The sequence below is a fragment of the Rheinheimera marina genome, from assembly GCF_042654345.1.
GTDB classification, from domain to species: Bacteria; Pseudomonadota; Gammaproteobacteria; order Enterobacterales; family Alteromonadaceae; genus Pararheinheimera; species Pararheinheimera marina.
In genome coordinates this window covers 516,114-631,456 of the sequence record NZ_JBHSGB010000010.1, presented here as the reverse complement: position 1 = coordinate 631,456, position 115,343 = coordinate 516,114, and the positions used below count along the sequence as shown (strand labels likewise).

Below are 115,343 nucleotides of genomic sequence, written 5' to 3'. Positions count from 1 at the left end.
TAAAAACGAGCACCAAAGTAAAACTGAACTGGCGTGGCCAGCAACCATTGCCAAAGCGGCGGCAACATCCAATCACGCCCAAACAACATCCCCACCATCGGCAGCACCAAAGGTAAGGTCAGTGCGGCACTGCCCAGCACAGACCAGAGTGGCTGACGGAACCAGCGAAAACTCTGGACGTCCCGCTGCTTCTGTTGCGGCAAAGTACGAAGCTGATAACCGGCTTTGTCTAACGCCGTTGCCAACTCAGCCTGAGGGATGTTGGCTAAAACTGACAGGTTAAGTTGCTCAGTCGCCAGGTTTACTGTCGCCTGCAGCACCCCGTTTACCGCCAACATCGCTTTTTCAACCCGAGCCACACAGGAAGCGCAGCTCATGCCACTGACCTGATACAACCGCTGTTCAACAACGACCTGATAGCCAGCCTGTTGCACGGCCTTTACCAATACCGGCAAGCCCGTACTACCGCTGACTGAGGCTGTTTCAGTAGCAAGGTTGACCACGGCATCTGTCACGCCTGGCACGGCTTTCAGTGCTTTTTCCACGCGTCCGGCACAGGACATGCAACTCATTCCTGCGATACCAAACTGTACTGTCTGTTGCATAACGCCCTCTTCCCCGGTGAACTGCGAATAGCCGCATGTAATTCAGGCTAAACGTTGCCCTCATGGTAAGGTCAAGCCGAAAGAAAAAAAACGTCATCTGTTGACCTTCCCTCTGTGGCAAGCTCCAAACTGCGCTGAACTTAAGCCAGGGAGACACCAATATGATTGAACTGACTGTGAACAACATGAGCTGTAACCACTGTGTCAGCATGATCACCAAAGCCATTCACCAGCAGCAGAGTGATGCTCAGGTAGAAGTCGATTTAGCAACAAAGATGGTGAGAGTGCAAAGCCTGCTCAGCCGCGACGAGCTACTACAGGTACTGGACGAAGCGGGCTATTCAGCAACACCCCGCAGCGAAACACAGTAACGACGGGGCAGGCAGCTGCTGCCTCTTGTCTTCCATCGAATATCTCCACAAGCAGTACCATGCCAGATCAAATTGCCTGACCGCCATCCAATTCCCGGAATCAGCCCCCTCCCCCATATAGCAAACGAATATTTTTTAGATTTTTTTGGAATATAAAGAAAAATTTTCAATATAAATACAATTGTGATCATTTGTAACCAAAGCCTGAATTTTCGTCGCTAAAACACAGCACAATACCGCAGAACGCTCTAAAAATTTGATAAAAATCGCATTAAAACTAGAAAATCGTAAAAACAATAACATTTACATTAACAATTTATTGACCAATGATTGGCCGGTCACGTCAACAAAAACAACCATTTCAGGTACAGACGTGATGAATTCAACAACTATCCAGAGAGAACCATATGCAACATAAAAAATTTAAACTGAACCAAGTCGCGTTAATCTGCATGTCCGCTGCAGCTCTGTTCAGCTCAGTGCCGGCCACTGCAGCGCCAGAGCAACAACAAGCTGCTGCCGACCAGCAGGAAAGTAATCAACTGGTTACCCGCTTTATCGTCGAATACAAAGACGAATCAGCCAACTCAATTGGCCAGGGCGAAGCCAGCTTGTCCGCGCTGCCAGAGCAGCAAAGAAGCAGCTTTGTCAAAGCCCATATCGCAAGCGATTTATCTGCGCTGGCAGGGACGTCGCTGGAGTTTGTCCGCACCAGCGGCATCAATTCTAAACGCCATATTGTCAAAGCCGATCGTAAGTTAAACGACAAAGAAACCCGGGAAATGCTGAAGAACCTGGCGAAGGATCCGAACGTCTCTCAGGTGGAAGAAGATAAACTGCTGCAGATTGCCGCCACCCCGAACGACACCCAATACACCAGCCAATGGCATTACTATGAATCAACAGGTGGCTTACGCGCTAACACCGCCTGGGACAGCGCCACAGGTTCTGGTGTCGTGGTCGCAGTGCTTGACACAGGTTACCGTCCGCACGCTGATTTGAACGCCAATATCCTGCCGGGTTACGACATGATTTCGGACAGCTTTGTTGGCAATGACGGGAATGGCCGTGATTCCAACGCACAGGATCCGGGCGATTGGATCCTGGCCAATGAATGCGGTGGCACCCATTCAGCGCAAAACTCTTCATGGCACGGTACCCACGTTTCAGGCACCATTGCAGCCGTCACCAACAACAACAGTGGGGTTGCCGGGGTTGCCTATGGCGCTAAAGTGGTTCCAGTGCGTGTGTTAGGTAAATGTGGTGGTTATACCTCGGATATTGCTGACGGTATCGTCTGGGCGGCAGGGGGCACAGTGTCTGGTTTACCAGTGAATGCCAACCCTGCCAAAGTGATTAATATGAGCCTGGGTGGATCTGGCGCCTGTGATTCAACGACTCAGCAGGCAATCAATACAGCGCGTGGTTTAGGGGCTGTTATTGTGATTGCTGCAGGGAACGACAATGGCAATGCCAATAACTTTAACCCTGGTAACTGTGCCGGCGTGGTGAACGTGGCATCCACCAACCGCAGTGGTGGCCGTGCTTATTATTCTAACTACGGCAGCTCTATCGACGTTGCTGCACCTGGCGGCGCGATGAGCTCTTCCAATGATCCGAACGGCATCCTGTCGACCTACAACACAGGCACCAGCACACCAGGCTCCGACAGCTATGGTTACAGTCAGGGCACCTCGATGGCAGCACCTCATGTGGCTGGTGTGGCCGCGTTAATTAAGCAAGTCAAACCTTCGGCAACTCCGGATGAAATTGAGAGCATCCTGAAAACCACAACGCGCTCATTCCCAGCCACTTGCACCAGTTGCGGCACAGGTATTGTTGATGCAGCAGCCGCTGTCGCGGCGGCAGCGGGCACAGGAGGTGGCGGTGGTACCGGCCAAACAGCCACAGTAACGGATATTTCAGTGGCCCGTAATGCCTGGAAACATTACACGCTGGCGGTTCCCGCCGGTATGGCCAGCCTGACTGTCAGTATCTCTGGCGGTACTGGTGACGCCGATCTCTATGTACGCCAAGGTGCGCAGCCAACCACCAGCAGCTATGACTGCCGCCCTTACCTGACAGGCAATAACGAAAGCTGTAACTTTACTAACCCAAGCGCGGCAACTTACTACATCAGTATCCGCGGCTACAGTGCAGCCTCAGGGGTGACGCTGACCACCTCTTATCAGCCTTAATCCGGGTACTCCGGTGGAGCCATCCTGAAAGCCAAGCCGGTCTGATGACCGGCTTTTTTAACAATCTGCAATGGCCTGTAACGCAGAGGGATACGCAAACCGAAAGTCTGCCACCTGCATCGCTTTGCCACTGTCGACCTGGCGACTGTCGAGATTCAGCCCATCCAGTCCGGCAGCCGGGGTCCCCAATGCTGCACATGCCTGCTGATAGAACTCAGCTCTACAGCAAAACTCAGGGCTGGACAAGTTATAGGTCGCTGGCCACAGCTGTTGGTGCAGCACCTGAACAATAAAGCGGCTGATATCCTGGCTATGCACCATATTCACAGCCCCTTGTGAATCTGGCACCACTTTGCCCGCCATAAAACGCCCTGGGTGACGGCCCGGTCCAATCAGACCGGCCAGACGCAAGGTACAGCTTGGCACGCTCTGGCTGACCAGTTGCTCGGCCTGATACAACAAGGCCACCCGGCTGTCAGTTAGTTGCAGTTCGGCTTCTTCATTGACCAGCCCTGTCAGCCCCTGATAAATGCCGGAGCTGCTGATATGAATACAGGCCAGGCTGCCAGCGGTCACCATCAACTGACACAGCCTGGTTAACGACGCCAGATACAGTGCGGGATTTGAACGACTGGCCGGGATCAGGCACAGCACCACAGCCCCGGAAAAACGCTGCAACAGCGCCGGGTTGTTCAGGTCGTCCGCATCAAAGCGAAGTAACAACCCTAACTCCCCAAGCTCAGCGACAGTACGGGAGTCCCGGCTGGTCAACCACAACTCAACCCCAGCCTGCTGTAACGGTTGCACCAGTTGCCGGGCTAACCAGCCAGCGCCTACGACAATCACCTTCATTTGTTTGCTACACCTTTATGCTGACGATTCGTCCGGAAAGGCATCCGGAACCTTGATCTTTATCAAGATCCAATTCTACAGAAATCAGTAAATTAAGCTTAACTAAAACCTGCTGTGCTGATTTTAGTCACTTGCGCTGTCAACCCATCAAGCCGATCGAAGGAGCTCCCGGATGGATGTTGTAGAACTTTCCAGGTTGCAGTTTGCTGCAACCGCGATGTACCACTTTCTGTTTGTCCCGTTAACGCTGGGCATGACCTTTTTACTTGCCATTATGGAGTCGGTCTATGTGATGACAGGTAAAGAAATTTACCGTGACATGACCAAGTTCTGGGGCAAGCTGTTTGCCATTAACTTCGCCTTGGGGGTAACCACAGGCATTGCGATGGAATTCCAGTTTGGTACCAACTGGTCCTATTATTCGCATTATGTCGGCGACATCTTTGGTGCCCCACTGGCCATTGAAGGCCTGATGGCATTTTTCCTTGAATCCACTTTGGTCGGCTTATTTTTCTTTGGCTGGGACCGTTTATCCAAGGTGCAGCACTTAACCGTCACCTGGCTGGTTGCGTTGGGCTCAAACCTGTCCGCACTGTGGATACTGATCGCCAATGGCTGGATGCAGCATCCTGTGGGTGCCGAGTTTAATTACCAGACCATGCGGATGGAAATGACCAGCTTCAGCGAAGTAATTTTCAACCCTGTGGCTCAGGTAAAATTTGTCCACACTGTGTCGGCCGGTTATGTGACTGGCGCCATGTTTGTGCTGGCGATATCTGCCTGGTATTTGCTCAAAGGCCGCGATCTTGCCTTTGCCCGCCGCAGTTTTGCTATTGCCTCCGCCTTCGGCCTGGCCAGCGCCCTGTCTGTTATTGTGCTGGGGGATGAATCCGGTTATGAACTGGGTGATGTGCAGAAAACTAAACTGGCTGCGGTGGAAGCCGAATGGAAAACCCATGAAGCACCGGCCGCCTTTACCGTCTTCGGTCTGCCAAATGAAGACACCCAAACCACTGACTACGCGCTGATAATCCCGGGCGCTTTAGGGTTAATCGCCACCCGTTCACTGGATAAACCTGTCACCGGCATTGCCGAGCTCAAACAGCAGCACCGCGAGCGCATCATCAATGGCCAGCAAGCCTATGGTCTGCTGAAGCAACTGCGGGCCGGGGATGACAGCCCAGCCACCAAAACGGCCTTTGAAGCAGTGAAAAAAGACTTAGGGTACGGCCTGCTGTTAACCGCCTATGCAGAAGACCCGACCCAAGCCACACAAGCTCAAATTGAACAGGCAGTGGAGCAGAGCGTGCCCAAAGTCGCCCCTATGTTCTGGAGCTTCCGAGTCATGGTTGCCAGCGGCTTTATTATGTTGCTGGTGTTTGCCGCAGCCTTCTACCACAGTGCCAAACGCACCATGGACAAGCCGAAATGGTTACTCAAAGCCGCCATTTTATCGCTGCCTTTGCCCTGGATTGCCTGTGAAGCCGGCTGGTTTGTTGCGGAGTATGGTCGTCAGCCCTGGGCTGTCGGTGAAATTCTGCCGACCCATCTGGCGGCCTCACAACTGACTGTTGGCGAAGTCTGGTTCAGCCTTGGCGCTATCACCTTGCTGTACACCATATTCCTTATTATTGAAGTTTATCTGATGCAGCATTTTGCCCGCAAAGGCCCGTCCGCCCTGCACACCGGCAAATACCATCACGAACAGGATCTGCAGGAGGTTTAACCATGGATTACGAATTTCTGCGCTTTATCTGGTGGTTACTGGTTGGTGTTTTGCTGATTGGTTTTGCCATTACCGACGGTTTTGATATGGGTGTCGGTGCCCTGCTGAAAGTGATTGGCAAAGACGACACGGAACGCCGGATAATGATTAACGCCGTCGCTCCGCATTGGGACGGCAATCAGGTGTGGTTGATCACCGCAGGCGGCGCCTTGTTTGCTGCCTGGCCTCCGGTGTACGCCACCGCGTTCAGCGGTTTCTACCTGGCGATGATGGCCACTCTGGCGGCGCTATTTTTACGGCCTATTGGTTTTGACTACCGTTCGAAACTGGACAACCAGCGCTGGCGCAGCAACTGGGACTGGGCGCTGACTGCTGGCTCAGCCATTCCGCCAGTGATCTTTGGCGTGGCCTTTGGTAACTTGCTGCAAGGGGTGCCGTTCCATTTCGACGAGCTGCTGCGTATTCACTACACAGGGTCGTTCCTGGCGCTGTTAAATCCCTTTGCCTTACTGGTGGGCGTGTTAAGCCTGCTGATGTTTGTGAATCAGGGTGCGACCTATCTGCAAATGAAAACCGAAGCGTCGCTACGCCAGCGTGCTCAGACCGTCTCTGTGGTGTCCGCCTTACTGGCTGCCCTGCTGTTTGTGCTGGCTGGTGTCTGGTTATCAGCGGCCGGCATGGGTTACCAGCTGACCAGCGAACTGGACCACAACGCCATCAATAACGCGGTCAGTAAAACCGTGGAAATCAGCTCCGGTGCCTGGGTGCAGAACTTCGACGAGGCCCCAGTGCTGTGGCTCTTCCCTGTGCTGGGTGTGGCGGCCTTTCTGCTGTCTGCCCTTTGCAGCAAAGCCGCCAAAGCCTGGCAAGCCTTTGTCGCCTCTTCATTGGCGATGACCGGGGTGATTATGACCTGCGGTGTGGCCATGTTCCCGTTCATTATGCCGTCCAGCAGCATGCCGGATCACAGCCTGACCATGTGGGACGCCACCTCCAGCGCGCTGACCCTGAAAATTATGTTTATCGTTGCCTGTATTTTTGTGCCCATCATTTTGGCTTACACCAGTTGGAGCTATTACAAAATGTTTGGCCGGTTAAACCAGGACAGCATCAACAACAACCCGCATTCACTGTATTAAGGAGCTGACTATGTGGTATTTCACCTGGATCCTCGGCGTGTTGCTGGCATGCTCCTTCGGCATCATCAATGCGATGTGGCTGGAGCTGAATGGCTATCCGGATGACAAGGATGGCGAGTGAGTCAAACTGCGTCTGAACTCAAACACTGGCTGGCCCCTTACCGGGTTGGCCTTTGTTTTTCCGTGCTGGCAGGTAGCCTGGCTACTCTGATGTTGCTGCTGCAGTGCTGGTGGCTGGCCTGGTGTTGCGGTCAGTTGCTGGCGGGTGAAGAGCTCAGCCTGACGGATGCCAGCTGGTTTATCCTGAGCTGGCTTGCACGCGCCGGCTTGCTGGCCCTGAAAGATTTGCAGGCCATGCGTGTCAGCCAACAGGCGCGCCAGCATTTGCAGCAACAACTGTTCAGCCAACTGGAACTGGCCGGCCCCCGCCGTGCACTGGTTGGCAATGACGGTGAGATCTCGACCTTAGTACTGGAACAGGTGGACGCGCTGGACCCTTACCTCAGCCGCTACTGGCCACAGCTCTGGTTGGTGGTACTGACGCCTTTGTTGATTGCGATCGCGGCGGCCTGTTACAGCCCTTTTGCGGCCTTCCTGCTGCTGCTTACGGCACCGTTGATCCCGCTATTTATGATTTTATTGGGTAAAAAAGCGGCCGAAGAAAGCCAACGCCAAATCCAGGCTTTGGGTTTATTAGGTGGCCGCTTTCTGGAGTTTCTGCGTGGTTTTGCCCAAATTAAGTTACTGGCCGCCGAAGATCAGGTGATCCGGCAATTGGACCACGCCAGCGCCGAATACCGGCGTCGCAGTATGAAGGTGTTGCAAAAAGCCTTTTTGTCTGGTGCCGTGCTGGAACTCTTGTCTGCCCTCGCGATTGCCTTTGTGGCTTTGTATCTGGGCTTGGGTTTGCTTGGGGAATTACCCTGGGCCAAACAACAGGTGCCGGTGGCTTACCCCAGTGCCTTGTTTATCTTGTTACTAGCCCCTGAGTTTTATGCGCCGCTGCGCCAGCTTGGCAGTGACTACCATGCCAAAGCTCAGGCCGTCGCGGCCTGGCAGAGTCTGCAACCTCTGTTGCAGCTACCTGTGCAACAAGGTGGCACTCAGACAGCACCTCCGGAAATTCAGACGCTGCGCTTTGCCACTCCGGCATTTTACAGCGCACCACAGCGGCCTGCCCGACTGGCGCCGCTGCGACTGGAAATTGCGCCAGGGCAACGGGTTGCGCTGATGGGTCACAGCGGCTCAGGCAAAAGCTCAGTGCTCGAGTTACTGCTGGCCTATGAGCCTGTGCTTAGCCAGCATATTCAGCTGGGAGCCCAAAACCTGGCCACACTTGAACTGAACAGCTGGCGCCAGCAATTGCTGTACCTGCCACAACAGAGCCAATGGCGAGCGGGCAGTTTGCGGCAAAACCTGTTCGGTGACCACTACAGCGCACTGCAGCTACAGCATGCATTGGCTCAAAGCCAAAGCCTGGAATTTGTTCAGCAGCTGCCTCAAGGGCTGGATTTTGAGGTTGGTGAAGCCGGGCTGGGTCTTTCTGGCGGACAATTGCAACGGCTGGCCTATGCCCGGGCCTTACTGAAACCGGCCCGCTACTGGTTGCTGGATGAGCCATTTTCCATGCTAAGTAAACCACAACAGCGTCAGTTACAGCAGCAGCTAAACACTTTGAGTCAGGGCTGCACCTTATTGCTGGCAACTCATCAACTTGACGGTCTGGATTGGTTAGACCGGGTCTGTTATTTCGTCGCTGGCGAGCTGCGCTGGCAAGGCACAGTAGCGCAAGCCAGGCAGCAACACTGGTATCGCAAATTGGAACTGGAGCCTGAATATGCTCAAGCCTGAACAATCGCTCAGACTCAGCAGCCTGCTGGCGGCAGAATCAAAAGGCTGGGCGCTGGCACTGCTGGCTGGCGTGCTGGCCACACTGGCCGCTTTTGGCCTGATGACGGTGTCTGGCTGGTTTTTAAGTGCCTGCGCGCTGGCAGGCTTACAGTTGGCCAATGCCGGCAGTTTTAACTACTTCAGTCCGGCCGCCCTTATCCGTTTATCTGCGCTTGGCCGCACCGCAGGTCGTTATGCTGAACGTCTGCTGTCGCATCAGGCGGTGCTGGCGGTGCTGCATCAGCTGCGGCTCTGGTTTATGCAACGTTTTTTGTCCACTGCCCGCCCCTGTCAGCCACAACAATCAGCCAGTTTGCTGAACAGCCTGATCCGCGATATTGACCGGCTGGATATGTGGCCTTTGCGTTTTCTGTTGCCGTTGGGCTGGGCTTTGCTGATCAGCTTGTGCTGGCTTGGGCTGATTGCTTCCTGGTTTGCTCCGCTGCTGCCCATGCTGGCCAGCCTGATGCTGTTGATGTATCTGCTTCTGGCGCTGAGCAATTATCTGGCATTTGACCGGGCCAGCCAACTGGAGCAACTGGACCAGCAACGACGCCCGGCTTTACTCATTCCGCTGCAACAACTGACACTGCAACAAGTGCACGGCAGTACCAGCGCCCTGAGACGCCAGTATCAGCCGCTTGAGCAGCGTTATCAGCAGCTGCTGTTCCGGCAAAAGGCCTGCGACTTACTGCTGCAACTGGCACTTTACGGCTGCTGTTTATATGTAGCGGCCTTACTGCTGTTGCAGCCCGCCCTGACGGGCAATCAACTACCCGCCTTAGTCGGCAGCCTGCTGGGGCTTTTTGTGCTGATGGAACTGCATTTGCCGTTACTGACCTTGTACCAGAGCCTGGCACAGGCCCGGGCAGCACTGCAGCGGTTAAATCAGCAGAACTACCAGGTTGCAGAGCCAACCCAAGCTGATGTAGTCACTCAACTTAGCTGGCAACGACTCAGCTCGGGTTATGCTGATAGCGGCCATTGCTGCCACAGCCCGGATACGAGGCTCAACCAGGGTGACAGGCTGTGGTTGCAAGGTGGATCTGGCAGCGGGAAATCGACCTTACTTTACACCTTAAGTGGCTGGTTACCGGCGTTATCCGGCCAAATCCACATCAACCAGCAACGGCTGCAAAGCGACCAGGCCGCCAGCTGGCGGCACCAACTGGCGCTGGTTCCCCAACACGTCACGCTGTTTAATCAAAGCCTGGCTGCCAATCTGCGTTTAGGTCAGCCCAACGCCACCGGACCACAGATGCTGGCGATGCTGCAGCAACTTGGTTTAGAACCTTGGCTGACTTCGTTGCCCAAAGGGCTGAACAGTCAGCTTGCCGAGTATGGCGCCGCTGTCTCCGGCGGACAGGCAAAACGTATTGCATTAGCCAGGGCCTTATTACAGCAACCCAAAGTCCTGCTACTGGATGAACCTTACACTGGCCTGGACGCTGCCAGCATTCTGGCCGTGGAAAAATGTCTGGATGCGTTTGACGGCATCCTGATTATTGCCAGCCATCAGCAGCCACACTTCAAAAAACCTTTACGTGTTATTAACTTAGTCAGATAAACGATAAAAACGATAAATTTGATAAAATTCACTATCCTTTGATTTATAAAAAATTTATACTACGCGTTACAAGGTGCCTTAGCGTCTGCTTTACTCATGGCATGAAATCTTTATTTTTATATAAAAAACAATAATCAGGGACGATTCGTATTGACTTCGCATGGGCTCATCGAGCCTCACTTTGAACACGAAGAGGATAAGGTATGCTAAAACGCTCTGTACTGGCCGCACTAATCACGGCTGCCTGTTGTAATACTGCTCAGGCTGAAATCGAACTCAATGGTTTTGCTTCGATTAAAGCCGGCATGACGATGGGCAGTGACGAATCTTTATATGGGTACGATGACAAGCTGGATTTCAAAAATGAAAGTCTGGCCGCATTGCAAATTAAATCCGACCTGGGCGACAAACTGTCGGTCACAGCTCAGCTGTTAGGCCGCGGCAGCGAAGACTGGGATCTGGAATTTGAATGGGCCTTTTTAAGTTACGACCTGACGGACGAGCTGCGCATCAATGCCGGCCGTTTACGCACCCCATTCTACAAGTATTCCGATTTCCGTGATGTCGGTTATGCCTATGACTGGTCGCGCGTACCACAAAGCGTGTATGGCCTGGGTTTCGACACCATCGAAGGCGCCTCTCTGTACCACACCACAACTTTGGGCATGTTCGATTCCAGCCTGCAGCTGATTATTGGCAGTTACGATGGTGAGGCACAAATCACCACAGAAACAGCAGATGCCAAGATTGACAATATTGCCGGTCTGGCCTGGGATTTAGGCTATGACGGCTACAACTTCAGAGCGGCCTACTTAGTGGGTAAAACCACCTTCAGTCAGGCTGATTTTGATGGATTTATGGCGCAGTTGACGGGTTTTGGCCTGGGAGCTCTGGCAGAGCAGCTGGACGTGCAGGACGAAAGTAGCTACTTCACCGGCGTCAGCTTCAGTGTCGATAAAAACAATATTGTGTTTGTCACCGAGGTGACCAAAGCACAAGTGGATAACTCCTTTATTTCTGATCAGGAATCTTGGTATGCCTCGTTAGGCTACCGTTTCGATACCGTCACGCCTTATGTTTCGTACGAAGCCGAAGATAACAACGCCAAACGTGATATTTACGCCACTTTGCCAACCGCATCGCCAGTCTATGCGCCGGTTGCTGCGTTAGTGGAAAGCCTGGAACTGGACCGCACCACCTGGAACATTGGGGTACGTTACGACTTCCATCCTTCTGCTGCACTGAAAGTGCAATACAGTGCTGCAGACAATAAAACCCTGGATCGGGATGATAATGCCCTGGTTCTTGGCGTTGATCTGGTGTTTTAAGGAGCCCTTATGCTGAAGAATTTCGTTGTCGCAGCCACTTTGGCGTTCAGTGCATTCAGTCTGGCGAATGTGGCCGTCATTGTCCACCCGTCCAATAGCGCCGCCCTGAGCCAGGACGATCTGAATAAAATCTATATGGGCCGCAGCAAAAGTTTTGCCGACGGTAAAGCTGCAGAAGCGGTTAATCTGGCGGACTCCGTAGCTGCCCGTGCTGATTTTGATCAAAAAGCTCTGGGCCGGTCGTCCAGCCAGATGAAAGCTTATTGGTCTAAACTGGTGTTCACTGGAAAAGGCACTCCGCCAAAGGAACTTGGTTCTGAACAGGAAGTGCTGGACTATGTCGCCAACACGCCAGGCGCCATTGGTTATGTCAGTGCCAGCGCGGTCAATGACAAAGTTAAAGTTGCTCTGAGCTTGAACTAAAGCCCATAGCGGGTGCGATGCACCCGCTTTTTGCAGTGTGGACATTCATTATGCTGAAACACCTGAGTTTGCTGAAAAAAATCTGGTTGATTATCGCCATTGCGATCCTGGCTTTTCTGATAGTTCTGAGTTCTTCCATTTACTTTACCGCCCGTAATGCAGGCAATATTGACCTGCTCAAAGACAAAATGTACGACAGCGCTAAACTGGCTTCACAAACTGTGGTGGAGTTTAATGCGGTCGAAGAATTCTTCACTCAGGCGGTGTCGTTGTCCGATCCAGATATTCTGGCGACAGCACAAACTACCCGTGAGCGGGTGCTGGCCAATCTGACCAAACTCAAACAACTGGATACAGCCAACACCAGTCAACTCAGTACACTGGAACAGCTGTTTACCGACTATGCCGCTGCTGCCAATGCCATTGCACAATCGATGATTGATGGCACGCTGGATTTAGCCGAAGCGCCAAAAAAAGTGCAGGAGAAAACCGGTCTGTACGAAAAATCCAAAGCTGCGTTTGAAACTTACGGTGAACAGACTGACCATAACTTCCAGCAAATTCTGGCCGACCTTGACGAATCATCCGCCCGATCTGTCACCATCATTATTTTCTCGGGTGGTATTTTGCTGCTGGTGATGGCTGCTGTGGGTCATATGATTGGCCGCTCCATCAGCCTTTCCGCCAAAGACTTATCCACCTCTTTAGAAGTACTGGCGTCAGGCAAAGGTTCGTTGTCCAGCCGACTGGCCTGTACCTCGAATGATGAATTCGGCGATGTGGCGCGCCACTTCAACGACTTTATTGCCTTGTTACAAAACTCCTTTGTGTCTATTGCCCACTTAGTGGACCCACTGAGCCGCACCGCCGATCAGCTGACCGAAGGCATGCGGGAACTGGATCGGATGACCGGACAGCAGAAAAACGACGCGGACACAGTGTCGCATTCGATGGAAGAAATGCAAAGCAGCGTTGGTGATATCAGTCAGTCTGCCGTCGCTGCATCCAGCAGCGCCAACGACGCCAGCCATCTGGCAAAATCCGGCCTGCAAAAAACCACGACTTCAGTGCAAGCGTCCAAAGCACTGGCCAGTGAAATTGCCCAAACCAGTCAGGTAATCACCGAGCTGGCACAGCAAACGCAGGAAGTGGGTGGTATTTTAAAAAGTATCAATGATATTGCCGACCAGACCAACTTGCTGGCGTTAAACGCGGCTATTGAAGCAGCCCGTGCTGGCGAGCAAGGCAGAGGTTTTGCCGTGGTGGCAGACGAAGTGCGTTTACTGTCCTCCCGTACTGCGGCGTCCGTCACCACCATCCGTGAGTTACTGGCCAAACTAACCCAAAACGTCGACAGTGCGGTCAAACTGATGGATCAGGCGGTGAATAAAGCGCACGACAGTGCTGAACTGACTTCCGAAGCCGGGGGTTCTATTGAACAAATCCACCAGGAAATAGACAAGATCAACCTGCTCAATGCGCAAATCGCCACGGCGACCGAAGAGCAGACTATGGTGGCCAGTCAGGTGCTGGACAATACCCATCAGATGGCGGCGTCCTTCAGCCGCACTATCGAAGTGCAGCAAACTGTGGCGCATATTTCCGATCAGTTACGTCATCTGGCTGGCGATTTACATCAAGTCGCTTCGAAGTTCAAAGAATAAACCCGCGTTGTATTCACAGCCGGCCTTAGGCCGGCTTTTTATTTTCTGTTGTCTGTCAGTCCCAACCATCAACAGCTTGCGATCCTTGTCAGGGCTGACTACAATTCGCTCAACACATTTGTATTACAATAACACCATATGGAGATTTCTATGGCAGAACAAACCCAAGCTGCGGATCAAAGCGAGAGCTGGCGGCTGCATCCACCAGCAAACGCGCAGTATCCGCGCCCCCCAGCAGACGAGCCCGATGAAGCCGAAGCCATTGTTGAGCTGGGTTATAACTAAAAAAGCCGGAGTCATCTCCGTAATGCCGATCAGATAAGCAGTTTCTATGCAAAAACTGCTTATCTATTCACTCGTGGTTTCAGCTGCAGCGGAAAAGGCAAAGCCCACGCAGACACGCCGTGAATACGCTCCCTGTAGGCTCGGCTTTGGCTTGCAGGGGTTTTGCAGAACAAAACCCGTTCAGTGGGCAGCAAGCCAGATTACTGGCTTGCTGAAATCCCCACTTCACCCTGCCAAAGACGGTCTGCTTAGTTCTTTACCTTTCCTCGCTTTGGATAGAATGTGTTAGTTCACCGTTTTCGTTCAGGCGAATCCTGCTACTGCACCTTAAAAAAGTAATGCCAGTCAGCTTAACTGACTGGCATTAGAGTCATCTCCGGCTTTTTAATCACTGAGTGAAGTACTCGTCAGCACGACCTTATTCAGGCTCACGCAGATAAAACTGCTGACAAAGGCGGTCCGGTTCAGCGGGTGCCTGACGCAATACCACGCCCTCGTCCAGCGCACAACTAGGCAAATCCAATAGCTGCTTGCTATGCAAAGACTGCAGCAGCAGTGCGCCATTGGCTTGTGGCTGCAAGGCCCATAAGGCTGATTTGGCCTCACAGCGGCCCAGCACCAGCGGCGCCCCGGCCGCTAAGGCGTCAGCGTTCACCTGCACACAAAGTGTTGGCTCACTGGCAGGTTTCAGGTGCAATCCCTGCGCTGTCGGCAACCACTGCCATTGCTGACAAGTGCCTCCATTCCAGCTCTGTTGCACCAGTTCAGTCCCCGTTTTAATTTCACAGCCAGCGGTCGCCAGCACCTTGCCGCTCTGGCGGCTGCTCAGCACTGTGTTGCCCTGCGGTAACAACTGCAACTGGTCACACTGCCCACCGTCACAGGGCAGGCTTAACAGTTCCGCGGTGGCACTGTTTTTCAGCTGCCACTGCTGCGCCTCAGTCGCCAGCAACTGCCATTGCTGCGTCGCGCTATTCAGCCAGGGGCCTGTGGTTGCATCGGCATTCAGCACCTGCCCTTGCGCGCTGACCAGCCGATACCGTCCAGCGGTCGTCGGGTCCAGCACCCAATGGCTTTGCGCGCAATCGCCATCGCCTTCTGCCGTCAGACATTGGTTGTTGTTGAGCTTAAGCGCCCAGCTGATGCCTTCAGGACGCACCACTAAAGGCCCGTTTTCGCCGCTTGGTGCCGGCACTTCTGTGCCTTCGGGCACAGGTTTACCAAACTTTGGCAAACCGGTTTCGTCAAAACTAAAAGGCTGAGCCCGTACCGAACGGCTGGCGCCACAACCGTCAGTCTCTTTGTTATTGCCGTGATACACCAGCCAGCGCTCTTTGCCATCCGGAGAGGTAAAAAATCCATTATGGCCAGGTCCATACACGCCATCGGTGCGTTCAAAAAACGGCTGGTCGTATTTTTTCCAGGCGGACTGCTCCATCGGGTTGTCACCGGTCAGTTCTAATACGCCCAGTTTGTAATCCGGGGTGTCGCAAAAACTGGCTGAATACACCACAAAAGTTCGCCCATTGTGTTTCAGTACTTCCGGCCCTTCGTTAACTTTACGGCCAGACTGCTCCCACGGCAGATGAGGGCGGGACAACACCATACGCTCGCCTGTTAAGGTCCAGGGATTGACCATTTCACTGATCCAGTTCAGTTGCTCATCGCCGACCCATTCAGACCAAAGCAGATACAGCTTGCCGTTGTGCTCAAGATAATTACCGTCGATATTCCAGCTGTCGGGCATCGGCGAGCCTTTGTAACTGTAGGGGCCCATCGGATCATCACCAGCGCTTTCCAGCACCGACAGATGTTGGCCATCCAGGTTTTCCTGTTTGCCCGAGGTGTACATCAGGTACCAGCGCACGCCATCCGGCCCCTGCAGGCGATGAAATTCAAAAGCCCAGAAATTGCAGCAGCTTTTCGGGTTGGTTTCGGACCAGACATTGACCGGCGTGGCGGTGGCAAGCCCGGCCAGAGTCGGAGATTTACGCATCACCAGTTGAGAAGTCCAGGTGGTGGTGGTCAGGTAGTAATTGCCGTTCCAGTATTCCAGCCAGGGGTCAGCACCGTTGACAAACAGCGGGTTGGTAAAGTGTTGGCTGCTGCTTTCTGCCGCACTGGCTGTAGCGGCTGGGGTTGCTTCAGTGACTTGTTGCGCTGGCGAGCAAGCCTGCAGAGAAAGCGCAAGGCCAAGGGCCCTGCTCAGACTGGTCAGTTTCATTTTGGACTATCCCCTGTTTCATTGGCCTTGTCGGCAAGGCGCTGGCGGCTGTGATCAGCCTGCGATTATATTTGTATTACAATATCACTTTACGATAAAGCAAGCTGTTCACTGGCACAAGCCTGTATTCTGAAGCTGCTTATGGCTCAATCAGCTGGCTTTGGTACTCTAACCAATCCTGCGCATTCACCACAGGCCAGCCGTCCTGCCATTGCAGCGCTGTAATTTTTAGCTTTTGCAGGCCATTGTCGGCTTGCTCATAGGCATGGAACACCAGGTAGTCTTTGCCGTCCATCGCATAGACCGAGTTGTGTCCAAGCCCAGGCCAGTCTGTATTGCCTTTAAGCAGCATAGTGCCGCCGCCTTCGCTCATCGGCTTGCCGTCTTTGTCGAGATAAGGGCCCTGCAGAGTTTTTGAGCGACCCACCACTATGTGGTAAGTACTGTCTTTGCCGCGGCAGCATTTGCCATAAGACACAAACAGGTAGTAGTAACCGTCTTTCTGATAAATAAAAGGTGCTTCCAGCTCCGCCGGGCCTGGTTCACTGTCGGCCAGCTGCCAGGGGCGTTCTGCTTTTGCCAGCGTCACCCACTGCTCAGGCTGGGCCAGTTTGCGCAGGCTTTGATCCAGTTTAACCAGCTTCAGGCCGCCCCAGAAGGAGCCAAAGCTCATCCAGGGTTCGCCCTGCTCGTCGAGGATTAGCGCCGGATCGATGGCATTCCATAAATCCCGCTCCGGCACCGAGTGCAGTACTATGCCCTGATCCTGCCAGCCATAATCAGCATCCTTCGGGTTTAACGACTTGCTGACCGTAACGCCAATAGCCGAGGTGTTTTTGCCAAAAGCAGAGACTGAATAAAACAGGTAATACTGGCCTTGGTAATGAAAAATATCAGGTGCCCATAAATGACCGTTAAAGCTCGGCGCCACCTGCTTGGCCCAATCAGGCTCAGTGGCAAAGACCCGACCGGCCAAGGTCCAGTGGGTTAAGTCGGCCGATTGATAAAAGGTGATGCCAGGCCCTGTGCTGTATAAAAAATACTGGCCATTTTGTTTGGCCAGCACCGGGTCGTGGATACTGACCTGCTGTGGTGTCGCTTCAGTGCAGCCCAAATTCAGACTAGCCAGCAGCACTAAGCCCAATGAAAACCGTCTCATGTTGTCCCCTGTCGTTTGCGCCTTCTAATTTGTCATACAAATACCATAAGATTTTTGCTTCGCCAATGTAAAGTCGGCTGACAACTGGCGTATTTCTGGGGTAAAACAGCAAAGGCTAGCCAGTATGTTGCGGAAAATCTTCGTTAACTAACTGATATAAAAAACAAAAACAAAGTAGCATTGGCCTGAGCCAAACAGGCTTGTCAAACCAACTTTATTAGTAATACTATAAGACTTAATAAAAACACCGCATCAAACAGCACGGCATCAGACCAGTGCAGCGGGCTTAACAGGGGACGATCATGGCCGGTTTCAAATTGTCGGTCATGGAGAAGGTAGGCTTCGGTGCCGGCGATATGGCCGTCAACGTGGTTATTTCCTCCATGATGCTGATTATTACCTTTTTCTACACAGATATTTTTGGTTTAAAGCCTGAAGATATCGCCATCTTGTTTTTAGTGGTACGCATGATTGATGCGGTGACAGACCCGCTGATGGGCATGCTGACAGACAAATTCACCACCCGCTGGGGCCGCTACCGCCATTACTTTTTGTGGATGGCCATTCCATTCGGCATTTCGGTGTTTTTAACCTTCTCCACACCGGATTTAGATTACAACGGCAAACTGGTCTGGGCCTACGCCACCTACATCTTTGTCACTCTGATGTTTACCGCTGTGACCATTCCTTATATTTCATTGATTGGCGTGTTAACTGACTGCCCGAAAGAACGCTTGTCCGCCAATGGTTACCGGCTGTTTTTCGCCAAAATTGCCGCCTTTCTGGTCACCATCATTGTGCCTGTGTTGGCAGAGTACTGGGACGCCGAAAACCTGGCGGCCGGTTATCAGGCTGCCATGGGCCTGATGGCTGCGATGGCAAGCGCATTGTTTTTGTTTTGTTTTTTTACCACCACAGAACGACTGCAGCACCAGGTGGATCGCAAACCTTTCTGGAAACAGTGCTGCTTACTGCTGAAAAACGACCAGTGGCTGGTGCTCTGTGCCGTTTGTGTGACCGGCACCATTGGCTATGTCATTCGTGGCTCAGTCGCAGCCTACTACGCCAAGTATTATCTGGGCGGTGACGCCGCGCTGATGTCAGCATTTTTATCCACTGGGGTGGTGGCCGCCATTCTGGCCATGGTGGCGTCGACCTGGATCACCAAAACTTACTGCAAAGTCAGACTGTTCCGCGAAAGCCAGATTTTGGTGGCACTGTTAAGTGGCCTGCTGTTTCTGCTGGTGAGCCCGGGTGATGTCTGGCTGGCTTTTGTGCTGTATTTCCTGCTGTCTTTTGTGGTGGACTTGCATGCACCTGTGTTCTGGTCCGCCATTGCCGAAGCAGTGGATTACGGTGAGCACAAATCCGGTCACCGGGTGTCCGGCCTGGCTTTTGGTGGCATCTCGTTTTGCCAGAAAGCCGGTATGGGTATTGCCGGTTTTATGGTGGGCTCTTTGCTGACTTACTTTGGTTACCAACCTGACCAAACTCAAACGGAATTCAGCTTATTTGGCATCGCGCTGATGCTGTCGGTGATCCCTGGCTTGTTTCACCTGCTGATGGGCCTGTTGATGTACAGATACAAAATTACCGACCGTTTTTATCAGCAAATGCAACAAGGCGCCGCGGTTTGCCCAAAGCCGGATACCACAGCCCCAATGAATGCAGTCAGCGCCAAACCCATTGAACAATAACGGAGTTTTTATGCAGTTACTTCAACCATTAATTGAACAACGGGCCGACCCCTGTATTTACCGTCACAGCGACGGTTGGTACTACTTTACTGCCTCTGTTCCGGCCTATGACCGCATTGAACTGCGTCGCGCCCGCACTATCGGTGAATTGCCGCAGGCAGAAACCATCACCGCCTGGTTAAAACCTGACACAGGGCCTTATTCAGAGCTGATTTGGGCACCGGAAATCCATTTCCGCCAGGGCGCCTGGTATGTCTATTTTGCTGCCGCCCCCAGCCGTGAAATTAAGCACAAGCTGTTTCAGCACCGCATGTATGTGATCCGCTGCACCGACGCCAATCCTATCGAAGGTCACTGGGAATTCTTAGGCCAGATTGACACAGGTATCGACACCTTTTGCCTGGACGCCACCACCTTTGAGCACAAAGGCCAGCTGTATTATCTGTGGGCGCAAAAAGACATGGCCATTGAAGGCAACAGCAACCTTTATATTGCCCGCATGGAGACGCCGGATAAAATCAGCAGCGCACCTGTGCTACTGAGTAAACCTGAATATGACTGGGAGATTATTGGCTTCTGGGTCAATGAAGGCCCCAGTGTGCTGCAACGCAACGGCAAAATCTTTATCAGTTATTCCGCCAGCGCCACAGACGCCAACTACGCCATGGGCCTGTTGTGGGCCGATGAGAACGCCGATCCGATGGACCCGGCCAGCTGGCATAAATCGCCAACGCCGGTGTTGCGTAGCTGCTTTGAACACAAAGTGTATGGCCCTGGCCATAACAGCTTTACGGTGGCCGAAGATGGTGTCACGGATCTGCTGGTGTATCACGCCCGCACCTACACTGAAATTGTCGGCGATCCACTCTGGGATCCAAACCGCCATACCTATGTCAAAGCGCTGCGCTGGGATCAGCAAGGCATGCCAGTATTTGGCAGCCCGTCCATGCAGGAATAACCTATGAAGCCCTGGCTCTGTGGTCTGCTGCTGTTGGCCTGTACCAAGCTGCCGGCGCTGGAGCTGGCTTCACTGTCGCAGGTGCGTTTGCAAGGTGGCCCGTTATTGGCCGCCGAGCAAACCAATCTGCGTTATCTGCTGGCGCTGGAGCCTGAACGGCTACTGGCCCCGCTAAAACGCGAAGCCGGGCTACCACTCGCCTCCCCCTCTTACGGCAACTGGGAAAACACCGGATTAGACGGCCATATGCTGGGCCATTATTTGTCAGCGCTGGTGCTGATGCTGGCCTCGACCGATGACCCGCTTGTTCGCCAGCGGCTGGATCTGGTTTTAAATGAACTGGTCAAAATCCAGCAGGCCAACGGCAATGGTTACCTTGGCGGCGTGCCCGGCAGTAAAGCGCTGTGGCAACAGGTTCAGCAGGGAAAAATTGACGCTGACTTTTTCAGCCTGAATAAAAGCTGGGTGCCTTTTTACAATATTCATAAAACCTTTGCCGGGCTGCGCGACGTGCTGATCCACACCGGCGATGACCGGGCAAAAAGCTTACTCAGCCAGTTTGGTCAGTGGCTTCAGCAACTGACGAAGGATCTGACCGAAGCACAGCTACAGCAGTTGCTGCTCACCGAACACGGCGGCATGAATGAAGTGCTGGCCGATATGTCGGTGTTGCTGCAGGACCCAGCCTATTTAACGCTGGCTGAGCGCTTTACCGAACAGCGTATAGTGCAACCTCTGCTACAGCAGCAAGACCAACTCACCGGCCTGCATGCCAATACCCAAATTCCGAAAATTGTTGGTATTGCCCGCATTGCCCAACTGACGGGCCGCACCGACTACCTCAGCGCCGCACAGTACTTTTTTGATTTAGTGGTACACGAGCGCACTGTGGTGATAGGTGGCAACAGTGTGCGTGAGCATTTTCACGATAAAAACGATTTCAGCCCTATGCTGAACGAAGTGGAAGGGCCAGAGACCTGCAACAGCTACAACATGATGAAGCTGGCGTTGTTGCTGTATCTGCAAACGCAGGAGCTGCGCTACCTGGATTATTACGAGCGCACCTTACTGAACCATATTCTGGCCAGCCAGCATCCTGAACATGGCGGCCTGGTGTACTTTACACCGATGCGGCCGCAGCATTACCGCGTCTACTCCAAAGTGGACCAAAGCATGTGGTGCTGCGTTGGCTCCGGTATTGAAAGCCACAGTAAACACGCCGAAGCCATTTACAGCCTGGACCCGGCTTATGTCGCAGTGAACCTGCTGGCGCCATCCAGCCTGAACAGCCCGCAACTGCAGCTGACCCAATTTACTGAGTTTCCGCAGAGCAGCCACAGCCACATTCGTATCGACGCCGACACCACTGTCGCCTTAAAAATCCGTCACCCCGGCTGGGTAGCGGCTGGTCAGCTGAAAATTAGCCGCAATGGCCAACCTCTTGTTGTGCAAAGCCAGCCCCGTCAGTACCTGACCTTGTCCGGCCCCTGGCAAAAAGGCGATCGTATCGAAATCGACTGGCCAATGCAGCTCAGCCTGGAAGTGATGCCTAAGCAGCCGGATTATTACGCCGTACTGTACGGCCCGATGGCGCTGGCGAAAAAGAGCCAGCCATTTGCAGGCGAGCGATTACAGCTGATTGGTGATGACAGCAGGATGGGCCATATCGCCAGTGGCCAAAGCTGCCCGCTCTCAGCCGCGCCACTGCATATTGGTGACCCTCAAGGCTTTTTACAGAGTATTCAACCCGTCAAAGGGCAAACATTAACCTTTGATACCCAGGCATTAACAGGTGGCCCTGCCAGGTTAATACCGTTTTTCCGCCTGCATGACAGCCGCTACCAGCTGTATTTCCAGCAGCTGAGCCCGGAGCAGGCCAAAGCGCAGCAACAGGCACAGCGTGAAGCCGACGCGAAAGCACAACAACTGGCGGCCGCAACCCTGGATAAAGTGTACCCTGGCGAGCAGCAACCTGAATCAGACCACTACTATCAAGGCGAACAGAGCGAAGCCGGAGTGAACAGCAACAGGCATTGGCGCCATAGCCACAGCTGGTTTAGTTACCAGTTGGCGACGCAGGGCGAAACAGCGGCCGTGCTGCAGCTGGATTATTATGGCCTGGACCAGAACCGCCAGTTTGAGCTGTGGATTGACGACCATAAGCTGGCCGATGTCAGCCTGAGTGGCACAGGCCAGGCCAACTGGTACAGTGTTGACTACCCCATTCCGGCTGACTGGCTGCGGGGACACCGCACCATCCGGCTGAAATTTGTTGCCAAGCCAGGCAGTATTGCCGGTGGTATTTATGGCGTGAGACTACTCAGAGCACCGCGTAGCGACTGACCAGTCGCTTTAGCGGCCCTGCACGTTCAGCCAGGGTCAGGCCCAATTGACGCGCCAGTTTCAGTGGCGGCAACTCATTACTGAACAGCTGATAAAAGCCATCCATCGCACTCATCATCAGCGCATTGGCGCGACGCCGTTCCTTTTCATAGCGGGCAAGCAGCTCAGCACTGGCAAGCGCGCCTGTGTTGGCGCTAAGCAGCACTTCACAAAGCACTCTGGCGTCGGCAAAACCCAGGTTCACCCCCTGCCCCGCCAAAGGGTTAATGCTATGGGCGGCATCGCCAACCAGCACCAGCCGACCTTTGGCATAACTGTTCGCATGGTTGCGCGCCAGTGGGAACCAGGCACAGCGCGTTACCTGCACTGCGCCCAATTTAGCCGGAAACGCCGCCTGCACCTGACGGCTCAGCTCTGGCAGGCTCAAGGCCGCCAGTTGCTGCACTTTCTGATGAGCGTCATACCAGACCAGGGAGGCTTTATGGCCAGATAAAGGCAACATAGCGCGCGGCCCTGTTGGGTGAAACTGCTGCCAGGTGATATCCTGCTGCGGCAATTCGGTATCCACTTCCAGCACCAGACAGGCCTGCTGGTACATCCAACCCGTGCTGCCAATGCCCGCAAGCTGACGCAGCTGCGACTGGCCACCGTCTGCGGCAATCACCAGCTGGGCGCTTAAACAGCCAAACTCTTTGGTGGTTAACTGCGCGAGAGCTTGTTGTTGTGAAAAGCCGGTCACTGTGGCCGGGCTGAACACCGTCAATTGTTCCGGGAATTGTTGCCATAAGGCTTGCTGGATCAGGCTGTTTTCAACGATATGCCCGAGATGGCTCAGATTAAGTTCGTCGGCAGTAAAGGTCAGGCCCGGCGTATCGCCTTCAAAAGCCTGCAGGCGGCGGTAAGGGCAAAGCCGCCATTGCTGCAATAAACTCCAGGCGCCGAGCTCCGTCAGCCAGCGTTCGCTGCGCTGGTTAATGGCGGAAACCCGCAAATCCAGCGGCTGCTGAGCCTGATAAACCGCGGGGGTCTGACGTTCCACCAAGGCCACTTGCAGGCCACTATGCGCCAGTTTCAGTGCCACGGAAGCACCGACCATGCCGCCTCCAACCACGATCACATCAAATTGTTGCATGCTGCTGTCCTGCTGTTGGGCTGGCTGCTCCGCTTGGCCCTGCGTCTTGATTGATGACACCATTCTACCGGAAAAATTCCCCCTGTCTTTTGCGCTGGCGCAGCAGTTTTTTAAAAAAGGCTGAAAGAAAACTCCGTGACGACCGGTTTTATCAGCCATACCATCAAGGAGAACCGCAATGAAAAGACTCTATACCACTTTATTTGCCCTGTTGAGCCTGACTGGCGCTGCACAGGCCAGCGAGATAGCGCCAACATCGATGGACGTCCGGCCTGTACCGGCCGGGCTGCAGGCTCCTGATGTGACACTGCAGACCGAGTCCGGTCGCCCAGTTCAGTTAAAAAGCCTGATCAACAAACCCACAGTGCTGGTGTTTTACCGCGGTGGCTGGTGTCCTTACTGCAATACCCAACTGGCTGGCCTGCGCGAGATTGAACCTAAACTGACCACGCTGGGATATCAAATTCTGGCGGTGACACCAGATAGCCCGGATGCCATTGCCCAAAGCCGTAAAGACACCAAAGGTGGCGCCTTGCCTTACACCTTATTGTCCGACAGCCAGTTTGTCGCCGCCAAAGCCTTCGGCATTGCCTATTATCTGGACGCCAAAACCAGCGACGCTTATCTGAACCAGTACAAACTAAACCTGAATAAAGAAGAGCGAACTGGCAAGGTGGTACTGCCGGTTCCGGCTGTGTACTTAGTCGGGGCAGATGGCCTGTTGCAGTACAGCTTTGTCCATATCAATTACAAAGTACGACTGCAAAACGAATTGCTGCTGCATGCCGCCCGGCTGGCTTTGGAAAAAACCGAATAAAACCCGCATCTTTGCCCGTGAATGCTGCATAAAAACCCTGCTTTTATGCAGCATTTTTGTCGGGTCTAAAAGTCATTGACGCACGCTGAAAAATACGGCATTTTGCGCGGCCATTTCACCCTGTACAGCTCCCCTTTTGTGGCTTTTGGTTTTGCCCTTCACCACAAAACTGACTAGAGTAGGCAGGGTTTTTAATTACAACTTCAGTGTGTATACCCAAGTTACTTGGAGTTGCAGGGCGACGACAAGGCATTGAGGCCCAGGAGCATAGTTAACCTATGTGACTGGGGCGAGATGGCGCAGTTAACAATGCTGCAGCTACAAGTGCGACGGGTAGACTGCTCTGGCTTAAGGAGACTTTGCATGCGTAAGGTAACTGTGGCCGCCACCCAAATGATCGGTGGCTGGAATGTGGAAGAAAATATCGCCCGTGGTGAGCGCCTGGTGCGTGACGCGGCCGCCCAGGGCGCGCAGATCATCCTGTTGCAGGAGTTGTTCGAACGCAATTACTTCTGTCAGAAGCAAAAATATGACTACCTGAGCTTTGCCACCACTGTAGAGCAAAACCAGGCCATTGCGCATTTCACGAAGATTGCCAAAGAGCTGAAGGTGGTTCTGCCGATCAGCTTTTATGAAAAAGCCGGCAACTGCCTGTACAACAGCGTGCTGGTGATTGACGCCGACGGCAGCCACTTAGGTATTTACCGTAAGAGCCATATTCCGGATGGCCCGGGTTATTCAGAAAAGTTCTATTTCACGCCAGGCGACACCGGTTTTAAAGTCTGGGACACCGCCTATGCCAAAATCGGTATCGGTATTTGCTGGGATCAGTGGTTCCCTGAAACTGCCCGTTGCATGGCATTAATGGGGGCCGAACTGCTGTTCTACCCAACCGCCATTGGTTCAGAGCCACATGATGGCAACGTGAATTCACGTGAGCACTGGCAACGTACCCAACAGGGCCACGCCGCTGCCAACCTGATCCCACTGATCGCGTCGAACCGCATTGGTGTAGAAACCGAAGAAGATTACAGCATCACCTTCTACGGCAGCTCCTTTATTGCCAACGAATTTGGTGCCAAAGTGCAGGAAGCCGACGAAGTCAGCGAAGCCGTGCTGGTGCATACCTTTGATATGGACGAAGTGGCTGCACACCGTCGCAACTGGGGCGTGTACCGTGACCGCCGCATTGATATCTATGGCGCACTGCAAACCAAAGACGGCCGCACAGTGCCAACAGAAGGAAACAACTAAGTGGCACTTCCTCTGACCAGCACTCCTCGTGCCGATGGCTTTTTTATGCCAGCCGAGTGGGCACAACACAAGCAAACCTGGATGGTCTGGCCTGAACGCAGTGACAACTGGCGTTTAGGTGCCAAACCAGCGCAGCAGGCGTTTTGTACGGTGATCCATGCCATTGCCCGCTTTGAACCTGTCACAGTACTGGCCTCTGCCGCTCAGTTTGCCAATGCCGAAGCGCAGTTATTGGCCACAGCCTCAGCCCACCCAATCCGCGTACTGGAAGTGAGCACAGACGATGCCTGGTGCCGCGACACAGGCCCAACCTTCGTCACTAACGGCACTGAAGTGCGTGGGGTAGACTGGACCTTCAATGCCTGGGGTGGCCTGAACGGCGGTTTGTATTTCCCCTGGCAACGTGACGACCAGGTCGCACATAAAATTCTTAATGTGGAAGGCTTAAAACGCTACCGCACCGAAGGTTTTGTGCTGGAAGGCGGCGCTATTCATACCGACGGTGAAGGCACCCTGCTGACCACCGAAGAATGCCTGCTGAACCCAAACCGCAACCCGGATTTAAACCGTGAGCAAATTGAACAGATGCTGTCGGATTATTTGGGCATCGACAAAGTGATTTGGCTCAAAGACGGCATTTTCAACGACGAAACTGACGGTCACGTTGACAACATGTGCTGCTTTGTCGGCCCGGCAGAAGTGCTGCTGGCCTGGACAGACGATGTGAGCGACCCGCAGTATGAGCGCTCACGTGCCGCCCTTGACGTGCTGGAAAACAGCACGGACGCCAAAGGCCGTAAATTCACTGTGCATAAGCTACCGGTACCAGGCCCATTACTGGCCAAAGCCGAAGAGTACGCCACAGTGGATTTAACCGGTGTGGCGACTGCCCGTGAAGCCGAAGCGCGTCTGGCCGGTTCCTACATCAACTTCTATCTGTGTAACGGTGGTTTAGTGTTACCGGTATTTGATGATGCCAACGACCAGGTAGCGGTGGAGATCCTGTCCAAAGTATTCCCACAGCATCAAATCGTCACAGTACCAGGCCGGGAAATTTTGCTCGGTGGCGGTAACGTGCACTGCATTACCCAGCAGCAGCCACGTTAAGCGCTCTTTTTTACGTTGCAAAGCCAGCTACCTTAGCTGGCTTTTTCATTTCAACATAACAAAACAATTAATAAACAAAATTAACAAATTAATTTCAACCACCTGGTGCTCGTGGTAGGATTTTTCGGTTCAGTGCTCTCAACGCGCATCGGGAGCATTGAACAAATGGATTTAATTTTAGGAACACAGAGAGCAATACGAATGTTTAAGTTAAAACACTCTGCACTGGCGGCCGCTGTGCTGGTCGCATTAACCGCCTGTGGCGGTAGTGATGGCGATAAAAATATCGCGCCTCAAGCCCTGAACGTGGATTTGTCTGGTATTCAGGCTCGCGACTGGGTGCCCCTGACCGGCAGCTTCGCTGCGGCTGACTCTAACAAAGATGACACACTGGCAGTCAGTGCGATCACTGAGAATGGCGCCGCTGTCACCGCCTCTTCAGGTGTCTATAGCCTGAGCAAAGGTAAGTTAACAGTCAGCGGTCTGAATTTTACCTTTACCCCAACCGCAACCGGCCAGCAAGTGTTTGGTTATACCGTCACGGACGGCGACAAAACCGCGTCAGCCACAGTCACCATCGCCTCTGCAGGCACAGACCCGTTAGCCGCACAACAGTGGCATTTACATAACACAGGTCAGGCTGCCTATTCGCAAAGTGATTCATTGTATGAAACCTATTTCACATTACTGACTGATTTATTTGGTCTGAGTGCTGAGCGCGCCAATGCTATTGTGGAATCGCGTAAAGACCCGGAAATTCGTGTCGCGGGAGAAGACATGAACGTTCGCAAAGCGTACGAAGCCGGTGTGACAGGCCAGGGTGTGGTCGCTGTGGTGGTCGATTCAGGCCTGGAAATTGCTCACGAAGACTTGGTCAACAATGTGCTGCCAAATCGTTCACTGAACTTTGTCCCCGGCGTGCTAAACCCGATGGACCCAACCAACCTGAGCACCACGGGCGACCATGGTACCAGCGTGGCAGGCCTGATTGCCGCTGAAGGTTGGAACGGCCTGGGTGGCCGTGGTGTCGCACCAGACGCCAAGCTGATTGGTATGAACTATCTGGAAGAGCAAAGTACGCTGGCGTTCCTGTTAAGTCATGGTATCCCGGGCAGCGGTATTGCAGCGGATGAAGCCGTTGCTGTATTTAACCGCAGCTATGGCGCCACAATTCCGGCTTCTGTAGCTTATTCTGAATTTGATGAAGCAGTGCAATTGTTCAGCGCCAGCGAACTGCGCTCTGGCCTCGGTGCGGTGAATACCAAGTCCAGCGGTAACAGCTTTGAAGATGGCAGCGCTGACTTTGACAATGACCTCTGTGCCGCCAATGGCGCCAACGATTTGGGGCTGACCTGCTACAACGCCAATATGGAACCGTCGCAGGCCACTTCTTATTACTTCAGCGTGGCTGCAGTGAACAGTGACGGCCGTCACACTAGCTACTCCACAGCTGGTGCTAACTTGCTGGTCGCTGCACCATCAGGCGAATACGGTGATTTTGCCCCTGCGATGGTCACCACGGATCAGATGTCTTGTCTGCGTGGTTACAGCAGCTTTGATTACGCCGATATTTACGACAATGCCTACTTCCCGGGTTTCTTTGCCGGTTTCTATCCGTTCAACGCCCCTGGTCATCCGGACAATACCAGCTGTAACTACACCTCGACCTTCAACGGCACTTCGTCTGCGGCGCCAAATGCAGCAGGGGTAGTGGCACTGATAGCCTCTGCCAACCCCAATTTAAGCTACCGTGATATCCGTCATATTCTGGTCACCACCAGCACCAAAGTGGATGCGGAAAATGCACCTGTCATCCTGGAAACCGCCAACGGCGACTTTACAGCCCACCAGGGCTGGGTGAAAAACGCCGCCGGTTACTCGTTCAATAACCTGTATGGTTATGGCCGGGTTAATGCCGGTGCAGCAGTAGCTGCAGCCAAAGCCTACAAACAAAACTTAGCCGAGCAGCAAGTCACCGGCTGGAATGGCGTGGGTAGTTATGCCGCAGAAACCCCAACAGCCTTAGCACTACCAGTACCTGACAACAGCGCTACAGGTGCCAGCCTGACTATTGATGTCACTGAAGACATCACGGTAGAAGCTGCCCAGTTTAAATTTTCAGTGGCCAACCCAGAGATGCAATTTGGCTTTGACGCAGCCTCCGGTTATGTACAAACCACGGCAGGTATCGACTTAGCGATTGAAGTCACCTCACCGGCCGGAACCAAAAGCGTGCTGCTGTCCTCCAAACAAGCATTGATCCTGCCAGCGCTGACAGAGGATTTTTTCTTCCAGCCTGGTTATATCCTCAATGACGCAGTGTTCCTGTCAAATGCCTTTTATGGTGAAAACGCCAAAGGAAGCTGGACCATCAAAGTACTGGACGTCAATGGCGGCAATTATGCAGCCTCAGGCGGCTACCTGGATGTAGACGGGTACCAGAACAACACTGAAGCCTCTGTGGTGGAAGGTGTCGCCTTGCGTGTATTAGGTCATTAATAAAGGAATTGCATATGAGATTTACATTAACCTTCGTTGCACTGACCTGTGCAAGCATGGCTGCAGGTGCACAAACGCTGCCAACCAATCCGGTACTGCAACCTAAAGCAGTCGCCAAGGCGGAATCGCTGAAAGCCGAAAAAGCCGATTTTGGTGTTTATCAAATCCAAAACAGCTTAACGGTGGCGCCTGCAAACCTGGCAACCAGCAAAGTCGCGGAAGTGTCGGGTCAAGCCATAGTTCAGGCCCCTCAGGCAAGTACAGACAACACTTTAAAAGCCAACACCGTAGTTCGCAATTTGCTGACTGGCGATTATGGTGTGGTGACAGGTCGCTTGTCGGTGTTGGCAAAAGACAAAAATGCGCTGAGCGCGCTTGAACAGCAATTCGGCTTAAAACAGGTCAAGAGTGCCGGGCCGCGTATTGCGTTGCTGCAGGCGCCGGCCGGTGCCGACCTGACCGATTTGCTGCAGTCAGTCCGCCAGTCTGGTCTGGTGAGCGAAGCGCGGCTGGACGTGCTTGAAAAACGCAATAAGCCGCAGTAGAGGTTGTAACCACTTGAGCTAAATGCCAAAAACAAAGCCGGTCAATTGACCGGCTTTTTTAGTAGCTGAAAAAAACACTGGTAGCCTGCCATAAAAAAACCGCCGGACCAGCCGGCGGTTTTTAGCAGAACATCTGAGGCTTATTTACGACGACGTAACAGCGCCAGAGGTAATAACAACAGGGTTAACCAACCAGTGCTACCACCAGAAGAGCTCTTCTGAGGTTCAGGTACATCATTGATGTTCAGTGTCACCTGGACAGGTGCTGAACTCAGAGTACCGTCAGAAGCCACAACACTGAATACAGCCGTTGAATTGGCGGTAACAGCAGGACCAGTCACTGTCACTGTGGCTGTTTTCGCACTGATAGCAATAGTCGGGCCTGATACCTGTGTCCAGGTGTAGGTCAGTGGATCGCCGTCCACATCTGCACCGGTTACAGACAAGGTCGCAGTTGCCCCCTCATTCACGGTCACAGCAGCGCCCGCAGTCAGTGTAGGCGCATCATTCACTGCGGCCACATTCACAGTAACTGTTGTAGGTACAGTCTTCACGCCAGCTTCGTCTTCAGACTGATAGGTGAAGCTGTCAGTACCGTTGAAGTTAGCCGCAGGTGTGTAAACAAACTTGCCTTCGGTCACAGCCACCGCACCATGTGCCGGAGCAGTCACAACCATTGGTACGCTTAACGCGCCTGCAGGCTTCACGGTCAGTTTGTTAAAGGCGCTTTGCGTCTGGCCATTGTTGGTCACTTTTACCTGAACCACTTTCTGGAATGAACTGGCGTCATTAGCCATCACATCAACAGCTTCACTGACACTATCTTCATCCACAGCAATGGTGTCGGCTTTGCCTAACGCCAGCTCACCGGTATTTTCCAGTTGATAGTTCATCGTCAGCTTACCGCCACCAACGCTGACTAAGTCCAGTCCTGTTGACGAGGCTGGTGCAGTACCAGTGCCATTGTAGTAACGGGTTACACCCAGAGTACCAGCTAAATCTTCCGCGCCTACAGTCACATTGGCTGGCATTGCCGCCATATTGACGTAGTTAAAGAAGATGTCTTGTGGTGCATTTAACGCCATCCAGGCCTGGAAGGTGTATTCCTTACCTGTCGTATCTGCATACACCTGCACCTTGTTCCATTCAACGACCAGGTAACGAACAGTGCCCAGCGTGTAGATACCGTAGTACAGGTTACCACCACCAGTGCTGCCACCGGCAAGGTCCAAGTCGGTCCAGAATGGCGCAATCAGGTTATTTGGTGCAGTACCACTCGGTAATTGCTGGTTCGCGTATGAAGGTGATGGTGCTGTCGTGCCATTGGTAAAGTTAATAATACCGTTGTCTGACAGGTACACACGGTTGTAGGTCTGACCGTTAAAGGTCACAGGTAAACCTGCACCACCTAAGTTCAGGCCGGTATAGAACTCGTCACAGTCACCGGTACAAGCCACTCGGGTACCGCCAGTTGCTGCAACAGTAAAGCCGTTCACAAACGAGCTGGAGCTCAGTTGCATAGACGGTGTGCTCATTGCACCTGACCAAGACACAGTGCCAGCATCTGCATTGGCATCAAACAGGTATTGAGTACCGTTTTCGACCGACACAGCAGCACTGGAATCCACCAGTTTGGTACCGGCTGGCAGCTTAGAGATCACCGAAATCTGGCCAGTGAAGGCCTTGTTATTGAAGGTTGACACCACTGCAGCAGGGGTGGTTGAAGTTAATTCGCCAGACGCCACTGTCGAAACCGCGGTGCTGTCAGACGATGTTGCTACCCGCACAGCAATTGGCATGGTCGCTGTAGGAATTGCAGAATCATTGGCAGTCCACAGCACGTTACCAAAGCTCCAGCTATCCAGCGCTGCAAAATTGCCGTTTAACTTCAGGCTGAACTCGGCAGAATCACCTGCAGTGCCATATGGCTTCAGCGTGACAGATGCCACATTAAACTCACCTGTCATCGCAGAGTCAGTCAGATTCAACGAAGGCGTCCAGGTCACTTCTTTATCTGTCATGTTGCGGATAGTACGAGTGAAGGTACATTCACCCACACAAGGGTCCTGAGCAAATGATGGCTTATCAAAAGTCACACCTGCTTTGCTGGCGCGTTGTAAATCCAGACGACCGGCACCAATATCAAATGGAGTGGTCGGCGTGACTGAATCTTCTTTTTTCAGACCATTCACTGCAGTGGAAGTTAAGGCGGTCTTGATTTCAACCGGAGTCCAGTCCGGATACAGTTGTTTCATCACAGCCGCAGCACCAGCAACGTGCGGTGACGCCATTGAGGTACCACTGTTCAGCTGGAAGGTGCGTGAATCAGCAAAACCATCTGGCGAAGTGGCAGACAGAATGCTGCTACCCGGAGCACCAATGTCTGGCTTCAGGAAGCCGCTGTCACCATTAGGCCCACGTGAAGAGAAGTCGCTCATGATGTCAGTGAATTGAGCAGACAATACACGGTCAGCGCTGATGCTGATTGTAACTGCTGCATCGCCTGCAGCAGCCAACTTGGCGCCATCGGCTTTACTGATCATGACCGCAGGAATACTGATCCCGGGTGTCGACATAATGGATGGTGCACCATCACTGTTCTGAATAACGATCAGACCTATGGCACCAGCCGCAGCAGCATTATTGGCCTTATCACTAAAAGCGCAGGTACCACGCGAAATCACCGCAATTTTGTCTTTAAACACATCCGCCGGGAAAGCAGCACAACCTAATGCATTATCAGGTGCTACATCAGTTGCAAAAACAACAGGAGCAACCACATCAGCCGTCAGGTCTTTTACTGTGTCAGCAAACAAAGAGCCAGCAATCGCCAAATAGTCAGAACCAGCAACGCTGACTTTGTTGGCAAAGTAACGACCGTGAGTGGTACTTGCTACAGAAATGCCACTTTCAATACAAGAAGGACAACCAATGGTTTTAGCAGTAGGACCATCGTTACCCGCTGCAGTCACCACAACCACACCTGCAGCTTCAGCTGCATGGAACGACGACAGGTATGGGCTGGCTGCTGGATCGCCGCCAGCACCACCACCCCAGGAGTTGTTAATGACATCAGCGCCGTCTTTCACCGCCCAGTCCAGCGCTTCTAATAACATCACGTTGGAACCACTACCAGTCACAGTGGTAACACCATTGGTCGTACGGTAGACCTGGAACAGGGCTTTATACGCCATCAGGTATGCGCCTGGCGCCACACCTGAAATATCGACTTTGGTGTAACCCGGCGTTGGTTCATTGACCACATTGCCTTCAGCGTCTGTATTGCCTGAGCCATTGAAATAAATGGTGGTAGGCATACCCAGTACTGTACCGGCCACGTGGGTACCATGACCGCCCTGACCCAATGGGCTCATGTATTCTTGTTCAATAGTGGCAAAAGTTGGCGCGCTGTAACGGGCAACGATCAACTTGTTGTTACAGAAATCAGGCTGAATAGTTGCACAGTAGTCGTCAGCTGGACGGAAGCCTGGAGCCGCCATACCGTCGTCACGGAACATTGGGTTTTCAGGGCGGATACCGCCATCAATCACCGCAACTTTGACGCCCTTACCCGCTTCAGCACTGCCGCCTAATTGCTCCCAAACTTGTTTGGCCTTGATCAAACTCAGCGAGGCGTCCATTTGTTCATAATACATTTCTTCGCGGAACACTTTGCTGACGCCTGGTACTGCAGCCAGTTGTTCAAAGATGTCGTCCTGAGAAGTTACCACCACGCCGTTAAACACGGTGTCATAGTGACGTTCAATCTGGGCATCTGGCAGAGACTTTTTCAGGCTTTGCGCAAAGCTGTTGCGCTCGGCAGCCAGCACAGCAGAATGTTTAGTCACTGCAGCAGACGACATATCCAGTCGGTTGCCTTTGGCGGATGAGGATGCTGGCGCAGCAGAGACTGCGGCTTCCGCTAATGGAGCATTTTCCAGCTGAACGATAAAATAGTGTGGACGTTCCTCTAAATTTATTTTGTTTTTCACCGCAGTGTCGTAAGTAACAATGCCTTCAAACTCTGGTGAAAAAATGGATTTTTGTGGAGTGGACGCGAACGCCTGACCTGCCAGCGCCGCTGAAATGGCGACTGCGACAAGTGAATACCCTTTATTTTGCATAATGAACCTTCCTAGATTTCAAGTTTTTATTATTTGCATTGCCAGCAGCAACGCTGTTGCGCCTTAAACTTATATTACTTTTTAATTACAAATTACAAGTAGTTGTTAACCAACTTCGTCGCAAGCAAACAAAAAGCTTTAAACAAGCCATTAGAAAACCACATGAAAATCACATAGATAAAATTAATTCACCTATAGATTTTGCATATTCGCTCCATATTCTTGTGATAACTGCGTTAACAAACACAAAAATAGCCCCTTGCTTATCTGTTTCACCTCAGTACAGATAAACGGGTAGAATGCCGCAACTCTTATGAATTGGATGATCGCGATGCCAAAAGCCTGTGCTTGCCATATTTTGGTGAAAACTGCAGCAGAAGCAGAAAAATTAAAGCAACTACTCGCCAAAGGCGCCAGTTTTCATGAGCTGGCAAAAAAGCATTCGTTGTGTCCGTCTGGAAAAAAAGGCGGGGATTTAGGCGAATTTAAACCAGGTCAAATGGTAAAAGCCTTTGATGATGTGGTGTTTAAAAAAGCCATTCTGGAAGTGCATGGCCCGGTGAAAACCCAGTTTGGTTACCATCTGATCAAAACCCTGTACAGGTCCTGAGCATGCAATTTGTCCACTGCACCTTTGACCAGCATGCTGAAGCCATACTGGCCATTTTTAATCATGCCATTTTGCATACCACAGCTTTGTACGAATACAAACCCAGAAGCATCGAAACAATGCAAAACTGGTTTGTGGCTAAGCAGGCGGGCAATTTCCCTGTGCTCGGTTTAATGGACGAACATAATAAACTGGTTGCCTTTGGTAGTTATGGCACCTTCAGGGCCTTTCCCGCGTTTAAATACTCCGTCGAGCATTCGGTGTATGTGGCGCCTGATCAGCAAGGCAAAGGTTATGGCCGACTGGTGCTGCAACGGCTGATAGAGCAGGCGACAGCAGAAAATTATCATCTGCTGATCGGGGGTATTGACGCGGCGAATGAAGGCAGCATTGCGCTGCATAAGAAACTTGGTTTTGTGCACAGTGGCACCATTGCTGAAGCTGGCTTTAAATTCGGCCGCTGGCTGGATTTGGCTTTCTACCAGCTAAAACTGGCCACACCAGCGGAACCTGTAGACGGCTGAGCTACTTCTTACCAAGCGCCTGAGCCCGCAATTTAGCTTTTTCTTTCGACAGTTGGCGGTTACGGCTTGGCGCTTTTTTGGTGGAAACGGCAGATTCTGCCTGACTGCTGCGATGATTCAGACTGGGGTCGTGTTCATAACCCGGCAATACTTCAGGCTGCAATACCTGTCGGGTCAGCTTTTCGATACTGCGCAGCATCGGCAGATCGTCTTTAGTCAGCAGTGTCAATGCAAGACCGCACAGCCCCGCCCTGCCGGTACGACCAATACGGTGCACATAATCTTCGGCATCCTGGGGCAAATCGTAATTGACCACTACAGGTAACTGTTCAATATCCAGGCCCCGGGCCGCTACGTCGGTCGCCACCAGTACATTCAGTTTGTTCGCTTTAAAATCTGTTAAGGCTTTCAGACGGGCGCCCTGGCTTTTGTCGCCGTGAATAGCGCCGGCTTCTATGCCATCCAGCCTCAGTTGCTTACACAGCTTCTCTGCACCATCCCGGGTGCGACAGAACACCAGCACCTGAGTCCATTGCCTGGAGCCAATCAGGTACGACAACAACTCCCGCTTACGCTGTGAGTCCACCTGGTACACCAGCTGGTCAACTTTGTCGGCAGTACTGTTGGCTCTGGCCACTTCTATATGCTCAGGCTGGTTTAATAAAGTCGTGGCCAATGCCTTAACCGGTTTGGAGAAAGTGGCAGAAAAAAACAAGGTTTGCCGGTTGGCTGGCAGGCGCTGGAGAATGCGCTGGATATCCGGCAAAAACCCCATATCCAACATCCGGTCAGCCTCATCCAACACCAGGTACTGCAATTCATCCAGACTGACAGTGCCCTGGTGCAGGTGATCCAACAAGCGGCCAGGAGTCGCCACCAGAATATCCAGGCCGCGGGCCGCTGCATCGTATTGAGGACGAATCGAGACGCCGCCATAAAACACTGCGGTTTTCAGCATCAGGCTCTGACCATAGCTTTGCACCGACTCAAACACCTGCTGCGCCAGCTCCCGGGTGGGGGTCAGGATTAAGGCTCTGGCCTGCAGAAAGCTCACCGCATTCGCCTGATTGAGCAACAGCTGCAACAAAGGCAGTACAAAGGCCGCGGTTTTGCCGGTGCCTGTCTGCGCTGCCGCCAAGACGTCTTTGCCCTGCAACACCAGCGGAATACACTGCTGCTGCACTGCTGTTGGCTGCTGATAACCCAGTTGCAGCAACCTGTCTTGCAGGCGTGGGTCCAAAGCAAAGCTGGCAAATGACATCGGAGATCCTTTAAAGTAGGCGGCAAAAAAGGCCGCTAGTCTAATTCCTTCCATGCAGCTTAGCAAAAGCAAGTCCGTCGTCTGGTACTTATATCTGGTGAAAAGTCCGACAGGGATGCTGTATACCGGCATCAGCACCGAACCCGCTCGCCGTTTGCGCCAGCACAATGGTGAATTGGCTGGGGGTGCCAAAGCACTGCGCGGCAAAGGTCCATTTGAACTGGCTTTCAGCCTGGCCTTTGCTGACAAAAGCAGCGCCAGTAAAGCCGAAGCTTTGGTGAAAAGCTGGAGCAAAGAACGAAAACTGCAGCTGTGCCTGCATCAGCCATTGCCGCTGGACCAGCTCAATCAGTTGTGCGGCGAAAGTCGTATCGAAGCATCACAACCAGCAGGTTAAACTAAGCCTGTTCTGGTGCCGCCTTTAGCACCAGCCCCGGAGCCGTTATGGAAAATTTTGCGTTAGTCCTGGTCTATCTGTTGCTGGGGTATTTCCTGCGTCGCCTGCCGCAGTTTCCAGCCAATACAGGTTTAGTCCTGAACCAGTTTGTGCTTTATATCGCGCTGCCGGCTCTGGTGTTGCAGAAAATCCCTCAGCTGCAATTTTCCAGTCAGTTGCTGCTGCCGGCTTTCATCCCTTGGGCACTATTGCTGCTGGTGGCGGTGGCGGTGGTGTTGGCCGGTCGCGTCTGGGGTTGGCAACGCCAGACCACAGCGGCCCTGCTGGTGGTGTTGCCGCTGGGCAATACCTCATTTTTGGGCTTCCCGATGGTCGAAGCCTTTTTTGGCTCTTCAGCTCTGCCGGTCGCGATGATTTACGATCAGGCCGGTTCTTTTGTCGCCCTCGCGACCTGGTCAACCATTATTGCCGCTCTATACAATCCGAATGCGGACAAACCCACTGTTGGCAGCATCAGTAAACGCATTCTGCTGTTCCCGTCTTTTATTGCGTTGGCCACAGCACTTTTGCTGAAAAACTGGGCTTACCCTTACCCGGCTTTTATCGACACCTTGTTAAGCAGCCTGTCCGCCACGCTGGTTCCTGTGATTATGATTGCGGTAGGTTTTCAGTTCAGGTTGCAACTGGAGCCGGGAGAAAAAGGTCCGCTGGCCTTTGCGGTGGCAGTCAAGCTATTGGGCATGCCATTGTGTGCCTGGCTAATTCTGCTGGCATTTCATGTGGAGCAGCAAATCCTGCAAGTCACCGTCTTCGAAGCAGCTATGCCACCCATGGTGTCTGCGGGTGCCATTGCTATTGCTGCAGGCTTGGCACCGCGTTTTGTGTCGGCACTGGTTGGACTGGGATTGGTGCTGAGTTTTATTACTCTGCCTTTGTGGTCTGCGCTGCTCGGCGGCGTTTAAACCAGCCGTGGCTTAATTGATGGCTGTGATGGTAACACCAGGCCGTGACAACCATCACGGTTGAGCCGGTTAGTACAGGGTTCAATAAAAACCACCAGTCGGGAGTCGTCAGCATCACCAGCAATGCTGTTGCTCCGGCCGGAGGATGAGTGATGTGCAGCAACACCATCAAGCCAATAGAGATCCCTACCGCCAATGCAGTCACCAAGGTACTTTGACCAAACTGATGCAGCAGCACCAATGCGACCAGAGTGGCCAAAAAATGGCCGCCAATCACATTCAGGGGCCGAGCCAGAGGACTGTCAGGTAAGGCGAACAGAATCACGGCTGTAGCCCCAAAAGGGGCCATTAACAAAATATGTTGCCATTGTTGTAACATCGATAAAGCAGCTATAGCTGCGGTAGCTCCGACACCTGCGATAATGGCTTTTAACCCCAGACTATAATGCTGCATTGACCTTCCCGACAGGCTGAGCTCCAACTTTGGGCGGCATGATAAAAGTTGCGGCAACGTTCAGCAAGATGAAAACGATGGATCAGTTTTCTGATGTTTCCTGATCTGGTGCTGGCGAGACTTTGGGCAGACGCCCTGCTTTACGCAGCGCGTCATGCAACAGGTATTCAATCTGACCATTCAGGCTGCGAAACTCCTGGTCGGCCCATTGCTGCAGCGCAGCCAGGCTCTGTTCGTCAATTCGCAGCGCAAAAGGTTTTTTTGCCACGCCAGTTCCCCTTAATACAACGAACCGGCATTGACCACAGGCTGCACCTGATGATCACCACAGAGCACCACCAACAGATTGCTAACCATCGCCGCCTTACGCTCTTCGTCGAGCTGCACCAACTCTTTTTCAGACAAGCGGGCCAGTGCCAGTTCCACCATGCCGACCGCGCCTTCCACCAGTTGCTGTCTGGCCATCACCACAGCACGCGCCTGTTGGCGCTGCAACATAGCGCTGGCAATTTCCGGTGCATAAGCCAGATGACTGATACGGGCTTCCAACACTTCAACCCCGGCTTTTTCCAGCCGGGCCTGGATTTCCTGCTTCAGCAGTTCAACAATTTCCTGACCATTGCTGCGCAGGCTAAGGGCGTGCTCGTCGGGTGCTTCATAGGGGTAGCTGGACGCCAGAAAGCGCAGAGCCGCCTCACTTTGAATGCTGACGAAGTTTTCGTAGTCTTCCACTTCAAACACAGCTTCAGCACTATCCACCACTTTCCAGACCACTACGGCGGCGATCTCCACCGGATTACCGGCATGATCATTCACTTTTAATTTGCCACTTTCAAAATTACGTACCCGCAACGATACCCGTTGTTTGCTGTAAAACGGGTTGGCCCAGCGCAAGCCTGTCTGATGATCGGAGCCAACATAACGACCAAACAGTTGCAACACCGCAGCCTGATTAGGCTGCACCATATAAAAGCCGAACCAGCAGATAAACACCACGACAGCCAGCAGTATTGCCACCAGCTTCAACGGGCCCATCACAAAAATAACTGCCGCGATCAGCAAGAGCTGCAACAGCAGCAACGCACTGAGCATGACAAAACCACTGCGGCTGTTCACTTGAGCTTCTTTCATATTCACCTCGATGTGACATCAATTTGATATCAATATTGCTCACAATTCAACCAACCGCAAGAGCGTTGATCGATTATTTTTTTGATAAATATGATAAAGATTTCGATTGACAACGAGGCAAATGATAAATATGATAAAAACATACAAGTCAGAAGTTGTATTATGTCAGATCATCATCAATTTCTATCCACCCGTCAGGCCGCTCAGGTGCTAGGTGTGTCCGTCCGAACCATTCAACTTTGGGTTGAACAGGGACTGCTGCATGCCTGGAAAACCCCAGGTGGTCACCGGCGTATTGACCAGCAATCCTTGTTGTCCCTGCTGCAACAAAAGCAACAGGAGATCCCGCTACTGAACCTGGTTGCCCTGTCTCAGGAACCTGACTTTGCGGTTCATCTCAGACAGTTACTCAGTCAATGGCAAATGCCGGTTGAGGTCAGTGCACCAGAAAATGCCGTGCAAGCACTGTTAATGGCAGGCAATAGCAAAGCCGAATTAATGCTGTTGCACCAACTGCCTGAGGATATGCATATAGGCTTGTTGATCCAGGAGCTGCAGAAGCACAACTGTCAGCTGGTTTTGTGTTCAGACCCGGACCAGGCAAAGCTTTATCAATTACCTTTTCAGGCTTACCCGTTCGAGCCTAAGGTGCTGCGAAGCTGGCTGCAGCAAACCTTGCTGCAAAAAGTCCGGCAGAAAATCCAATAAAAAAGGGCCTCTGAGGCCCTTTTTTATTGGTTGAACTCAGTTCAAGGTGACTTTGGCAAATTTGCGTTTGCCGACCTGGAAGATATGACAGGCCCCTTTGCGGAACTCCAGTTTGCTGTCTTCCACTTTATGTTCGCCATCCAGCTTCACAGCCCCCTGTTTGATCATTCGCATCGCTTCCGAGGTGCTTTCCACCAGACCGGCTTCTTTCAGCAAGTTAGTAATCACTATGCTGCTACTCTCTAAAGTCAGGCTCAGCTCTGGAATATCATCCGGCAGGGCATTTTTAGAGAAACGCTGGATAAAATCCTGCTCTGCCGCATCGGCAGCCGACTGGTCATGGAAACGGGCAATCAGCTCTTTAGCCAGCTCGATTTTGATATCGCGTGGGTTACGACCAGAAGCGGCTTGTTGTTTCAATTCCGCAATATCAGCCAAAGGACGGAAGCTCAGTAAATCGTAGTAACGCCACATCAGGTCATCGCTGATGGACATCACCTTGCCGAACATTTGGGTTGGCGTGTCGGTAATGCCGATGTAATTGCCCAGTGATTTGGACATCTTCTGCACACCGTCCAAACCTTCCAGTAACGGCACCATAATAATGGTCTGAGGGCGCTGACCTTCATCTTTCTGCAGCTCGCGGCCCATCAGCAAGTTGAAACGCTGGTCAGTACCACCCATTTCCACATCGGCCTGCAGTGCGACCGAATCCCAGCCTTGCACCAGTGGGTACAAAAACTCATGGATCGCAATCGACTGGTTGTTGGCGTAACGTTTTTTAAAGTCGTCACGTTCCAGCATCCGGGCAACCGTCTGACGGGACGCCAGTTTAATCATGCCGGCGGCACCCAGTTGCTCCATCCACTCGGAGTTAAAGGCAACCCGTGTCTTGGCCGGATCGAGAATTTTAAATACCTGATCTTTATAGGTCTGCGCATTAGCCAGCACGTCTTCCCGGGTCAATGGCTTGCGGGTGACGTTTTTGCCGGTCGGGTCACCAATCATGCCGGTGAAGTCGCCAATCAGGAAAATAACTTCATGGCCTAACTGCTGAAAGGTACGTAACTTGTTAATCAGAACCGTATGGCCCAAATGCAAATCTGGTGCTGTTGGATCGAAGCCCGCCTTGATTTTTAAAGGCTTTCCTTCCTTTAACTTCTCAATTAAATCTTCTTCCAGCAAAATCTCTTCGCAGCCGCGTTTTATCTCAGCCAGCGCCTGCTCCCAGTGAGCCATGGTCCACCCCTACTTCAAGTTTTGGTTCTGTTAAATCTAACGCCGCATTCTAACGGAACATTTCTTCGGATCAAACCAACAAAACAGTAGCATCGGCTAAAAAATCATTGTATCTTCATTTTTTTAGTGGTTTGTCTGATAACAATAAGAGATGCGCTATTCATGTTTTCTTCTTTGCCTATCAAACATCGGTTATTAATCGGCGCTGTGAGCAGCATTATTGCTGTTTTACTGCTGATCCCGTCAGAACAAGCCTCAGCCTCCAGAAATACAGAAACATCTGAGCTGGAAGTTGGGAAAAGATACAGTCTTGAAGTCCCTATGGTGGAAGAGAAAATTGCTGCACAGCAATTGGGTACTCTGCCGCAGGAAGATAACTCTTTAGAATGGGTAACCGTTGAAGTTAAAAAAGGCGACAACCTGTCGTCTGTATTCAAAAAAGCCAATTTAGACCAGACCGTAATGCGGGATGTGTTGAGTCTGGGCAAAGAGGTGAAAACCCTGACCCGGATTTTCCCTGGCGAACAAATCGAATTTGGCTTGAATAACCAGGGTTTATTGCAGGAAATCCGTTACCCGGTCAGCAACCTGAAAACCCTGCGGGTGCAGCGCAACGCCAAAGATAAGTTTTTTGCCGAGGAATTGCTGAAAGAAGTGGAAGTTCGCACTGAGATTGTCAGTGGCGTGATCAATGGCTCTTTCTGGAATGCCGGTTTAGAAGCAGGCTTATCTGAATCGCAAATGCTCACCTTAGCTAACAGCATCTTCAGCTACGACATCGACTTTGGTCTGGACATTAAAGCCGGTGACAGCTTCAGCGTGTTATTTGAAACCAAATACGCTGATGGTCAGTTTGTCGGCAATGGCGATATTCTGGCGGCACAGTTCCGTAACGAAGGCACTTTGTATCAGGCCATTAAGCATAAAGACGGCGGCTACTATAAGCCGGACGGTAAAGCAATGCGCCAGGCCTTCCTGCGTGCGCCAGTCAGCTTCCAGTACGTCAGCTCCAATTTCAATCCAAAACGTTTCCACCCGGTGTTAAAGAAGGTTCGCCCGCACAATGGCGTTGACTATGTCGCCGCTGTAGGCACCCCAATTATGGCGGCAGGTGACGGTAAAGTGATTGCGTCCACCTACAATGGTGTGAATGGTAACTATGTGTTTGTGCAGCACAAAAACAACATTGTGACCAAGTACCTGCACTTATCAAAACGCGATGTCAAACAAGGCGAAACCGTGCGTCAGGGCCAGGTGATTGGTCGTCTTGGTGGCACAGGCCGGGTGACAGGCGCCCACTTACACTATGAGTTTGTGGTTGGTGGTGTGCACCGTAATCCACGGACTGTGAAACTGCCTCAGGCGGAACCACTGTCCAACTCTGACCGTCTGGCGTTCGTTGCTCAGGCACAACAGCTGATTGCTCAGCTGGATACCTACGAACGTAGCGTGACTGCTGCGGCAGAATAATGTCGCAGCTCTACGTCGGCATCATGTCCGGCACCAGCCTCGATGGGATCGATCTGGTGCTGGTTGACTTCTCGTCCCCTGCCCCACAACTAATCGAATCGCTGCACTGCACCTTTGCAGACAGCTTACGTCAGCAGCTATTTACTTTAAGTCAGCCTGGCCAAAATGAAATTGAAACTCTGGGTCTGGTGGAAGCTGAATTAGCCACGGCTTATGCCAAAGCCACAGCCCGGTTGTTAGTCAAAGCACAAATCACGCCGGCCGCAGTGAAGGCTATAGGTTGCCATGGCCAGACCATCCGGCACCGGCCAGACGGACGTTTTAGTTTTACCTACCAGATAGGCGATATGTTCCGTCTCGCTGTAGAAAGCCAAATCCGGGTGATTTCGCAGTTCAGACAAAAAGACATGGCGCTGGGTGGGCAGGGCGCCCCCCTGGTGCCTGCCTTTCATCAGGCGGTGTTTGCCAGCCCGACAGAACAGCGGGCCGTCATCAACATTGGCGGTATCGCAAACGCAACCCTGTTAAGACCAGGTCAGCCGGTAACAGGTTTCGATACCGGGCCTGGCAATTGCCTGATGGACTTGTGGTATCAACAGCAAGGCCTTGGCTCTTATGATCAGGACGGCGCTTTTGCCGCGTCAGGTCAGTTGCAGCAGGGCTTACTGCAAACCTTATGGCAAGACCCCTATTTCAGCCGCACCGGGCCGAAAAGCACTGGCCGCGAACACTTTAACCAGTCATGGCTTACGGCCGCCTTGCAGGGGTTTACATTGCCTGCAGCCGATGTACAGCGCACCCTGACCCGCTTTAGCGCAGAGACCATAGCAGCCAGTCTGCCACAGGGCATAGCGCAGCTTTACCTCTGTGGTGGTGGCGCTTACAACAGCCAGCTGAAACGGGACTTAAAGCAACTGCTACCGCAGGCCACTATCCACAGCACTAAAGCGCTTGGCATTGACCCCAATTGGGTGGAAGCCATGGCATTCGCCTGGCTGGCCTTTGCTTATGATCAGAAGCTGCCTGGTAATCTGCCGGAAGTCACAGGCGCCAGTGCGGCCACTGTGCTGGGCGTCGAATTCAGTTATTGAGTTGCACACTCAGCTGAACAATTCCAGGTAGAAAAAAAGCCGCTATTGCGGCTTTTTTATTCGGACCACTAATTACAACTTATCGCTGATTTGCCGAGCCATCTCCTGCCAGCCCAGCCCCAGCGTTTGCACAGCCACCGCATACCCATCCTCCGCCAGTGGCAGACTCAGGCTAAAACTGTGCTGACTTAACTCAGAGCCGTTGAGTAAATGCATACGGGCGCTCAGCAGTACCTGGCCGGTGCTACTGATTTGAAACTGACTGACCTGCACAGTCAGGCGCAGGTCCGCAGCCGAAACCGCTTCAGTCGCCAGCTGGTAATCCGGTTTCAGTTTGGACAACTCTGCCAGCAGACTGCGGGTCAATTGTTGGTCCAGCGGCTCCGCCCACTGATGCAAGCGGGTTGGGTTCAGTTCCACCTCCGACTGCTGGTAAATCAGTGCATTGGTATTGAGGAAACTGGCCACCTGCACCGGCTCCAGCACCAGGCGCTTTTGCGCTGAGCTTGAAAAAGCCGGCTGCACTTCAGGCAACAAATAATACTGAATTTGCGGTGCTGAGCTGCTGCAAGCAGTTAACAGCAACAGACTGGCAAAAAGAATGGTTCTGCTCATTTTGACGCCTCCGGCTCTGGGTCATCTGCGTGGTCGGCCGAAAAAATCAGCGCATTACTTTGACTGTTCATGGTTTTTATTACTGGCTGCAAATCACGTAACAATTGATCCATCGCCTGTAAATTGCTGTTCAGCTTCTCATACGCCGGCGCGCCTGGTGCAAAACCAGCCATAGTGCGGCGCAGTTCAAGCAAGGTTTTTTGCATTTCGACAGGCAAGGCTTTGACCTGCTGATCGCCCACCAGTTGGTCCAGTGAACGGATCAGCGCGTCAGCATTTTTCAGCATTTGCTCACTCTGAACCAGCGTCTGCTCACTTTGCTTGAGCACAGATTCGACCGGAAGCTGGTTCACTTTATCCAGCACCTGCAGAACCTTCTGTTCAATGTTGGCCAGGCCACTGGGTGAGGTCGGCAGCAGTTTGTGGCCAGCCAGTTTAGGTAACGCAAAGGCAGGTGCCGACGCTTCGCTGAATTCAGCTTTGTCTGCTGTGGCTATCTCCACTTGTGAATTATCCGCATCGGCGGGCAGTTCAGTTGCTGCACTCTGCATCTCCGGCAGTTTGGCTTCAGTGCGCACCAGTTCAACATACAAAGCGCCAGTCAGCAAACTGCCGGTTTTCAGCACAGCTCGTAGCCCTTGCTGCACCGCCTGTTCAAGCTCTTTTTCCAGCAGCTTTAATGTCAAGTCGCCAGCCAGCCGGCCCGACTCCAGCCGGATCAGCACAGGAATACCCTGGTTAAAAGCCACATCGAGCGGGTTTTTCAATTGAAAGAAATATGGCGCTGCCGCCACAGTACCAATACGAATGCCTTTGTATTCAATAGGCGCGCCCGGGCTTAAGCCACGGATGGATTCATCAAACAGCAGCACATACTCAAGGTATTCGGTGTACAGCCCCTCCTGAATGCTCTTCTGACTTTTAAACAGCTGGAATTCAGTGTTGCTGGCTACTTTGTCGCCGGCAGGCCAGCCTTCCAGCACATCAAAATGTACGCCGCCACTGAGTAAGGTGGCAATGGACGCCAGCTCGACCCGAATGCCCTGCGCCGACATATCCAGCGCCATACCACTGGCCTGCCAGAATCGAACGTTGTCGGTGACCAGGCTGTCATAGGGTGCCCGCACAAACAGCTGATACTGCATATGACCGGCTTTGGCATCAAACTCGCTGCTCTCGACTGTCCCCACCGCGTAACCGTGGTACAACACAGGGTCACCCACTGCCAGTGCGGTGGCGTCATCGCTGATCAGTTTTACCCGCACCCCGGCGGCGTCTGCCGGCGCTATGGGCGGGCTGTCCAGCAGTTCAAAATAGTATTTCTGTACATCGGTTTTGCGGCCCGGCTGCAGTTCGATATAAGCGCCGGATAACAAGGTATTGAGGCCACTGACACCACCGCGGCCAATGGTGGGTTTGACCACCCACAACTGAGAGTCTTCATTCAGCAGGCCCTCTACCCCAGGGTCCAGCTGAGCTTTAACCAGTACTTTGCTCAGATCTTCGGACAACTGTACCGACTCTACCCGGCCAATATCCACACTGCGGCTTTTGATTTGAGTTTTACCCGCCACAATACCTTCGGCATTCAGCGTGACCAGCGTAATCACAGGCCCCTGGTTTTTCTGGGTGTAATACAGCATCCAGATGCCAATAGCGATTGCAATAAAAGGCACTATCCAGATTGGTGACAACTGGCGGATTTTTTTAACCGCTGCCACCCTGTTCTGTGTTTTAGCCACCCTCTCCCTCCGCAGATTTTTGTTGCCGTTGATCCCACAATAAACGTGGGTCAAAACTCATAGCCGCCAGCATAGTGGTGATCACCACAGAGGCAAACACCAATGCACCCATGCCAGGATACACACCCATTAATAAATCAAATCGGACTAAGGCCGCCAGAATGGCCACCACCAGCACATCGACCATAGACCAGCGGCCAATCCAGTCCACCACCAGGTACACCCTGGTCGACAGCAGCTGCCTTTTGTGGCCTGGCAGCGCTGCCAGATAACAGAGCCAGAACATGATGGCAATTTTCAGTACCGGGATCACCACACTGGCCAGCAAAATAATAATGGCTACCGGGTAAGCGCCATCCCGCCACATCAAAATAATGCCACTGACAATAGTCGACTGAATACTGCTGCCGAGCGACACAGTTTCCATAATAGGCAAAAAATTAGCCGGGATATACAGCACAGTGGCGGTAATCAGCCAGGCCAGAGTTTTCTGCAAGCTGTAGGGTTCACGCAGCACCACTTTAGTGCCACAGCGGCCACAGAATTTTTGTTCCACAGCCACAATGGCCGTGCAACAACTGCAGCTGGCCAGGTTCAGACTGATACCATTACGCCCTGCCATCGCCATTGCTGCCGGTTGCGGCGCAGGCGCAATGGACTGCCATAGCGCATGCCTGTCGATCACCTGAAAGGTGCGCAGGTGCAATAAACAAAACAAACAAAAGGCCCAGAAACTCATGCCGAGCGCAATATCGGCGTACACCACCAGTTTGACAAAAGCGACCAGCACGCCAATCAGGAAAATATCCACCATGCTCCAGGGCTTTAACACATAGAGCACTCTGGCAGTCCAGACCAAGCCCCGTAATGGCCAGATCATGCCCAGCTTCAGATAAATCACCGCCAGCATACAGAGCGCAGGCACCGCCTGAATAAACAACCAGACCAGCACCGCCAGCCATTGATGGTGCTCTTCAAACAACACAGAGGAGGTATCAATAAAGTCCATGTAGTGGCTATTGCCCGCCACATTCATGCCAATAAAAGGAAACAAGTTGGATAACACCAGCATCAGCAAGGCGCTGAAGGCGTAGAGGATTGGTCGTAACACCGGGTCTTTTTGCCGCATATCCAGCAAATAACCACAGCGGCTGCAGGCCGCTTCCTGCCCGACCTGAAGTTGGGGCAATTGCTGCAATAAATCGCAATGACGGCAGAGCACCAGCTCATCGGCAGGCTGATGTGAAGTGTCCTTGTGCAAACTGGTCAATGCCAGGCTATCCGTCAAAACTACACCTTGAATCGCGAGTCTTCAGGCAGCCATTGTAAAAGTTTGGCCAGATAAAACAAAGCCACCCGTAGGTGGCTTTATAGCTTTTTCACAAAACTACTTCTGCACGTTGTAACTTTGACCAAAGGTTTTGCCAAAGAAACTGTCTTTCAACCAGACCGGCCGCTGTGGTGCGTTGGCAACTTCAGTGGCAATCGCGTAGTTGATGTCGGCAAACACAGCACCGGCGTCATAACGGATTGGGCCATACTCAGCCGTCAGGCCAGCCACATCATCGCTTGGCTTGTGGTAGTTTTTCGCAAAGAAACGGTGCCAAATCTCGCCACCATTTTGCTTTGGATCCTGCGAGGTAAAGCCCGTCATCAGGAAGACCGAAGGCACGCCTTGCTGCACCAGTGTGTAGTGATCTGAGCGGGTGAAAATGGCCTGCTCCGGCATAGGGTCAGCACTTTGCTTCACGCCAACCGAGGCAGCGGCTTTGTCCACCACTGCGCCTAAGCTGGAGTGATTGGCACCAAAAGCGACGATATCAGCGAATGGGTATAACAGCACCGGCATGTCCAGGTTGACATTGGCAACCAGCTTCTCAACAGGACGGGTTGGGTTGTGGGCAAAATAATCCGCCCCCAACAGGCCTTTTTCTTCCCCGGTCACCGCAACAAACAAAATAGAACGTTTAGGTTTGGCTGGCGCCTGCGCAAATAAACGGGCAGTTTCCAGCATAATGCCAACGCCTGCGGCGTTGTCCATCAGACCATTGTTGATTTTGTCTTTGCTGCGCACATCATTACTGAAACCAATATGGTCCGAGTGAGCCGTCACCACCACATATTCGTCTTTTAAAGCCGGATCTGAGCCAGGCAAAACAGCCGCTACGTTCGGGCTTTGAATATCTTCCAGTGTCGACTCTCGATGCAGGCTAACTTCGCCTTTTAACGCAAAGCCTTTCGGGTTCTTGCCTTCGGCCATTTGGGCAAAGATGGCGTCTAAGGATTCAGCAGCGCCTTCAAACAGGGTTTTGGCGGTGTCTGTATGCAGGTACGCACTGCCTTTCAGCTCTTTATGCTCGCCTTCTACTGAACCGTCTTTATGCACCCACCCCATGCTTGGGCTGTTTAAATACAGAATGCTGCTGGCATAAGGACGAACTTTTTCCCGCTCAGGCGTGTGAATGGTCAGAATACCGACAGCACCATGCTCCGCCGCCAGTTTGCCTTTCAGGCTTTGCAGGTGAGCCGCTTCTTCGCTTGGCAGTGCCTTTGGCCGGCCACTGAGCATCACCACAATCTTGCCTTTAACATCCAGGCCCTGGTAATCGTCAATGCCAAATTCTTTCGATTCCATGCCGTAACCGACAAACACCAGACCTGCTTTGACGTCAGACACTGCCTCACTCAGGCTTGGGCCTGTGAAAAACTGGTTGGGATAGCCAAAATCCGTGGTTTTGCCATTCAGGCTCAGGCTCATTTTGGCACTGCCCTGTTTCAGCAGGGCTTTACGCATTGGTACTGTCTGGAAATACCCTTGTTCACCCGCCGGAGCCAGGCCTAACGCTTGCAGCTGGTGAGCGATATAAAGGGAAGCAATCTGGTGACCCCGGCTACCAGTGTCGCGCCCTTCCAGGCTGTCATCCGCTAAAAAGGTCATATGGGCCTCAATGGCGGTGGCACTGGCTTTGGCCAGTGGCGCCGGGCTCTGACTGGCAGTCTGGCAACCAGCCAGTAACATGGCGGCGGTGGCCGCAGCAAGAATAGATAACTTCATTGGAGTTCCTTAAAAAGTTCAGGGGCCGCAGCCCCTGAACAGGTCAGATCAAAATCTTAGTTGGCGTGCTGATAACGCTGCTGGTATTTATCCCGCAGCTGGGTGTGACGGCTGGATAAATCCACCTGACGACCATCGATCCATAAATAACGGACCTTATGCCCCAGGTAATCGAAAATATCGCCATCTGACACCACTAAAGTGGCCGCTTTGCCAACTTCAATACTGCCTATCTTATCAGCCACCCCGGCAATAGCCGCAGCGTCAAGTGTAACAGAACGTAACGCTACATCTTTATCCAGGCCATAACTGATGGCCTGACCGGCAGCAAATACCACGTTACGGGTGTCCCAGTAACCATCCAGCGACAGGGCAAACTTCACCCCGGCTTTGGCCAGCTGTGCCGGCGTGCGGAAAGACTGGCTGCTGGCTTCATCAGCACGCTCTGGAATACCGTAAGGCGTGGTGTAGATGACCGACACCTTGGCGGCCGCTAACTGTGGCGCTACACGCCAGGCATCACGGCCACCCACCACCGTCATGGCAAAACCATACTGCTGTTGCAGCTGCAGGGCCTGTTCAATCTGACGTTGGTCATCGGCATGCACAAAGACTGGCTTCTGACCGGCGAACACCGGGATCATCGCCTGCCAGCGTGAATCAACCGCCACTTGAGTGCCTGCTTTCACTGCATCCGCATAGGCTTTGGCCGTTTTGAAGTAGCTGTACAGCTGAGCTAAGTCTTTTGCACTTTGCTTACGGATATCGTCCGGCTTTTGTGGCCGCCATGGGCTGGTCTGCAAATCGGCTTTTGGCCATTTCAGGTGCAGTGCCACCGAGTCCGATACTGTGGCATCCTGCCAGTTCCAGGCATCCAGTTGCATCAGTGCCGACTGGCCCATCAGCATGGAGCCATTCGGGTACACCATGCTGTAGGCGAAACCGTTGGAACGGATGGTTGGGATCACTTCAGAATCGGCGTTATAGGCGATTTGCGCTTTCAGATCAGGGTTAGTTTGGGTCACTTCCGTGGTGTCGTCCGTGGAGCGCACCGCTTCAATTTCGGTCAGACCCAGTTGGTTTGCCAGCGCAATTAAGCCCGGGTACAGATGCTTGCCGGATAAATCCACCACTTTAGCGCCAGCCGGGGCTGTTAAATCGGCGCCGATAGCACTGATTTTACCGTCCACCAGCAGCACGTCTGTGCTTTGCAGCGTGCCATGAGTCACAGTGTGCACTGTGGCGTCGGTCAGCAAAATTGGCGCAGACTGGGCTGCTGCCGGAACAATGTCATTGGCCAGCACTGTGCTGCTAAATGCAGCCAGCAGGGCCAGTTTGAATACAGATAATTTCATCGCAGGCTCCTTAGTGCTTATGGCCAGTCAACTGATAACCACCAACGGTCATCACGTCTACGTTGTCTTCACAATGCCAGACCGGGTTGTTGGCCTTGTAGCTGGCACCTGAACCGGCTTTATCGGCGTCAGATGCAGTCAGCACTTTTTGGATCAGCTGTTGTTTCTCGGCGGCAACCTGTTGTTGCATCAGCTCATCCTGCTGCTGTGAGTAGTACATAGCGCCTTCAATCCAGGTGGATTTCGCCTGAGCGTACACAGACAACGGATTGGCAGACCACAAGACGAAGTCCGCTTGTTTGCCTTCTTCCACTGAGCCTACTTTGTTGTCAATTTTCAGCTGTTTGGCTGGGTTGATGGTGGCCATTTTTAACGCTTCCTGCTCGTCCATGCCACAGTACACCACAGCTTTAGCGGCTTCCTGGTTCAGGCGGCGCTGCAGATCCGGGCTGTCAGAGTTAATACTGGTGATCAGACCCTGTTGCTGCATCAGACAAACGTTGTACGGAATAGCGTCCTGAACTTCCATTTTATACGCCCACCAGTCGGCGAAGCTGGATGCACTGGCACCATGTTTCTTCATCGCATCAGCCACTTTGTAACCTTCCAGAATATGGGTGAAGGTGGTGATGCTGAAGCCCATTTCTTCGGCCAGTTTGATAATCATCAGAATTTCAGAAGCCACGTAGGAATGCACATGGATAAAACGCTGTTTATCCAGAATTTCCACCAGCGCATTTAAGCGGTAATCCGGCCGTGGCGCCGCAGTTTTGGCTTTATCTGAGCGAGACAAATCTTCGTAAGCCGCCAGTTGAGCTTTGTACTCTTTGGCCGCCTGGAAAGCGTCACGGATAATAGTGTCTACACCGATACGGGTTTGTGGGTAACGAATGCGGAAGGCTTCGCCCCAGTTGGCCTGTTTGACGTTTTCACCCAAGGCAAATTTGATGCTTGGTGGTGCGCCTTTGAATTTCAACTGCTCAGCGCTGTCACCCCAACGTAATTGAATCACCTGGGCCTGACCACCAATTGGGTTCGCACTGCCGTGTAACAGCTGTGCTGTGGTGGTACCACCAGCTAAGCCGCGATAAATATTGATGTCATCGGCATCCAGTACGTCGCCAATGCGCACTTCAGAAGTAACAGCATCAGACCCTTCGTTCACACCTTGGTCGATAGCGATGTGCGAGTGTTCATCAATGATACCGGCAGTCAGGTGTAAGCCTGTCGCATCAATCACTGTCACACCGGATGGAGTTTTCAGATTCTGGCCAATTTTGACAAACTTGCCGTCCTGCACCAGCACGTCGGTGTTTTCCAGTTTACCTGCGTCGGCCGAAGTCCAGACCGTTGCATTTTTAATCAGCACGTTCTGTTGTTTAGCTTTGGCGGTTACCCCATAAGCACGGTTAGGCAGCGTCTGGTTAGAAATCAACGCCGCAGCAGCCTTGACCGCTTTCTGTGTATCCGCTTTAGCCATGGCCTGGCGGGTCGCCGTCACGGGGTGACGCTGCCCATCGGCCGTCACCAAGGTACCGGTCAGCAGATTGCCGTTCAGCACACCACTGAACTGAGCCACACCTGAGCCTTGCTCCAGCGCTTTTAAATCTAGGCTGAACTGCAGCTGGTTGCGGTTGTTTTGCAGATGGCTCAGTTTGGCTTCTTTGCCAGACAACGACACTTTACCTTCCACCTTGTCGCCTTTTTCGCTCAGTTCCACTGGCAAGGTCATGCCTGCAGCTGACAGCGCATAAGTACCGGCAAACTGTGGCAAGTCCATCGCTTTAAACTGTTGTTGCTGACCCCGTACCCAGGTCGCCACAATTTCACCGTCAGCAAATAAATCGCCTTTACTGACCACCAGGTCAGCCAGATACCCCGGCGCCACTTTGCCCAGCTGAGACTCCAGACCCAGCCATTTGGCCGGCACTGTGGTCAGAGCTTCCAGCGCCTGCTGCTCACTCAGACCGTAATGCACGGCTTTACGTAAATTTGGCCAGAACTGCTCTGGCTTTTCCAGCTTGCTTAAGGTCAATGCAAATGGAATTTGCGCTTTGGCCACGGCGGCCAGGTTGGCCGGAGCCCGTTCCCAATGACGCAGTTGTGCCAGCTCAACATCCAGCTGATCATTCAGTTGCTGCACATTCGGTGCCGCCGGGAAAGCCAGAGGCAGAATCAGCGAGCGGCCAGAGGCTTTTAATTCACTCAGCCGGTTGTATTCATAACCAGTACCCACCAGGCTGACTTTACCGATATTGAATTCTTTCAGTAACTTGTCAGCACGCAGCAGCGCCTGGTCGTCCGCCACTTCAAACACCACGCCTTGTTGCGACAGCTGGCCTAATGCGGCCAGATCAGCATTAAATTCAATCGGCTGGTTGTAGAAGCGCCAGTCGGTTTTGCCATGGGCCTGGGCATACCAGCTGGCGTCCGACAAGGTCTGACGAATAAGCGCAATGCTGCCCATCAGGGAAGAGGGGTAACTTTGTTCCGAGGTGCCTTTGCTAAAGGCCATAAATTGGTTACCAGTGCCCTGGATCACGGCTTCATTCGGTAAGCCTGGTAATAACGAAGTTACAAAGGCCTGGCCACGGAAAATACCGTCCAGCCGGGCCGACTGTACTGTGGTAAAGCCCTGCTGCTGGTAGCTTTTGGCCTGCTCAGCATCAGGTTTGAATTCATCCACCCAGTTGATGCGGGCATGGATGGCGGCATTGCTGGCATTACCGCCTTTGCGATCATTGGTGTAGTTCGGCTTACGGCCAAAGCTGAACGCTTCGCCTTTGCCTGCTTTTGGCAAACCGTACTGGCTGTACAGGTCAATAAAACCCGGATAAATGTAATAGCCTGAGGCATCAATTTGCTGGTAACCGGCCGGGATCTTCGTATCGTTACCTACCCGGATGATTTTGCCGTCCTGGATCAGTACCGTGGCGTTATTCAGCCGTTTACCCGGTTCTGTGACAACAGTGGCGTTGGTTAACGCATACCATTGCAGCGATTTATCACGGATCCCCTGCACAGGGGTCGTCTGGTCGGCATGGGCAGCAGGCACAAGAGCGCAAAGCAAGGCCGCACTGCACAACGACAGTCGTAATCTGGTCATGAAATGTTCCTGGTTTAATTATTATAAAAAAAGGCCATCAGACATGAGTCGGATGAACCAGAGGCTGATAGTTCAGGTGAAACAACTCTTGTTCTGCGCGCGGCATACTGAAGAAATAGCCCTGAACCAGGTAGCAAGCATTGTTATTCAGGAAGTCGATTTGCTCTGGTGTTTCCACCCCTTCGGCCACCACGCGCAGATTCATTTTTTGCGCCATCGCAATAATGGCGGCGACAATATCCATGTCATTGGTGTCTTCAGGAATGTCTTTCACAAAAGAGCGGTCGATTTTCAGCTCATCTACCGGAAAACGTTTTAAGTAACTCAGCGAAGAATAGCCTGTACCAAAGTCGTCGATAGATAAAGCCACACCGAGATTTTTTAACTCGTTTAGTTGGGCAATAGCCGCATCAGTATCGCCCATTAACATAGATTCAGTGATCTCAAAGGTCAGCGACTGTGGCTTGGCACAAGTGCGGATCAGAATACGTTCAACCATAGCGGCAAGATTCTGATCGGTGAATTGCCGGGCAGATAAATTCACGGCAATAGTGACATCATGGCCTTTGCTTTGCTGACGACTGATAAAGCGGCAGGCTTCCCAGATCACCCATTCGCCAATTTCCACAATCAGCCCGGTGCTCTCTGCCACCGGAATAAACCGCAGCGGTGGGATCATACTGCCGTCTGGCCGGATCCAGCGCAGCAGCGCCTCATAGCCAACAATCCGTTGATCGCGGATATCAATTTTTGGCTGATAAAACAGCACAAACTGATGCTCTCGTATTGCTTCACGCAGCTGGGTTTCAATCAGCAACTTTTCTTTAGCTGCGTCGTTCAGATCCTGGCTGAAGAAATGGTAGGTGTTTTTGCCACGGGCCTTGGCTTCATACATCGCGAGGTCAGCATGTTTAAGCAGCAACTCTTCATCCGCCGCATCTTCAGGCGCTATGGTGATACCGATACTGGCGCTGATGGCGACTTCTTCGCCAGCCAGTTTGACCGGTGCGGCAAAGGTTTGCTGCAGATTTTCAGCGGTCATCGCTGCCTGCTCGCGATCTTTAACCCCACTGAGGATCACGGCAAACTCATCGCCACCTAAACGGGCTATGGTGTCTTCTTCACGCAAACGTGAAATCAGCCGCCTGGCCACCTCTTTGAGCAGCTCATCACCGGCATCATGGCCCAGGGTGTCGTTAATCCGTTTAAATTCGTCCAGATCAAAATACAACAACGCAAAGTGGTAATAACCCCGCGCCGCCATCGCGATGGCTTTACGCAACTGGTCGCGGAAATAACTGCGGTTGGCAATGCCGGTCAGTACATCGTAGTAAGCCAGCTGTTCCATTTTTCGCTGGCTTTCTTTAATAAACGAAATGTCCTGCATGGCACAGACATAGTTGCTCAGTTCACCTTTTTCATCACGAATTGGTGCTATCGCCAGCGACACCCAGAGTTTACGCTCCGCATGCTGCAGCAGCATATCGCCACGCCAATGGTGACGCTCCTGCAACGTATGGGAAATTTCTTCACCAACAAAAAACATTTCAACCGCAAACAAGGTAGACAAGGGTTGCTGCTGTAACTGCTCGGCGCTCGAGCCAATCAGCTCCAGCATAAAAGGGTTGGCGTATTCAATCAGCAGTGCTTTGTCGGTGATTACTATGCCCGAACTGGAAAATGCCACCGCTTTCGTCAGTTTACGTGCGGCCCGTTCAGCATCTTCTTTTTCGACAATACGGCGGTTTAAGCCAGAAATCAGTTGATGAATTTCATCCGACATCGAGTTAAACGCCTGATTCAGCAATCCTATTTCATCAGGATTCTGGTCAAGCTCAGGCAATTGATTGTCACCACGGCTTAGCTGCTGCACGGCGCCAGACAAGCGGGTCAACCGCTTTAAAATAAACTGATAAATAAAGAATTGCAGCGACAACGCCACCACCACGGCCACCGCCAGAAAGGTCAGCATCAGGTTGTCACGAAATTCATCCAACCCAGCCAAGACCACTTTTTTGTCCTGGTACAGAGTTAAGTACCAGCCTAATCGCTCAATTTTTGCATTGGCCACCAGATAACCAGGCAAATCGGCTTGCTGTTGCCATTGGTCCGGCTGAGCGACCAATTGTTCGATATAACCGGCCATTTCAGGTTGACGTGGCTTCGCAGCAGAATAGTCGGTTGGGAAGTGAGGTTTGGCCAGATTGACTGTTGGTTTAGTGCCGTCCACCAGCAAATTGCCTTTCTGGTCGTACAACAAAGCCCGGACGCCGGTTGCGGTCTGGTCCATCGCCGTCAGGCTGACAAAGAGCTCGTCGAGCACAAAATCTGACCCTGTGATGCCAAGAAACTCGTCTTGCCTGTACACAGGCACCACCAGACTGGTCATCCATTTTTGCCAAATCGGATCGTAATAAATCTCGGTCCAGCGCGGTAAGCGGTTCGGGTTGAGTTCTGGGGTACCAATCCGATAAAAAACTTCATTGGTCACCGGATGAGCCACCGGCACTTCCAGCGCCCAGTCTGCTGGCGCTATCCGAACCATGCCTTTGCTGGAAATAAAATAGAAGCTGAAAAAGTCTTCCAGCATTAAAGGCGCCAGCTGCTGCCACAAGGGCCCTGTTTGCTGCAACCAGGCTTTGTGTTGTTCATCCAGTGCCGCCGCCGGGATAAAAGCGGCGGAGATATCGTCCTGAATGCGGATGCTACCATCAGCGGCAACACTCAGTTGCTGTTCCGGTGCTTTGAGTTGCGGAAAACGGCTCACCACGGCATTGGCGCTTAAAGCACGTTTTTCTCGCGCCAGGAACTCCTGGTCTAACTGCCGCGCATATTTGGCAGCCTGTAGCTTAAGCTCTTGTTTTTCCTGCCGCAACAACACATGGTGCTGCATCTGCATCACGGCATACGCGATAGCGGCACTGGCAGTAAAGGTCAGTAAAAACACCAGCAAAGCAAAGCGGATGCTAAGGGAGTGGATACCGCCGGGTTTGTGAAAATTGACTTCTTTCACTTCATTTCCTGAATTGACAGCGGCGGATGCCAACTGTAAAGCTAGGGCTGAGGCTGGGTCAGGTGACTGCACTCATTATTGCATCAAATTTCAACAAATGAGAATCAAGCTAATGAAAAATCTGTTTATTCTAATCGCACTTTCGACTGCTTCAACCGGCGCTATAGCCGCCAGCGCTTTTTCGGACGCAGAGGATGCAGTCAGTTACCGCCAACATAGTTTTCAGCTGATCCGCCACAACTTTGCGGATTTAGGTGACATGGTCAAAGGCCAGGTCCCTTTTGATGCTGAACGGGCGAAACGCCGCGCTGCGGCATTGGTCAGCCTGACCACCTTACCTTGGGAAGCCTTCGAGGTGCCGGGAGCGGACAAAGCAGAAAGCAGCGCCAAAGCAGATATCTGGCAAAACCTGCAGGACTTTAAACAAAAAGCGGAAAAATTTCAGGCCGATGCAGCTGCATTAAATACTGCAGCTGCCAGCGGTACTATGGAGCAGATTAAACCTGCGGTGATGGCATTTGCCAAAAACTGCAAGGCGTGTCACGACAAGTACAAAGCAGATTAAGTTTCTGCACCAACGTTTAAAACAGGGTCTGTTGGAATAACGGACCCTGCCAGCCAACAAAAGCGGCCAGAAACAGCAACACCAGCACCACATAGAGCCAAAACGGCTTTTCTTTCGGTTGCTCAGCTGCCGCCAGCTGTTTACCACTGAACATAGCGCCCACAGTGCCATCCCGTTTCATCAGATGCCACAAGGCGGCCAGCACGTGCACTACCACCAGAGCCAGTAACAGATTAAAGCCATTGTGGTGCCACCAGCCCGCCAATGCGCTTAGCCCAGACGGCACCTGAGTGTACAGCGGCCCTTCGACAAACACATCGTCGGTGGTCATCAGGCCACTGAGAAATTGCAACAGCACCAGTGCCATCAGTGCCAGCACCATATAGGACGATAAGCCTTTATGACCCATCCCTTTTTTAGGTTGATCCCAGTGTTTCAGCGCCTGTAACGGGCTTTGCACAAAATGACTGAAGCGAGCCGTTTCACTACCGGCAAAGGCCCACACCAACCGCGCCAGTAACAAGGAAACCAGGCTGTAAGCCAACACCTGGTGCCATTCCATCATGCCTTCTTCAGCGGTCCACCAGAGCCCTCCGAGCAGCAGTACCTGACTCCAGTGAAAACAACGCACGGCAAGATCCCAGACCCTCACCTCTTTCATCTTTTGATCACCCTCTTTATGATAAAGCATTGATTTTAACTGATTGGATGCAAAAACCTATGCGTTGGCTGAAATGGATCCTGTTATCACTACTTGCGCTGATTGTGCTCAGCTTGCTGTCACTTTACCTGGCGCTGAAGTCAAATCAACCTCAGTACGACGGTCAGATTGACGGAGCCGTTGAACAGCCAGTTGAATTGGACCGCGATGCTCAGGGCTACCTGAGTATCAAAGCCCAAAGTCGCAGCGACGCCGCCTACGCCTTGGGTTTCAGCCATGCGCAGGAGCGTTTCTTCCAGATGGATTTGCTGCGTCGCAACTCAGCGGGTGAATTGTCGGAGCTGTTTGGCGAAATGGCGCTCGATTTAGACCAAAAACGCCGTTTACACCGGTTCCGCCACAGAGCCGAGCTTGGCTACAAGGTGTTACCAGCAGAACAAAAACTGCTGCTCGACCGTTATACGGCCGGTGTCAACGATGGCCTGCAACAGCTGGGTTTACCACCGTTCGAATACTGGTTATTGCAGGCCAGCCCACGAACCTGGACAGCGGCAGATTCGTTTTTAGCCCTGTACAGTATGTTTCTGGACTTGCAGGGCAGCCAAGGCAAAGATGAGCTGGCCATGGGCTTATTGAAGCAGCAATTACCAGCAGACTGGTATCAGTTTCTGATGCAGCACAGCGCTGACTGGCAGGCTGCGATGGACGGCTCTGAAGTCAGCGCAGTGCCGGTTCCATCCTCGGCTTATCCCGCAGTGTTAAAGCAACAACAAAGTGCCTGCACGGATTGTGGCCTGTTCGATAGCCGCGATATTGGCTCGAACAATTTCGCAGTGGCCGGTAGCCGCACCGCCGATGGCCGCGCCATTCTGGCCGACGATATGCATTTAGGCATTCGGGTGCCAGGCACCTGGTTTAAAGCCCGGCTGCAATGGCAACAAGAAGGCGAAACCAAATGGGTTGCTGGCGTGACCTTGCCCGGCACCCCTGCAGTGGTTGCCGGCAGTAATGGCAACATCGCCTGGGGCTTTACTAACAGCACGGCGGATTGGAGTGACGTCATTGCACTGAAGCTGGACGACAAAGCCGAACGCTACCAGACCGATGATGGCTGGCAGGAGTTCAGTTACCAGAATGAAGTGATCAAAGTCAAAGGCCAGCCTGATTTGGTGCGCCAGTACAAAGAAACCATCTGGGGCCCGTTATTACCTGAACCATTTTCCGGCTATGCACTGCGCTGGGTGGCTCATGACCCACAAGGCGCCAACTTTAATCTGTTACAGCTGGAACAGGCTGACAGTGCCAAAGCGGCACTGCAAATCGCCAGCCGGGTCGGAGTGCCCACGCAAAACCTGTTGGTGGCAGACCGCCAGGGAGTGATTGGCTGGACCCTGATTGGCGCGCTACCTGAGCGCCAGTTGACCGATATGGATACGCCACAAGACTGGAGTACAGCGAAAAACCGCTGGACAGGTTACCATGCGGCCAAGGCTTATCCGGCCATTCTGAACCCCAAATCTGGCCAGCTTTGGACCGCCAACAGCCGGATGATCGGGGGCGACGATTTAGCCCTGATTGGCAACGGCGGTTATGATCTGGGTGCCCGTGCCCAGCAGATCCGTGACGGCCTGACAGCGCTGCCGCAGCATACCGAACAAAGCCTGCAGCAAATTCAGCTGGATCATCGCGCTCTGATGCTGGCGCGTTGGCAAAAACTGCTGCTCGATCAGGTTCTCACTGCGGATTTTGTCGCAGAGCACCAGCTGACCTCTTACCGTGATTACGTGATGAAAGACGCCAGCCAGGCCAGCATCAGTTCAGTAGGTTACAGCCTGGTTCGTGCCTTTCGCGCTAAGACCATCGAACTGGCCTTTGCCCCGTTGACGGCGCTGTTGGAAACACATCGCCTGAGTGGACGAGACCTGAAGTTCTCCTTGGAAACCGCTACCTGGGCTTTGATCCAACAGCCACGGCCAGACACGGTGCCTGCCAGTTTTACCAGCTGGAAGTCTCTGCTACAACAAGCTGTGCTTGACAGCAAACAAGCGCTGGAACAACAGCAAGGCAGCCTGGCTCAAGCCAACTGGGGCGCACTAAACACCAGTCAAATCCAGCATCCGCTTGGCGCGGCTATTCCGGCGCTGGGTGACTGGCTGAATATGCCAGCCATGCCGATGAACGGCGACAGCCATATGCCGCGGGTGCAAAACAAAGTGCATGGCCAGTCGGAGCGGATGGTGGTGTCACCAGGTCATGAAGCAGATGGCTTGTTAGTGATCCCAGCTGGTCAGTCTGGTCACCCGCTGTCGCCCTTTTATCAGGCCGATCACAGCTTCTGGTTGCACGAGAAATGGCTGGGCTTTTTACCTGGCAAAACAGAGTATTTATTAAAGATTGAACCTAAAGCTTGACTTTAGACGTCTAGACTGATTATTTTGCACAGTATGAAACTGAATTTAATCGCTCGCTTTTTTCGCCTCTTTACCACCCCAACGGGGAGGCGGTAAGTCGCGCGCGCGTGATAGACCCGAAAACCTCCCCCAGTGGGAGGTTTTTTTTTGCCTAAGGACACTGAAATGACGCACGATTTAGACCAAATCCGTAAGGACATCAGCAGCACCGACCAACAGCTGCTGCAGTTATTGTCCAACAGGCGCCAGCTGGCGCTCGCTGTTGCCGACGCCAAACTGGCGCAAAACAAACCTATTCGCGATCAGAAGCGTGAGCAGGAACTGTTGGTCTCCCTGATAGAAAAAGGCAAAAGCCTGGATCTGGACGCTCAGTACATCACCAAAATTTACCATGTGATTATTGAAGACTCAGTGCTGCAGCAGCAGGCCAAAGTTCAGGGCCAGCTCAATGGTGCCAATGGTCCGGTGGCCCGGGTTGCGTTCCTCGGCCGCCAGGGTTCCTACAGTTACTGGGCCACCCAGAAATACTTCACCCGCCGCGCTGAAACCCTGATTGAAATTGGTTGTGACAGTTTTAATGAAATTGTGCAGTCCGTTGAAACCGGTCATGCCGACTACGCTGTACTGCCAATTGAAAACACCTCGTCCGGCAGTATCAACGAAGTCTATGACCTGCTGCAGCATACCCGCTTGTCTATTGTTGGTGAGCTGACGCACCCGATTGAACACTGCCTGCTTGGTATCACCGGCACCGAGCTGAGCAAAATCAAGACTATTTGCGCTCACCCTCAGGTCATTGCCCAGTGCAGCCAATACCTGCAAGGCTTGTCCAGTGTCAAAATTGAGTACTGTGATGCATCATCAGATGCTTTTAACCGGGTGCGTCAGGCGCAGGACCCAACCGTAGTGGCTATTGGTGGTGAAGAAGGCGGCAAACTGTATGGGCTTGAGGTGCTGGGCCGCAGCCTGGCCAATCAGAAAGATAATGTCAGCCGTTTTATCGTGGTGGCCCGCAAAGCCATTCAGGTGGACAAAGCCATTCCGGCCAAAACCACTTTTATCATGTACACAGGCCAGCAACCAGGCGCCCTGGTCGATGCATTGAGCGTACTGAAACAACATGGCATCAGCATGGGCAAACTGGAATCCCGCCCTATTCCGGGTAACCCCTGGGAAGAAATGTTTTATGTGGATGTGTACGCCAACCTGAATGACTACGCCATGACCAGAGCGCTGGACGAACTGAACCGCATTACCCGCTTTGTCAAAGTGTTGGGCTGTTACCCAAGCGAAGATATCAGCCCAACCCTGCCACCACAGAGTTAATTACCGTCAGGCGGCGTCACAGTGTGATGCTTTTCCCCTTCTGGGCAATCTGACACTGCAGGCCTTGTTCCAGCATTCGCTGTTGCAGGGCCTGTTGTGCTTTCGGCTCACCATGCACCAGATAAAACTGCGGTTGCCCGCCGATGGCAGAGGCCCAATCCAGCAATTCACTCTGACCGGCATGAGCAGAGAAACCACCAATGGTGTGAATTTGCGCTTTAACCACCATCTGCTGACCAAACACCCGTACCCGCTTCTCTCCGTCCACCAGTTGGCGGCCCAAGGTACCCTGCGCCTGAAAGCCCACAAAAATAAGGTGGTTGGCGGCTTTCCATAAATTGTGTTTCAGGTGGTGCACAATGCGCCCGCCGTTACACATGCCGGAACCGGCAATGATAATGGCGCCAGAACTGACCCGGTTCAACGCTGCCGACTCCTCTGCAGTGGCAGTTAATCGCAGAATAGGCAAAAAACTCTGTAAATCTTTAGCGCCGTATCGCTCCAGCAGCTGAGTGTCTTTCGGGTCAAATTCGTCCATCAGGCGAGAATAAATTTTGGTGATCTCAATCGCCATCGGGCTGTCCAGCACCACCATTTTTTGTTTCAGCCGCTTTTGCTGATATAGCAGACCGAGGTAATACAGGATTTCCTGGCTGCGCCCCAATGCAAAGGCGGGAATAAACACATTGCCGCCTGCGGCATAGGCGTTATCCAACGCCTCAGCAAACTCATCCAGAGTGCGGTTCAGCGGCTGGTGGTTGCGATCACCATAGGTACTTTCCATCAGGACTATATCCGCCATCACCACCTGGCTTGGGTCCGGCATCAGTACAGTGGCGGGGTTCCCCAAATCGCCGGAAAACACCAAACGGCGGCTGGCTTTGCCGTTTTTCAGCTGCAGCTGCACTATGGCAGATCCCAGAATATGGCCAGCATCAAGGAACTCCAGTTCAATCTCCTCTGCCACCCTGAACTTTTGCCGGTAACCAAGCGGCTGCGTTTGTTCCAGCACCTGCACTACATCCCGCACAGCCATCACCGGATCCAGCAGGCTTTTGCCCTGACGGGCGCGCTGGCGGTTTTGCCATTCCAAATCTTTCAGGTACAGCTGCACTGAATCTTTTAATAACACCCCGAGCAGTAAGGAGGTCCCTTCGGTGCAATAGATATTGCCACTAAAACCACGAGCCACCAGCAAGGGCAATAAGCCGCTGTGATCAATATGGGCATGCGACAGGATCACCGCATCAATGTCTTTTGGCCGGAACGGAAACCTGAATTTGTGCCACTCGCGGATTTGGTCGGCGCCCTGACTCATGCCGCAATCGAGCAGCACCCGCAGGGTTCCAATGCGCAGCAAATAGCAGGAGCCTGTCACCTGTTCCGCGGCGCCATAAAAGGTCAAACTGGCATCTAATGGCATTCTTCTCTCCCTGTTGTGGTATTAGAGTGTTATAACTCAATCTTGAATGGTTGAAATTAGCCTATATCAAAGGATTGAATCATTTCTGAATTTTTGACGGAGCCCCGAATGTCCGACAGTAACTTACTGCATCAACGCCATTTAATTTCTGCCAGCGAAGCCGACCAGCACAGCCAGGGCCTGCAAGCCCATCCGTCTTACCGGCTGGCGTTCAGCGACAAAGATTTTTTGATGCAGGACGAATTGCGCCATGTGCGGTTGCAACTGGAATACCTCAAACCCCAGCTGGTGCTGGAACAGCATCAGGTGCAAGCCACTCTGGTGGTGTTTGGCAGTGCCCGGTTTTTATCGCCAGAGCAAGCAGCAGAAAAGCTTAAACTGGCGCAGGCCAGTCAAGCAGCTGATCCCACCAATAGCGAACGACTTCGCCAATTGCGCCTGGCCGAGCGGGATATGAAAAACAGCGGCTACTACGAGGCCGCCCGTCGTTTTGCCCAGCTGGTCACAGAGCACAGCCGGCAACAGCCAGAAAATGCGGTGATGATTATCAGTGGTGGCGGACCAGGTGTGATGGAAGCGGCCAACCGCGGTGCTTATGAAGCCGGCGGTCAGAGCATAGGGCTGAATATAGTGCTGCCGCATGAGCAGCGGCCGAACCCTTTTATTACGCCGGAGTTCTGTTTTCAGTTTCACTATTTTGCCATTCGCAAGATGCATTTCCTGCAACGGGCCCGCGCGCTGGTCGCCTTTCCCGGTGGTTTTGGCACCCTGGATGAATTGTTCGAAACCTTAACCTTGCTACAGACCGGTAAAGCCAGACAAGTGCCGGTGATTTTATACGACAGGGCGTTCTGGACCCGGCTAATCAACTTTGATTTGTTGGTGGAGGAAGGCCTGATTAAAGCGGAAGACCTGCAACTGATCCAGTTTGTCGATAGCCCGGAGCAAGCCTGGCAAGCCATCTGTGGCTGCTACCAGTTGTAAAAAAAGCCGCTTAGCGGCCTTTTTCACTGCATCTTCATTGGGGTCAGGTCTTGTATTTTGTGTGTCAATGCAAAATACAAGACCTGACCCCAGAGTTCTGTTTATTTGTGCTGATCGACAAGAGGCGTGCTGTACGCCAACTCCATATCCCATGGCAGCTGGATCCAGGTGTCCTGCTCAATGTCGGTGACATACAGATCCACCAGCGGCTTCCCCTGAGGTTTGGCATATACAGTGACAAAACAGGCGGTTGGGAATAACTCGCGCAGTGCTTTGGCGGTCTCACCTGTATCTACCAGGTCGTCCACCACCAACAAACGCGGGCTGTCGCGCAGCGCTGCGTTTTTCAGGATGGTCAGCTCGCGCTGCTGATCATGGTCGTAGCTGGACACACAAATGCTGTCCACCACCCGGATATTCAGCTCACGGGCCAGGATAGCAGCTGGCACCAGGCCACCGCGGCTAACCGCCACTATGCTGTCAAACTCACGGCCCAGCAGGTTTTTCGCCAGCACTTTGGTAGCACGGTGAAAGGCTTCCCAGGACACATAAAACATTTTGTTGCTTGTCAGCGACATCTCGGTGCTCCTTAAATCAGTTCCAGCGCAATTTCGACCATATCGTTGAACGAGGTCTGGCGCAGCTCAGCACTTAAGGCTTCGCCGGTACGGATATGGTCGCTGACCGTCATAATGGCCAGCGACTTAATGCCAAATTCGGCAGCGACACCGTACAAGCCGGCCCCTTCCATTTCCACACCCAGCACACCGTATTTTTCCAGACGGTCGAACAAGGTTGGATCCGGGTTGTAGAACAGATCCGAGGTAAACACATTACCAACGTGGGTCGGAATTTGTTTGGCACGGGCAGCGCTGACGGCTTTTTCCAGCAGACCATAGTCAGCCAGCGCAGCAAAATCCAGGTTGCCACCCAAGCGGTTGCGGTTCACCATGGAGTCGGTACTGGCGCCCATCGCAATCACCACATCACGCACTTTGACATCCAGTGGCAAGGCACCACAGGAGCCGATACGAATGATGTTTTTCACACCATAAAACTTCACCAGTTCAGTAGCATAAATCGACATGGACGGAACGCCCATGCCTGAGCCCTGCACGCTGACCTTTTTGCCTTTGTAGGTGCCGGTGTAGCCATACATATTGCGCACTGTGCTGATCAGCTGCACGTCGGTTAAAAAGGTATCGGCAATGTGTTGGGCGCGCAGTGGGTCGCCTGGCATTAACACGGTTTCAGCAAAAGCGCCTTCTGGCGCATTGATATGTGGAGTAGCCATAAAAGTCCTGAATTAATTTAAAAATGACTGACCGTAGCTCAATGGCTGCAGCCCAAAGTAAGCCGCCAGCGTCTGCCCCATATCGGCAAAACTCTGACGTTCGCCCAAATCACGGGCGGGTTGGAATTTGTTAAACCAAAGCACAGGCACATATTCGCGGGTATGCTCGGTGCCTGGCCAGGTTGGGTCGCAGCCATGGTCGGCAGTCAGCAGCATCACGCCGTCCTGATCCAGAGCCGCCATCAACTCAGGCAAACGGCTGTCAAAATACTCCAGCGCTTCGCCATAACCTATAGGGTCGCGGCGGTGGCCGTAGTTCTGGTCAAAATCAACCAGGTTGGTAAATACAATGCTGTGATCCGGTGCCTGCGCCATTTCGTGCAATGTCTTATCCACCAGAGCGGCCAGCCCCGTGGCTTTGACTTCTTTACTGATGCCCTGGTGGGCATAGATATCGGCAATTTTGCCGATACTGACCACAGTGCCACCGGCCTGGGTCAGCATATCGAGAACTGTCGGTGCCGGCGGTAATACCGAATAATCTTTGCGATTGCCGGTACGGGCATAGTTAGTTGCCTCAGTACCTAAAAATGGACGGGCAATCACCCGGCCTATGTTGTAGCTGTCGAGCAGTTCACGCGCCACTTCACAAAACTGGTACAACCGCTCCAGACCAAAATGCTCTTCATGCGCCGCCACCTGAAACACACTGTCGGCGGAGGTGTAACAAATTGGCATGCCACTGCGGATATGTTCATCCCCCAGCTTGACCAGAATGTCGGTGCCTGACGCATGGCAGTTGCCTAAAATGCCGGGCACACCAGTGCGGCGCACCAGCTCTTCAATCAGTTCAGCAGGAAAACTGTTGGTTTTGTCATGAAAGTAACCCCAGTCAAACAACACAGGCACACCGGCAATTTCCCAGTGACCACTTGGTGTGTCTTTACCACTGGACAACTCGCGGGCATAGCCATAGCTGCCCAGCGTGTCGCTGCTGTCTTCAACCAGCGCCAGTTCACCACTGGCGGCATGGCCGGCTTTGACTAAACCCAATCTGGCCAGGTTCGGCAACTGCAGCTGACGACCTTTGTGGCTGAAGAACGCTTTGCTGATACTGGCAAAGGTATTGGCGCCTGCGTCACCAAAGGACGCTGCGTCCGGCGCACTGCCGACACCAAAACTGTCCAGAACCAGGATCACGGCCTTTTTCATGACATCTAACCTCGGTTGCTTTTTACTCTGCTTCAATGGGGCTGAACCCCAGCCGCAACAAGGAGTAAAAATTAAAAAGGGCACGCAGCTTATGCAAAAAGTGCCCTGTTCGCAATCAATTTGTCATCCGGTTAGCTAACTGATTTTAAATTTACCCACCAGGCCGAACAAGGTATCAGACAACTGCTTAATCTCTGAAGACAACCTGTCGTTATTGCGGGCGATATCACCGGCTGCGCTGGCCTGATCATGCAGCGCGTAGAGGTTTTTGGTGATTTCTTCTGACACCAGCGCCTGCTCCTCGGTAGCAGACGCGGTTTGGGTGGCCATGTCATTGACCCGCAATGACGACTGCTGCAGTTGAACAAACACCTGTTCGGCTTCGGCAAAACTGCTGACGGTGCGGTCGGCATTCGCCTTACCACTGTTAATAGCACTGGACGCTTCACTGACCCGGCTTTGCAAGGTCTGGATCATCTCCTGAATATGGTTGGTGCTTTGTTGAGTGCGCGATGCCAGCGTCCTTACTTCATCGGCCACCACAGCAAAACCGCGCCCCTGCTCACCTGCCCGGGCCGCCTCAATAGCCGCATTCAGTGCCAACAGATTGGTTTGCTCGGCAATGCCACGGATCACATCCAGCACAGAGGCAATATTACCGGAGCTTTGCTCCAGCTCAGAAGAACAGGCCAGCGCCTGGTCGACATCCTGTGTCAGTTTGCCCATCCGCTCCGTCACACTATTGACTACCACAATGCCCGCTTCGGCACTGCGTCTGGCTTCGTCCGCTTCGTGAGCTGAATCGGTCGCCACCTGCGCCATTTCTTTATTGGCCAGCGTCATTTCATGCACAGCACTGACAATGGAATCCGATGCCACATTGAGCGATTTGGTAATTTCATTGGTTTTGAGCGCCGATTCAGACAGCACAGAGGTCAGTTGACTGAGCTGAGCGGCCTGTTGCAACACGGAGGCTATCAGCTGGCAGAGATTAGCCACAAAGCCATTAAACTGGCCGGCTAAATCAGCAAATTCATCTTTCGAGCTGGTATCTAACCGGGCTGTCAGATCCCCGTCACCCGACGCAATTTCGGCCAGCCGGGAAGTTAAATGGTTAATCTGATCGGTCAGCGATTTTGGCACCGCATAGCTAAACCAGCCCGCCACCAGCAAAATAAGTGCACTGATGCCATAACTGCTGTTCTGAAACAGACTGATGTCGGAGGTCAGTTGTGTCTGCTCGGCAATCGAGGTATCCAAAGCCGCTTCACCGGCTTTGTCCAGCACATCCCGTAAGTCGGCAAACAACTGCTGTTCCTGCTGCTGCATTTCAGCGGTCAGGCTGCCGTCACGGCTGGCTTGCAGCACGGCCTGCCCTGCTTCATTCCAGCGCTGATACTGCCGCTCAAAATCATTGAAGCGGGCGGCGATATCCGGGTACATCTTGAGGTAATTCAGGTATTCACCAAAGCGTTGCTTCACCTGGGCCGCGTTATCGGCAAAATCCTGCTCATGCGCCGCAGGGTCTCCCAGTTTGGCAATATGCTGAGTGCTGGCCAGTTTGGCCTGGTACAAATCGCGGTCGGCATTGAGCACCACAGATATTGCTTTCAGAAAATTTTCCGCTTGCAAATCCAGAGCACGGCTTTGCATTGACGACAAATAGCTGAACAAGGACACCACAACAATTAAGGTCAGGGCCAGGATCAGCATCGGCAAACTACTTTTCACTCGGATACTATGAATATTCATCTCGGAACTCACTGGTTGGCGGTTATACTTAGTACAGCTAAGTATTGATAACAGAATGAGTTTTCGCAAAAGATCCGGTCTTAAAATCTTTTGTAGAATAATTGGCGCAGGACTTTTAAGATGCACAGGCACGGCCAGTCCGCTGCCCGTCCTTTGAACCTCAGAGGTCTGCATGAAAACAGCAGTGATCACAGGAACCAGCCGGCGCTTAGGCGCTTATTTAGCCGAGCAGTTAACCCAGGCCGGTTACCGGGTTATTGGTCTGACCCGGCAACAAAATCCGGCACAGCCTTTTTCTCAGATTGAACTGGATTACCAGCGGTCAGACTCGGTGCTAGAGGCGGCAGCGCAGCTCAAACAGCAACTCGGTCAGCTGGATTTGCTGGTTCACAACGCCTCACTGTTTGAAAAAGATCAGCAACATCAGCAGGACCCTGCCGCGTTTTATCAAGCGCTGTTTGCCGTTCATATGCAATTACCTGCGCTGTTAAACCAACAGCTGTTACCACTGCTGCAAGCCAGTGGCGCAGGCAACATAGTGCATATTACGGATATCTATGCGGACAACCCCAACCCGGCTTTTGCGCTTTATTGCAGCACCAAAGCCGGGTTGGAAAACCTGATGAAATCGGCCGCCAAGGCTTATGCACCACTGGTGCGGGTGAACAGTATTCAGCCAGGGCCTATTCAGTTTTTGCCCGAGCACAGCAGCGAAGAAAAGCAACAGGTGATGCAACAGACACTAATTGCCACTGAGGCGGGCTTTGAGCCAATTCTCAAAGGCGTCCGTTTTTTGGTCGATAACCCATTTGTCACCGGTCTCAGCCTGAAAATAGATGGCGGCCGGGCTTTGGGGAAGTAACTCAGCGCCATACCAGAGCTGCGCTTTAACGCTGTCTGGCGTCAGTACCTGTACCAGGTAAGGCTCGGTCAGAAGCTCAGCCCAGTCTGGCTGTAACTCTGTGCCGGACCAAAGAATGTCAATATCACAACTGCGATCCTTGATACTGCGATAGGGGTCCGTTCTGTCCCGCCCAAGCTGGCTTTCAATCAGGCATAACTGCTGTTTTAGGTGCTCTGGAGATTCATCGGCGCATAACCAGCACAGAGCATTAATAAAACGCCGGTCAGATTCCACTAAACAAGCTTCGGTATAAACCCCGGGGTACCAAAACAGGCTGTGATAGCGCTGCAGCAGTTGCGCCACCGCCAGCGGCGTATGCTGTTCAGGCGCAATGTTCGAACCAAGCGACAACAAATACAGCATCAGCTCTGTACTCCGCCAAGGCGGTTCAGATCAAGCCGCTGACCCTGTCTAGCAAAACCGGCAAACTCCCGCTCAGCCAAACCAGAAAAGTCGGCCCAATGATCTTCATAACTCATCAAAAAAATGCGTTTACGCAGCGCTTCGGGGTAGCTGTGTAACAGGCTGGAAACAGGCGCATGCACCGGATTCCAGTCGGTCAGCGTGCAATCGTGAAATATCCACTGCACCTGCAGTGTCGCTAACAGCTCAGGCAACACCAGGGTGTCGCCACTGTAGAACACAGCGCCATTTATTTCGATACCAAAACAAGGTTTACCCGGGGTATGAGTGACCCGGTGCAATTGGTAGTGATTGCCGGCATAGTCAAACTGGTTCTGTTCAATCCAGCACACCTCGAAATAATCCTCCAGTTCGCATTGGCCTTCGCCATTGCGCCCCAGCGATCCTTTCAGGGTCTGGTGCCATAACTCATCGTACAACTCTGGTTGCAGGTAAAGCCTGACTTTACGTTTGAATTTGTAGCGACCTTCGTTGGCGAGCCGCTCCAGTCCAAACACATGGTCGGCATGCACATGAGTGATCACCACCGCATCAATGTCCTGTAGCTTCAGTCCCTGCGCGAACAAAGCAGGTTTGATGGTGTAACCGCAGTCCAGCAGCAAATTGCCCTGTTCAGTGCGCACCAGCGCGTTGTTATTAAACAGCGTATCCGCTTCGGAATGGCCGCAGCCGAGGATCAGTAATTCGTTAAGAGCTGTCACTAATGAGTCCGTCATCAGACGTTTGCACAATGGCAGCCAGTGTACCACCAACACACAAGGACAAAAAAACCGAAAATGATGCTGTACCTAAGTGCTATGGATTTTTCCGCCGCTAACGAGTATCACTGAAGCAGAAAAACCAACAAGGACAGACGATGAACAAACTCCTATGGGCGCTTGGCCTGGCATTAGGCACTGCACAAGCCGCCACCTTACCTAAACTGCAGCTGGATCTCAGCCAAACCACGGTCTCGGGTTTATCCAGCGGTGGTTATATGGCTGCGCAGTTTCATCTGGCGCAGGCCGATTGGGTCAAAGGTGCCGCTATTGTGGCTGCTGGCCCGGTCTATTGTGCGCAAAACAACTTACTGACCGCACTGGATCACTGCATCAACAAAGTGGATTCGCCAATCCCGCTCGATGCCATCAATCAGCAACTGAACAACTGGATGAATGAAGGCAAGCTCGCCAGCAAAACTGCACTGGCGCAGTCAAAAGTCTGGTTATTGCATGGCAGCAAAGATGAAAAAATTCACCCGGACGTAGCGGCAGCACTGTATCAGCAATATCAGCAATGGTTGCCAACCGCACAGTTGAATTATGTGTCGGATCAGCCTTTTGCTCACCATATGCCTACCCTGAATACTGGTTCGGACTGCGCGGTTTCAGAAGTGCCTTATCTCGGCAACTGCAACTATGATGCAGCAGCTGCAGCGCTGAGCTTTATACTGCCCAACTTTAAAGCGGCCGTGGCTCCCGCCTCAGGCCAGATTTATCCGCTGGCGCAACAGCAGATTGCCGGAGACAGTGCAGCAACTATGGCGGAGCAGGCTTATGTGTATGTACCCAAAGCGTGCGCTGAAGGAGAAAGTTGCCGGCTGCATATCAGCTTTCACGGCTGTAATCAGTCGGCCGAAGCAGTGGGAATGGCCTATGTCGAGCAAGCGGGCTTTAACCGGCTGGCGGACAGTAACCACTTAGTGGTGCTGTACCCGCAGGCCAGAGCGTCCAAGCTGATGCCCCTGAACCCCCAAGGCTGTTGGGACTGGTGGGGCTACACCACAGCCGACTATGCCACCAAACAAGGGCCGCAAATACAGGCGGTGGTCAAACTGGCGCAGGCATTAAAAGGTTAACTTCGCCGTTCAGGCAAGGCACAGCCAGCTGTGCCTTGCTGGTTTGGCTTACAGTGCAACAAAAAACCTGTCGCCGCGCGGCAAATAATAGTTATCCGGGTTAAAGGACATCACCACCATTTCGCCTTTGCCGATGATCTCCTGGCGTGGCACCAGGCCAATAACACGCGAATCTGCACTGTTATTGCGGTTATCGCCTAACACCAGATAAAACCCAGCCGGAATACGCAAAGGTTCGAAGCTGGAAAGACCGGAGTCCTGCTGAGTCAGCCGGATCTCATGCTTCACGCCCAGTAAATTTTCTTGCCAATCTGTACCTTGCTCCGCCTGATACAGTAAAGCCTGGCCATTGATCCGCAGCTGATTGTCCTGCATCTCAACCCAGTCTCCCGGCATGCCGATCACCCGCTTCACCAGTCTGTTATTGGCGGCGGCCGATTCAAAAATTACCACATCGCCCCGTTGTGGGTCCGCCAGCTTCACCAGTGAATGGCCGGTAAATGGCAGTTGCACGTCATACGCCAGTTTATTGATCAGAATACGGTCGCCCTCTTTAATGGTGGGCTGCATGGACCCGGACGGCACATGGTTCCAATCGGCCACTGCACTGCGAAACACAAACATCAGCGCCATACAAAATACAAAAGCCCAATGTTCACGCCAGAACTGTTTTACCTTTTGCATAAAAATTCTCCTGTAATAACTTCAACTTGGGCCCTATCCCTCGTCGTTAGTTGCATCAGCTTCTGCTCAAAATTGTTACTAAGTTTTGCCAGCGCCAGCGGCCCCCTTTAGAATGGAGCTCCACAGAGCAGACAGCAGGAGAACAAAATGCCGCACGCGGTCATTTTTGATATGGATGGAGTGCTGATTGACTCTGAGCCTTACTGGACAGAAGCAGAGCAATATATCTTTAACCAGCTGGGTGTCCGGCTGCCGCCAGAAATCACAGCCCAAACGGCTGGCATGAGCACCAAAGCCGTTACGGCACTTTGGTATGCCCATAGCCCCTGGACAGGCATGACGCTGGCAGAAGCCGAACAAGCGGTGATTGATTACGTAGCCCGGGCTGTGGTCGAACGAGGCCAGGCCAAATCTGGACTGCTGCCATTGCTGCAACAGCTGTCTGAGCAGAAAATCCCCTTAGCTGTGGCGACCAATTCGCCTGCATCTCTGATGCATACAGTGCTGGATCACCTGCAAATCCGTCATTATTTTCAGGCCTTGTGCTCTATCGAAGATGTCAGCCAAGGCAAGCCTCAGCCTGATATCTACCATCTGGCGGCACAGCGACTGGGCGTTCCAAGCCGCCATTGCCTGGTGTTTGAAGACTCAGTGACCGGCATGACAGCGGCACTGGCGGCCGGTATGCAGGTCATTGCACTGCCCGCTGACCACCACTGGCACAAAGCCGAGTATCAACAGGCGTTAAGCAAAATCCGCAATTACCATGAGTTACCTGCCGAGCCCGCACAGTGGTTGCAGCTCAGTGCTGTTGACTGATCCGCGCCTGTACAGCGGCTGATAGAAGCAGTCACCTGTGCTCTGGCTGTTGTACTGATACTGGCCTGTTGAGAACTGTCGTTCGTTATCACGGCTCAGGAAATGGCGGGGCATGACCAGCGGTTGCATGTCTTTCTTCGCACAGCGGTTAAGCTGGCTTTTTAGCACATCATCCGAAGGATGGTGCCCAGACCCGGACCAAGGTTTGCCAGGAGCAAACCAGAACAGCGTTAGCTGGCCCGCAGGGCTGCCTGCATGGACGCAGGCAGTCATCGAAGATGTAGGGCCTGACCTGTAGAAAGCAAAAAGCCAGCAATAAGCTGGCTTTTTAGCACATCATCCGAAGGATGGTGCCCAGACCCGGAATCGAACCAGGGACACGCGGATTTTCAATCCGCTGCTCTACCGACTGAGCTATCTGGGCAAAGAGGTTAATGGTGCCGCTTATCCGAGTCGAACGGATGACCTACTGATTACAAGTCAGTTGCTCTACCAACTGAGCTAAAGCGGCGCCTTGAACAAGGTCGTGACAGGATAAGCACCAATCACAAAAATTCATGGTGCCCAGACCCGGAATCGAACCAGGGACACGCGGATTTTCAATCCGCTGCTCTACCGACTGAGCTATCTGGGCAACGGGGGGTATTAAACGGATTTCGCGGAATCAAGTCAACTTATTTTTGTCTGGGCTGACGAGTTCGCTTAAATCCTGAGCAAAGCGGGCAAAAAATCATAGTTTTGCCCGCCAAAGCTGCATTAATTAGCCGAAGTATCCAGCGCAGGAAATGATTTTACCAGCTGATCTAATTGCTGCATCTGAGCCAGATAAGCTTCCAGTTTGGCCAGCGGTAACGCACAAGGGCCATCACATTTTGCCTGGTTTGGATCAGGATGCGCTTCAATAAACAAACCTGCCAGCCCCAGCGCCATGCCAGAGCGGGCTAATTGCGCCGCCTGAGCACGACGGCCGTCTGCTGAATCACTGCGACCACCTGGCCGCTGCAACGCATGAGTGGCATCAAAAATCACTGGCGCAAAGTGCTTCATATCGTCCATACCCAGCATGTCGACCACCAGGTTGTTATACCCAAAGCTGGAGCCTCGTTCACACAAAATGACATTCTCATTGCCCGCTTCTTTGAATTTGGTCAGGATATGACGCATTTCATGCGGCGCCAGGAACTGTGGTTTTTTCACATTAATCACAGCCCCAGTGGCAGCCATCGCAATCACCAGATCGGTCTGGCGGGCTAAAAAAGCCGGCAGCTGCAGTACATCCACCACTTCTGCCACAATAGCTGCCTGGTAGGGCTCATGCACATCAGTGATGAGTGGCACGTTAAAAGTCCGCTTAATCTCTTCAAAAATTTTCAGGCCTTCTTCCAGCCCCGGACCACGGTAGGAGTGCACTGAAGAGCGGTTCGCTTTGTCAAACGACGCTTTAAAGACGTAAGGAATACCCAGCTTTTCAGTGACCTTCACATAATGCTCTGCCACTTGCATCGCCAGGTCACGTGACTCGAGCACATTCATGCCACCAAAGAGTACAAACGGCTTGTCGTTGGCGACTTCAATGCTGCCAACAGAAACGGATTGAATTTGACTCACAAGTTTTCCTTTCGCTGCCACTGCAACGCTTTAATGTAACGATTGAGAATAACAGGACAATTGCCGGATTTGTTGCTGGATTTGTTCATTCAACGGATCATCTGGCCGTTGTTCGACAAAATATTGGTAATCGGCAATTGCCAGTGACCAATGGTCCAGCAATTCCAGGATCAGGGCGCGTTCGCGCCGCAAAAACGGATCGTCCGGTTTTTGACTGAGCAGATGCTGCACTATCGCCAGCGATTTTTCTTTTTGGCCACAGAGCAAAAATAGCTTCTTTTGCTGTTGCCATAGCCGCTGTTCGAGCTGACTGAACGAACCTGGGACTTGCTTCATTTCATCCGCCAGAGTACCAACCAGGCCATTTTCTGGTTTAAGCAAGCACTGCCACTGCCCACTAACCGGATCCAGCCAAATCTTCTCCGCGGCCGATAACCGCACTTGCAGCACCAACTGCTGTTGATACCAGACAGGCTGCACTTCTAACCCCGATAGCAGTAACATATCGATCAGGATCAAGCTGAGCACCAAAGGCTCAGCCTCACGTTTGAGCAAGGCGTGATGGATTAACGCGGGTTCAGGCAGATGACTGAGCCTGAGCTGTTGCAACGGCGCGGTAAATAACGCCTGCTGATAGAACAACTGCATGACCGCATCAAAGCGGTTCATCAGGCTGCCCTGCACCGGCAACAGTGCACGCAGCTGCTGCCATTGCTGGCGAGCCTGTTCAATCAGGGCAACGTCAGACCACTGGGCCTCAGTCAACAGCCATAGCTCAAGCTGACTGATCTCAGAACCATCTTCAGATTGTAAGAAAGACATCTGTGAATTGGCTTTAACCAAAAATCACTGGGGTTTTGGTCACAGCAACCTTGGCAACAATCACCAACCAGCTTAATGCACCGATAAAACCCAGCCAGCGCAGCAACAAGGTGCGGCCTTTGAGCGCCATAAATGCCAAAGCAATGTAAGCCAGCACACCAATCAATTTATCGGTCAGCCATGGCGTTTGAAACGGATATTGCTGAATAGTCCACATCAGACCTGCAGCGGTCAGCAGCAATAAGCTATCAATTATATGAGGGGTAATTTTAAAAAACTTGTTCTGCAATAAGGCCGGAGCTTTCAGGCTTAATAAAAAACGTATCGCCAGAAAAGCCACACTCAGGGCAACAAACAGCATATGGGAATGCTTTAATGCCATATACATCAGGAAAACTCCTTAAACTAGGCCTGTCAGGCCTATCAACTATTATCAGGACGCAGAAAGAAAAAACCACCCCAAGGTGGTTTTTCGTCCAAGCCTTTAAAGATTTCGCATATCGTCGTCTTCGTCCGGGTATTTTTGCAGTATTGCTTCCAGTTTGTCGACCCGGCTTTTAAAAATTTGCACCAGTTTAGGGTCGAAATGCTTACCCGCTTCACTGTCGAAGTAGGTCAACACCTGCTCCAGCGTCCAGGCCGATTTATAACAGCGACGGTGGCGCAGCGCATCGTACACATCGGCTAAGGCGGCAATACGGGCATATAAGTGGATGTCTTCGCCTTTTTTTCCTTCAGGGTAACCGGAACCATCCCATTTTTCATGGTGATCACGGGCAATCACGGCGCCGGCCTGAATAATGGTGCGTTTGGAATTTTTCAGAATTTCATAACCAATACTGGAATGGGTTTTCATCACTTCCCATTCCTGGTCCTGCAGCCGCATCGGTTTATTCAGAATGCCATCCGGAATGCCCACTTTACCGACATCATGCAGTGGGGAAGCGAACATCAGTTTTTCTGCTTCTTCCTCTTCCAGGCCATAAGCTTTGGCTAGGTCATAACAGATAAAGGCGACACGCTTCACATGGTTGCCGGTTTCTATGGAGCGCTGCTCAACCGCTTCGCTGAGGCGATAAACAATTTCACGCTGAGTGTCTTCAATTTCATTTTGCAGTTGCACGTTTTCATAGGCAATTTGCACGTTCTGTGAAAACAGCTCTATCAGTCGCTTCTGAGTGTCGGTAATTTGGCTGGGCAGACCAGACACATAAAGCAGTGAGCCCGAGGTGAATTTGCTGGTGCAATAGGCCACCAGATAATTGTCGCGGTAGACAATGCTGCGGCTGTCCAGCGCCTGTTTAAATGCATCCAATAAGGTGGCGTCCAGCACGTCCTGAATGGCTTTGCCTTCTTTGCGTTCAAATTCGCCCAGGCCGGCAAAAACCACCAGCCGGTCTGGATCGGCGTCATCATTTAAAGTACCAGCCACCAATGAAGAATTGGCTAACAGTGCATTGTCATTGCAGCCAAGAATGGACGTCAGCTGCTGCAATACCCCATCAATAAACTGTTCCATCGAATGGGAAGAAAACAGGTTGGCAGAAGCAGAGATAATTTTTTCGAGGCCCTGGCGGCTGTGGTCAATCGACAAGATATCTCGGTAAGAACGCAAACTACTCATCACCACAGTAAAGAGTTTCTGCGCAGTCAGTTCGGTTTTGGATTTGTAATCGTTGATGTCGTAATTGACGATCACCTGCCGCTCAGGCGCCTGGCCCGGCTGACCAGTCCGCAGGATAATACGCACATAATGGTTATGCAGTTCTTCGCGGATATAACGCGCCAGTAACAAACCTGCATCGTCACTTTCCATTACCACGTCGAGTAAAATAATGGCAGCGTCCGGGTGCTGCGCAATCAGGGTTTTGGCTTCACGGCCTGAGTAGGCACTGACAAACTCCAGGTTTTTGCTCTGGAATGAAAAATCACTGAGCGCCAGCTTAGTCACCGCATGCACTTCAGGCTCATCATCAACAATCAATACTTTCCAGCTGCCCCGGTTCGGACTGCTTAGTTCCTCCGGCTCTTCAGCGAACAGAAAATCATTGGCCATCTATTACTCCTTCCCCGCAACATCCAAGTCCCGCGTTGTTTATTTATATGCGGTTATCAGGGAAGGGTCAAAGCAAAGTCGTTGAAATGGAAAAAATTTTCGCCATCAGGCCAACTGACCGCCGCTGATACGCCATTGGTCACCATAATCACGTACCGAGGCTACCTGGCTAAAACCTGCTTGTTTCAGCAACTGCTGCACGGAGTCGGCTTGTTGATAACCATGTTCCAGCCAGAGCCAGCCACCTGAAGTCAGATGGCTGCAGCTGCCCTGGATAATCTGCTGAATATCGGCCAGGCCTGTCTGCGCTGCAACCAGGGCTGAGCGGGGTTCAAAGCTGACGTCGCCCTGGTTCAGATGCGGATCGGTTTCATCGATATAAGGGGGATTGCTGACAATCAGCTCAAACTGCTGGCCTGCAACCGCAGTGAACCAGTCACTTTGGCTAAAGCGACAATTGGCAAGCTGCAGCTGTTGCCCATTGTGGCGGGCTAAAGCCACAGCTTCAGGCTGCAGGTCCAACCCAGTCAGCTGCCAATCGGGCTTTTCTTTGGCCAGCGCCAGTGCAATAGCACCGGTGCCGGTGCCTAAATCCAGCACTCGGGCCTGTGTGGGCAACGCCAACTCCAGCGCCTGGCGGACCAGAGTTTCGGTATCAGGTCGTGGGATCAGGGTGCAGGGAGCAACCTTCAGCTGAAAATCCCAGAAGTACCAGTAGCCGAGAATATAAGCCAGCGGCTCACCGGCAAGCCGCCGGGTCAGCGCTGCCGTTAAGGTCGCTTCCAGCTCTGCTGGTAACTCGTCACTAGCCCGCAGCACCAGCTGAGTGGCAGACCAGCCAGACAACTCCTGCAACATGCGGCGGGCTTCCTGACGTGCATCGACCGGCACAGGGCCGGTCGATAACAAGGGGTGCAGTGAAGTGGCCGCCTGCAGCAGCCACTGCTGAACAGTCAGCATCAGCTGTTTTCTTCCGACAATGCGGCCAGCTGATCGGCCTGATATTCATGTTTCAACGGGTCAATCACCTGTTCAAGCTCACCTTCCATCACTTCGTTCAGACGGTAGATGGTCAGGTTAATACGGTGATCCGTTAAACGCCCTTGTGGGAAGTTATAAGTCCGGATCCGCTCAGAGCGGTCACCACTGCCGACTAAATTCCGGCGGGTGGTTTCTTCAGCCACCCGGCGTTTTTCATCTTCAGCGGCCTGAATACGGGATTGCAATACCGCCATAGCGCGAGCCCGGTTTTTGTGCTGTGAACGCTCATCCTGACATTCCACCACAATACCTGTGGGTAAGTGGGTAATACGGATGGCCGAGTCCGTTCTGTTGACGTGCTGACCACCGGCACCTGAAGCACGGTAGGTGTCCACTTTCAAATCGGCTGGGTTGATTTCAATGGCTTCGTTTTCCGGAACTTCCGGCATAATGGCCACAGTACAGGCTGAGGTGTGCACCCTGCCTTGAGATTCAGTAGCCGGAACCCGTTGTACCCGGTGACCGCCCGATTCGAATTTCAATGTGCCGTAGGCCCCTTCACCTTGCACGCTGGCAATAATTTCTTTGTAGCCGCCGTGTTCGCCGTCATTGCAGCTGACCACTTCGACTTTCCAGCGCTGGCGCTCACAAAAACGGCTGTACATACGGAAGACGTCACCGGCAAAGATGGCCGCTTCGTCGCCGCCAGCCCCGGCCCGGATTTCCAGGAAACAGCTGTTACCGTCGTTCGGGTCTTTCGGGATCAATAAGATCTGCAATTCGCCGTCGAGCTGTTCAATCCGTTCTTTCGCCGCTTTAAACTCGTCCTGCGCCATCTCGCGCATGTCCGGGTCTGAATCCTTCATCATCTCTTCAGCACTGACCAAATCGTCTTGCGCCTGCCGGTAGTCATTAAAGGCTTTACTGATATCTTCCAGTTGACTGTATTCTTTCGACAGTTCACGAAACCTGTTCTGATCACTGATAACACTGGCGTCGCTGAGCAAGGCCTGCACTTCTTCATAACGCTCTACCAGGCCTTCGAGTTTACGATACACAGAGTCTTTCATTCGGTCTTTATACCTGTTACAGATCCAGCAAGCTGTGGATCAAAGTTTGTTGTTGAGGTTGTTCGTCCTGCAGCAATTGCCGCAAGGCTTTGGTCGGCGCATGCATCAGCCGGTTGCTGAGTTTCATCGCAAGTTCCGCCACCACTTTTTCCGGATCCTGGCCTGATGCCAGTTGCTTCAGCGCTTTGGCAGTCAATTCATCGCGCACCGCCTCGCCTTTATCCCGGTAGTTTTTCACCCAGTCCAGCTGACCATGCAACGCCAGCCATTGGCTGAATTCGACCACACCGGTCTGAATCATCTGTTCCGCTTGGGCGGCGGCCTCTTGCCGGTTCTGCAGATTCTGCGCGACTATGCTTTGCAGGTCATCCACAGTATAGAGGTAAGCGTCTTCCAGTTCCGCCACCTGTTCTTCAATATCGCGAGGCACCGCCAGGTCGACAAAAAACATCGGCTTGTGCCGGCGTTTTTTCAGCGCCTGTTCCACCATGCCTTTACCCACAATAGGCAAGGTACTGGCGGTGGAGCTGATCACCACATCGGCATTGGCCAGCGCCTGCGGCACCTGGCTTAAACTGACGACTTCGCCGCCAAATTGAGCAGCCAAAGCGGCGGCTCTGTCGTAAGAGCGGTTGGCGACCGTCATTTTTTCAGCGCCCTGCTCCAGCAAATGTTTGGCCACCAGTTCGATGGTTTCTCCAGCACCGATCAGCAGCACTTTGACTTTGCCAAGCTGACCAAAAATCTGCCGGGCCAGACTCACCGCCGCAAAAGCAACAGACACCGCACTGGCGCCTATATCGGTCTCGGTACGCACCTGCTTGGCCACAGAAAAGGTTTTCTGAAACAGCCGTTCAAATTGCGGGTTAATAGTGCCGGCCTGGCGGGAGTGGCTGTATGCCTGCTTCACCTGACCTAAAATCTGCGGCTCACCTAAAACCAACGAATCCAGACCACAGGCAACCCGCATCAGATGACTGCTGGCCTGGTCGCCCTGATACAAATACAGGTGCTGATTCAGTTCCAGACTGTCAAGCTGATGGAATTCACTTAACCAGCGAATTACCTGTTTCGATTGTTCCGGGCTGCCGTTAAAATACAGCTCAGTTCTGTTGCAGGTCGATAAGATCACGGCGTCACTGACCTGCGTCTGCTGGGTCAGCTCGCGTAAGGCATCCAGAATTTGCTCAGGTGCAAATGCCACCTGTTCGCGTAGCGCGACCGGGGCAGTTTTGTGATTGATACCTAAAGCAAAAATAGCGATTCACCTGTCTGTACAGAGTGGGTTCAGCCACTCAGGCCTTATAATGAGGGCGAATTGTACGAAAAAGCCCGGTTTAAAAAAAGCATAGAGAAGGAATTAAAGTGTTGTCGAGTGCAAAAATGGCCTGTGTTGTCGCTATGGCGGTGTTGCTTTCAGCTTGTGCGTCCAGCCCCAAGTCCGGGTCTTATGTGCCGCTCTCGGCCCAACAACGCCAGCAGCAACTGGAGCAGTTGCAGGAATTTAAGCTGACTGGCGCTTTGGGTGTTACAGCTCCGAACGACAGCGTGAGTGGTAGCCTAAGCTGGCAACAGCAAGGCCCCTATTACCAGGCCAGTATGACTAACTTTGTCGGTATCAGTATTTTCGAGCTGGAGACCGATAGTCGCGGTGCCACCATCAAAGCCGATGGCGAAGTGCATCAGGCGCAGTCCGCCAGCGCACTGCTGGATTATTTATCCGGCTGGAGTCTGCCCATTGAAGAAATGCCGCTGTGGCTCAAAGGCATGGCCAGCAGCACAGGCAGTGCCCATCAATGGGATCAGCTCGGCCGCTTGGTCGCTTTTGAACTCAAAGACAATCAGGGCCGCGACTGGCTCGTCAGCTACCCGGAGTTTTTTCCGGACGCGCTAGCCTTGCCAAAACGGGTGGTGCTGGAATCAAAAACTGATCGCACAAAAATCAAACTGGTGGTGCGTCAATGGCAACTTTAATTCTGCCGGCCCCGGCCAAGCTCAATTTGTTTTTGCATATCACGGGGCGGCGTGCCGACGGCTACCACAACTTACAAACCTTATTTCAGTTGCTGGACCAGGGCGACCAACTGCAGTTCACACCACGTGATGACGGGCAAATCCAGCTGCGCTGCAATCTGCCGGAACTGGAAACCCCCGACAATCTGGTGCTGCGTGCTGCCGCCTTACTGAAACACAAAGCAGCTGCCAGCGCTGGTGTGGATATTTATCTGGAAAAACAAGTGCCGATGGGCGGTGGCTTGGGCGGTGGTTCATCCGATGCCGCCACCACCCTGGCAGCGCTGAATCAGCTGTGGGGTCTTGGCTTGTCGATTAAGGAACTGGCAGAGCTTGGCTTAACCCTTGGCGCTGACGTGCCGGTTTTTGTCGAAGGCCAAACGGCCTATGCCGAAGGGGTTGGCGAACATTTGCAACCTGTTAGTCTGCCAGAAAAATATTACCTGATTGTGACGCCAGAGGTGCATGTCAGCACGGCTCTGGTGTTCCAACACCCCGATTTAACGCGCGATACAGCCCCGCTGACTCTGGCACAACTGCTAAACTCAGACTGGAAAAATGACTGCGAAGCACTGGTCAAACAGCTCTACCCCGAGGTTGCATTGGTGTTGGACTGGTTGATAGAATACGCGCCGTCTCGAATGACGGGTACTGGCGCCAGCGTATTTGCTGAATTCCCGGATGAATTCAGTGCTCGTCAAACCCTGCACAAATTACCGTCTCAGTGGCGCGCTTTTGTCGCAAAAGGGGTTGCTCAGTCCCCGCTGTGGACTGAGTTGAAGGATGCTGTTTAGCGTACAGTTTGTTTGACAAAACAAGCTGTTTTAATTCAACCGGACCACAACTGCCCTGAGGATCCTACCGTGCCCGACATGAAGATTTTCGCTGGTAACGCCGTACCAGAACTCGCCAAGAAGATAGCCAGCCGTTTATATATCAAGCTGGGCGATGCCGAAGTCGGCCGTTTTAGCGACGGTGAAGTCTGTGTGCAAATCAATGAAAACGTCAGGGGATCTGACGTTTTTATTATCCAGTCTACCTGCGCACCAACCAACGATAATCTGATGGAACTGATTGTAATGGTCGACGCTCTGCGTCGTGCCTCGGCAGGCCGTATCACTGCGGTGATGCCTTACTTCGGTTACGCCCGTCAGGACCGCCGTGTCCGTTCAGCCCGGGTACCTATCACCGCCAAAGTGGTGGCCGATTTCCTGTCCAGCGTGGGTGTGGACCGCGTACTCACTGTTGACCTGCATGCCGAACAAATTCAGGGCTTCTTCGACGTGCCAGTGGACAACGTATTTGGCAGCCCGGTACTGCTGGAAGATATGCGTAAGCGTGAATTCACCGCACCAGTGGTGGTGTCGCCGGATATCGGCGGTGTCGTGCGCGCCCGAGCTATTGCCAAATTGCTGAATGACGCCGATCTGGCCATCATCGACAAACGTCGTCCTAAGGCCAACGTGTCTCAGGTGATGCATATCATCGGTGACGTGAAAGACCGCGACTGTATTATTGTCGATGACATGATTGATACCGGCGGTACTTTATGTAAAGCCGCAGAAGCCTTAAAAGAACAAGGCGCCAAACGTGTTTTTGCTTACGCCACTCACGCAGTATTCTCTGGCAGTGCGCCGGACAATATCCGTAACTCAGTGATTGATGAACTGATGATCACTGACACTGTGCCACTGAGTGCAGAAATGCGTGCAATCAGCAAAGTGAAGCAATTGACCTTAAGCGATATGCTGGCTGAATGTATCCGCCGCATCAGCAACGAAGAGTCTATTTCGTCAATGTTTGATTAATTGACGTCCAATAAAAAACCCCGGCCTGCCGGGGTTTTTTATTGTCAGCGCACTGCGGCTTATTCCTGAAACAAGGTTTCAATATCCAAGCCTTGATGGCTGACAATTTCACGCAGGCGACGCAGCGCTTCAACCTGAATTTGCCGTACCCGCTCACGGGTTAAGCCAATTTCTTTGCCAACATCTTCCAGCGTGGAAGGCTCAAAACCGAGCAGACCAAAACGTCGTGCCAATACTTCCCGTTGTTTGGCATTCAGCTCATCCAGCCAGACCACCAGATGCTGGCGGATATCGGCATCGGTGAGTTCTGTTTCCGGTCCCAGCTCTTTTTCATCAGCCAGCACATCCAGTAACTGCTTTTCCGACGAACCGGCGACAGGAGTGTCAACTGAAGTAATCTTTTCATTCAGTTTCAGCATCTTACGCACTTCGTCGACAGGCCGGTCCAACGCCGCTGAAATTTCCTCCGGCGTCGGTTCATGGTCCAGCCGCTGTGACAATTCGCGGGCAGCCCGTAAATACACATTCAGCTCTTTCACCACATGGATGGGCAACCGAATGGTGCGGGTCTGGTTCATGATGGCCCGTTCAATGGTCTGACGGATCCACCAGGTCGCATAAGTCGAAAACCGGAATCCTCGCTCAGGGTCAAACTTTTCCACTGCCCGGATCAAGCCTAAGTTCCCTTCTTCAATCAGGTCCAGCAGCGCCAGGCCACGGTTGATGTAACGACGGGCAATTTTGACCACAAGGCGCAGGTTACTTTCGATCATGCGTTTGCGGGCTGCTTTGTCCCCCCTGAGAGCCAGGCGGGAAAAATAAACTTCTTCTTCGGCAGAGAGTAAAGGTGAAAAACCAATTTCGCCCAGGTAAATCTGGGTCGCGTCCATCACGCGTTGGTTGTCATTGGCAACAAACACATCGTCTGGTGTGTTGTCTTCTTCGGTAGTTAAAGTGGTTAAATCAGGCTCGGCACTGTCATCGTCGGAAAGCGTGACATCATCACCTAACTCAGTTTCTTTGAAATCAATTACGTCTTCATCATCTTTATGACCCATATCCTTCTCCCACATCAACAAGCTTTGGGTATCACCTGTAAAATCAGGCATCCTTACCTGGTCACCCTTCGGGGTGATCTTATTTTAGGTATTTTCTGGGGTCGACGGACTTGCCACGGAAACGGATTTCAAAGTGCAGCCGGGTGGAGGTTGCATCTGTACTACCCATTTCAGCGATTTGTTGCCCGCTGACGACGGTGTCGCGTTCCTTAACCAAAAGCTTGCGGTTATGAGCATAGGCACTCAGGTAGTCATCGTTATGCCTGATAATGATCAGGTTTCCATAACCACGTAAGGCATTACCCGCGTAAACAACCTCTCCAGACGCTGCAGCACGAACCTGAGTTCCTGCAGCGCCACCAATATCCAAGCCTTTGTTTCCATGTTCTGCATTGGAAAAAGTAGCCAATATTGGTCCCCTGACCGGCCAGCTCCAGACTATTTTTGAACTGGATACCGGACTGGGTGCGGTTGATGTGTTTTGTTTCACCGTCTGAGATCGAACATAACCCGTTTGATTCTGAGGTGCAACCGCTTTGTTGTCTGGAAGCGGTTTCACAGATGAAATATTTGATAAATTTGAACCATTCAAGCCCGATTTATGCGGACTAACTGGGTTTTTCTGCGATTCACCGCGCAGAAGCGCAGTCTTTGCGTTAACAAGATGTAAAGTTTGGCCTGGGTAGATGCGATAAGGCACCGGAATATTGTTTTGCGCCGCCAGCTCCCTGTAGTCCAAACCGGAACGAAACGCGATAGAATACAAGGTATCACCGGCCTGCACTGTGTAGCGGGCGTTGGCTTCCCCTTGAGGGTGTTTCTTGTAGTAGTTCCGAATGTCATTCAGGCTGCTGACCGGCGCCGGCGCGTCGCGCGAGCTACACGCCACCAGACTGCAGGCAGCCATAATGAAACAAAAGTGCTTCACGTTAGCGGTACACCAAATAAAGCAACACAGCCAAACCTACGGTGCCCCAGCCTAAGGTATCGACTATGTCCCTCAGTTTCTGCTGCATTTTTTCACCGCCCCAATACATCAAACCAGCGACCAGGAAAAACCGGCTGGCGCGGGCAATAAAGGATGCGAGTAAAAAAGGCCAAAATGCCATACTCATCAGCCCAGCTCCCACAGTGAACAACTTGTAGGGAATAGGTGAAAACCCGGCAATAAACACCACCCAGACACCGTATTCAGTAAACCATTGCTGCACTTTGGCAAAAGCATCATGTTTACCTAAGTACTCCATCGCCGGCAATACCACGGGTTCATACAACCATAAACCGAGGAAGTAGCCGCAGACGCCACCCAGCACAGAAAATAACGTGGTAACCCAGGCAAACCGCCAGGCTTTTTCAGGCCGGGCTAGCGCCATAGGGGCCAGCATCACATCAGGCGGGATAGGAAAAATAACCGACTCGGTAAAACTTAAGCCTGCCAGATAGCGCTCTGCATGCCGGTGCCGTGACCAGAGCAAAGCTTTGTCATACATCCATTGGAAAATACGCAACTTGAGATCCTTGAGTTAGTTGTTCATCTGCAGACCAAAGCTCTAGGCCAGCTCACCTGGCACCAAAGGCACAAACCGCACCGCTTCCACGTCTTGTTGTTCAAAATCATCACCGCAACGGGTAAATACCCGCAACACTTGCTCCTGAGCACCGACCGGGATCACCAGACGCCCTCCTTCAGTCAGTTGCTGCAATAGCGCCTGCGGCACTTCGTGGGGCGCTGCGGTTACGATAATACAATCGAATGGGGCTTTGCTTTGCCAACCTAACCAGCCATCGCCGTGTTTCATCGACACATTATGCAGGTCTAATTGTTGCAGTCTGCGTTTCGCCTGAAACTGCAAGGCTTTAATTCGCTCTACACTGCAGACCTGTTCAAATAAGCGGGCCAGTATGGCGGTCTGATAACCTGAGCCAGTGCCAATCTCCAGTACTTTTTTGCACTGTGGCGATTGCAACAGCAATTCAGTCATCCGGGCCACAATATAAGGCTGTGAAATGGTCTGGCCCTGGCCTATTGGCAAGGCGGTATTTTCATAGGCTTTATGTGCCAGAACGGCTTCAACAAATAGATGGCGGGGTGTCTGACTAATCGCTGTCAGTACCCTGTTGTCCTGAATGCCTTCTTGCTGAAGCTTTTGTGCCAAAACAGCGGCACTGCGGTGTGTCACTACAGCCATAACTTACCACTTGATCCCTTCTAACCATTGGCCCAGCTGCTCCATACTGCGATAGGCCGTCATATCCACATGCAAGGGCGTCACCGAAGCATAGCCCTGTGCCACTGCATAAAAGTCTGTGCCTGGCCCTGCATCCAGTTCAGGCCCTAAAGACCCATACCAATAAATAGGCCTGCCCCAAGGGTCTGTGGCCTGCTGCATGGTTTCTGCTTTATGCCGCCGCCCCAGCCGCGTAACCTGAATGCCCTTCAATTGTTCCAGCGAAATAGCTGGTACATTGATGTTCAGGATCTGATCGGCAGGCAATGGCTGGGATTTCAACTTTTTGATCACCTGAACTGTGACATGGGCAGCGGTCGCGAAATGTTGTTCATCGCGGCCAGCCAAAGAAACCGCTATGGCAGGCAAGCCTAAATGACGGCCTTCAGTGGCTGCGGCTACTGTGCCGGAATACAGCACATCATCGCCCAGATTGGCACCATGGTTAATGCCGGATACGACCAGATCTGGCGCCTTGTCCAGTAACTGATTAATCGCCAGATGCACACAATCTGTTGGCGTGCCATTGACAGCCACAAACCCATTGTCCAGCAATTGAGTACGAAGCGGGTTAAGCAAGGTCAACGAATTACTGGCACCACTGCAGTTGCGATCCGGCCCCACTGTAGTCACCTCTGCAATCTGTGCTAAAGCCTGCTGCAGCACCTGAATGCCTTTGGCGTACACTCCATCATCATTACTTAACAGAATTCGCATTATGGCCTCCGAAACCGTTAATCCAATGGCGCCTGATGGCGCTGCACATCCTGATAATTCACCAACTCTCTGAGCACGGACGTGGCAAAACAGCCTGAGTACAATTGAAAACTCAGGCAGACGTCTGAACCGTCGAAGTACCAGCTCAGCTGTCGCGGCACCAGACGAATACTGCGTCGCTCAGCACGCATATTCAGAGCGATCAGAGCGTCCACCCAGTGCTGCCAATTGTGCAGGCTTTGCTGTTCAAACTCCAGCGCATCCCCTTGCACCAACGGCTCTCCGCAGCCAGCCAAAGCCGCCGTCGGATGAATATCAAATTCGGCCAGACGCTGACGCAGCACGTCATCGGGCTCATCCACTTTGAAAATGGACCCTGAGCCGTCCAGCTGAACCACTTCGCCTTGCATCAGGCGGTTAAATAGCCCCTGCTCCAAACGCCGTGCCAGTTGGGTATTAAACAAAAAGGATCGGGCAGCCGACAACGCCAGGCCACGAATTTGACGGTCGGAAATACTGCCGCCCTGGAACAGCTTGTCGGCCAGAACCAGGTTGCCACCGTCACGGCCAAAACGTTGTTCGCCGTAATAATTCGGCACCCCAAGTTTTACCTGCTGCAACCGTTGCTCCAGCTCAGCAGGGTCGGATACGTCGCGCAGACGCAAATGAAAGGTATTGTGTGCAATAGCGCCCAGGCGCAAACGGCGCTGATGCCGGGTCACCTGCAAAATGCGACAGCCGTCAATCTGCCAGTGTTGCCAGTCAGGTTGTTGTTTAATTGGATAAGGCACACAAAACCACTGACGGGTGACCGCATGACGGTCTTTTAAGCCAGCGTAACTGACCTGACGGGCTTTACAGCCGACAATTTCGGCCAGCAGTTTGGCGACAAACTGGGTGTTCTGGCCAATTTTTTCAATAAACAGCAACAGGTGTTCACCAGCGCCGGTGGGCGTGAAACTTAAGGTTTCTTCCACAATAAAGTCGTCCGGCTGGACACGCAGCAGCGCCGTGCCTTGCGGTTTCTGATAAAGATAAGGTAAAGCCAGCAATTGCATCAGACTTTCACCAGCAGCACCACAGCTTCCACTGCGATGCCTTCTTTACGCCCGACAAAACCAAGCTTTTCTGTGGTGGTGGCTTTGACATTCACCGCACCGATAGCACAGTCTAAATCCTGCATCAGGCACTGACGCATGGCGTCGATATGCGGTGCCATTTTAGGCGCTTGGGCCAGAATCGTCACGTCCAGGTTGCCAAGCTGATACCCCAGCGCCTGCACGTCGGCAAAGACTTTACGCAATAGAATCCGGCTGTCGATGCCTTTAAAGGCGGTGTCCGTATCCGGGAAATGATGGCCGATATCGCCAAGAGCCACAGCACCCAATAAGGCGTCTGCCACGGCGTGCAGCACCACATCGCCATCGGAATGGGCAAGCAGGCCTTGCTCATAAGGAATTTTTACACCACCCAGCGTGACAGGACCTTCGCCACCAAAGGCATGAACATCAAAACCATGACCAATACGAAAAGGCACCATCAGTTACGCTCCAGATAAAAACGGGCTAAAGCTAAATCTTCAGCCTGGGTAATTTTAATATTGTCGGCATGGCCAGGCACCAACAGCACCGGATGTCCGGCCCATTCCATCGCACTGGCTTCATCTGTGACTGCAACGCCGGCACAAAGTGCATCCGTCAGTGCGGTTCGCAGCAATGCGGTCGGAAACAGCTGTGGCGTATAGGCATGCCACAAGCCACTGCGCTCGACCGTCTGTTCAATCTGGCTGGTTCCCCGCTTCATGGTGTCACGCACCGGAGTGGCCAAAATGCCACCAACGTTTTGAGCCAAACAATGTTCTATCAACATCTGCACATCGGCCAGCCGCACCACAGGACGGGCCGCATCATGCACCAGCACCCAGGGATACTGCTCTGCATTGATCTGCTGGAGCGCATTGAGCACAGAATTGGCACGCTCAGTGCCGCCCTGCACGCGCTGAAAACACCCTTGCTGCAGAAACGACAGAGCTGGGTAATAAGGGTCGTCTGGTGACACCGCGATATAAAACTGTTGTAAAACCGAGACCTGCTGCAAACGCCGCACAGTCTGCTCCAGCACTGTGGCACCGCAAAGGTCAAGGTACTGTTTTGGCCGATCGGCCTGCATACGTTTCCCGACACCAGCGGCTGGGATCACAGTCGCTATGTTGGGGATCATTTGATTTCCATTGGAGTCACAATGCGGAAAAATACTTCGTTTTGTTTAATCAGCCCAAGTTCATTGCGGGCACGTTCTTCGATGGCATCCATCCCTATCTGCAAATCCGTCACGTCGGCTCTGAGCAACTGGTTGCGTTTCACCAATTGGGCGTTTTGCTGCTCCACGTTGCCAAGCTGGGTTTGATGCGCCCAATACTCCATCACGCTGTGCTGTCCCAGCCACAAGCGGTGTTGAAGTGCAATCAACAGTATCAGCAGTAATAAAACCAGTAATCGCATTCGTCAGTTCGCTCCGGATCCCTAGCCATATTATGAAGGCTGAAATCCGTGCAGGAAAGCCCCAGAGCCGCATTCAGGGCTGAAAAGGTTTGGCAAAGTTCTGCCAGTTCAGACGACTGGCCAATAAAAGCTCGCGTAAACTCAGTAAACGTGGTGTTTTTCGTTCCGCATTCAACCACAAGTGACCACTGCAAGCGGCAGTCATCAGGCTTTTACTCGGCTTCAATAAAAATTTATCGGCGTTTTCCTGTGCCAATGGCGTGCCATTCAGACCAAACCAACCATGTTCGTTGCAGTGCAAGCGGCTGCCGTCCAGATCAATTTCATCCACAGAATCCAGCCAGACGGTTTCCAGCCCTTGTTGCTGCTGGTACACCGGTACGATCAGCGCTTTTTTGGCATATTTGCGATAAAACTGCTCGATTTGTTCAATACCTTGCTCTTTGGCAGGGCATTGCACAGATTGTCGGGCCAGCCAACTGGCATTCTGACCATCAAACTGCAAAGGTGACGGGTGCTGCACAATACGTTCAGCGGCGCGGCGAATATAAAAAGGCAGACTGGCCAGACGTTTCGCCAGCGTTGGTAAAAGCTCAACCGGAAGTTTAGACAAACGGGAGATTTCGCGCTCATACAGCGCGTTGCACAATTCGGTGTAGGCCTGACTTTGGGCTTCGTCCTGCCAGAGCTGATGTTGATCAGCATCGTGTTTTTTCATTGCCAGGTTTTATCGTACAGCGAGACTCCAATCTGGATACCGACTGTACGTCAAAAACAAGGGCGGGCACAAGGCCCGCCCCTATAAGTCAACCACTTAGGCTTGACCTTTGATTTCCACCCGGCCACGGTACGGCGCTTTGGCCCCCAGTTCCTGCTCAATACGCAGCAACTGGTTGTACTTAGACACGCGGTCGGAACGGCACAGTGAACCGGTTTTGATTTGACCAGCCGCAGTACCTACAGCTAAATCAGCAATAAAGGCATCTTCAGTTTCGCCTGAACGGTGTGAAATCACCGCAGTAAAGCCGGCATCTTTCGCCATCTTGATAGCCGCCAGTGTTTCAGTCAGAGAACCGATCTGGTTGAACTTGATCAGAATCGAGTTACCAATACCTTGTTCAATACCGCGGGTCAGAATTTTGGTGTTGGTGACGAATAAATCGTCTCCCACCAACTGCACTTTGCTACCAATTTTATTGGTTAAATCTTTCCAGCCGTCCCAATCGGATTCATCCAGACCGTCTTCAATAGAAACGATAGGGAAACGGGTGGCTAAACCAGCCAGGAAGTCATTGAATTCATACGAAGTGAATTCTTTACCTTCACCTGACAGTTTGTATTTACCGTCAACATAGAACTCAGAGGCTGCGCAGTCCAGCGCCAGCGTCACGTCTTTGTTCAGCTCGTAACCAGCGGCAGCCACAGCCTTGGAAATCACAGTTAAGGCTTCTTCGTTGGACTTCAGGTCCGGTGCAAAACCACCTTCATCACCCACAGCTGTGTTTAAACCCTGGCTGTGTAATTCTTTTTTCAGCTGATGGAAAATTTCAGCACCCATACGCAGCGCTTCCGCGAAATTTTTCGCGCCAACCGGCTGCACCATGAATTCCTGAATGTCGACGTTGTTATCGGCGTGCTCACCACCATTGATGATATTCATCATCGGCACCGGCATAGAGTACACACCTGGCGTGCCATTCAGTTCGGCAATGTGCTGATACAACGGGATTTTCTTATCGGCTGCAGCAGCGCGGGCTACGGCCAGTGACACCGCCAGAATAGCGTTCGCACCCAGCTTAGATTTAGATTCGGTGCCGTCCAGGTCAATCATGATCTGGTCGATTGCCGCCTGGTCGTAGGCTGATTTGCCTAACAGCGCGGCTTTAATGGGGCCATCAATGTTGGCCACAGCAGTACGGACACCTTTACCTAAATAACGGCTTTTATCGCCATCGCGCAGCTCCAATGCTTCGCGGGTACCGGTCGAAGCACCGGATGGTGCACAACCACGGCCCATAGCACCGCTCGCTAAAATAACGTCAGCTTCGACTGTTGGATTGCCACGTGAGTCCATAATTTCACGGGCAATGATGTTGACGATCTCAGACATAAATAATCCCCTTAGATGCTGCGCAAAAAGCCGGATTGAGGCCCGGCTTTTGTTAAAAATTAAACTAACTGTTGTTTTTGATGTTTATACGCGGCCGCGACAAAACTGCGGAACAGCGGATGGCCGTCCCTCGGCGTCGAGTTAAATTCCGGATGGAACTGACCGGCAACAAACCATGGATGTTTTGGAATTTCCACCATCTCGACTAACTGGTTGTCGGCTGACAATCCGGAGAACACCAATCCTGCCTCTTCTAAGCGTGCCACAAAGTGATTATTCACTTCGTAGCGATGACGGTGGCGCTCAGTAATCACGTCCTGACCGTAAATTTCGCGGGCTTTGGTATTGGGCTTGAGGTTACAGTTCTGGCTGCCCAGACGCATAGTGCCACCCATATCCGATTTCTCGGTACGTTGTTCCACTTTGCCTTCTGAATCCAGCCATTCAGTGATTAAACCAACCACTGGGTAAGAGGTATTTCTATTAAATTCGGTCGAATGTGCGCCGGTTAAACCTAACACATTACGGGCATATTCAATCAATGCAACCTGCATACCTAAACAAATGCCCAGATAAGGCACTTTGTTTTCACGGGCATAACGGGCAGCCATAATCTTGCCTTCCACACCACGCTCACCGAAACCACCAGGTACCAAAATGGCATCCAGGCCAGCTAATATGTCTGTGCCTTTGGCTTCCACATCTTGTGAGTCGATGTATTTGATATGCACAGTCAAACGATTCTTCAGGCCCGCATGGTTCAACGCTTCGTTCACCGATTTGTAGGCATCCGGTAACTCAACATATTTACCCACCATACCAATAGTCACTTCACCAGTCGGGTTGGACTCCTGGTACAACACCTGTTCCCACTCAGACAAATCGGCCTCTTTGGCACTTAAGTGGAAACGGCGCACAATCAAATCGTCCAGCCCCTGCGATTTCAGCAAGGCCGGAATTTGGTAAATGCTCGACACGTCTTTTAACGAAATCACAGCCCGCTCTTCCACGTTAGTGAACAGCGCAATTTTGGCTTTTTCATTGGACGGAATAGCACGGTCTGAACGACAGACCAAAATATCTGGCTGAATACCGATAGAACGTAATTCTTTCACCGAATGCTGAGTTGGTTTGGTTTTAATCTCACCTGCCGTGCCCAGGTAAGGCACCAGCGTCAGATGCATAAACATCGCGCGCTCGCGGCCAATTTCAGTACCCAACTGGCGAATTGCTTCCAGGAATGGCAAGGACTCGATATCTCCGACAGTGCCGCCAATCTCAACAATGGCAATGTCATGGCCTTCACCACCGGCCACAACACGGCTTTTAATTTCATTGGTGATATGAGGAATAACCTGAATAGTCGCACCTAAATAATCACCACGGCGCTCACGACGTAATACGTCGGAATAAATCCGGCCTTGAGTGAAGTTATTCAGTTTGGTCATTTTGGTGCGGATAAAGCGCTCGTAGTGGCCCAAATCCAAATCAGTCTCTGCGCCATCTTCGGTCACAAAAACTTCACCGTGTTGAATGGGGCTCATAGTGCCCGGATCCAGGTTGATGTAAGGATCCAGCTTGAGAATGGTCACTTTCAGACCACGAGCTTCTAAAATAGCGGCTAACGAGGCTGCTGCAATACCTTTACCCAAGGATGAGACAACCCCACCCGTCACGAAGATGTATCTAGTAGTCATGAGACCTCTGAGACGCCAATGGCATTAAGAATTACGTACTTAGGACGGGCGCAAAGTATAACAAAGCCACTGCATTCGCTCAATGTAAACCGTATAAAACAACAGATCACCACAAGATATGCTTGCCGCTCAGTGATTTATCAGCAAAACCCCAAAATAGTTGTTTGATTTTCAAACTACTGCTGTCTACATTTTCCAGACACTTAAGAAGGACTTTAATGTGCAGCAGTCTGACGTATTAACCCATCTTGGGCTGACCGCCCTGGCTAACCATCTTCCGTCCGGATTAGCTATTCTGGATACCGAATTCAAGTATCTGTTTATCAACCCAACCCTGGCCGACTTTAACGGTTGTCCGGTGAGCGACCACCTGCATCAGCATGTCGCTGACGTGTTGCCTCAGATGGCGGGCACTATCTTGCCGATGCTTCGTAAAGTCAGAGACAGTGGTATCGCGCTGGTGAATTTCGAACTGACACCAGGCGCCAGCACCTCCGCCAATCATTGGTTCGGGTCCTACCTGCCGGTTAAAGATGAGCAGCAACAGGTGGTGGCTATAGCCGTTATTGCCAGCAACCAGACCCGCGAGATGGAAATTCAGCAACATCGCCAGCAAGACCTGAAGCGGCTAAAACAGGTGCTGGACAATATGTTTGCCTTTGTTGGCATACTACAGCCGGACGGTACCCTGCTGGACGCTAATGCCCCCCCGTTGGTTCAGGCAGGGCTCTCACTTGAGGATGTGCAAGGAAAAAAGTTTTGGGACTGTTTTTGGTGGTCCCACAGCAATGCTGATACAGAATTGATAGAAGCAGCCTGTCGCCGCGCAGCTCAAGGCCATACCAGCAGGTTTGACGTTCAGGTTCAAATGAAGGATGGCGTTATTATTATCGACTTTATGATGGCGCCTGTTTTTGACGAGTTTGGGGTTGTGCAGTTTTTAGTGCCTTCTGGCATCGATATTACCCGCCGAAAACGCAGTGAACAGGCACTGCAAGAAAGCGAAAGCCGCTTTCGCAAAGTGTTTGACAGTGCGGCCGACGCCCTGATTGCGGTGAATGCTGAAGGGGAAATCACCCTGGCCAATAAGCGTGCCGTGCAAATGTTTGGCTACGCACCGGAAGAGTTGCTCGGTAAACCGGTGGATTTATTAGTGCCCTCCCAAGCCAGCCCCAATCATCATAAGCACCGTTCTGGTTTTATGCAGCACCCGACCAGTCGACCTATGGCCCAGCGGCAGGAACTGTTTGCCCAGCGCAAAGATGGTTCGCTGGTTCCTGTCGAAATTGGTCTGACTTACCTTGAACAGGACCCGAAAGCAGCCGTACTGGCCACAGTGACCGACGTGACTCTTGCCGTGCAATCGAAACAGCATCTGCAAAATATCATCGATGAAAAGACGTCCTTGCTGCATGAGCGGGAATTGCTGCTAAAAGAAATTCACCACAGGGTGAAAAACAACCTGCAAATCGTCTCCAGCTTGCTGAATCTGCGCTCGAACAACGCGAGCCCGGAGCTGAAGGATTTATTGCTCGACAGTCAACTGCGGATCCGTACTATGGCCCTCACTCACCAGCTGTTGTACGAGCAAAAAAACTTCAGCCTGATCCCGTTGGGCGCTTACCTTTGCCAGCTTTGTCAACTGATCCGTCAAAGCATTGCGGGAATGGATTCTGTCAGCTTTGATACCGGCGCTATAGACAATTCATTGCAACTGCCACTAAGTCAGGCCATTCCCTGCGGCTTGCTGGCGACCGAAATCCTAACCAACAGCATTAAACACGCCTTCACTGTGGACCAACCCGGTCAAATTTACATCCGACTACAGCAAGAGCAGGAACACTATCTGCTGGAGATTGGTGACAATGGCCGTATCAAACAAGATTTTGAGCCCGGCAAAGGGCGTTCTTTGGGTATGCAGCTAATCCCAGCCTTTTTGGCACAGCTCGGTGCCCGGTTTGAGCTCGTCAAGTCAGAAGGCACCCATTACCGCATTCAGTTTGTTCCAGATCCTGGGAGTAACTCAGAATGAATAACAACATTCTTGTGGTGGAAGATGAATACGTCGTGTCACTGGACATCAAGCACACCTTGGAACAGCTTGGTCATACCGTAGTTGGTACGCTGGCGCGCGGCGAAGATGTGCTGGCAACAGCGCTGAACACAAAGCCGGATTTAGTGCTGATGGACATTAAACTGGCCGACAAGATGCGCGGCACCGAAGCCGCGGTGAACTTGAAACAGGTGCTGGATATTCCGGTTATTTTTTTAACCGCATTTTGTGATGAACAAGTACTGAAACAAGCTTCAGAAGCTTATCCACACGGCTATCTGATAAAACCATTCGATCGTAAAGAGCTGGATGCCACCATTCGGATGGCCATGCTGCGCCATCAGGCTGAGATGAATGTTAAGCGCTCTGAACAACGGCTGACACTGGCTCTGGCCGCTGCCAGGATGATGCCCTGGGAACTGAATATCAGTAAAGACAGCCTGGAACTTCACGCCGACACTGGATTAAGGACAGAGTACAGAGTCAGTCAACGCGGAGGCAAAGAAGACTTTCTCCAACTGGTGGCCCCCTTTGAACGCAGCAGACTCGCCCGCCTGATCAATCGAAACTCAGCGTTTAATGCGGTGTTTCAGACGCAGGATGCTGACGCAGCATCCTTTGTAGAGATATTCGCCCAACCCATGATGCACGCGGATGAGCAGATCATGTTAGGCGTGCTCAGAGATGTCAGCCGTAAACAAAAAGAAGAATTGCAGCTGCGCCAGGCCAGCACCTATTTCCGTACCACCTCCGAAGCCATTCTGATCCTGGATGACAAATGCAATATTGTGCTCTGTAACCCGGCATTTAGCCTGGTCACTGGCTATCAGCTGCATGAAGTCGCCGGTAAACAACCCGATCAATTTCTCTACTCGGATGCAGACCAGGAACTCTGGACCCATCTGGATGAAATCAGTGCCAACCACTGGAGCGGTGAAATTCAGTGCCGGCGTAAAGACGGAAAACTGTTCCCGGCCTGGCAGCATTTCTGTAAAGTGCGGGCGCCAATGCACAGAGGCAAAGTAAACCACTATGTGCTGATGTTTTCCGACATTTCAGCCTTGCGCCGGGCCGAAGAACATCTGCATACCCTCGCCTTTCACGATCATCTGACCAATTTGGGCAACAGAGCCAAACTGGAGAAAGTGTTGCGGGCAGAACTTGAGCGGGCGCAGCGGAATCACTCGATGCTGGGTTTACTGTACCTGGATTTGGATGGCTTTAAGCTGGTCAATGACACCTTGGGCCACCATATGGGTGACTTACTGCTGCAGCAAGTGGCGGCACGGCTAAATACCCTGATCCGGGGAGGCGACATGGCTACCCGGGTAGGTGGCGATGAATTTGTGCTGGTGTTTCCGGATATCAAAGGGCCGGAAACCTGCATCAATATTGCCGAAAAGCTGTTGCAGACCATCACCCAGGACATTGAACTGCAAGACAATATCGTCAATGTGTCCGCCAGTATCGGCATCGCCTGCTACCCAGAAGATGCGGACTGTTATGAAGATTTGCTGAAATGCGCAGACCTCGCGATGTTTGATGCCAAAGACAAAGGCCGCAGCCGCTTCTGCTTTTTTAACCCGGTGCTGGCGCAGCGTACGTCGATGCGTATGCAAATAGAACAAGACCTGAAACAGGCGCTGTCGCAGCAAGGCCAGCTCTTTATGGTCTATCAGCCGGTGATCCAACTGGAAAGCCGCCAGGTGCTTGGCTTTGAAGCCTTAGTGCGCTGGCAGCATCCTGAGTTAGGCACCATTGCCCCGGATCAGTTTATACGGGTGGCAGAGCAAAGCTCATTGATGGGAGAACTTGGCCAATGGATCCTGCAGCAAGTGCTGTCGGATCAAGCCTCGCTAATGGCTCAACACCCGGGCTGTCGCTGGTTGTCGATTAATTTATCGGTGCGTCAGCTGGAAGACCCGCAGCTGTGTGAATCCATTTACCAGCTTTGTCAGCTCTACCAGGTATCCTTTGACTCCTTGCTGTTTGAAATCACCGAAACGGCACTCAGTCAGTCGGCAGATATTTTAAACAGCTTGCAGAAACTTCGCACCTTTGGCGCTTATGTTGCGGTGGATGATTTTGGTACCGGGTATTCATCGTTAAGCCGACTGAAAGATTTGCCAATTGACTGCCTGAAAATCGACCGATCTTTTGTCACCGCCTTGCTCAGTGACAGCACCAGCAATGAAATTGTGCGAGCAGTGATCCGCCTGGCCAACGCGCTGGGCCTGACTACTGTAGCCGAAGGAATCGAACTGCCCGAACAAGCCGAGTTACTGAGGGAATTGGGCTGCCATAAAGGCCAGGGCTATTTCTTTGGTCGACCGCAGCCCTGCAAAAGCCGGCTGAATTAAACCAATAAAAAAGGCGGCCAGAGCCGCCTTTTTTTACACTGAGGGTAAAAGTCGCGCCTTATTTGTCGCTGTGACGCATATGCGGGAACAGGATCACGTCACGGATACTTGGCGCGTCGGCCAGTAACATCACCAGACGGTCGATACCAATACCCTGACCTGCCGTTGGCGGTAAACCGTGTTCCAGCGCCGTTACAAAGTCGTCATCGTAGAACATGGCTTCATCATCACCCGCTTCTTTCTGTGCCACCTGCTCACGGAAACGCTCGGCCTGATCTTCAGCATCGTTCAACTCACTGAAACCGTTGCCCAGCTCACGGCCACCGATAAAGAACTCAAAGCGGTCAGTAATTTCCGGGTTGTCGTCATTCCGACGCGCCAAAGGCGAAATTTCTGCCGGGTATTCAGTGATAAAAGTCGGTTGCTGCAGCTTGGTTTCCACCAACTCATCAAAGACTTCCATCAGAATACGGCCATGACCATAGTTGTCTTTCACCTGAATACCGAGCGATTTCGCCAGTTCCGCCACCGCTTCACGCGTGGTGAGCTGCTCCAGTTTAACGTCCGGGTTGTAGTGCAGAATGGATTCTGTCACCGACATCCGGGCAAATGGCTTACCGAAATCAAAGGTTTTGCCCTGATAAGGCACTTCGGTACTGCCAAGCACCGACTGCGCCAGACCACGGAATAACTCTTCAGTTAAGTCCATCAGGTCACGGTAATCGGCATAAGCCCAGTAGAATTCCAGCATGGTGAATTCAGGGTTGTGGCGGGTCGACACGCCTTCGTTTCGGAAGTTACGGTTCAACTCGAACACTTTTTCAAAGCCACCAACCACCAGACGTTTTAGATACAGCTCTGGCGCGATACGCAAGTACATCGCCATATCCAGCGCATTGTGGTGCGTGACGAAAGGACGAGCCGAAGCACCGCCTGGGATCACCTGCAGCATTGGGGTTTCCACTTCCAGAAAGCCTTTGCTGTTAAAAAACTGGCGGATATAGGCCACAGTTTTTGAACGAATAAGGAAGGTACGACGAGACTGCTCGTTCACAATCAGGTCCAGGTAACGCTGACGGTAACGGGCTTCATGGTCGGTCAGGCCGTGGAATTTATCCGGCAACGGGCGCAGTGCTTTGGTCAGCAGACGGATGTCATCCACCCACACAGTCAGCTCGCCAGTCTGAGTTTTAAACAGGGTGCCGCTGGCGCCAACGATGTCACCTAAGTCCCACTTTTTAAAGCCTTCGTTGTACACATCACCCTGCAGGCTATCGCGCGCCACATACAACTGGATTTTGCCGCCCACATCCTGAATCGTCGTGAAGCTGGCTTTACCCATAATGCGGCGCAGCATCATACGGCCAGCCACCACCACGCGGATTTTTTGTTCTTCCAGCTCTTCTTTGCTTAAGTGCTCGTACTTGGCGATCACTTCATCACTGACGTGTTCACGGCGAAAATCATTCGGAAACGGGTTGCCCTGCTCACGCAGGGCCGCCAGCTTGTGTTTTCGCTCAGCCATCAGTTTGTTAACGTCTTGATGTTCTTCAATTGGATTATTTTGTTCAGACATTTTCAGTTCCTGACTGTTAAGCTCAAATTACAAACCGGCCTTCAGGCTGGCTTCAATAAAACGGTCCAGATCGCCGTCCAATACCTGTTGGGTATTGCGGGTTTCCACACCAGTACGTAAATCTTTAATGCGCGAATCGTCCAGCACATAGGAGCGAATCTGGCTGCCCCAGCCGATATCCGATTTGGTATCTTCCAACGCCTGCTTCTCAGCATTCTGCTTTTGCAGCTCAAACTCGTACAACTTGGCGCGTAACTGCTTAAAAGCATTGTCGCGGTTTTTGTGCTGTGAACGGTCATTCTGGCACTGCACCACGATATTGGTTGGAATGTGAGTGATCCGCACCGCAGAATCAGTTCGGTTAACGTGCTGACCACCGGCACCAGACGCACGGTAGGTATCAATACGTAAATCAGCCGGGTTGATTTCGATTTCGATGTCATCGTCGATTTCCGGCGACACAAACACCGAGGCAAACGAGGTATGACGGCGGTTGCCTGAGTCAAACGGGCTTTTACGCACCAAGCGGTGCACACCAGTTTCGGTGCGCAGCCAACCGTAGGCATATTCACCGGTAAACTTGATGGTGCAGCCTTTAATACCTGCCACGTCACCGTCGGTCACTTCATACAGCTCCGGGTTAAAGCCCTTGGCTTCGCCCCAACGCAGATACATCCGCATCAGCATGCTGGCCCAGTCCTGCGCTTCGGTACCACCAGAACCGGCCTGAATATCCAGATAACAATCGCTTGGGTCGTGTTGGCCAGAGAACATCCGGCGGAATTCCAGCAGCTCCAGCTGGCTTTGTAAATCGGCCAGTTCCTGTTGTGCTTCAATGAAGGTGTCTTCATCTTCCGCTTCCACCGCCAGCTCAACCAGGCCGGCCACGTCTTCCAGACCCTGTTCCAGCTTTTCAATGGTGCCTACAATCTGCTCCAGCGCCGAGCGTTCTTTGCCCAGTGCCTGTGCTTTTTCAGGGTGGTTCCAAACGGCGGAGTCTTCTAATTCACGACTGACTTCTTCCAGCTTTTCCTTTTTGCTGTCGAAGTCAAAGATACCCCCTAAGCACAGCGGTGCGCTCAGTCAGGTCTTTGATTGCGTTGTTTACCGGATTGACTTCAAACATGGTTCTTCAGGCTTCAGAAAAAAATTGGGCGCGATTGTAGCAATTTTTCACTGGCCATGCAGCCATCTGTGTGAATTAAACACTGGGGTCAGGTCTTGTATTTTGCATTGCGATGCAAAATACAAGACCTGACCCCAATTTGCGGCTGAGTTTATGTTTTTTTAAATGTCTTTTGGGCTTTTTGATGGAGACTCTTTGTCGGGTTGTTTTGTATTACAATACGATGTATAAAAACCAAGCAGCAGAAGACTGTGACAACAAAGAAAACTCCAGCCAAATCAACAGGAGAAAACGATGCCACTACTCAAACCTCTGGCTGTGCTTCTAGGTTTAGGCCTCAGCACAACCACGTTCGCCGCCAGTCAAATTCAGCTCGACACCAGCACTCAGGGCGCTCTCATCAATAAAAATATCTACGGCCAGTTCGCGGAGCATCTGGGGCGCGGTATTTACGAAGGACTTTGGGTTGGAGCTGAATCCTCCATCGCCAATACCAAAGGCTGGCGCAATGACGTGCTGTCCGCGCTGAAAGCTTTGCATGTGCCGCTGGTCCGCTGGCCTGGCGGTTGTTTTGCTGACGAATACCATTGGCGTGATGGCATAGGGCCCCGGGCTAATCGGCCAGTGAAGGTCAATACCAACTGGGGCGGTGTGGAAGAAGACAACGCCGTCGGCACCCATGAGTTTTTCGAGCTGGTTGAGCTGCTGGGCGCAGAAGCTTATGTCAATGGCAACCTCGGCACCGGCTCGCCACAGGAAATGGCGGAATGGCTGGAGTACATGACCGCCGAAGGCAAGTCGACCTTAGCGGAACTGCGGCGTAAAAATGGCCGTGAGCAGCCGTTTAAAGTGGATTATTTTGCTGTAGGCAATGAATCCTGGGGCTGCGGTGGCAACATGACGCCGGATTTCTATACCCACTTGTACAAGCAGTACACCACATTTTTAAAAACGCCGGCGCACAACACCCCCAAATGGATTGCCAGCGGCAGCCACAGTGAAGACACCTCCTGGGCCGCGTATTTGACCACTCATGTCAAACAGAAGATGGATGCGGTCAGTTTTCACTACTACACCCTGCCAACAGGGAAATGGGAGAAAAAAGGTGCGGCTTTGCAATTTCCTGAAGCCGAATGGGCCAGCACCATGCAACGCACTCTGGCAATGGATGGCTTTATCCGCAATAACAAAGCGGTGATGGACAAACAGGATCCGGAAAAGAAAGTCGGCTTTTACGTCGATGAATGGGGTACCTGGTATGACGTGGAAAAAGGTGAAAACCCGGGTTTTCTGTACCAGCAGAACTCCCTGCGTGATGCGGTGGTAGCCGCACTGAATTTCCATATCTTTCACCAGCATGCCGATCGGGTCCATATGACCAACATTGCCCAGATGGTCAATGTGTTGCAGGCAATGATCCTGACCGACAAAGAAAAGATGCTGCTGACGCCAACTTACCATGCCTACAAGATGTACGTACCCTTTCAGGATGCGACCTCAGTCCCATTGAAGTTAACCGGGGTACCTCAGTATCAAGTAGGAGATATTTCGGTACCGGCAGTCAGTGCAACGGCTGCCCGGACTAAAAACGGCGAGCTTTATCTGGGGTTGGTGAACCTGAACCCAAACCAAAGTGAAACCACGGAAATTAATCTGGCGGGCATTGTCATTGCAAGTGTTTCAGGCCAACTCCTGACCGCAGCTCAAATGGACGCGCACAATACCTTTGAGAAACCGCATGCCATTGAACCCAAACCATTCAGCGCCAAAGGTAACAATGGTCGGCTGACCCTGCAGCTGCCAGCCAAATCTGTGTTGGTGGTGAAAGTTCAGTAACGTCGGTTGCGTCAGCCGGGGGTCAGGTCTTGAATTTTGCATTTCAATGCAAAATTCAAGACCTGACCCCAAGACTGTGGTTTTAACCCAGCTTTTCGATATGCCGGATCAGCAGTTGCACTGATTGCTGATCGCGGTAGTCGTTGATATCCAGCTGATAGGCCAGCCGGATCATTTTCACATTGGCATCCGGCCAGGCTTTGTTATCAGCATTAAACCAAATGGCATCCACCAACTGCCCAGTTGCGGTTTCCAGCATCAGTTTTAAATGCTTGTCGGCGATCAGCCGCTGCTGGCGGATCAGAAAATCGCCCTCAAACACCGGCTCAGGAAAAGCCTGGCCCCACGGACCAGCCTGTTGCAATAACTGCGCAAAAGCAACCGACAAACAGTCGCCAGGCAAATCGCCGTCGGTATAAAGCACCGCCGTTAACAGCTCGGGCGTAATGTATTTTTTCGCGACAAAGCCTAATGCCAGTTTAAAGGTGTCGAAGCGGTCTTCCGCAATAGTCAGACCAGCAGCCATGGCATGACCGCCAAACTTTTTAATCAGTCCAGGGTATTGAGTGGAGACTTCGTCCAATAAATCGCGGATATGTAACCCCGGAATAGAACGTGCCGAGCCTTTCAGCTCGCCTTCATCCCCTTTGGCAAACACCAATACAGGGCGATGAAACTGCTCTTTAATCCGGCCAGCCAAAATGCCAATCACGCCCTGATGCCAGTCGCTCTGATACAAACAAAGTACATCGGGCAATTGTTCCTGCGCAAAACTTAAACGTTGCAGGGAGGCCAGAGCTTCTTGCTGCATACCGGCTTCAATTTCACGGCGCTCCTGGTTGAGACCATCCAACTCTGCGGCATACATGCGGGCTCTGGGTAAATCAGGCGCCAGCAGACAGCTGATGCCAAGACTCATATCATCCAACCGCCCTGCTGCATTTAAACGAGGCGCCAGCGCGAAACCAAAATCCTGTGCGGTGAGCTTTTCCGCTTTGCGGTTGGCCACATCAATCAGTGCCTGCACGCCTGGCCTGGCTTTCCCACTGCGAATACGTTGTAAGCCCTGATGCACCAGAATTCTGTTATTGGTATCCAGCGGCACCACATCGGCCACAGTTCCGAGTGCAACCAAATCCAGCAGCTCCGCCAGATTAGGTTCAGGTTGTTCGCTGTTGAAATGACCCAGCTCACGCAAATAAGCGCGAAAAGCCATCAGCAAGTAAAACGCCACCCCCACTCCCGCCAGTTGTTTACTCGGGAACGGGCAATCAGGTTGGTTTGGATTGACAATAGCGTCAGCGTCCGGCAACTCGGCGCCAGGTAAATGGTGGTCTGTCACCAGCACTTTCACGCCCATGCGTTTGGCCAAAGCCACACCTTCCAACGCGGAAATACCATTGTCCACGGTAATAATCAGTTCAGCGCCTTGCCCAACCGCCAGTTCAGCCATTTCCACCGACAAACCGTAGCCATATTCAAAGCGGTTTGGCACCAGGTATTCCACATGGCGAAAGCCAAATGCCTTTAAACCAGATAACAAAGTGGCAGTGCTGGTTGCGCCGTCGGCATCAAAATCGCCAACGATCACGATCCGCAGTTGGTTTTCCAGCGCTTGTTGCAACAAGCGGACCGCTGCATCAATGCCTTTGAGCTCGGAGAAAGGCACCAGCTGGGCGGCACTGCGGGCCAACTGGAGTTGCTGAGCAATACCCCGGCTGGCATAAATACGCTGCAGCACTGGATGAAACTGCTGCAACTCCGGACTAATCGAAGGAACGTCGCGGCGCTGAATGGTTTTACTGCTCAAACCGCCTCCGTTATGCGTCAGGTTGGCTCAGGGTGTTCAGCAACGCCTGTGCCGGTTGGTAACCAGGAATTAAACGACCGTCCGGCAGAATAATGGCTGGCGTGCCGTTAATACCAAAGCTTTGCCCCAGATTGTACTGCTGCGCTACAGAGTTACGGCAGCTGGCCTGCTGGATCGCTTTACCAGCTTTGGCATCGGTCAACGCCTGTTTTGGATCCTTAGCGCACCAAATCGATTGCAGTTCATCCGCAGTGGGCGATTGCAAGCCACCGCGCGGGAACGCCAGATAACGCACCGTAATGCCCGCTTTATTCAGCTCACCAATTTCACTGTGCAACTTACGGCAGTAGCCACAACTGGTATCGGTAAATACATGGATCACATATTTCTCGTCCGGCGCTTTAAATTCAATTGCCGCATTATCAAACTCTTTTACGCCTGCCTGACGAATGCTTTTCATCACGGTTTCATTCACCAGTTCTTTGTTTTTCAGGTCGTAAATATTGCCTTCCAGCAGGAACTGTTTGTTTTCCGACATAAAAAACAACCCTTTGTCCGTTTGAACCTGCAACAAACCAGGAACCGCCGAGTTGGCAACCGACTTGGGCGTCAGGCCCACCTCAGCAAAGGCGTCTGTGACATCTGGCGCCACCTGAGCCATTGCCTGAACGGACACCAATAAAGGCAAAACCAAGGCGGAAATTAACTTTTTCATATCTGTGATCCTTGTTACTACTAACCCCGGGGGTGATGCTGCTGATGCAGCGTTTTTAACCTGGCCTGAGCCACATGGGTGTAAATCTGTGTCGTTGATAAATCATTGTGCCCAAGCAACAGCTGCACCACACGCAAATCCGCCCCATGGTTCAGCAAATGGGTGGCGAAGGCATGGCGCAAGGTATGTGGCGACAAGTCAACCTGAATACCTGCTTGTTTTGCATAGAGTTTAATTCGATGCCAGAAGGTTTGCCGGGTCATTGGCTGCCCTCGTAAACTGGGGAATACTATGCTGCTTTGGCTGGTCAATAACAAGCCCCGGCCCTGATGCAGAAACTTATCCAGCCACTCCACCGCATTTTCTCCCAAGGGGACCAGACGCTCTTTCTGACCTTTACCGGTGATCCGGACCAGCCCTTGCCGCAAATTGATTTGCTGCAAAGTTAATCCAACCAACTCGGATACCCTTAGACCAGCTGCATACAGAATTTCTAACATCACTTTGTCGCGAAACTGAATTAAATCGTCGATTTGTGGTGCCTCCAGCAAGGCTTCGACATCCTGTTCAGACAAGGTTTTTGGTAAAGCCCGGCCAATTTTCGGGTTCAGTACCGACGCCAACGGGTTCTGTGCCAACTGGCCACTTTTATGCAAATGCCGGTAAAAGCGCCGCAAGCTGCTTAAGGCGCGGGACGTACTGCGAGGGCTGAAGCCTTGGTCAACACGCCAGGCCAGATAGTGGTTCAGCAACTGAGTGTCCAGCTGCTTGAAATCAGACGCCTGGCTCTGTAAGAATTCAGCCAGCTTGTGCAAGTCGGTACCGTAGGCACTCAAGGTGTTTGAACTGACGCCTTTATCCAGCCAAAACTGATCCAGAAACTGCTGGATCAGCAGCTGCTCTGCTGCCGGTAATTCAGTTTTAGTATGACGTTTATCCTTTTTCAGGCTTTGGTTGGTCCGGCTCATCGCTTCTGCTACACTGCCCGCCCGCAACGCTTTGGGTCGGGTTTCTGATGAATATTGGTATTTTTTACGGTTCTACCACCTGCTATACCGAGATGGTGGCAGAGAAAATTCAGGCCATGCTGGCATTAGAGCCGAGCCTGCCGGATGGCAGCAGTGTAACACTTCACAATATTAAACAGCAGCCTTTGTCGTTGGTCAGCCAGTATGACCTGTTGATTTTTGGCATCTCAACCTGGGATTTCGGCGAACTGCAGGAAGACTGGGAAGCACATTGGGACCAGGTCAGTACGCTGGACTTGTCCGGCAAGCTGGTGGCTATTTACGGCATGGGCGACCAAATTGGTTACAGCGAGTGGTTTGTCGACGCGCTAGGCATGCTGCACGGTGCCATTGCCAGCCAGCCCTGTATCCGGCTTGGCTTCTGGCCAAACCAGGGCTATGACTTTACCGCGTCCAAAGGCTTAACTGAGGATGGCAACGCCTTTGTTGGCCTGGCCCTGGATGAAGAAAATCAGTATGACCAAACCGATGAACGCTTAGGGCAGTGGCTGAACCAACTGATGGACGAGCTGGTCAACCTGGCTTAAGGCTGCGCCTGATGCGGTGCCAGCATCACTTGCTGGTACAGCTGCTGCCTTTGTACTTGCTGATGGGCGCCCAGCAACTTTTGCAATAAGGCCGGATCGGTATTTTTGCTGGCGGCCAGATAGGTCTGCTGCTCCAGCTCTTTGATGGCTAATACAAAACGAACCGTACCTGCCGGCAGTTTCAGCTGTTGTTCGGTATCGGGAATGGCCATGGCGTCGTCGATCACGTAATCCACTTTGCCGTTGAGCAATAAACGCCAGCTCTCCAGAATATCGGCCGCCAGCTGAATATCCCGCCCGGCTTTCAGGCCATAAGACTCCAGTACTTCGACGGCGAAATCATCACGTTGTGCCGCAACAGAATAATTCTGCAGTTGCTCAGGCCGGCTTGGGTTTAAATCTGTCCGTTCCGCCAGCCGGGTTAAGCCCAACCTATAGCTGGCCACAGGGCCAATCCAGTGAAATTCCGTTTCCCGCTCCGGGGTGCGGGCCATATTATAGATCAGTACATTCGGCGTATGGCTGGCAATGTAATAAGCGCGGGCCCAAGGGTAAACTTCAATGCGGGCATCCAGACCTGCCTGCTTTAACACGGCTTTGACGATAGAAGTGCTGATACCGGCCACATCCCCATTCTCCAGTGTCTGGTGAGGAGGCGACAGTTCAGTGACTATCCGTAACGCCGGCTGCTGGCTCTCGGCCTGACAGGCCACACTGAGCACAACCATCGACAATACAATCAGATACCTGTACATACTTAAGGTTTGTCCTTTCACTGCAACTACATTGCCAGCCTAGCTGAGCACCACACAAAACTCCAACGACAGAAAGAATAAGGGCGACAATTACGTCGCCCTGCACTCTGCTCAGCCCAGCTTAGCCCTTCAGCACTTCGGCCATGGCTTTGGCAAAATAATCAATATTGCTATGGTTCAGGCCCGCGATACTGACCCGGCTTGAACCCACCATATAGATGCTGTAGTCCTTACGCAGCTGTTCGATTTGTTCTTTGTTAATACCCAGGAACGAGAACATGCCGTGTTGGCGGGTAATAAAACTGAAGTCCTGTGCAATACCCTGCTCTTTGAACTTATCGATAATCAGCTGACGGTAGTTGTTAATGCGGTTACGCATTTCAGCCAGTTCCTGATGCCATAAAGCCGTCAGCTCTGCGCTATTCAGAATATGGCTGACCAGAATGGCACCGTGCGCAGGTGGCATTGAATAAATGCTGCGCACCACAGCCAGCAGCACGGACCTGGCGATATCCGCCGTTTTGCTGTCGGCCGTGATTACACTGACGGCACCGATACGTTCACGGTATAAACCGAAGTTTTTCGAACAGCTGCTGCACAGCAATAATTCCGGCACTAAATCAGCCAGGTAACGCAAACCTTGGGTGTCTTCATCCAGACCTAAACCAAAACCCTGATAAGCCATATCGACCAGCGGCGTGAAACCTTTTTCTTTGGCCAATTCAGCAAACTGCTGCCACTGGGCAAAGTTCAGGTCCATACCACTTGGGTTGTGGCAGCAGGCATGCACCAGCACCACATCACCAGCTGGCACTGTGGCCAGCTCTGCCATCATGGCGTCAAACTTCAGGCCTTTGGTTTCCCAATCGTAGTAGGAATATTCTTTCACTTTCAGGCCAGCCGCCTGAAACAGTGACACGTGGTTTGCCCAGGTTGGGTTGGTCACCCACACCGTGGCGTCGGGATTGGCTTTTTTAATAAATTCAGCAGCAACCCGCAGTGCACCTGTACCACCTGGCGTATGGGCCGTCACGACACGGCCCGCTAACAACACCTGATGGGCAGGGCCAAAGGCCAGCTTTTCGATATGGCTGTTAAAGGACAAATCACCGGCCATACCGATGTAGGTTTTGCTGTCTTCCAGTTTCAGGCGTAAAGCTTCCGCTTCTTTGACGCATTTCAGTACTGCGGTATGACCATTTTCGTCTTTATACACACCGACGCCGAGGTCCACTTTTTGTGGATTAGGGTCTTCTTTGTAGGCGGCCATTAAGCCCAGAATCGGATCAATTGGTGTCGGCTGTAAGTGCGAAAACATAGTATGTACCTGTTAGTCCTGAGTGTAAGTGAATTTCAGTGTTGCTTATGATGCGGGCAGCAGGGCCGGCAACACAAGACAAAGCGCCACAAGCCTGACCAGCGCCTCTGTATGATAGGCCTGACGCCGGAACGCTTCAGCGTCAATAATACCTGCCACTGAGCCATCTGCCCGCAGCAACGGCAGGCAAGCTTCTGACAATACTTTCGGGTCACAGGTGTAGTACTCACCACCTGCCGTCAAATAAGCGGTCACATCGTTAATAATTTTGGCTTTGCCAGACAAGCCAACAGTGCTGTTGTTGCTGATTTGCGCAAATTCAGCAGTCAGCGGAAACTCAGCCCGTGACGCGGCGCCAAAATACGCCAGCTTCACCAGCACCGGCTCACCTGCACTGTTGCTGCGAGCCTGATAAATACCAAACCAGTCGCTATGGCTTGCTGCCTGATAATCAGCAACCAGCGCCGTCAATTGTTGCAAGCTTTGCGTGGTTGCCGCCGAGCTACCAATAGTCGCGGCCAGATCATAAGGCTCGTCAGCCAACTGACCGAATAAAGAACAGGCGCCACCTTCACCCAGCTCAGGCACCTGATACTGCCACTGCAGCTCAGAGGCTGCAACCGGAGCCAATTGCGTTAAGCGGCTGACTTCGGCAGCGATCGCCTGGTGTTGGTCGTGCAACAGGCTGGTTAAGCCAGCCTGCTGCAGATAAAATTCGATTGACAATTCAGCCATCCAGATTTCTAAAAATTGGCGTTAGTTTACCAGATGCCCGGCTTTTGCCAACGGCTTTTTTAGACCGAAATCAAGGGTTCTGCCGTCGTTGTGCAATAAGCTGCTTGCAGCGCAAAGGCAGCTTGTTTATCGTGCCGTTTTTAATTGGAAGGAAGCAGGCAATGAGCGGAACCAAACTCTCTTTAGCCGACTGGCAACAACAACTGGGCCGAGCCGACAGCAAGGCAGAAACCTCGTCTGCCGATGGTCTGGTGTACAGCACCGATCAAGGCCGGATCAAAACGCCGGCAACTCCGGCTGAGCCTGCAAAAGGTTTTGCCGATGGCAAATTGCGGCTTAAACGCGAAACCAAAGGCCGCAACGGCAAAGCCGTGATCACTATTGCCGGCATTACAGAAGGCCCGCAGCGGTTGAATGAAATTGCGGCACTGCTGAAGAAAAAATGTGGCTGTGGTGGCGCCGTCAAAGATGGTGTGGTTGAAATTCAGGGTGACAACAGGGAGCTGATTGTCGCAGAGCTGGAAAAACTGGGTTACAGCTGTAAATGGGCAGGAGGTTAACTCTTTCTGCAAAAGTGCGGCCGTCAGATGGCGGGGCAAGCCCCGCCACTGCACCAAATCAGTCGGCTTTTGAAACACCAACCATGGCTGGCCGTAACAGGCGGCCGTTCAGCTCAAAGCCTTTTTGCATCACAAACACTACGGTGTTCGCTGGCAGATCCGGATTCGGGATCATCGACATGGCCTGGTGCTTCTCAGCACTGAAAGGCTCACCTTGCGGATCGATTTGCTGCACGCCATTTTTGGCCAGTGTATCCAGCAGGCTTTTCAGCGTTAAATCCACCCCTTCGGCCAGCGCTTTTTGAGCTTCATCTTCACGATTGATAAAGGTCAGAGCCCGCTCCAGGTTGTCGACAACCGGCAACAAATCGGCTGAAAACTTTTCCAGCGCAAATTTATGCGCTTTTTCGATATCCATCGACGCACGGCGACGAATGTTGTCCGCTTCGGCTTTAATACGCAGCATTAAATCGTGCTGTTCCGCCAGTTGGGCTTTGCTTTGTTGCAGTTCGCTGTCCAGTTTGGCCACCAGCTCCTGTTCAGGAGTCAGTTCCACATTGTCTTGCTCTGCTGCGGCCTCCGCCGTCTGTTGTTGTTCAGTCTGCACTTTCTCTTGCTCGCTCATTCGTTACTACTCCAATCAAAGTCCGCTTATTATGGGGATTGATTCAGATGATTCAAGTTAAAAAACATTCGCTGCGCGACCGCTTCGACCAGAGGCACAAAGCGGCCATAGTTCATCCGGCTTGGCCCCAACAACGCGATAAAACCATGAGGTTCGGCCCGGTAGCGGGCGCAGACTAGGCTGACTTTGGCCAGCTGTTCAATACCACACTCCAGCCCCAGCAATAATTTGGTTTGCTGATCCTGCGTCACTGGCCGCAGTAATTGCACCAGGCAAGAGGCGTCAGACAGTACTTCCGCCACTTGCTGCAACGCCGGATCGGTCTGGTAATCCCGCCCTTGCATCAGTTGGTGTTGACCAAAAATTAACGGCTGATGCTGAGCCACTTCATCCAGGCTCAACTGTGCCAGAGCATTTTGCACCAGCACTTGCACCACACCGGATTCCTGGCGGGCCAGCAACGCCAGCCGCGAGATGCCATCCAGCCAGTCTTCACCGGCCAATGCAGCATTGAGCAAACACAACACCCGCCCCAACACGGACTGGTCAATCAAGTCATCGTGGTACAACACCCGGTGCAGGATATCGCCGTCTTCGTCTATGACCACCAGCAATAAACGCTGGGTGGCCAACCGCACCAGGTCGACCTGCCGGATCACCCGGCCCTGACCTTTGGGCGCGCTGACAATACTCACCAGGCCCGTTAAGTCCGCCAGTAACTGACCTGCTTGCTGACATAACAGCGACACCGGTAGCTGCGGTGTCAATTGGGTCTGGATCGCATCCTGCCAGCGGCTCGAAACCGGTTCAAACTGCAGCATCTTATCGATAAATAACCGGATGCCGCTGGTGGTTGGTACCCGACCCGCCGAGGTATGCGGCGAACGGATAAAGCCTTGCTGCTCCAGTTGCATCATGGTGTTACGAACCGTGGCTGAGCTGACTCCCAATTCATCATGATCAGCCAGCAGCTTGGACGAAACGGGTAAACCGTCGGCCAGATACTGCTCGACAATCAGCTTTAAAATTAACTCGGGCCTGCTTAGCTGCACTCTGTAACCACACAACTTCATTAGAAATACCGGGCTATTGTGGGGGCTACGGCCAAAATATCAACCCCTTTGCCGGGCCAGACAACTGCGGCTATACTGGCCCGAACCTTGAAAGGCGCGGATCACAAAGGAAGATGAGCAGCAGTTTCAGACGAATAGGCCTGATTGGAAAACCTAACCACGAAGGGGCCAACGCCACCTTATTGGCGCTGTATCAGTTCTTACAGCAGCGCCAGCTTGAAGTGCGGATAGAGCAGCGGGTGGCTGAATCCCTGCAGCTTGACCCGGCATTGAGCCGCGACCTGGTGGACTTAGGCAAAGACTGCGACTTGGCCATAGTGGTGGGTGGCGATGGCAATATGCTGGGTGCAGCCCGGGTCTTTGCCCGCTTTGGTGTGCCTGTGCTTGGGGTGAACCGGGGGAATCTCGGCTTTCTGACCGACTTGTCGCCGGAAAACTTTGCTGAACCTTTAACTCAGGTACTGGCCGGTAATTTCGTCACCGAACAACGCAATTTACTGCAGGTGGAAGTGCACCGGCATGACAGCGTGAAAAGCAGCAATACGGCGGTAAACGAAGCCGTACTGCACGCCGACAAAGTCGCTCACATGATTGAGTTTGAAGCCTACATTAATGGTGAGTTTGTGTTCAGCCAGCGCTCCGACGGCCTGATCATCAGTACGCCAACAGGCTCAACCGCTTATTCCCTGTCAGGTGGCGGCCCCATCCTGACGCCAGAGCTGGATGCGATGAGCCTGGTCCCTATGTTTCCGCACACCTTAAGCAGCCGACCTTTGGTGGTGTCCGGCACCAGTGAAATTCTGCTAAAGGTCTCGCCAGCCAATGATGCTCACTTGCAGGTAAGCTGCGACAGTCATGTCATACTGGCGGTCATGCCAGGTGATGAAATCCGCATCCGTAAACACCCCAAACCACTTACACTGGTGCATCCGCCAGGCTACAGCTACTACAAAGTACTGCGCAGTAAACTGGGCTGGGGCAGCAAACTTTATTAAATTTTCAACAGCCGCTTGCGACCACCAAGATTACTGTATAAATTAACAGTAATTAAATTTGGGGGGCCAAAATGCTGAACCATCTCCACATCAGTAACTTTGCGATAGTCCGCGCGCTGGAATTAGACTGGCGCGCCGGCATGACCACCATTACCGGCGAAACCGGCGCAGGTAAATCCATTGCGCTGGATGCCTTGTCCTTGTGTCTGGGAGAACGGGCAGATGGTGAAGTGGTGCGCCCCGGTGCCGAAAAAGCCGACATTGTTGCCACCTTCGATTTGTCTGCACTGGACAGCGCAAAACACTGGTTGCAGGAACAAGACCTGGCCATGGGACAAGAGTGCATTGTACGCCGGGTGATTAGCGCGGAAGGCCGCTCCCGGGCTTATATCAACGGAGTGCAGGTTCCAGCCCAGCAACTAAAAGCTCTGGGTCAGCACTTGTTGTGCATTCACGGTCAGCACGCACATCAATTGCTGCTGAAAAACGACTATCAGCGCCAGTTGCTGGACGCATTTGCCCATAGCCATACGGCACTGGCGCAGTGCCGTCAGCTGCATAAACTGTGGCAACAACTGAAAGCCGATTACCGCGAACTGCAACAGAACCAACAACAACGTGAAGCACAGCGCCAGTTACTGGAGTATCAGGTGGCTGAACTCGACCAGTTCGCCCCCGCCGAAGACGAATTCCCGCAGCTGGAGCTGGAGCAACAAAAACTCAGCAACAGCCATAGTTTGATCCAGGCCAGTCAGCAATCGCTGCAATTGCTGTATGACCACGACGATGGCAACAGTTATCAGTTGCTGCGGCAAGCCAGCGCTCAGCTGGAAGACTACCTGGACGTGGATACCGAACTGCAACCTATGTATCAGATGCTGCAGGACGCCTTGGTTCAGGTGGAGGAAGCCAGCCGTGAATTGCGCCGTTACAGTGAAAAAGTCGAGGTGGACCCGGAGCGTCTGCAGGAAGTTGATCAGCGCCTGAGCCAGTGGCTGCAATTAAGCCGTAAGCATCAGACCGCAGCAGAGCAGCTGGTTGAGCACCATCAACTGCTGCAACAACAATTGGCTGAACTGGCAGGCGATGACGAACGCCTGCATCAGCTTGACAGTGACATACTGCAGGCGCAACAACAGTATGCGCTGGCGGCTCAGCAGTTAACGGAGCAACGCCAGAGTGCGGCACTGGATTTATCAGAGCGCATCGCCAGCAGTATGGCGGAACTGTCGATGGCCAATGCACGTTTCCATATTGCTGTGGAGCCGATGGGCATCGACAAGGCAGGCAAAGAAGGCTGGGACCAGGTGGAATTCCTGGTGTCGACCAACCCGGGTCAGCCGCTGCAGGCTCTGCACAAAGTGGCCTCTGGCGGTGAGCTGTCGCGGATCAGTCTGGCCATTCAGGTGATCCTGGCTGATAAAGTGACCACGCCGACATTAATTTTTGATGAAGTCGACGTGGGGATCAGTGGCCCGGTAGCCGCGGGTGTTGGCCGTCTGTTGCGGCAACTGGGTGATAACACACAAGTGATTTGTGTGACGCACTTACCGCAAGTGGCCAGCCAGGGGCATCAACAGCTGTTTGTTGAAAAATACACTGATGGTATTGCGACAGAAACCCGCATCCGCACCTTAACGGATGAAGAGCGTGTGCAGGAAATTGCCCGGTTGCTGGCTGGCGAAAATGTCAGTGCCAGTGCCATCGCCAATGCCCGTGAGCTGCTGTGTGCGCCTTAAGCGCATGCAGCCTGATGTAAATAATCAGCGCTGAACTTCTGTAAAAAGCCACAGTCAGAGAAGGACTTTAATTTCAGCCCAAGCTTGCGGTATGATGCCGCCAGACTTTTTCAGATGAAGATGACCATGAATTCTGTAGTAACCCGCGCCCTGATGCTGGCAACAGCCCTGAGCCTGACTGCGTGCAGCAGCTGGATTTACCGTATCGACATTCCACAAGGTAATTTTCTGGAACAGAAAGATATCGATAAACTGCGCGTGCATATGACCAAAGAGCAGGTGCGCTTTGTTTTGGGTAACCCAGTGGCAGAAAACGCCTTCGACGACCAAACCTGGCACTATTTTTATTCACTCAAAGGCGGCCGCGGCAGCAACTTTGAGAAACAGCTGGTCGCCCGTTTTGATCAGGAAGGTAAGTTACTGGATATTTCTGGTGACTTTGATAAACCAGCCCAATTCAATACACCGCTGGATATCTGACACCTGACGCATTAAAAAAGCCTGCTTCGGCAGGCTTTTTCGTTGTGAGTGACCCGTCCTTATTCCGTAGCCTCGGCCGAAGCATGGGGTCGCCCACCTGTAGTTTTATCTGCCCGCCCTTCTTCTTTGGCTTTTTCGGCCCGACGGCGGCGCATATCTTTCGGATCTGCGATCAAAGGCCGGTAGATTTCAATCCGGTCGCCTGCTTTGACTGTATCAGTCAACTTGCAGGTGCGACTCCACAGCCCGACTTTATTCTGCGTCAGGTCGATTTCAGGATGAATTCGCAAAATGCCTGAGGATTCAATCACCTGCTGAACTGACGCGTCCGCCGCCACACTGACACTTAATAAACTTTGTTTTTCCGGGGTGGCGTAGGCCACTTCTACGGCAATCTGCTCACGCATTCGGGGCTCCGTACACTTGTT

Annotated in this window: 102 protein-coding genes and 3 tRNA genes (2 of these 105 cut by a window edge); 44 read left to right on the top strand and 61 right to left on the bottom strand. The window is 52.4% G+C overall.

All coding sequences use genetic code 11. The features are described from left to right. Positions 1-605: the beginning of a heavy metal translocating P-type ATPase gene (locus tag ACFO3I_RS12525; RefSeq protein ID WP_377334314.1), read on the bottom strand. 1,768 nt of this gene lie to the left of the window's left edge; only the first 605 of its 2,373 coding nucleotides appear in the window; its start codon is at positions 603-605; its stop codon lies beyond the left edge, outside the window. Between the two features lie 161 nt (positions 606-766). Between ACFO3I_RS12525 and ACFO3I_RS12520 the strand changes: the two genes are divergently transcribed. Together ACFO3I_RS12520 and ACFO3I_RS12515 are read left to right on the top strand one after the other, a co-directional pair. After that, positions 767-976 carry a heavy-metal-associated domain-containing protein gene (locus tag ACFO3I_RS12520; RefSeq protein WP_377334313.1) on the top strand — a complete coding sequence of 70 codons (210 nt, stop codon included), beginning with the start codon at positions 767-769 and terminating at the stop codon, positions 974-976. A gap of 407 nt (positions 977-1,383) precedes the next feature. Continuing rightward, positions 1,384-3,174 (top strand): S8 family peptidase, encoded by a 1,791-nt coding sequence (locus tag ACFO3I_RS12515; protein WP_377334312.1) that lies wholly within the window; start codon positions 1,384-1,386, stop codon positions 3,172-3,174. A gap of 57 nt (positions 3,175-3,231) precedes the next feature. On the opposite strand, the gene ACFO3I_RS12510 is transcribed toward ACFO3I_RS12515, so the two are convergent. Continuing rightward, positions 3,232-4,026 carry an NAD-dependent epimerase/dehydratase family protein gene (locus ACFO3I_RS12510; protein WP_377334311.1) on the bottom strand — a complete coding sequence of 265 codons (795 nt, stop codon included), beginning with the start codon at positions 4,024-4,026 and terminating at the stop codon, positions 3,232-3,234. 172 nt (positions 4,027-4,198) lie between these two features. Here ACFO3I_RS12510 and ACFO3I_RS12505 point away from each other — a divergent pair, with 172 nt between their 5' ends. The 9 genes from ACFO3I_RS12505 to ACFO3I_RS12465 all read left to right on the top strand — a co-directional run bounded on the left by ACFO3I_RS12505 (position 4,199) and on the right by ACFO3I_RS12465 (position 14,048). Further along, positions 4,199-5,752 (top strand): cytochrome ubiquinol oxidase subunit I, encoded by a 1,554-nt coding sequence (locus ACFO3I_RS12505; RefSeq protein ID WP_377334310.1) that lies wholly within the window; start codon positions 4,199-4,201, stop codon positions 5,750-5,752. Positions 5,753-5,754: 2 nt separating this feature from the next. Next, positions 5,755-6,891, top strand: a complete 1,137-nt coding sequence (gene cydB / locus ACFO3I_RS12500; RefSeq protein ID WP_377334309.1) for a cytochrome d ubiquinol oxidase subunit II — start codon at positions 5,755-5,757, stop codon at positions 6,889-6,891. Between the two features lie 10 nt (positions 6,892-6,901). Then, positions 6,902-7,012, top strand: coding sequence for a cytochrome bd-I oxidase subunit CydX (cydX, locus tag ACFO3I_RS12495; RefSeq protein WP_337842660.1), 111 nt, complete (start codon positions 6,902-6,904; stop codon positions 7,010-7,012). Further along, positions 7,009-8,742 carry a thiol reductant ABC exporter subunit CydD gene (cydD, locus tag ACFO3I_RS12490; protein WP_377334308.1) on the top strand — a complete coding sequence of 578 codons (1,734 nt, stop codon included), beginning with the start codon at positions 7,009-7,011 and terminating at the stop codon, positions 8,740-8,742. Before cydX ends, cydD begins: the two co-directional genes overlap by 4 nt. Continuing rightward, a complete protein-coding gene (locus ACFO3I_RS12485) occupies positions 8,729-10,348 on the top strand; it encodes an amino acid ABC transporter ATP-binding/permease protein (RefSeq protein ID WP_377334307.1) in 1,620 nt (539 codons plus the stop codon). The genes cydD and ACFO3I_RS12485 overlap by 14 nt, the downstream gene beginning before the upstream one ends. A gap of 203 nt (positions 10,349-10,551) precedes the next feature. Further along, positions 10,552-11,676 carry a porin gene (locus tag ACFO3I_RS12480; protein WP_377334306.1) on the top strand — a complete coding sequence of 375 codons (1,125 nt, stop codon included), beginning with the start codon at positions 10,552-10,554 and terminating at the stop codon, positions 11,674-11,676. 9 nt (positions 11,677-11,685) lie between these two features. Then, a complete protein-coding gene (locus tag ACFO3I_RS12475) occupies positions 11,686-12,099 on the top strand; it encodes a type 2 periplasmic-binding domain-containing protein (RefSeq protein ID WP_377334305.1) in 414 nt (137 codons plus the stop codon). Between the two features lie 50 nt (positions 12,100-12,149). Further along, positions 12,150-13,763, top strand: coding sequence for a methyl-accepting chemotaxis protein (locus ACFO3I_RS12470; RefSeq protein ID WP_377334304.1), 1,614 nt, complete (start codon positions 12,150-12,152; stop codon positions 13,761-13,763). A 150-nt stretch (positions 13,764-13,913) separates the two neighbouring features. Continuing rightward, complete coding sequence (locus tag ACFO3I_RS12465; RefSeq protein ID WP_377334303.1) at positions 13,914-14,048, top strand: hypothetical protein; 135 nt, start codon at positions 13,914-13,916, stop codon at positions 14,046-14,048. A gap of 418 nt (positions 14,049-14,466) precedes the next feature. Here the strand turns inward: ACFO3I_RS12465 and ACFO3I_RS12460 are convergent, their stop codons facing one another. Both ACFO3I_RS12460 and ACFO3I_RS12455 read right to left on the bottom strand, forming a co-directional pair. After that, the gene (locus ACFO3I_RS12460) at positions 14,467-16,272 is read right to left on the bottom strand and encodes a family 43 glycosylhydrolase (protein WP_377334302.1); all 1,806 of its coding nucleotides are present in this window, start codon (positions 16,270-16,272) and stop codon (positions 14,467-14,469) included. A 139-nt stretch (positions 16,273-16,411) separates the two neighbouring features. Next, positions 16,412-17,431, bottom strand: a complete 1,020-nt coding sequence (locus tag ACFO3I_RS12455; protein WP_377334301.1) for an arabinan endo-1,5-alpha-L-arabinosidase — start codon at positions 17,429-17,431, stop codon at positions 16,412-16,414. A 302-nt stretch (positions 17,432-17,733) separates the two neighbouring features. Here ACFO3I_RS12455 and ACFO3I_RS12450 point away from each other — a divergent pair, with 302 nt between their 5' ends. Genes ACFO3I_RS12450 through ACFO3I_RS12440 form a run of 3 tightly spaced genes read left to right on the top strand, consistent with a single transcriptional unit; the run spans position 17,734 to position 22,429 of the window. Further along, positions 17,734-19,128: an MFS transporter gene (locus ACFO3I_RS12450; RefSeq protein WP_377334300.1), complete on the top strand. Its 1,395-nt coding sequence runs from the start codon at positions 17,734-17,736 to the stop codon at positions 19,126-19,128. A 10-nt stretch (positions 19,129-19,138) separates the two neighbouring features. Further along, positions 19,139-20,086, top strand: a complete 948-nt coding sequence (locus tag ACFO3I_RS12445; RefSeq protein ID WP_377334299.1) for a glycoside hydrolase family 43 protein — start codon at positions 19,139-19,141, stop codon at positions 20,084-20,086. A gap of 3 nt (positions 20,087-20,089) precedes the next feature. After that, positions 20,090-22,429, top strand: coding sequence for a beta-L-arabinofuranosidase domain-containing protein (locus ACFO3I_RS12440; RefSeq protein ID WP_377334298.1), 2,340 nt, complete (start codon positions 20,090-20,092; stop codon positions 22,427-22,429). On the opposite strand, the gene ACFO3I_RS12435 is transcribed toward ACFO3I_RS12440, so the two are convergent. After that, positions 22,407-23,561 (bottom strand): FAD-dependent oxidoreductase, encoded by a 1,155-nt coding sequence (locus ACFO3I_RS12435; RefSeq protein WP_377334297.1) that lies wholly within the window; start codon positions 23,559-23,561, stop codon positions 22,407-22,409. The two genes, ACFO3I_RS12440 and ACFO3I_RS12435, sit on opposite strands and share 23 nt — an antisense overlap. Positions 23,562-23,739: 178 nt before the next feature. Between ACFO3I_RS12435 and ACFO3I_RS12430 the strand changes: the two genes are divergently transcribed. From ACFO3I_RS12430 to ACFO3I_RS12410, 5 genes are all read left to right on the top strand, one after another. After that, on the top strand, positions 23,740-24,378 hold the full coding sequence (locus ACFO3I_RS12430; RefSeq protein WP_377334296.1) for a peroxiredoxin-like family protein: 639 nt from the start codon (positions 23,740-23,742) through the stop codon (positions 24,376-24,378). Between the two features lie 363 nt (positions 24,379-24,741). Next, positions 24,742-25,632, top strand: a complete 891-nt coding sequence (gene aguB / locus ACFO3I_RS12425; protein ID WP_377334295.1) for an N-carbamoylputrescine amidase — start codon at positions 24,742-24,744, stop codon at positions 25,630-25,632. Continuing rightward, positions 25,633-26,739 (top strand): agmatine deiminase, encoded by a 1,107-nt coding sequence (gene aguA, locus ACFO3I_RS12420; protein WP_377334294.1) that lies wholly within the window; start codon positions 25,633-25,635, stop codon positions 26,737-26,739. It abuts the gene before it with no gap. A 201-nt stretch (positions 26,740-26,940) separates the two neighbouring features. Then, a complete protein-coding gene (locus tag ACFO3I_RS12415; protein WP_377334293.1) occupies positions 26,941-29,238 on the top strand; it encodes a S8 family serine peptidase in 2,298 nt (765 codons plus the stop codon). 14 nt (positions 29,239-29,252) lie between these two features. Next, entirely contained in the window at positions 29,253-29,783 is a 531-nt protein-coding gene (locus tag ACFO3I_RS12410; protein WP_377334292.1) for a hypothetical protein, read from the top strand. A 140-nt stretch (positions 29,784-29,923) separates the two neighbouring features. Here the strand turns inward: ACFO3I_RS12410 and ACFO3I_RS12405 are convergent, their stop codons facing one another. Continuing rightward, positions 29,924-33,907, bottom strand: coding sequence for a S8 family serine peptidase (locus ACFO3I_RS12405; RefSeq protein WP_377334291.1), 3,984 nt, complete (start codon positions 33,905-33,907; stop codon positions 29,924-29,926). A 313-nt stretch (positions 33,908-34,220) separates the two neighbouring features. Here ACFO3I_RS12405 and ACFO3I_RS12400 point away from each other — a divergent pair, with 313 nt between their 5' ends. Together ACFO3I_RS12400 and ACFO3I_RS12395 are read left to right on the top strand one after the other, a co-directional pair. Next, positions 34,221-34,517 (top strand): peptidylprolyl isomerase, encoded by a 297-nt coding sequence (locus ACFO3I_RS12400; protein WP_465269144.1) that lies wholly within the window; start codon positions 34,221-34,223, stop codon positions 34,515-34,517. A 2-nt stretch (positions 34,518-34,519) separates the two neighbouring features. Beyond that, positions 34,520-35,041, top strand: coding sequence for a GNAT family N-acetyltransferase (locus ACFO3I_RS12395; protein WP_377334290.1), 522 nt, complete (start codon positions 34,520-34,522; stop codon positions 35,039-35,041). A 1-nt stretch (position 35,042) separates the two neighbouring features. Here the strand turns inward: ACFO3I_RS12395 and ACFO3I_RS12390 are convergent, their stop codons facing one another. Further along, the gene (locus ACFO3I_RS12390) at positions 35,043-36,302 is read right to left on the bottom strand and encodes a DEAD/DEAH box helicase (protein WP_377334289.1); all 1,260 of its coding nucleotides are present in this window, start codon (positions 36,300-36,302) and stop codon (positions 35,043-35,045) included. Between the two features lie 52 nt (positions 36,303-36,354). Between ACFO3I_RS12390 and ACFO3I_RS12385 the strand changes: the two genes are divergently transcribed. After that, entirely contained in the window at positions 36,355-36,699 is a 345-nt protein-coding gene (locus ACFO3I_RS12385) for a GIY-YIG nuclease family protein (RefSeq protein ID WP_377334288.1), read from the top strand. Positions 36,700-36,746: 47 nt separating this feature from the next. Then, entirely contained in the window at positions 36,747-37,661 is a 915-nt protein-coding gene (locus ACFO3I_RS12380; protein WP_377334287.1) for an AEC family transporter, read from the top strand. On the opposite strand, the gene ACFO3I_RS12375 is transcribed toward ACFO3I_RS12380, so the two are convergent. From ACFO3I_RS12375 to ACFO3I_RS12365, 3 genes are all read right to left on the bottom strand, one after another. Next, positions 37,621-38,115: an HPP family protein gene (locus ACFO3I_RS12375; protein WP_377334286.1), complete on the bottom strand. Its 495-nt coding sequence runs from the start codon at positions 38,113-38,115 to the stop codon at positions 37,621-37,623. The two genes, ACFO3I_RS12380 and ACFO3I_RS12375, sit on opposite strands and share 41 nt — an antisense overlap. An 82-nt stretch (positions 38,116-38,197) precedes the next feature. After that, the gene (locus ACFO3I_RS12370) at positions 38,198-38,383 is read right to left on the bottom strand and encodes a type II toxin-antitoxin system antitoxin (RefSeq protein ID WP_377334285.1); all 186 of its coding nucleotides are present in this window, start codon (positions 38,381-38,383) and stop codon (positions 38,198-38,200) included. Between the two features lie 11 nt (positions 38,384-38,394). Beyond that, entirely contained in the window at positions 38,395-39,246 is an 852-nt protein-coding gene (locus tag ACFO3I_RS12365; RefSeq protein ID WP_377334284.1) for an SPFH domain-containing protein, read from the bottom strand. A 162-nt stretch (positions 39,247-39,408) separates the two neighbouring features. Between ACFO3I_RS12365 and ACFO3I_RS12360 the strand changes: the two genes are divergently transcribed. Beyond that, positions 39,409-39,954, top strand: coding sequence for a MerR family transcriptional regulator (locus tag ACFO3I_RS12360; RefSeq protein WP_377334283.1), 546 nt, complete (start codon positions 39,409-39,411; stop codon positions 39,952-39,954). 36 nt (positions 39,955-39,990) lie between these two features. On the opposite strand, the gene tyrS is transcribed toward ACFO3I_RS12360, so the two are convergent. Next, on the bottom strand, positions 39,991-41,193 hold the full coding sequence (gene tyrS / locus ACFO3I_RS12355; protein ID WP_377334282.1) for a tyrosine--tRNA ligase: 1,203 nt from the start codon (positions 41,191-41,193) through the stop codon (positions 39,991-39,993). 162 nt (positions 41,194-41,355) lie between these two features. On the opposite strand from tyrS, the gene ACFO3I_RS12350 reads away from it, so the two are divergent. Both ACFO3I_RS12350 and ACFO3I_RS12345 read left to right on the top strand, forming a co-directional pair. Continuing rightward, the gene (locus ACFO3I_RS12350; RefSeq protein ID WP_377334281.1) at positions 41,356-42,663 is read left to right on the top strand and encodes a peptidoglycan DD-metalloendopeptidase family protein; all 1,308 of its coding nucleotides are present in this window, start codon (positions 41,356-41,358) and stop codon (positions 42,661-42,663) included. Continuing rightward, positions 42,663-43,754, top strand: coding sequence for an anhydro-N-acetylmuramic acid kinase (locus ACFO3I_RS12345; RefSeq protein WP_377334280.1), 1,092 nt, complete (start codon positions 42,663-42,665; stop codon positions 43,752-43,754). The genes ACFO3I_RS12350 and ACFO3I_RS12345 overlap by 1 nt, the downstream gene beginning before the upstream one ends. Before the next feature lie 72 nt (positions 43,755-43,826). Here the strand turns inward: ACFO3I_RS12345 and ACFO3I_RS12340 are convergent, their stop codons facing one another. From ACFO3I_RS12340 to ACFO3I_RS12310, 7 genes are all read right to left on the bottom strand, one after another. Then, positions 43,827-44,369, bottom strand: coding sequence for a PqiC family protein (locus ACFO3I_RS12340; protein ID WP_377334279.1), 543 nt, complete (start codon positions 44,367-44,369; stop codon positions 43,827-43,829). After that, positions 44,366-46,111 carry an intermembrane transport protein PqiB gene (gene pqiB, locus ACFO3I_RS12335; RefSeq protein ID WP_377334278.1) on the bottom strand — a complete coding sequence of 582 codons (1,746 nt, stop codon included), beginning with the start codon at positions 46,109-46,111 and terminating at the stop codon, positions 44,366-44,368. Before pqiB ends, ACFO3I_RS12340 begins: the two co-directional genes overlap by 4 nt. Next, positions 46,104-47,399 (bottom strand): PqiA/YebS family transporter subunit, encoded by a 1,296-nt coding sequence (locus tag ACFO3I_RS12330; protein ID WP_377334277.1) that lies wholly within the window; start codon positions 47,397-47,399, stop codon positions 46,104-46,106. Before ACFO3I_RS12330 ends, pqiB begins: the two co-directional genes overlap by 8 nt. A gap of 99 nt (positions 47,400-47,498) precedes the next feature. Beyond that, positions 47,499-49,166, bottom strand: coding sequence for a M28 family metallopeptidase (locus tag ACFO3I_RS12325; protein WP_377334276.1), 1,668 nt, complete (start codon positions 49,164-49,166; stop codon positions 47,499-47,501). A 56-nt stretch (positions 49,167-49,222) separates the two neighbouring features. Then, entirely contained in the window at positions 49,223-50,521 is a 1,299-nt protein-coding gene (locus ACFO3I_RS12320; protein WP_377334275.1) for an amidohydrolase family protein, read from the bottom strand. Positions 50,522-50,531: 10 nt separating this feature from the next. Further along, on the bottom strand, positions 50,532-53,627 hold the full coding sequence (locus tag ACFO3I_RS12315) for an amidohydrolase family protein (RefSeq protein ID WP_377334274.1): 3,096 nt from the start codon (positions 53,625-53,627) through the stop codon (positions 50,532-50,534). Positions 53,628-53,664: 37 nt separating this feature from the next. Next, positions 53,665-56,640, bottom strand: coding sequence for a bifunctional diguanylate cyclase/phosphodiesterase (locus ACFO3I_RS12310; RefSeq protein WP_377334273.1), 2,976 nt, complete (start codon positions 56,638-56,640; stop codon positions 53,665-53,667). A 112-nt stretch (positions 56,641-56,752) separates the two neighbouring features. Here ACFO3I_RS12310 and ACFO3I_RS12305 point away from each other — a divergent pair, with 112 nt between their 5' ends. Further along, positions 56,753-57,205, top strand: coding sequence for a c-type cytochrome (locus ACFO3I_RS12305; protein ID WP_377334272.1), 453 nt, complete (start codon positions 56,753-56,755; stop codon positions 57,203-57,205). A 16-nt stretch (positions 57,206-57,221) separates the two neighbouring features. On the opposite strand, the gene ACFO3I_RS12300 is transcribed toward ACFO3I_RS12305, so the two are convergent. Then, positions 57,222-57,866 carry a cytochrome b/b6 domain-containing protein gene (locus tag ACFO3I_RS12300; protein WP_377334271.1) on the bottom strand — a complete coding sequence of 215 codons (645 nt, stop codon included), beginning with the start codon at positions 57,864-57,866 and terminating at the stop codon, positions 57,222-57,224. Between the two features lie 59 nt (positions 57,867-57,925). On the opposite strand from ACFO3I_RS12300, the gene ACFO3I_RS12295 reads away from it, so the two are divergent. Further along, a complete protein-coding gene (locus ACFO3I_RS12295) occupies positions 57,926-60,277 on the top strand; it encodes a penicillin acylase family protein (RefSeq protein WP_377334270.1) in 2,352 nt (783 codons plus the stop codon). A 165-nt stretch (positions 60,278-60,442) separates the two neighbouring features. Next, entirely contained in the window at positions 60,443-61,603 is a 1,161-nt protein-coding gene (locus ACFO3I_RS12290; protein WP_377334269.1) for a chorismate mutase, read from the top strand. A gap of 16 nt (positions 61,604-61,619) precedes the next feature. On the opposite strand, the gene ACFO3I_RS12285 is transcribed toward ACFO3I_RS12290, so the two are convergent. Next, positions 61,620-63,026, bottom strand: coding sequence for an MBL fold metallo-hydrolase RNA specificity domain-containing protein (locus tag ACFO3I_RS12285; RefSeq protein WP_377334268.1), 1,407 nt, complete (start codon positions 63,024-63,026; stop codon positions 61,620-61,622). Between the two features lie 108 nt (positions 63,027-63,134). On the opposite strand from ACFO3I_RS12285, the gene ACFO3I_RS12280 reads away from it, so the two are divergent. After that, positions 63,135-64,010 carry an LOG family protein gene (locus ACFO3I_RS12280; RefSeq protein ID WP_377334267.1) on the top strand — a complete coding sequence of 292 codons (876 nt, stop codon included), beginning with the start codon at positions 63,135-63,137 and terminating at the stop codon, positions 64,008-64,010. Between the two features lie 101 nt (positions 64,011-64,111). Here ACFO3I_RS12280 and gpt read toward each other — a convergent pair whose 3' ends face one another. From gpt to ACFO3I_RS12260, 4 genes are all read right to left on the bottom strand, one after another. Beyond that, positions 64,112-64,588, bottom strand: a complete 477-nt coding sequence (gpt, locus tag ACFO3I_RS12275) for a xanthine phosphoribosyltransferase (RefSeq protein WP_377334266.1) — start codon at positions 64,586-64,588, stop codon at positions 64,112-64,114. An 11-nt stretch (positions 64,589-64,599) separates the two neighbouring features. Continuing rightward, positions 64,600-65,304 (bottom strand): purine-nucleoside phosphorylase, encoded by a 705-nt coding sequence (gene deoD / locus ACFO3I_RS12270; protein ID WP_377334265.1) that lies wholly within the window; start codon positions 65,302-65,304, stop codon positions 64,600-64,602. A gap of 12 nt (positions 65,305-65,316) precedes the next feature. Next, a complete protein-coding gene (locus ACFO3I_RS12265) occupies positions 65,317-66,516 on the bottom strand; it encodes a phosphopentomutase (RefSeq protein WP_377334264.1) in 1,200 nt (399 codons plus the stop codon). Between the two features lie 135 nt (positions 66,517-66,651). After that, on the bottom strand, positions 66,652-68,268 hold the full coding sequence (locus ACFO3I_RS12260; protein ID WP_377334263.1) for a methyl-accepting chemotaxis protein: 1,617 nt from the start codon (positions 68,266-68,268) through the stop codon (positions 66,652-66,654). 172 nt (positions 68,269-68,440) lie between these two features. On the opposite strand from ACFO3I_RS12260, the gene ACFO3I_RS12255 reads away from it, so the two are divergent. Next, positions 68,441-69,130 carry an SDR family NAD(P)-dependent oxidoreductase gene (locus ACFO3I_RS12255; RefSeq protein ID WP_377334262.1) on the top strand — a complete coding sequence of 230 codons (690 nt, stop codon included), beginning with the start codon at positions 68,441-68,443 and terminating at the stop codon, positions 69,128-69,130. On the opposite strand, the gene ACFO3I_RS12250 is transcribed toward ACFO3I_RS12255, so the two are convergent. Next, entirely contained in the window at positions 69,011-69,535 is a 525-nt protein-coding gene (locus ACFO3I_RS12250) for a 2-amino-4-hydroxy-6-hydroxymethyldihydropteridine diphosphokinase (protein WP_377334261.1), read from the bottom strand. The genes ACFO3I_RS12255 and ACFO3I_RS12250 overlap by 120 nt on opposite strands. Then, a complete protein-coding gene (locus tag ACFO3I_RS12245) occupies positions 69,535-70,311 on the bottom strand; it encodes an MBL fold metallo-hydrolase (protein WP_377334260.1) in 777 nt (258 codons plus the stop codon). Before ACFO3I_RS12245 ends, ACFO3I_RS12250 begins: the two co-directional genes overlap by 1 nt. Positions 70,312-70,451: 140 nt before the next feature. Between ACFO3I_RS12245 and ACFO3I_RS12240 the strand changes: the two genes are divergently transcribed. Further along, a complete protein-coding gene (locus ACFO3I_RS12240) occupies positions 70,452-71,432 on the top strand; it encodes an extracellular catalytic domain type 2 short-chain-length polyhydroxyalkanoate depolymerase (protein ID WP_377334259.1) in 981 nt (326 codons plus the stop codon). 48 nt (positions 71,433-71,480) lie between these two features. Here ACFO3I_RS12240 and lepB read toward each other — a convergent pair whose 3' ends face one another. Beyond that, positions 71,481-72,116 (bottom strand): signal peptidase I, encoded by a 636-nt coding sequence (gene lepB, locus ACFO3I_RS12235; RefSeq protein WP_377334258.1) that lies wholly within the window; start codon positions 72,114-72,116, stop codon positions 71,481-71,483. A gap of 147 nt (positions 72,117-72,263) precedes the next feature. On the opposite strand from lepB, the gene hxpB reads away from it, so the two are divergent. Continuing rightward, a complete protein-coding gene (gene hxpB / locus ACFO3I_RS12230) occupies positions 72,264-72,935 on the top strand; it encodes a hexitol phosphatase HxpB (protein ID WP_377334257.1) in 672 nt (223 codons plus the stop codon). 348 nt (positions 72,936-73,283) lie between these two features. Here the strand turns inward: hxpB and ACFO3I_RS12225 are convergent. The 10 genes from ACFO3I_RS12225 to hemA all read right to left on the bottom strand — a co-directional run bounded on the left by ACFO3I_RS12225 (position 73,284) and on the right by hemA (position 80,736). After that, positions 73,284-73,359, bottom strand: a tRNA-Phe gene (locus ACFO3I_RS12225). Positions 73,360-73,370: 11 nt separating this feature from the next. Beyond that, positions 73,371-73,446 (bottom strand) — tRNA-Thr (locus ACFO3I_RS12220). Between the two features lie 47 nt (positions 73,447-73,493). After that, positions 73,494-73,569, bottom strand: a tRNA-Phe gene (locus ACFO3I_RS12215). Positions 73,570-73,691: 122 nt separating this feature from the next. Further along, positions 73,692-74,543, bottom strand: a complete 852-nt coding sequence (gene kdsA / locus ACFO3I_RS12210; RefSeq protein WP_465269143.1) for a 3-deoxy-8-phosphooctulonate synthase — start codon at positions 74,541-74,543, stop codon at positions 73,692-73,694. 30 nt (positions 74,544-74,573) lie between these two features. Further along, a complete protein-coding gene (locus ACFO3I_RS12205) occupies positions 74,574-75,365 on the bottom strand; it encodes a tetratricopeptide repeat protein (protein WP_377334256.1) in 792 nt (263 codons plus the stop codon). A gap of 13 nt (positions 75,366-75,378) precedes the next feature. After that, positions 75,379-75,753: a SirB2 family protein gene (locus ACFO3I_RS12200; RefSeq protein ID WP_377334255.1), complete on the bottom strand. Its 375-nt coding sequence runs from the start codon at positions 75,751-75,753 to the stop codon at positions 75,379-75,381. 96 nt (positions 75,754-75,849) lie between these two features. Then, positions 75,850-77,421 (bottom strand): DUF3369 domain-containing protein, encoded by a 1,572-nt coding sequence (locus ACFO3I_RS12195; RefSeq protein WP_377334254.1) that lies wholly within the window; start codon positions 77,419-77,421, stop codon positions 75,850-75,852. Positions 77,422-77,526: 105 nt separating this feature from the next. Further along, positions 77,527-78,381, bottom strand: coding sequence for a peptide chain release factor N(5)-glutamine methyltransferase (gene prmC / locus ACFO3I_RS12190; protein WP_377334253.1), 855 nt, complete (start codon positions 78,379-78,381; stop codon positions 77,527-77,529). After that, complete coding sequence (gene prfA / locus ACFO3I_RS12185) at positions 78,381-79,472, bottom strand: peptide chain release factor 1 (protein ID WP_377334252.1); 1,092 nt, start codon at positions 79,470-79,472, stop codon at positions 78,381-78,383. The genes prmC and prfA overlap by 1 nt, the downstream gene beginning before the upstream one ends. A gap of 16 nt (positions 79,473-79,488) precedes the next feature. Further along, entirely contained in the window at positions 79,489-80,736 is a 1,248-nt protein-coding gene (hemA, locus tag ACFO3I_RS12180; protein ID WP_377334632.1) for a glutamyl-tRNA reductase, read from the bottom strand. Positions 80,737-80,840: 104 nt separating this feature from the next. Between hemA and lolB the strand changes: the two genes are divergently transcribed. The 3 genes from lolB (at position 80,841) to ACFO3I_RS12165 (ending at position 83,293) form a co-directional block, all read left to right on the top strand. After that, entirely contained in the window at positions 80,841-81,446 is a 606-nt protein-coding gene (gene lolB / locus ACFO3I_RS12175) for a lipoprotein insertase outer membrane protein LolB (RefSeq protein ID WP_377334251.1), read from the top strand. Next, positions 81,434-82,279, top strand: coding sequence for a 4-(cytidine 5'-diphospho)-2-C-methyl-D-erythritol kinase (gene ispE, locus ACFO3I_RS12170; RefSeq protein WP_377334250.1), 846 nt, complete (start codon positions 81,434-81,436; stop codon positions 82,277-82,279). The genes lolB and ispE overlap by 13 nt, the downstream gene beginning before the upstream one ends. Before the next feature lie 78 nt (positions 82,280-82,357). Further along, entirely contained in the window at positions 82,358-83,293 is a 936-nt protein-coding gene (locus ACFO3I_RS12165; RefSeq protein ID WP_377334630.1) for a ribose-phosphate pyrophosphokinase, read from the top strand. 59 nt (positions 83,294-83,352) lie between these two features. On the opposite strand, the gene rpoS is transcribed toward ACFO3I_RS12165, so the two are convergent. The 12 genes from rpoS to ACFO3I_RS12105 all read right to left on the bottom strand — a co-directional run bounded on the left by rpoS (position 83,353) and on the right by ACFO3I_RS12105 (position 93,604). After that, positions 83,353-84,351 carry an RNA polymerase sigma factor RpoS gene (gene rpoS / locus ACFO3I_RS12160; RefSeq protein ID WP_377334628.1) on the bottom strand — a complete coding sequence of 333 codons (999 nt, stop codon included), beginning with the start codon at positions 84,349-84,351 and terminating at the stop codon, positions 83,353-83,355. A gap of 79 nt (positions 84,352-84,430) precedes the next feature. Beyond that, positions 84,431-85,279: a peptidoglycan DD-metalloendopeptidase family protein gene (locus ACFO3I_RS12155; protein WP_377334249.1), complete on the bottom strand. Its 849-nt coding sequence runs from the start codon at positions 85,277-85,279 to the stop codon at positions 84,431-84,433. A gap of 1 nt (position 85,280) precedes the next feature. After that, positions 85,281-85,859, bottom strand: a complete 579-nt coding sequence (locus ACFO3I_RS12150) for a YqaA family protein (protein ID WP_377334248.1) — start codon at positions 85,857-85,859, stop codon at positions 85,281-85,283. A gap of 42 nt (positions 85,860-85,901) precedes the next feature. Then, positions 85,902-86,540 carry a protein-L-isoaspartate(D-aspartate) O-methyltransferase gene (locus ACFO3I_RS12145; protein WP_465269142.1) on the bottom strand — a complete coding sequence of 213 codons (639 nt, stop codon included), beginning with the start codon at positions 86,538-86,540 and terminating at the stop codon, positions 85,902-85,904. Positions 86,541-86,543: 3 nt separating this feature from the next. Then, positions 86,544-87,296 (bottom strand): 5'/3'-nucleotidase SurE, encoded by a 753-nt coding sequence (gene surE / locus ACFO3I_RS12140; protein ID WP_377334247.1) that lies wholly within the window; start codon positions 87,294-87,296, stop codon positions 86,544-86,546. 17 nt (positions 87,297-87,313) lie between these two features. Then, positions 87,314-88,354, bottom strand: a complete 1,041-nt coding sequence (gene truD, locus ACFO3I_RS12135; protein ID WP_377334246.1) for a tRNA pseudouridine(13) synthase TruD — start codon at positions 88,352-88,354, stop codon at positions 87,314-87,316. After that, complete coding sequence (gene ispF / locus ACFO3I_RS12130) at positions 88,354-88,836, bottom strand: 2-C-methyl-D-erythritol 2,4-cyclodiphosphate synthase (RefSeq protein WP_377334245.1); 483 nt, start codon at positions 88,834-88,836, stop codon at positions 88,354-88,356. The genes truD and ispF overlap by 1 nt, the downstream gene beginning before the upstream one ends. After that, the gene (gene ispD / locus ACFO3I_RS12125; RefSeq protein WP_377334244.1) at positions 88,836-89,516 is read right to left on the bottom strand and encodes a 2-C-methyl-D-erythritol 4-phosphate cytidylyltransferase; all 681 of its coding nucleotides are present in this window, start codon (positions 89,514-89,516) and stop codon (positions 88,836-88,838) included. Before ispD ends, ispF begins: the two co-directional genes overlap by 1 nt. Then, the gene (gene ftsB / locus ACFO3I_RS12120; RefSeq protein ID WP_377334243.1) at positions 89,513-89,797 is read right to left on the bottom strand and encodes a cell division protein FtsB; all 285 of its coding nucleotides are present in this window, start codon (positions 89,795-89,797) and stop codon (positions 89,513-89,515) included. The genes ispD and ftsB overlap by 4 nt, the downstream gene beginning before the upstream one ends. Positions 89,798-89,870: 73 nt before the next feature. Further along, positions 89,871-90,515 (bottom strand): hypothetical protein, encoded by a 645-nt coding sequence (locus ACFO3I_RS12115; RefSeq protein WP_377334242.1) that lies wholly within the window; start codon positions 90,513-90,515, stop codon positions 89,871-89,873. Positions 90,516-90,611: 96 nt separating this feature from the next. Next, complete coding sequence (eno, locus tag ACFO3I_RS12110; protein ID WP_377334241.1) at positions 90,612-91,907, bottom strand: phosphopyruvate hydratase; 1,296 nt, start codon at positions 91,905-91,907, stop codon at positions 90,612-90,614. A 59-nt stretch (positions 91,908-91,966) separates the two neighbouring features. Next, the gene (locus ACFO3I_RS12105; RefSeq protein ID WP_377334240.1) at positions 91,967-93,604 is read right to left on the bottom strand and encodes a CTP synthase; all 1,638 of its coding nucleotides are present in this window, start codon (positions 93,602-93,604) and stop codon (positions 91,967-91,969) included. Positions 93,605-93,824: 220 nt separating this feature from the next. Here ACFO3I_RS12105 and ACFO3I_RS12100 point away from each other — a divergent pair, with 220 nt between their 5' ends. Further along, the gene (locus ACFO3I_RS12100; protein ID WP_377334239.1) at positions 93,825-95,636 is read left to right on the top strand and encodes a PAS domain-containing sensor histidine kinase; all 1,812 of its coding nucleotides are present in this window, start codon (positions 93,825-93,827) and stop codon (positions 95,634-95,636) included. After that, positions 95,633-98,017, top strand: coding sequence for a two-component system response regulator (locus ACFO3I_RS12095; RefSeq protein ID WP_377334238.1), 2,385 nt, complete (start codon positions 95,633-95,635; stop codon positions 98,015-98,017). Before ACFO3I_RS12100 ends, ACFO3I_RS12095 begins: the two co-directional genes overlap by 4 nt. Positions 98,018-98,075: 58 nt before the next feature. On the opposite strand, the gene lysS is transcribed toward ACFO3I_RS12095, so the two are convergent. Further along, positions 98,076-99,593: a lysine--tRNA ligase gene (gene lysS, locus ACFO3I_RS12090; RefSeq protein ID WP_377334237.1), complete on the bottom strand. Its 1,518-nt coding sequence runs from the start codon at positions 99,591-99,593 to the stop codon at positions 98,076-98,078. Positions 99,594-99,620: 27 nt separating this feature from the next. Further along, a protein-coding gene (prfB, locus tag ACFO3I_RS12085; protein WP_377334236.1) for a peptide chain release factor 2 occupies positions 99,621-100,719 on the bottom strand; the annotation gives its coding sequence in 2 pieces (ribosomal slippage) (positions 99,621-100,643 and positions 100,645-100,719; 1,098 coding nt in all). Between the two features lie 294 nt (positions 100,720-101,013). Between prfB and ACFO3I_RS12080 the strand changes: the two genes are divergently transcribed. After that, entirely contained in the window at positions 101,014-102,555 is a 1,542-nt protein-coding gene (locus ACFO3I_RS12080) for an alpha-N-arabinofuranosidase (RefSeq protein WP_377334235.1), read from the top strand. Positions 102,556-102,637: 82 nt separating this feature from the next. On the opposite strand, the gene recJ is transcribed toward ACFO3I_RS12080, so the two are convergent. Genes recJ through xerD form a run of 3 tightly spaced genes read right to left on the bottom strand, consistent with a single transcriptional unit; the run spans position 102,638 to position 106,048 of the window. Then, positions 102,638-104,365, bottom strand: coding sequence for a single-stranded-DNA-specific exonuclease RecJ (gene recJ, locus ACFO3I_RS12075; protein WP_377334234.1), 1,728 nt, complete (start codon positions 104,363-104,365; stop codon positions 102,638-102,640). Between the two features lie 10 nt (positions 104,366-104,375). After that, a complete protein-coding gene (dsbC, locus tag ACFO3I_RS12070) occupies positions 104,376-105,080 on the bottom strand; it encodes a bifunctional protein-disulfide isomerase/oxidoreductase DsbC (protein ID WP_377334233.1) in 705 nt (234 codons plus the stop codon). Positions 105,081-105,100: 20 nt separating this feature from the next. Continuing rightward, the gene (xerD, locus tag ACFO3I_RS12065; RefSeq protein WP_377334232.1) at positions 105,101-106,048 is read right to left on the bottom strand and encodes a site-specific tyrosine recombinase XerD; all 948 of its coding nucleotides are present in this window, start codon (positions 106,046-106,048) and stop codon (positions 105,101-105,103) included. Positions 106,049-106,095: 47 nt separating this feature from the next. Between xerD and fldB the strand changes: the two genes are divergently transcribed. Beyond that, positions 106,096-106,635, top strand: coding sequence for a flavodoxin FldB (fldB, locus tag ACFO3I_RS12060; RefSeq protein ID WP_377334231.1), 540 nt, complete (start codon positions 106,096-106,098; stop codon positions 106,633-106,635). On the opposite strand, the gene ACFO3I_RS12055 is transcribed toward fldB, so the two are convergent. From ACFO3I_RS12055 to ACFO3I_RS12045, 3 genes are all read right to left on the bottom strand, one after another. Next, complete coding sequence (locus tag ACFO3I_RS12055; RefSeq protein WP_377334230.1) at positions 106,632-107,390, bottom strand: substrate-binding periplasmic protein; 759 nt, start codon at positions 107,388-107,390, stop codon at positions 106,632-106,634. The two genes, fldB and ACFO3I_RS12055, sit on opposite strands and share 4 nt — an antisense overlap. A 121-nt stretch (positions 107,391-107,511) precedes the next feature. Beyond that, positions 107,512-108,708, bottom strand: a complete 1,197-nt coding sequence (locus tag ACFO3I_RS12050; protein WP_377334229.1) for an amino acid aminotransferase — start codon at positions 108,706-108,708, stop codon at positions 107,512-107,514. A gap of 45 nt (positions 108,709-108,753) precedes the next feature. Beyond that, positions 108,754-109,443 (bottom strand): GAF domain-containing protein, encoded by a 690-nt coding sequence (locus tag ACFO3I_RS12045; protein ID WP_377334228.1) that lies wholly within the window; start codon positions 109,441-109,443, stop codon positions 108,754-108,756. Between the two features lie 161 nt (positions 109,444-109,604). Between ACFO3I_RS12045 and ACFO3I_RS12040 the strand changes: the two genes are divergently transcribed. Further along, on the top strand, positions 109,605-110,003 hold the full coding sequence (locus ACFO3I_RS12040) for a translation initiation factor (protein WP_377334227.1): 399 nt from the start codon (positions 109,605-109,607) through the stop codon (positions 110,001-110,003). Between the two features lie 58 nt (positions 110,004-110,061). Here ACFO3I_RS12040 and grpE read toward each other — a convergent pair whose 3' ends face one another. Then, complete coding sequence (grpE, locus tag ACFO3I_RS12035; RefSeq protein ID WP_377334226.1) at positions 110,062-110,628, bottom strand: nucleotide exchange factor GrpE; 567 nt, start codon at positions 110,626-110,628, stop codon at positions 110,062-110,064. 29 nt (positions 110,629-110,657) lie between these two features. Beyond that, entirely contained in the window at positions 110,658-111,701 is a 1,044-nt protein-coding gene (gene hrcA / locus ACFO3I_RS12030) for a heat-inducible transcriptional repressor HrcA (RefSeq protein ID WP_377334225.1), read from the bottom strand. A gap of 113 nt (positions 111,702-111,814) precedes the next feature. Between hrcA and nadK the strand changes: the two genes are divergently transcribed. The 3 genes from nadK to ACFO3I_RS12015 all read left to right on the top strand — a co-directional run bounded on the left by nadK (position 111,815) and on the right by ACFO3I_RS12015 (position 114,915). Then, a complete protein-coding gene (gene nadK, locus ACFO3I_RS12025; protein ID WP_377334224.1) occupies positions 111,815-112,696 on the top strand; it encodes an NAD(+) kinase in 882 nt (293 codons plus the stop codon). A 71-nt stretch (positions 112,697-112,767) separates the two neighbouring features. Continuing rightward, positions 112,768-114,435: a DNA repair protein RecN gene (gene recN, locus ACFO3I_RS12020; RefSeq protein ID WP_377334223.1), complete on the top strand. Its 1,668-nt coding sequence runs from the start codon at positions 112,768-112,770 to the stop codon at positions 114,433-114,435. A gap of 126 nt (positions 114,436-114,561) precedes the next feature. After that, the gene (locus ACFO3I_RS12015) at positions 114,562-114,915 is read left to right on the top strand and encodes an outer membrane protein assembly factor BamE (RefSeq protein WP_377334222.1); all 354 of its coding nucleotides are present in this window, start codon (positions 114,562-114,564) and stop codon (positions 114,913-114,915) included. Positions 114,916-114,974: 59 nt separating this feature from the next. Here the strand turns inward: ACFO3I_RS12015 and ACFO3I_RS12010 are convergent, their stop codons facing one another. Continuing rightward, positions 114,975-115,322 (bottom strand): RnfH family protein, encoded by a 348-nt coding sequence (locus tag ACFO3I_RS12010; RefSeq protein ID WP_377334221.1) that lies wholly within the window; start codon positions 115,320-115,322, stop codon positions 114,975-114,977. Beyond that, a protein-coding gene (locus ACFO3I_RS12005; protein WP_377334220.1) for a type II toxin-antitoxin system RatA family toxin crosses the window boundary here: on the bottom strand, positions 115,315-115,343 show its 3' end. 415 nt of this gene lie beyond the right edge of the window; 29 of the gene's 444 nt are visible here — the last part of the coding sequence; its start codon lies beyond the right edge, outside the window; its stop codon occupies positions 115,315-115,317. Before ACFO3I_RS12005 ends, ACFO3I_RS12010 begins: the two co-directional genes overlap by 8 nt.

Coding starts and splice junctions, on each gene's coding strand:
- ACFO3I_RS12455 (WP_377334301.1), bottom strand. CDS start 17,431: ATGAGACGGTTTTCATTGGGCTTAGTGCTGCTGGCTAGTCTGAATTTG.
- ACFO3I_RS12145 (WP_465269142.1), bottom strand. CDS start 86,540: ATGGCTGTAGTGACACACCGCAGTGCCGCTGTTTTGGCACAAAAGCTT.
- tyrS (WP_377334282.1), bottom strand. CDS start 41,193: ATGGCTCACTGGGAGCAGGCGCTGGCTGAGATAAAACGCGGCTGCGAA.
- ACFO3I_RS12245 (WP_377334260.1), bottom strand. CDS start 70,311: ATGACGGACTCATTAGTGACAGCTCTTAACGAATTACTGATCCTCGGC.
- ACFO3I_RS12290 (WP_377334269.1), top strand. CDS start 60,443: ATGACGCACGATTTAGACCAAATCCGTAAGGACATCAGCAGCACCGAC.
- nadK (WP_377334224.1), top strand. CDS start 111,815: ATGAGCAGCAGTTTCAGACGAATAGGCCTGATTGGAAAACCTAACCAC.
- ACFO3I_RS12350 (WP_377334281.1), top strand. CDS start 41,356: ATGTTTTCTTCTTTGCCTATCAAACATCGGTTATTAATCGGCGCTGTG.
- ACFO3I_RS12325 (WP_377334276.1), bottom strand. CDS start 49,166: ATGAAGTTATCTATTCTTGCTGCGGCCACCGCCGCCATGTTACTGGCT.
- cydX (WP_337842660.1), top strand. CDS start 6,902: ATGTGGTATTTCACCTGGATCCTCGGCGTGTTGCTGGCATGCTCCTTC.
- ACFO3I_RS12105 (WP_377334240.1), bottom strand. CDS start 93,604: ATGACTACTAGATACATCTTCGTGACGGGTGGGGTTGTCTCATCCTTG.
- hxpB (WP_377334257.1), top strand. CDS start 72,264: ATGCCGCACGCGGTCATTTTTGATATGGATGGAGTGCTGATTGACTCT.
- ACFO3I_RS12375 (WP_377334286.1), bottom strand. CDS start 38,115: ATGCAGCATTATAGTCTGGGGTTAAAAGCCATTATCGCAGGTGTCGGA.
- ACFO3I_RS12475 (WP_377334305.1), top strand. CDS start 11,686: ATGCTGAAGAATTTCGTTGTCGCAGCCACTTTGGCGTTCAGTGCATTC.
- ACFO3I_RS12300 (WP_377334271.1), bottom strand. CDS start 57,866: ATGAAAGAGGTGAGGGTCTGGGATCTTGCCGTGCGTTGTTTTCACTGG.
- ACFO3I_RS12315 (WP_377334274.1), bottom strand. CDS start 53,627: ATGACCAGATTACGACTGTCGTTGTGCAGTGCGGCCTTGCTTTGCGCT.
- ACFO3I_RS12200 (WP_377334255.1), bottom strand. CDS start 75,753: ATGTATATGGCATTAAAGCATTCCCATATGCTGTTTGTTGCCCTGAGT.
- prfA (WP_377334252.1), bottom strand. CDS start 79,472: ATGAAAGACTCTGTGTATCGTAAACTCGAAGGCCTGGTAGAGCGTTAT.
- ACFO3I_RS12380 (WP_377334287.1), top strand. CDS start 36,747: ATGGAAAATTTTGCGTTAGTCCTGGTCTATCTGTTGCTGGGGTATTTC.
- ACFO3I_RS12295 (WP_377334270.1), top strand. CDS start 57,926: ATGCGTTGGCTGAAATGGATCCTGTTATCACTACTTGCGCTGATTGTG.
- ACFO3I_RS12050 (WP_377334229.1), bottom strand. CDS start 108,708: ATGTTTTCGCACTTACAGCCGACACCAATTGATCCGATTCTGGGCTTA.
- ACFO3I_RS12095 (WP_377334238.1), top strand. CDS start 95,633: ATGAATAACAACATTCTTGTGGTGGAAGATGAATACGTCGTGTCACTG.
- ACFO3I_RS12430 (WP_377334296.1), top strand. CDS start 23,740: ATGAAAAGACTCTATACCACTTTATTTGCCCTGTTGAGCCTGACTGGC.
- ACFO3I_RS12460 (WP_377334302.1), bottom strand. CDS start 16,272: ATGAAACTGACCAGTCTGAGCAGGGCCCTTGGCCTTGCGCTTTCTCTG.
- ACFO3I_RS12520 (WP_377334313.1), top strand. CDS start 767: ATGATTGAACTGACTGTGAACAACATGAGCTGTAACCACTGTGTCAGC.
- ACFO3I_RS12470 (WP_377334304.1), top strand. CDS start 12,150: ATGCTGAAACACCTGAGTTTGCTGAAAAAAATCTGGTTGATTATCGCC.
- ACFO3I_RS12055 (WP_377334230.1), bottom strand. CDS start 107,390: ATGTACAGGTATCTGATTGTATTGTCGATGGTTGTGCTCAGTGTGGCC.
- dsbC (WP_377334233.1), bottom strand. CDS start 105,080: ATGAAAAAGTTAATTTCCGCCTTGGTTTTGCCTTTATTGGTGTCCGTT.
- ACFO3I_RS12365 (WP_377334284.1), bottom strand. CDS start 39,246: ATGAAAGAAGCTCAAGTGAACAGCCGCAGTGGTTTTGTCATGCTCAGT.
- rpoS (WP_377334628.1), bottom strand. CDS start 84,351: ATGGGTCATAAAGATGATGAAGACGTAATTGATTTCAAAGAAACTGAG.
- ACFO3I_RS12010 (WP_377334221.1), bottom strand. CDS start 115,322: ATGCGTGAGCAGATTGCCGTAGAAGTGGCCTACGCCACCCCGGAAAAA.
- truD (WP_377334246.1), bottom strand. CDS start 88,354: ATGCAATTGCTGGCTTTACCTTATCTTTATCAGAAACCGCAAGGCACG.
- ACFO3I_RS12165 (WP_377334630.1), top strand. CDS start 82,358: ATGAAGATTTTCGCTGGTAACGCCGTACCAGAACTCGCCAAGAAGATA.
- ACFO3I_RS12485 (WP_377334307.1), top strand. CDS start 8,729: ATGCTCAAGCCTGAACAATCGCTCAGACTCAGCAGCCTGCTGGCGGCA.
- ACFO3I_RS12305 (WP_377334272.1), top strand. CDS start 56,753: ATGAAAAATCTGTTTATTCTAATCGCACTTTCGACTGCTTCAACCGGC.
- xerD (WP_377334232.1), bottom strand. CDS start 106,048: ATGAGCCGGACCAACCAAAGCCTGAAAAAGGATAAACGTCATACTAAA.
- lepB (WP_377334258.1), bottom strand. CDS start 72,116: ATGCAAAAGGTAAAACAGTTCTGGCGTGAACATTGGGCTTTTGTATTT.
- gpt (WP_377334266.1), bottom strand. CDS start 64,588: ATGTCGCTGACAAGCAACAAAATGTTTTATGTGTCCTGGGAAGCCTTT.
- ACFO3I_RS12015 (WP_377334222.1), top strand. CDS start 114,562: ATGAATTCTGTAGTAACCCGCGCCCTGATGCTGGCAACAGCCCTGAGC.
- ACFO3I_RS12390 (WP_377334289.1), bottom strand. CDS start 36,302: ATGTCATTTGCCAGCTTTGCTTTGGACCCACGCCTGCAAGACAGGTTG.
- ACFO3I_RS12040 (WP_377334227.1), top strand. CDS start 109,605: ATGAGCGGAACCAAACTCTCTTTAGCCGACTGGCAACAACAACTGGGC.
- ACFO3I_RS12405 (WP_377334291.1), bottom strand. CDS start 33,907: ATGCAAAATAAAGGGTATTCACTTGTCGCAGTCGCCATTTCAGCGGCG.
- ACFO3I_RS12480 (WP_377334306.1), top strand. CDS start 10,552: ATGCTAAAACGCTCTGTACTGGCCGCACTAATCACGGCTGCCTGTTGT.
- ACFO3I_RS12450 (WP_377334300.1), top strand. CDS start 17,734: ATGGCCGGTTTCAAATTGTCGGTCATGGAGAAGGTAGGCTTCGGTGCC.
- ACFO3I_RS12435 (WP_377334297.1), bottom strand. CDS start 23,561: ATGCAACAATTTGATGTGATCGTGGTTGGAGGCGGCATGGTCGGTGCT.
- ACFO3I_RS12505 (WP_377334310.1), top strand. CDS start 4,199: ATGGATGTTGTAGAACTTTCCAGGTTGCAGTTTGCTGCAACCGCGATG.
- prmC (WP_377334253.1), bottom strand. CDS start 78,381: ATGCTGACTGTTCAGCAGTGGCTGCTGCAGGCGGCCACTTCACTGCAC.
- ACFO3I_RS12195 (WP_377334254.1), bottom strand. CDS start 77,421: ATGGCCAATGATTTTCTGTTCGCTGAAGAGCCGGAGGAACTAAGCAGT.
- lysS (WP_377334237.1), bottom strand. CDS start 99,593: ATGTCTGAACAAAATAATCCAATTGAAGAACATCAAGACGTTAACAAA.
- ACFO3I_RS12205 (WP_377334256.1), bottom strand. CDS start 75,365: ATGTCTTTCTTACAATCTGAAGATGGTTCTGAGATCAGTCAGCTTGAG.
- ACFO3I_RS12385 (WP_377334288.1), top strand. CDS start 36,355: ATGCAGCTTAGCAAAAGCAAGTCCGTCGTCTGGTACTTATATCTGGTG.
- ACFO3I_RS12345 (WP_377334280.1), top strand. CDS start 42,663: ATGTCGCAGCTCTACGTCGGCATCATGTCCGGCACCAGCCTCGATGGG.
- ACFO3I_RS12045 (WP_377334228.1), bottom strand. CDS start 109,443: ATGGCTGAATTGTCAATCGAATTTTATCTGCAGCAGGCTGGCTTAACC.
- ACFO3I_RS12240 (WP_377334259.1), top strand. CDS start 70,452: ATGAACAAACTCCTATGGGCGCTTGGCCTGGCATTAGGCACTGCACAA.
- ftsB (WP_377334243.1), bottom strand. CDS start 89,797: ATGCGATTACTGGTTTTATTACTGCTGATACTGTTGATTGCACTTCAA.
- surE (WP_377334247.1), bottom strand. CDS start 87,296: ATGCGAATTCTGTTAAGTAATGATGATGGAGTGTACGCCAAAGGCATT.
- hrcA (WP_377334225.1), bottom strand. CDS start 111,701: ATGAAGTTGTGTGGTTACAGAGTGCAGCTAAGCAGGCCCGAGTTAATT.
- ACFO3I_RS12320 (WP_377334275.1), bottom strand. CDS start 50,521: ATGAAATTATCTGTATTCAAACTGGCCCTGCTGGCTGCATTTAGCAGC.
- aguB (WP_377334295.1), top strand. CDS start 24,742: ATGCGTAAGGTAACTGTGGCCGCCACCCAAATGATCGGTGGCTGGAAT.
- ACFO3I_RS12340 (WP_377334279.1), bottom strand. CDS start 44,369: ATGAGCAGAACCATTCTTTTTGCCAGTCTGTTGCTGTTAACTGCTTGC.
- ACFO3I_RS12440 (WP_377334298.1), top strand. CDS start 20,090: ATGAAGCCCTGGCTCTGTGGTCTGCTGCTGTTGGCCTGTACCAAGCTG.
- ACFO3I_RS12255 (WP_377334262.1), top strand. CDS start 68,441: ATGAAAACAGCAGTGATCACAGGAACCAGCCGGCGCTTAGGCGCTTAT.
- ispF (WP_377334245.1), bottom strand. CDS start 88,836: ATGGTGCCTTTTCGTATTGGTCATGGTTTTGATGTTCATGCCTTTGGT.
- ACFO3I_RS12280 (WP_377334267.1), top strand. CDS start 63,135: ATGTCCGACAGTAACTTACTGCATCAACGCCATTTAATTTCTGCCAGC.
- ACFO3I_RS12400 (WP_465269144.1), top strand. CDS start 34,221: ATGAATTGGATGATCGCGATGCCAAAAGCCTGTGCTTGCCATATTTTG.
- recN (WP_377334223.1), top strand. CDS start 112,768: ATGCTGAACCATCTCCACATCAGTAACTTTGCGATAGTCCGCGCGCTG.
- ispE (WP_377334250.1), top strand. CDS start 81,434: ATGGCAACTTTAATTCTGCCGGCCCCGGCCAAGCTCAATTTGTTTTTG.
- ACFO3I_RS12265 (WP_377334264.1), bottom strand. CDS start 66,516: ATGAAAAAGGCCGTGATCCTGGTTCTGGACAGTTTTGGTGTCGGCAGT.
- grpE (WP_377334226.1), bottom strand. CDS start 110,628: ATGAGCGAGCAAGAGAAAGTGCAGACTGAACAACAACAGACGGCGGAG.
- eno (WP_377334241.1), bottom strand. CDS start 91,907: ATGTCTGAGATCGTCAACATCATTGCCCGTGAAATTATGGACTCACGT.
- ACFO3I_RS12080 (WP_377334235.1), top strand. CDS start 101,014: ATGCCACTACTCAAACCTCTGGCTGTGCTTCTAGGTTTAGGCCTCAGC.
- fldB (WP_377334231.1), top strand. CDS start 106,096: ATGAATATTGGTATTTTTTACGGTTCTACCACCTGCTATACCGAGATG.
- ispD (WP_377334244.1), bottom strand. CDS start 89,516: ATGATCCCCAACATAGCGACTGTGATCCCAGCCGCTGGTGTCGGGAAA.
- ACFO3I_RS12395 (WP_377334290.1), top strand. CDS start 34,520: ATGCAATTTGTCCACTGCACCTTTGACCAGCATGCTGAAGCCATACTG.
- ACFO3I_RS12415 (WP_377334293.1), top strand. CDS start 26,941: ATGTTTAAGTTAAAACACTCTGCACTGGCGGCCGCTGTGCTGGTCGCA.
- ACFO3I_RS12115 (WP_377334242.1), bottom strand. CDS start 90,515: ATGAAAAAACACGATGCTGATCAACATCAGCTCTGGCAGGACGAAGCC.
- ACFO3I_RS12445 (WP_377334299.1), top strand. CDS start 19,139: ATGCAGTTACTTCAACCATTAATTGAACAACGGGCCGACCCCTGTATT.
- ACFO3I_RS12360 (WP_377334283.1), top strand. CDS start 39,409: ATGTCAGATCATCATCAATTTCTATCCACCCGTCAGGCCGCTCAGGTG.
- ACFO3I_RS12260 (WP_377334263.1), bottom strand. CDS start 68,268: ATGAATATTCATAGTATCCGAGTGAAAAGTAGTTTGCCGATGCTGATC.
- ACFO3I_RS12510 (WP_377334311.1), bottom strand. CDS start 4,026: ATGAAGGTGATTGTCGTAGGCGCTGGCTGGTTAGCCCGGCAACTGGTG.
- ACFO3I_RS12250 (WP_377334261.1), bottom strand. CDS start 69,535: ATGCTGTATTTGTTGTCGCTTGGTTCGAACATTGCGCCTGAACAGCAT.
- ACFO3I_RS12285 (WP_377334268.1), bottom strand. CDS start 63,026: ATGCCATTAGATGCCAGTTTGACCTTTTATGGCGCCGCGGAACAGGTG.
- ACFO3I_RS12410 (WP_377334292.1), top strand. CDS start 29,253: ATGAGATTTACATTAACCTTCGTTGCACTGACCTGTGCAAGCATGGCT.
- ACFO3I_RS12465 (WP_377334303.1), top strand. CDS start 13,914: ATGGCAGAACAAACCCAAGCTGCGGATCAAAGCGAGAGCTGGCGGCTG.
- deoD (WP_377334265.1), bottom strand. CDS start 65,304: ATGGCTACTCCACATATCAATGCGCCAGAAGGCGCTTTTGCTGAAACC.
- cydB (WP_377334309.1), top strand. CDS start 5,755: ATGGATTACGAATTTCTGCGCTTTATCTGGTGGTTACTGGTTGGTGTT.
- ACFO3I_RS12515 (WP_377334312.1), top strand. CDS start 1,384: ATGCAACATAAAAAATTTAAACTGAACCAAGTCGCGTTAATCTGCATG.